Annotated in this window: 84 protein-coding genes and 1 pseudogene; 51 read left to right on the forward strand and 34 right to left on the reverse strand. The window is 74.3% G+C overall.

Features of this window, described 5'->3' with window-relative positions; genetic code table 11:
- Nucleotides 1-276, reverse strand: a pseudogene (locus tag ACI797_RS17670) (Rv3235 family protein); the annotation flags it as partial.
- A gap of 81 nt (nucleotides 277-357) precedes the next feature.
- A complete protein-coding gene (locus tag ACI797_RS17675; protein ID WP_456860056.1) occupies nucleotides 358-1,038 on the reverse strand; it encodes a hypothetical protein in 681 nt (226 codons plus the stop codon).
- A 99-nt stretch (nucleotides 1,039-1,137) separates the two neighbouring features.
- On the opposite strand from ACI797_RS17675, the gene ACI797_RS17680 reads away from it, so the two are divergent.
- Nucleotides 1,138-1,707 carry a hypothetical protein gene (locus tag ACI797_RS17680; protein ID WP_456860057.1) on the forward strand — a complete coding sequence of 190 codons (570 nt, stop codon included), beginning with the start codon at nucleotides 1,138-1,140 and terminating at the stop codon, nucleotides 1,705-1,707.
- Nucleotides 1,708-1,716: 9 nt separating this feature from the next.
- Here ACI797_RS17680 and ACI797_RS17685 read toward each other — a convergent pair whose 3' ends face one another.
- On the reverse strand, nucleotides 1,717-2,004 hold the full coding sequence (locus tag ACI797_RS17685) for a helix-turn-helix domain-containing protein (RefSeq protein ID WP_456860058.1): 288 nt from the start codon (nucleotides 2,002-2,004) through the stop codon (nucleotides 1,717-1,719).
- A 196-nt stretch (nucleotides 2,005-2,200) separates the two neighbouring features.
- Here ACI797_RS17685 and ACI797_RS17690 point away from each other — a divergent pair, with 196 nt between their 5' ends.
- The 4 genes from ACI797_RS17690 (at nucleotide 2,201) to ACI797_RS17705 (ending at nucleotide 6,284) form a co-directional block, all read left to right on the forward strand.
- On the forward strand, nucleotides 2,201-2,920 hold the full coding sequence (locus tag ACI797_RS17690) for an SAF domain-containing protein (RefSeq protein ID WP_456860059.1): 720 nt from the start codon (nucleotides 2,201-2,203) through the stop codon (nucleotides 2,918-2,920).
- Entirely contained in the window at nucleotides 2,920-4,215 is a 1,296-nt protein-coding gene (locus ACI797_RS17695; protein WP_456860060.1) for an AAA family ATPase, read from the forward strand. The genes ACI797_RS17690 and ACI797_RS17695 overlap by 1 nt, the downstream gene beginning before the upstream one ends.
- Before the next feature lie 92 nt (nucleotides 4,216-4,307).
- On the forward strand, nucleotides 4,308-5,687 hold the full coding sequence (locus ACI797_RS17700) for a WS/DGAT/MGAT family O-acyltransferase (RefSeq protein WP_456860061.1): 1,380 nt from the start codon (nucleotides 4,308-4,310) through the stop codon (nucleotides 5,685-5,687).
- A 72-nt stretch (nucleotides 5,688-5,759) separates the two neighbouring features.
- Nucleotides 5,760-6,284 (forward strand): DUF6912 family protein, encoded by a 525-nt coding sequence (locus tag ACI797_RS17705; protein WP_456860062.1) that lies wholly within the window; start codon nucleotides 5,760-5,762, stop codon nucleotides 6,282-6,284.
- A 12-nt stretch (nucleotides 6,285-6,296) separates the two neighbouring features.
- On the opposite strand, the gene ACI797_RS17710 is transcribed toward ACI797_RS17705, so the two are convergent.
- Nucleotides 6,297-10,409: an FtsK/SpoIIIE domain-containing protein gene (locus ACI797_RS17710; protein WP_456860063.1), complete on the reverse strand. Its 4,113-nt coding sequence runs from the start codon at nucleotides 10,407-10,409 to the stop codon at nucleotides 6,297-6,299.
- Between the two features lie 154 nt (nucleotides 10,410-10,563).
- Here ACI797_RS17710 and ACI797_RS17715 point away from each other — a divergent pair, with 154 nt between their 5' ends.
- From ACI797_RS17715 to ACI797_RS17740, 6 genes are all read left to right on the forward strand, one after another.
- A complete protein-coding gene (locus ACI797_RS17715; protein ID WP_456860064.1) occupies nucleotides 10,564-10,857 on the forward strand; it encodes a WXG100 family type VII secretion target in 294 nt (97 codons plus the stop codon).
- A gap of 512 nt (nucleotides 10,858-11,369) precedes the next feature.
- The gene (locus tag ACI797_RS17720; protein WP_456860065.1) at nucleotides 11,370-11,627 is read left to right on the forward strand and encodes a recombinase family protein; all 258 of its coding nucleotides are present in this window, start codon (nucleotides 11,370-11,372) and stop codon (nucleotides 11,625-11,627) included.
- Between the two features lie 220 nt (nucleotides 11,628-11,847).
- Nucleotides 11,848-12,819 carry a hypothetical protein gene (locus ACI797_RS17725; RefSeq protein WP_456860066.1) on the forward strand — a complete coding sequence of 324 codons (972 nt, stop codon included), beginning with the start codon at nucleotides 11,848-11,850 and terminating at the stop codon, nucleotides 12,817-12,819.
- Nucleotides 12,820-13,551: 732 nt separating this feature from the next.
- Complete coding sequence (locus ACI797_RS17730; RefSeq protein WP_456860067.1) at nucleotides 13,552-13,779, forward strand: helix-turn-helix domain-containing protein; 228 nt, start codon at nucleotides 13,552-13,554, stop codon at nucleotides 13,777-13,779.
- Nucleotides 13,780-13,839: 60 nt separating this feature from the next.
- Entirely contained in the window at nucleotides 13,840-14,376 is a 537-nt protein-coding gene (locus ACI797_RS17735) for a hypothetical protein (RefSeq protein WP_456860068.1), read from the forward strand.
- 612 nt (nucleotides 14,377-14,988) lie between these two features.
- A complete protein-coding gene (locus tag ACI797_RS17740) occupies nucleotides 14,989-15,231 on the forward strand; it encodes a hypothetical protein (RefSeq protein ID WP_456860069.1) in 243 nt (80 codons plus the stop codon).
- Nucleotides 15,232-15,468: 237 nt separating this feature from the next.
- Here the strand turns inward: ACI797_RS17740 and ACI797_RS17745 are convergent, their stop codons facing one another.
- A complete protein-coding gene (locus ACI797_RS17745) occupies nucleotides 15,469-16,770 on the reverse strand; it encodes a hypothetical protein (protein WP_456860070.1) in 1,302 nt (433 codons plus the stop codon).
- 62 nt (nucleotides 16,771-16,832) lie between these two features.
- Between ACI797_RS17745 and ACI797_RS17750 the strand changes: the two genes are divergently transcribed.
- Together ACI797_RS17750 and ACI797_RS17755 are read left to right on the forward strand one after the other, a co-directional pair.
- Complete coding sequence (locus ACI797_RS17750) at nucleotides 16,833-17,099, forward strand: hypothetical protein (protein ID WP_456860071.1); 267 nt, start codon at nucleotides 16,833-16,835, stop codon at nucleotides 17,097-17,099.
- 25 nt (nucleotides 17,100-17,124) lie between these two features.
- On the forward strand, nucleotides 17,125-17,406 hold the full coding sequence (locus tag ACI797_RS17755; RefSeq protein ID WP_456860072.1) for a hypothetical protein: 282 nt from the start codon (nucleotides 17,125-17,127) through the stop codon (nucleotides 17,404-17,406).
- Between the two features lie 61 nt (nucleotides 17,407-17,467).
- Here ACI797_RS17755 and ACI797_RS17760 read toward each other — a convergent pair whose 3' ends face one another.
- A complete protein-coding gene (locus tag ACI797_RS17760) occupies nucleotides 17,468-17,806 on the reverse strand; it encodes a hypothetical protein (protein WP_456860073.1) in 339 nt (112 codons plus the stop codon).
- A gap of 116 nt (nucleotides 17,807-17,922) precedes the next feature.
- Here ACI797_RS17760 and ACI797_RS17765 point away from each other — a divergent pair, with 116 nt between their 5' ends.
- Entirely contained in the window at nucleotides 17,923-18,501 is a 579-nt protein-coding gene (locus tag ACI797_RS17765) for a hypothetical protein (RefSeq protein WP_456860074.1), read from the forward strand.
- A gap of 63 nt (nucleotides 18,502-18,564) precedes the next feature.
- The gene (locus tag ACI797_RS17770; protein ID WP_456860075.1) at nucleotides 18,565-18,783 is read left to right on the forward strand and encodes a hypothetical protein; all 219 of its coding nucleotides are present in this window, start codon (nucleotides 18,565-18,567) and stop codon (nucleotides 18,781-18,783) included.
- A 2,665-nt stretch (nucleotides 18,784-21,448) separates the two neighbouring features.
- Here the strand turns inward: ACI797_RS17770 and cas7c are convergent.
- The 7 genes from cas7c to ACI797_RS17805 form a co-directional block, all read right to left on the reverse strand.
- Nucleotides 21,449-22,357, reverse strand: coding sequence for a type I-C CRISPR-associated protein Cas7/Csd2 (cas7c, locus tag ACI797_RS17775; RefSeq protein ID WP_456860076.1), 909 nt, complete (start codon nucleotides 22,355-22,357; stop codon nucleotides 21,449-21,451).
- Nucleotides 22,354-24,162: a type I-C CRISPR-associated protein Cas8c/Csd1 gene (cas8c, locus tag ACI797_RS17780; protein WP_456860077.1), complete on the reverse strand. Its 1,809-nt coding sequence runs from the start codon at nucleotides 24,160-24,162 to the stop codon at nucleotides 22,354-22,356. The genes cas7c and cas8c overlap by 4 nt, the downstream gene beginning before the upstream one ends.
- Nucleotides 24,162-24,824, reverse strand: coding sequence for a type I-C CRISPR-associated protein Cas5c (gene cas5c / locus ACI797_RS17785; RefSeq protein WP_456860078.1), 663 nt, complete (start codon nucleotides 24,822-24,824; stop codon nucleotides 24,162-24,164). The genes cas8c and cas5c overlap by 1 nt, the downstream gene beginning before the upstream one ends.
- Nucleotides 24,825-24,917: 93 nt before the next feature.
- Entirely contained in the window at nucleotides 24,918-27,131 is a 2,214-nt protein-coding gene (cas3, locus tag ACI797_RS17790; protein ID WP_456860079.1) for a CRISPR-associated helicase Cas3', read from the reverse strand.
- A 451-nt stretch (nucleotides 27,132-27,582) separates the two neighbouring features.
- Nucleotides 27,583-28,332: a hypothetical protein gene (locus tag ACI797_RS17795; RefSeq protein WP_456860080.1), complete on the reverse strand. Its 750-nt coding sequence runs from the start codon at nucleotides 28,330-28,332 to the stop codon at nucleotides 27,583-27,585.
- 422 nt (nucleotides 28,333-28,754) lie between these two features.
- Nucleotides 28,755-29,735, reverse strand: a complete 981-nt coding sequence (locus ACI797_RS17800; RefSeq protein ID WP_456860133.1) for an AAA family ATPase — start codon at nucleotides 29,733-29,735, stop codon at nucleotides 28,755-28,757.
- Between the two features lie 2 nt (nucleotides 29,736-29,737).
- Nucleotides 29,738-29,917: a helix-turn-helix transcriptional regulator gene (locus ACI797_RS17805; protein WP_456860081.1), complete on the reverse strand. Its 180-nt coding sequence runs from the start codon at nucleotides 29,915-29,917 to the stop codon at nucleotides 29,738-29,740.
- Between the two features lie 106 nt (nucleotides 29,918-30,023).
- Here ACI797_RS17805 and ACI797_RS17810 point away from each other — a divergent pair, with 106 nt between their 5' ends.
- The 3 genes from ACI797_RS17810 to ACI797_RS17820 are packed head-to-tail and all read left to right on the forward strand — an operon-like array spanning nucleotide 30,024 to nucleotide 32,286.
- Complete coding sequence (locus ACI797_RS17810; protein ID WP_456860134.1) at nucleotides 30,024-30,653, forward strand: helix-turn-helix domain-containing protein; 630 nt, start codon at nucleotides 30,024-30,026, stop codon at nucleotides 30,651-30,653.
- Complete coding sequence (locus ACI797_RS17815; protein ID WP_456860082.1) at nucleotides 30,646-31,758, forward strand: tyrosine-type recombinase/integrase; 1,113 nt, start codon at nucleotides 30,646-30,648, stop codon at nucleotides 31,756-31,758. The genes ACI797_RS17810 and ACI797_RS17815 overlap by 8 nt, the downstream gene beginning before the upstream one ends.
- A 21-nt stretch (nucleotides 31,759-31,779) precedes the next feature.
- Nucleotides 31,780-32,286, forward strand: coding sequence for a MaoC family dehydratase (locus ACI797_RS17820; RefSeq protein ID WP_456860083.1), 507 nt, complete (start codon nucleotides 31,780-31,782; stop codon nucleotides 32,284-32,286).
- Between the two features lies 1 nt (nucleotide 32,287).
- Here the strand turns inward: ACI797_RS17820 and ACI797_RS17825 are convergent, their stop codons facing one another.
- Nucleotides 32,288-32,701 (reverse strand): NUDIX hydrolase, encoded by a 414-nt coding sequence (locus ACI797_RS17825; RefSeq protein ID WP_456860084.1) that lies wholly within the window; start codon nucleotides 32,699-32,701, stop codon nucleotides 32,288-32,290.
- Nucleotides 32,702-32,780: 79 nt separating this feature from the next.
- Here ACI797_RS17825 and ACI797_RS17830 point away from each other — a divergent pair, with 79 nt between their 5' ends.
- The 5 genes from ACI797_RS17830 to ACI797_RS17850 all read left to right on the forward strand — a co-directional run bounded on the left by ACI797_RS17830 (nucleotide 32,781) and on the right by ACI797_RS17850 (nucleotide 36,138).
- The gene (locus ACI797_RS17830; RefSeq protein WP_456860085.1) at nucleotides 32,781-33,404 is read left to right on the forward strand and encodes a DUF6758 family protein; all 624 of its coding nucleotides are present in this window, start codon (nucleotides 32,781-32,783) and stop codon (nucleotides 33,402-33,404) included.
- Between the two features lie 100 nt (nucleotides 33,405-33,504).
- Nucleotides 33,505-33,663 carry a hypothetical protein gene (locus ACI797_RS17835; protein WP_456860086.1) on the forward strand — a complete coding sequence of 53 codons (159 nt, stop codon included), beginning with the start codon at nucleotides 33,505-33,507 and terminating at the stop codon, nucleotides 33,661-33,663.
- A gap of 1 nt (nucleotide 33,664) precedes the next feature.
- A complete protein-coding gene (locus tag ACI797_RS17840; RefSeq protein ID WP_456860087.1) occupies nucleotides 33,665-34,354 on the forward strand; it encodes a PH domain-containing protein in 690 nt (229 codons plus the stop codon).
- Nucleotides 34,355-34,392: 38 nt separating this feature from the next.
- Complete coding sequence (locus tag ACI797_RS17845; protein ID WP_456860088.1) at nucleotides 34,393-35,250, forward strand: PHP domain-containing protein; 858 nt, start codon at nucleotides 34,393-34,395, stop codon at nucleotides 35,248-35,250.
- 36 nt (nucleotides 35,251-35,286) lie between these two features.
- Nucleotides 35,287-36,138: a RecB family exonuclease gene (locus ACI797_RS17850; protein WP_456860089.1), complete on the forward strand. Its 852-nt coding sequence runs from the start codon at nucleotides 35,287-35,289 to the stop codon at nucleotides 36,136-36,138.
- Here ACI797_RS17850 and ACI797_RS17855 read toward each other — a convergent pair.
- Nucleotides 36,135-36,764 carry a LysE/ArgO family amino acid transporter gene (locus ACI797_RS17855; protein WP_456860090.1) on the reverse strand — a complete coding sequence of 210 codons (630 nt, stop codon included), beginning with the start codon at nucleotides 36,762-36,764 and terminating at the stop codon, nucleotides 36,135-36,137. The two genes, ACI797_RS17850 and ACI797_RS17855, sit on opposite strands and share 4 nt — an antisense overlap.
- Nucleotides 36,765-36,834: 70 nt before the next feature.
- Here ACI797_RS17855 and ACI797_RS17860 point away from each other — a divergent pair, with 70 nt between their 5' ends.
- Nucleotides 36,835-37,728 (forward strand): LysR family transcriptional regulator ArgP, encoded by an 894-nt coding sequence (locus ACI797_RS17860; protein WP_456860091.1) that lies wholly within the window; start codon nucleotides 36,835-36,837, stop codon nucleotides 37,726-37,728.
- Here the strand turns inward: ACI797_RS17860 and ACI797_RS17865 are convergent.
- From ACI797_RS17865 to ACI797_RS17880, 4 genes are all read right to left on the reverse strand, one after another.
- Nucleotides 37,701-38,537, reverse strand: a complete 837-nt coding sequence (locus tag ACI797_RS17865) for an oxygenase MpaB family protein (RefSeq protein ID WP_456860092.1) — start codon at nucleotides 38,535-38,537, stop codon at nucleotides 37,701-37,703. The genes ACI797_RS17860 and ACI797_RS17865 overlap by 28 nt on opposite strands.
- Entirely contained in the window at nucleotides 38,534-39,481 is a 948-nt protein-coding gene (locus ACI797_RS17870; protein ID WP_456860093.1) for an alpha/beta fold hydrolase, read from the reverse strand. The genes ACI797_RS17865 and ACI797_RS17870 overlap by 4 nt, the downstream gene beginning before the upstream one ends.
- Nucleotides 39,482-39,487: 6 nt before the next feature.
- On the reverse strand, nucleotides 39,488-40,612 hold the full coding sequence (locus tag ACI797_RS17875; protein ID WP_456860094.1) for an outer membrane protein assembly factor BamB family protein: 1,125 nt from the start codon (nucleotides 40,610-40,612) through the stop codon (nucleotides 39,488-39,490).
- Nucleotides 40,613-40,710: 98 nt separating this feature from the next.
- A complete protein-coding gene (locus ACI797_RS17880) occupies nucleotides 40,711-42,450 on the reverse strand; it encodes a DEAD/DEAH box helicase (RefSeq protein WP_456860095.1) in 1,740 nt (579 codons plus the stop codon).
- A 192-nt stretch (nucleotides 42,451-42,642) separates the two neighbouring features.
- Here ACI797_RS17880 and ACI797_RS17885 point away from each other — a divergent pair, with 192 nt between their 5' ends.
- Nucleotides 42,643-43,293, forward strand: coding sequence for a ferritin-like fold-containing protein (locus ACI797_RS17885; protein ID WP_456860096.1), 651 nt, complete (start codon nucleotides 42,643-42,645; stop codon nucleotides 43,291-43,293).
- Nucleotides 43,294-43,303: 10 nt separating this feature from the next.
- Nucleotides 43,304-43,966: an SDR family oxidoreductase gene (locus tag ACI797_RS17890; protein ID WP_456860097.1), complete on the forward strand. Its 663-nt coding sequence runs from the start codon at nucleotides 43,304-43,306 to the stop codon at nucleotides 43,964-43,966.
- Nucleotides 43,967-44,027: 61 nt separating this feature from the next.
- On the opposite strand, the gene ACI797_RS17895 is transcribed toward ACI797_RS17890, so the two are convergent.
- The 5 genes from ACI797_RS17895 to ACI797_RS17915 form a co-directional block, all read right to left on the reverse strand.
- A complete protein-coding gene (locus tag ACI797_RS17895; RefSeq protein ID WP_456539136.1) occupies nucleotides 44,028-44,264 on the reverse strand; it encodes a DUF3107 domain-containing protein in 237 nt (78 codons plus the stop codon).
- Nucleotides 44,265-44,418: 154 nt separating this feature from the next.
- On the reverse strand, nucleotides 44,419-45,054 hold the full coding sequence (locus tag ACI797_RS17900) for a TetR/AcrR family transcriptional regulator (RefSeq protein WP_456539135.1): 636 nt from the start codon (nucleotides 45,052-45,054) through the stop codon (nucleotides 44,419-44,421).
- 59 nt (nucleotides 45,055-45,113) lie between these two features.
- Nucleotides 45,114-46,787: a protein kinase domain-containing protein gene (locus ACI797_RS17905; protein WP_456860098.1), complete on the reverse strand. Its 1,674-nt coding sequence runs from the start codon at nucleotides 46,785-46,787 to the stop codon at nucleotides 45,114-45,116.
- 17 nt (nucleotides 46,788-46,804) lie between these two features.
- Nucleotides 46,805-48,481, reverse strand: a complete 1,677-nt coding sequence (locus ACI797_RS17910) for a serine/threonine-protein kinase (protein WP_456860099.1) — start codon at nucleotides 48,479-48,481, stop codon at nucleotides 46,805-46,807.
- On the reverse strand, nucleotides 48,474-49,964 hold the full coding sequence (locus ACI797_RS17915) for a protein kinase (protein ID WP_456860100.1): 1,491 nt from the start codon (nucleotides 49,962-49,964) through the stop codon (nucleotides 48,474-48,476). Before ACI797_RS17915 ends, ACI797_RS17910 begins: the two co-directional genes overlap by 8 nt.
- 87 nt (nucleotides 49,965-50,051) lie before the next feature.
- Between ACI797_RS17915 and ACI797_RS17920 the strand changes: the two genes are divergently transcribed.
- The 8 genes from ACI797_RS17920 to ACI797_RS17955 all read left to right on the forward strand — a co-directional run bounded on the left by ACI797_RS17920 (nucleotide 50,052) and on the right by ACI797_RS17955 (nucleotide 57,313).
- Nucleotides 50,052-51,035 carry an alpha/beta fold hydrolase gene (locus ACI797_RS17920; protein ID WP_456860101.1) on the forward strand — a complete coding sequence of 328 codons (984 nt, stop codon included), beginning with the start codon at nucleotides 50,052-50,054 and terminating at the stop codon, nucleotides 51,033-51,035.
- Nucleotides 51,036-51,335: 300 nt separating this feature from the next.
- A complete protein-coding gene (locus ACI797_RS17925) occupies nucleotides 51,336-52,157 on the forward strand; it encodes a DUF3152 domain-containing protein (RefSeq protein WP_456860102.1) in 822 nt (273 codons plus the stop codon).
- A gap of 100 nt (nucleotides 52,158-52,257) precedes the next feature.
- Nucleotides 52,258-53,172, forward strand: coding sequence for an ATP-binding cassette domain-containing protein (locus ACI797_RS17930; protein ID WP_456860103.1), 915 nt, complete (start codon nucleotides 52,258-52,260; stop codon nucleotides 53,170-53,172).
- A complete protein-coding gene (locus ACI797_RS17935; protein WP_456860104.1) occupies nucleotides 53,169-54,794 on the forward strand; it encodes a hypothetical protein in 1,626 nt (541 codons plus the stop codon). The genes ACI797_RS17930 and ACI797_RS17935 overlap by 4 nt, the downstream gene beginning before the upstream one ends.
- 103 nt (nucleotides 54,795-54,897) lie before the next feature.
- Nucleotides 54,898-56,058, forward strand: a complete 1,161-nt coding sequence (moeZ, locus tag ACI797_RS17940) for an adenylyltransferase/sulfurtransferase MoeZ (RefSeq protein WP_456860105.1) — start codon at nucleotides 54,898-54,900, stop codon at nucleotides 56,056-56,058.
- Between the two features lie 137 nt (nucleotides 56,059-56,195).
- Complete coding sequence (locus tag ACI797_RS17945; RefSeq protein WP_456860106.1) at nucleotides 56,196-56,777, forward strand: TIGR03086 family metal-binding protein; 582 nt, start codon at nucleotides 56,196-56,198, stop codon at nucleotides 56,775-56,777.
- A gap of 5 nt (nucleotides 56,778-56,782) precedes the next feature.
- On the forward strand, nucleotides 56,783-57,076 hold the full coding sequence (locus ACI797_RS17950) for an MGMT family protein (RefSeq protein ID WP_456860107.1): 294 nt from the start codon (nucleotides 56,783-56,785) through the stop codon (nucleotides 57,074-57,076).
- 72 nt (nucleotides 57,077-57,148) lie between these two features.
- Nucleotides 57,149-57,313: a hypothetical protein gene (locus ACI797_RS17955; RefSeq protein ID WP_456860108.1), complete on the forward strand. Its 165-nt coding sequence runs from the start codon at nucleotides 57,149-57,151 to the stop codon at nucleotides 57,311-57,313.
- Nucleotides 57,314-57,319: 6 nt separating this feature from the next.
- Here the strand turns inward: ACI797_RS17955 and ACI797_RS17960 are convergent, their stop codons facing one another.
- The gene (locus ACI797_RS17960) at nucleotides 57,320-58,138 is read right to left on the reverse strand and encodes a hypothetical protein (protein WP_456860109.1); all 819 of its coding nucleotides are present in this window, start codon (nucleotides 58,136-58,138) and stop codon (nucleotides 57,320-57,322) included.
- A 3-nt stretch (nucleotides 58,139-58,141) separates the two neighbouring features.
- Nucleotides 58,142-58,648 (reverse strand): SigE family RNA polymerase sigma factor, encoded by a 507-nt coding sequence (locus ACI797_RS17965; protein WP_456860110.1) that lies wholly within the window; start codon nucleotides 58,646-58,648, stop codon nucleotides 58,142-58,144.
- A gap of 161 nt (nucleotides 58,649-58,809) precedes the next feature.
- Between ACI797_RS17965 and ACI797_RS17970 the strand changes: the two genes are divergently transcribed.
- Together ACI797_RS17970 and ACI797_RS17975 are read left to right on the forward strand one after the other, a co-directional pair.
- Nucleotides 58,810-62,028, forward strand: coding sequence for an ATP-dependent helicase (locus ACI797_RS17970; protein WP_456860111.1), 3,219 nt, complete (start codon nucleotides 58,810-58,812; stop codon nucleotides 62,026-62,028).
- Nucleotides 62,025-65,318, forward strand: coding sequence for an ATP-dependent helicase (locus ACI797_RS17975; RefSeq protein ID WP_456860112.1), 3,294 nt, complete (start codon nucleotides 62,025-62,027; stop codon nucleotides 65,316-65,318). Before ACI797_RS17970 ends, ACI797_RS17975 begins: the two co-directional genes overlap by 4 nt.
- A 77-nt stretch (nucleotides 65,319-65,395) precedes the next feature.
- Here ACI797_RS17975 and ACI797_RS17980 read toward each other — a convergent pair whose 3' ends face one another.
- A complete protein-coding gene (locus ACI797_RS17980; RefSeq protein ID WP_456860113.1) occupies nucleotides 65,396-66,244 on the reverse strand; it encodes an alpha/beta fold hydrolase in 849 nt (282 codons plus the stop codon).
- A 43-nt stretch (nucleotides 66,245-66,287) separates the two neighbouring features.
- Here ACI797_RS17980 and ACI797_RS17985 point away from each other — a divergent pair, with 43 nt between their 5' ends.
- The 6 genes from ACI797_RS17985 (at nucleotide 66,288) to nudC (ending at nucleotide 72,658) form a co-directional block, all read left to right on the forward strand.
- Nucleotides 66,288-67,700 carry a M20/M25/M40 family metallo-hydrolase gene (locus tag ACI797_RS17985; protein WP_456860114.1) on the forward strand — a complete coding sequence of 471 codons (1,413 nt, stop codon included), beginning with the start codon at nucleotides 66,288-66,290 and terminating at the stop codon, nucleotides 67,698-67,700.
- Nucleotides 67,684-67,887 (forward strand): hypothetical protein, encoded by a 204-nt coding sequence (locus tag ACI797_RS17990; RefSeq protein WP_456860115.1) that lies wholly within the window; start codon nucleotides 67,684-67,686, stop codon nucleotides 67,885-67,887. Before ACI797_RS17985 ends, ACI797_RS17990 begins: the two co-directional genes overlap by 17 nt.
- Nucleotides 67,888-67,927: 40 nt before the next feature.
- Entirely contained in the window at nucleotides 67,928-68,818 is an 891-nt protein-coding gene (locus tag ACI797_RS17995; RefSeq protein ID WP_456860116.1) for a DUF2510 domain-containing protein, read from the forward strand.
- Between the two features lie 144 nt (nucleotides 68,819-68,962).
- Complete coding sequence (locus ACI797_RS18000) at nucleotides 68,963-70,273, forward strand: M16 family metallopeptidase (RefSeq protein WP_456860117.1); 1,311 nt, start codon at nucleotides 68,963-68,965, stop codon at nucleotides 70,271-70,273.
- A gap of 73 nt (nucleotides 70,274-70,346) precedes the next feature.
- The gene (locus tag ACI797_RS18005) at nucleotides 70,347-71,708 is read left to right on the forward strand and encodes a M16 family metallopeptidase (protein WP_456860118.1); all 1,362 of its coding nucleotides are present in this window, start codon (nucleotides 70,347-70,349) and stop codon (nucleotides 71,706-71,708) included.
- Nucleotides 71,705-72,658, forward strand: coding sequence for an NAD(+) diphosphatase (gene nudC, locus ACI797_RS18010; protein ID WP_456860119.1), 954 nt, complete (start codon nucleotides 71,705-71,707; stop codon nucleotides 72,656-72,658). Before ACI797_RS18005 ends, nudC begins: the two co-directional genes overlap by 4 nt.
- 154 nt (nucleotides 72,659-72,812) lie before the next feature.
- Here the strand turns inward: nudC and ACI797_RS18015 are convergent, their stop codons facing one another.
- From ACI797_RS18015 to ACI797_RS18025, 3 genes are all read right to left on the reverse strand, one after another.
- Nucleotides 72,813-73,163, reverse strand: coding sequence for a hypothetical protein (locus ACI797_RS18015; RefSeq protein ID WP_456860120.1), 351 nt, complete (start codon nucleotides 73,161-73,163; stop codon nucleotides 72,813-72,815).
- Between the two features lie 299 nt (nucleotides 73,164-73,462).
- Nucleotides 73,463-74,035, reverse strand: coding sequence for an ANTAR domain-containing protein (locus tag ACI797_RS18020; protein WP_456860121.1), 573 nt, complete (start codon nucleotides 74,033-74,035; stop codon nucleotides 73,463-73,465).
- Between the two features lie 200 nt (nucleotides 74,036-74,235).
- Nucleotides 74,236-74,508 carry a mycoredoxin gene (locus ACI797_RS18025; protein ID WP_456860122.1) on the reverse strand — a complete coding sequence of 91 codons (273 nt, stop codon included), beginning with the start codon at nucleotides 74,506-74,508 and terminating at the stop codon, nucleotides 74,236-74,238.
- A 157-nt stretch (nucleotides 74,509-74,665) separates the two neighbouring features.
- Here ACI797_RS18025 and ACI797_RS18030 point away from each other — a divergent pair, with 157 nt between their 5' ends.
- From ACI797_RS18030 to ACI797_RS18050, 5 genes are all read left to right on the forward strand, one after another.
- Nucleotides 74,666-76,684 carry an ATP-dependent helicase gene (locus ACI797_RS18030; RefSeq protein WP_456860123.1) on the forward strand — a complete coding sequence of 673 codons (2,019 nt, stop codon included), beginning with the start codon at nucleotides 74,666-74,668 and terminating at the stop codon, nucleotides 76,682-76,684.
- A gap of 190 nt (nucleotides 76,685-76,874) precedes the next feature.
- Nucleotides 76,875-77,153 carry a hypothetical protein gene (locus ACI797_RS18035; RefSeq protein ID WP_456860124.1) on the forward strand — a complete coding sequence of 93 codons (279 nt, stop codon included), beginning with the start codon at nucleotides 76,875-76,877 and terminating at the stop codon, nucleotides 77,151-77,153.
- Nucleotides 77,154-77,389: 236 nt separating this feature from the next.
- Complete coding sequence (locus ACI797_RS18040) at nucleotides 77,390-77,629, forward strand: WhiB family transcriptional regulator (protein WP_456860125.1); 240 nt, start codon at nucleotides 77,390-77,392, stop codon at nucleotides 77,627-77,629.
- 85 nt (nucleotides 77,630-77,714) lie between these two features.
- Nucleotides 77,715-77,879, forward strand: a complete 165-nt coding sequence (locus tag ACI797_RS18045; RefSeq protein WP_456860126.1) for a hypothetical protein — start codon at nucleotides 77,715-77,717, stop codon at nucleotides 77,877-77,879.
- Nucleotides 77,880-78,010: 131 nt separating this feature from the next.
- The gene (locus ACI797_RS18050) at nucleotides 78,011-78,214 is read left to right on the forward strand and encodes a hypothetical protein (RefSeq protein ID WP_456860127.1); all 204 of its coding nucleotides are present in this window, start codon (nucleotides 78,011-78,013) and stop codon (nucleotides 78,212-78,214) included.
- A 6-nt stretch (nucleotides 78,215-78,220) separates the two neighbouring features.
- On the opposite strand, the gene ACI797_RS18055 is transcribed toward ACI797_RS18050, so the two are convergent.
- From ACI797_RS18055 to ACI797_RS18065, 3 genes are all read right to left on the reverse strand, one after another.
- Nucleotides 78,221-79,549, reverse strand: coding sequence for an ABC1 kinase family protein (locus ACI797_RS18055; RefSeq protein ID WP_456539103.1), 1,329 nt, complete (start codon nucleotides 79,547-79,549; stop codon nucleotides 78,221-78,223).
- Between the two features lie 82 nt (nucleotides 79,550-79,631).
- Complete coding sequence (locus tag ACI797_RS18060) at nucleotides 79,632-80,735, reverse strand: ThiF family adenylyltransferase (protein ID WP_456860128.1); 1,104 nt, start codon at nucleotides 80,733-80,735, stop codon at nucleotides 79,632-79,634.
- 119 nt (nucleotides 80,736-80,854) lie between these two features.
- Entirely contained in the window at nucleotides 80,855-81,007 is a 153-nt protein-coding gene (locus tag ACI797_RS18065) for a DUF5679 domain-containing protein (RefSeq protein WP_012950213.1), read from the reverse strand.
- A 403-nt stretch (nucleotides 81,008-81,410) separates the two neighbouring features.
- Between ACI797_RS18065 and ACI797_RS18070 the strand changes: the two genes are divergently transcribed.
- Nucleotides 81,411-82,055 carry a M48 metallopeptidase family protein gene (locus ACI797_RS18070; RefSeq protein ID WP_456860129.1) on the forward strand — a complete coding sequence of 215 codons (645 nt, stop codon included), beginning with the start codon at nucleotides 81,411-81,413 and terminating at the stop codon, nucleotides 82,053-82,055.
- Nucleotides 82,056-82,171: 116 nt separating this feature from the next.
- On the forward strand, nucleotides 82,172-82,642 hold the full coding sequence (locus ACI797_RS18075) for a BLUF domain-containing protein (protein ID WP_456860130.1): 471 nt from the start codon (nucleotides 82,172-82,174) through the stop codon (nucleotides 82,640-82,642).
- Between the two features lie 28 nt (nucleotides 82,643-82,670).
- On the opposite strand, the gene ACI797_RS18080 is transcribed toward ACI797_RS18075, so the two are convergent.
- Nucleotides 82,671-84,077 carry a zinc-dependent metalloprotease gene (locus ACI797_RS18080; protein ID WP_456860131.1) on the reverse strand — a complete coding sequence of 469 codons (1,407 nt, stop codon included), beginning with the start codon at nucleotides 84,075-84,077 and terminating at the stop codon, nucleotides 82,671-82,673.
- A 115-nt stretch (nucleotides 84,078-84,192) separates the two neighbouring features.
- Here ACI797_RS18080 and ACI797_RS18085 point away from each other — a divergent pair, with 115 nt between their 5' ends.
- A complete protein-coding gene (locus tag ACI797_RS18085) occupies nucleotides 84,193-85,230 on the forward strand; it encodes a YlbL family protein (RefSeq protein WP_456860132.1) in 1,038 nt (345 codons plus the stop codon).
- Between the two features lie 178 nt (nucleotides 85,231-85,408).
- On the forward strand, nucleotides 85,409-88,369 hold the full coding sequence (locus tag ACI797_RS18090; protein WP_456860135.1) for a UPF0182 family membrane protein: 2,961 nt from the start codon (nucleotides 85,409-85,411) through the stop codon (nucleotides 88,367-88,369).
- Nucleotides 88,370-88,524: the final 155 nt, after the last annotated feature.

Below are 88,524 nucleotides of genomic sequence, written 5' to 3' on the forward strand. Positions count from 1 at the left end.
CCCCAGCTCGAGCGCCCTAACGCGCAGCCGCCCACCCGGCGGCCGCCCGGGGGGCCGGGCGCCGCCCCCCCACCACGTCGGGCCGAAGTCGGCATCCGGCCGCACCCCCACAGGCCGCGGGCGCGGGCCCGGCCGGTGCACCGGCCGGGGCGGCCGCACCCCCGGCACGACCAGGCGCAGCGGGCCCTGCTGGTCGACCAGCGGGGGCTGCGGTGTCGGCACGACGACCATCCGGAGCGACGGGGCGGTCGGCGGCGTGGTGGTGGGTGCGGTCATGGTGCTGCTCCCTCGTGAGGACGGTGCGGGTGACGGGGCGCCGGGGGAGCGGCGGGTTCGTACGGGCGGCGGCTGCGCTGGTCAGGTCGGGGTGGGCGGCGGCCGGAGCACCTGGCCGGGGAGGAGGAGGTCGGGGTCGGCGCCGATCACCGAGGCGTTGGCCGCCCACCACGCGCCGACGGCGTCGGCGACCTGGCGGTCGCCCGGCTCGCGACCCGTCGTCCGCCGGAGGTGCTCCTCGGCGATCTCCCAGAGGCAGTCGCCCCGGACGACGACGTGCCCGGCGGCGTCGGGGGCGGCGGTGGGCGTGGCCGGCTGCTGCGGCCAGTCGGGCGACGTGCCGTGGGTCGCGTGCGGCCAGTCGGGGGCGGCGGGGACGGCGCTCGGGGCGAGCGGTGCCGCGCCGGCGACCACGGGTGCGCCGAGGCCGGCGCCCAGACCGATGCCCAGGGCCACCGCCGCAGCGCGGCGGGCGCCGGCCGGGAGGACGACGCGCTGCAGGCCGCGCGCAGCGGACCCGGCGAGGCCGGGGAGCGCGCCGGCGGCCGTGAGCGCGAGGCCCGCGGCTCCCCACGCCCAGACGGCCCATGCCAGGAGCGCCGCCCAGGACAGCACGACCGCGTCCGGGCCGGCGGTGTCGGCGACCAGCTGGGGCTCCAGCACCGCGGGGTGGAGCGCGGCCGGAGCCGGTCCCAGGACGGCCAGTGCGAGGGCGGTGCCCGCCATCGCGAGCGCCGTCCCGACCAGTCGCCGTGCCGACATGTCGCCTCCTCCCGTGAGCCCGAGATGAGACTAGATCAAGCAAACGCAAGTAAAGGCAATCATCAACAAGGATCTACGCTGATCGCGAGGAGGTGCCGGATGCGCTGGCAGCAGCTCTTCGCCGATCTGCAGGCGCAGTTCGACGAGGCCGAGGCGGACGCCGAGCGGGCGGAGCACGCGTCGCGGACGCGCGCCGAGGTCGGTGCCGTCCGCCTGACCGACCGCCTCCGCGGCGCGCTGGGCGCCCGCGTGTCCCTGCGCTGCCGGGGCGCGGGTCAGGTCAGCGGCGAGCTGGCCGACGTGGGCGTCGACTGGGTGCTGGTGGAGGAGGGAGCCGGCCGGGAGGCGCTGGTGGCGAGCGCGGCCGTGGTGGCGGTGAGCGGGCTCGGCCGGCAGACGGCCGTGCCGGCGGAGGACGGCGTCGTGCGCGGGCGGCTGGACCTGCGGTGGGCGGTGCGGGCGCTGGCGCGCGACCGCAGGGCGGTCCAGCTGCTCCTCCACGACGGCGCGGTGCTCACCGGGACGGTGGACCGGGTCGGCGCCGACTTCGTGGAGCTCGCGGAGCACGACCTCGGCACGCAGCGGCGGCCCGGTGCGGTGCGCGGGGTGGTCGCCGTCGCGCTGGACGCGGTCGTGGTGGTCCGGACGGGGCCCGGCGGAGCGGGCTGACCGGGCGGCTCAGCGCCGGCGGCGTCCTCCGGTCGGGACCGAGGGCTCGTCGGTCTCGGACGGCGCCTCGCCAGGAGCTGGGGAGGGCGGCTCCTCGGGCACGGTCCCGGCCCTGGCCTCGGCGTACTTCTGCTCGATGAAGCGCTCGAGCTCGTCGACCTCCACCCGCCACTGACCACGGCCACCGATCTGGATGGCGATCAGCTCCTTGCGCCGGACGAGCGCATAGGCCTGCGACCACTTCACGTTGAGGATCTCCGCGACGTCGTCGAGGGTCAGGAAGCGAGGTGTGGGCATCGGTGCGTCTCCGTCCGTCCCGGCCAGTGTGTCAGCCGCACCGGTGGCCTGTGACCACCGTCCACACCCGAACGTGTGGACGGCGAATGCACGCACCCTCGTCCGTAGCGCATCATCTGCACCCGATCGACACCGACCGGCGGCGTCGGCGACCAACCGCGCTCCCGCACGACGGGAGGGACCGGAGGAACCGCGCGTGACCGCAGTCCGTCCCGCCCCCGCCAGCGCACCGGTGGACGGCACCCGGCAGGCGGGGCAGCTGCCCGGTGCGTCACCGCGACGGGTGCGCCCGCCGCGGTGGCTGGACCTCCGGCTGGTCCTGGGTCTGCTGCTGGTGCTCGGCTCGGTCCTGCTGGGCGCCCGCGTGGTGGCCGCCGCCGACGCCACGGTGCCGGTGTGGGCGGCGGCCGGCGACCTGGCGGCGGGCACGGTCCTCACCGCCGACGACCTCGTCGTCGTCGACGTCCGGCTCGACGACACCGGGCGGGCGTACCTGTCGACGACGACGCGCCCCGAGGGCCGCACCCTCGCCCGCACCGTCCGCTCCGGAGAGCTGCTGCCGCGCTCGGCCCTGGTGGCGCCCGAAGACCTCGTCCAGCTCGCGCTGCCCGTCCAGTCGGGCTTCGTGCCGCCGAGCCTGCAGCGCGGCCAGCTCGTCGACGTCTACGCGGTGGCCGACCCGGCCGCCGGGGCGACCGCCGTCGCCGACGGCTCGGTGACGGCGGTGGTCACCTCGGCGCCGGTGCAGGCCGTCTCCGGCCGGTCCGAGGGCGTGCTGTCCACGCCGACGACGACGGTGCAGGTGGTCGTCTCCGTCGACGCCGACGAGGCCCCGGAGGTGCTGGCGGCCATCGGCGGGCGGCCGCTGGTGGTGGTCGTGCACGACTCGGTCGACGCCGCGGACCCGGCCGACTGATGGCGCTGCAGGTCTTCACCGCCGTCACCGGCGCCGCCTGGGAGTCCGAGCTGGTCGGGGCCCTCGACCGGGCCGACCACGGCGTGGCCGTCGTCCGCCGCTGCGTGGACGTGTCCGAGCTCCTGGCGGCGGCCGCGACCGGCACCGGGCAGGCCGCACTGCTCTCGGCGGACCTGCGCCGGCTGGACGGCGACGCGGTGGCGCGGCTGGAGGCCGCGGGGGTCGCCGTGGTGGGCCTCGTCGAGCCGGGCGACGAGCGGGCGGCCGAGCGGCTCCGGCAGCTCGGCGTGCACCGGGTGCTGCCGGCCGACGCCGACCCCGAGGCCATCGCCCGTGCGCTGCGCGAGGCGGTGGACGGCGTCCCCGCCGGTGGGCGGGACATCGGGGACCCGCGGGCCGCGCTGCCCGTGCTCGGCGCACACCCGGCGCCGGAGGACCGCCCGGCCGGACGAGGGCGGGTCGTCGCCGTCTGGGGACCGCTCGGTGCACCCGGCCGGACCACCGTGGCGGTGGGCGTGGCCGACGAGGCGTCACGGCTGGGCGTGCCCTCCCTGCTGGTCGACGCGGACGTGTACGGCGGTGTGGTCGCCCAGGTCCTCGGCCTGCTCGACGAGTCGCCGGGGCTGGCCGGCGCGGCGCGGCAGGCGGCCCTCGGTTCGCTGGACACCACCGCGCTGGCGCGGCTGGCCTGGACCGTGCGGCCGCACCTGCGGGTCCTCACCGGCCTGGCGCGGGCCGACCGCTGGCCGGAGCTGCGCCCGCGGGCGGTGAGCGCGGTGCTGGACGAGGCGCGCCGACTGGCCGACCTGACCGTCGTCGACTGCTCGTTCTGCCTCGAGGAGGACGAGGAGCTGTCCTTCGACACGGCGGCGCCGCGGCGCAACGGCGCCACGCTGGCGGTCCTCGAGGCGGCGGACACCGTGCTGTGCGTGAGCGGGGCGGACCCGGTGGCGCTGCAGCGCACGGTGCGGGCGCTCGGCGAGCTGCGGGACGTGCTGCCGGACGTCGACCCCGTCGTGGTCGTGAACCAGGTCCGGCGTGGTCCGGTGCCCGGGAACGCCCGTGCGGAGATCGCCGAGGCGCTCGAGCGGTTCGCCGGGTGCCCGGTCGGCTTCTTCCTCCCCGCCGACCGGCGGGCGACCGACGGCGCGCTCGCCGCCGGCCGGACCCTGGCAGAGGCCGCCCCGGCGTCGCCGCTGCGCGGCGCGCTCCGGTCGCTGGCCGCGCAGGTGGCCGGCGTCCCCGAGCCCGCCGCGTCCGGCCGCCGGCTGACCGGCCGCCGGCGCGCCGGCTGAGCCCCAGCCGGGGGCGTGACGGTCGTCGCATCCTGCTGTGCGCGCGACCGGTGCCCCGTAGCGTGGGGCACCGGCCACCCACGAGGAGAGCGATGGTCGAGCGGCTGACCGCACTGGACGCCTCGTTCCTGTACCTGGAGGAACGGCTCAACCCGATGCACGTCGGCGGCGTGCTCGTGCTCGAGGCCCCGCCGGACGGGTTGGACTCCCTCGCCTCCCTGGTCGCCGCGCGGCTGCCGCTGGTGCCGCGGTACCGCCAGCGCGTGATCGAGGTACCCGGCAACCTGGCCACCCCGGTGTGGGCCGACGACCCCGACGTCGACTGCGCCTACCACGTCCGGCGCTCGGCGCTGCCCCGCCCGGGCACGCAGGCCCAGTTGCTGGAGCTGGTCTCCCGGCTGATGTCGCGGCCGCTGGACCGCAACCGGCCGCTGTGGGAGCTCTACCTCGTCGAGGGGCTGGAGGGCAACCGCGTCGCGGTCATCACCAAGACGCACCCCGCTCTGGTGGACGGGCTCAGCGCGATCGACATCGGCCAGGTGCTGCTCGACCCGGAGCCCGACGCTCCCGTGCCCGCGCCGGAGGAGTGGACGCCGGCCCGGCCGCCGGGAGCCGCGGCGCTGGTGCTGCAGGCCCTCGAGGAGTACGCGCACCGGCCCACAGCGGCGCTCGACGCCGCCCGGCACGCGGTCACCGACGTGCGCGCCGGCGCGGCGCGGGTGCTGGGGGTCGGCCGGGACCTGCTGCGCGCGACGCGCTCGGCGGTCTTCCCGGCGCCGCACACGCCGCTGAACACCACGACCGGCCGGCAGCGGCGGGTGGCCGTGGCCCGGGCCGACCTCGACGACGTCAAGAAGGTCCGCAGCCTGCACGGCGGGACGGTCAACGACGTCCTGCTGACCGTGGTGACCGGCGCGCTCCGCGAGTGGCTGCTCTCGCGCGGCGAGCCGGTGACCGGCTCGACGTCGGTGCGCGCGCTCGTGCCCGTGTCGCTCCAGGACGCCGACGCCTCGCCCGGCGGCCGGGTCGCCTCGTTCCTGGTCGACCTGCCGGTCGGGGAGCCCAACCCGGGCGTGCGCCTGGCCCGGCTCGGCTACGCCATGCGCGGGGTCGCCCTGCACGGCCAGTCCGTCGGCGCCGACCGGCTCATCGCCCTCACCGGGTTCGCGCCGCCGACGATGCACGCCCTCGGGGTGCGGGCCGCGCGGGGGTTGTCGCGGCGGCTGTTCAACCTGGTGGTCACCAACGTGCCGGGGCCCCAGGTGCCGCTCTACGCCGCGGGCAGCCGGGTGCTCGAGGTCTTCCCCGTCGTGCCGCTGGCCCGCGGGCAGGGGCTGTCCATCGGCATGACCAGCTACGACGGGCGCGTGTTCATCGGTCTCAACGCCGACCGGGACAGCGTCGGCGACGTCGACGTGCTCGCCGACCTGATCGAGCAGGAGGTCGCGGAGCTGGTGCGCGCCGCGGGGTGACCCCGGGCCGGGAAGGGCTGCCCGGCCCCGCCGCGCTACGGTCGCCGTCCACCGAGGAAGGGAGCGGACCGCGTGCGCGTGTACCTGCCGGCGACGACGACCGTGCTGCGGACGCTGGTCGACGAGGGGCGGCTGCCCGGCCCGCACACGGCGTTCGCGGTGACGCCGGCGCTGCGGGACTTCTACGCCGTCAGCGAGGCCGAGGCCGACACCGAGGAGCTGGAGTACGCGGCGCTGCTCACCGCGGCCCGCGCCAGCCTGCGGCTGCTGGACGTGGACCCGCTGGCCGCCCGCCGGCGGGTCGTGCTCGCCGCCGACGTCCCGGACGCCGCCGTCGAGCCGCGGGACGACCCCGCGGTCGACCCGGACGCCGAGCGCGGCACGGTGCGGGTGCCGGGCGACATCGCGCTCCGGGACGTCGCCAGCGCCCACATCGACGGCAGCGAGGCGGAGGACGACGTGCGGGCCGCGGTCGACGTGGTGCTCGAGGCCGACCTCGGCAGCGACGACGCCCAGTTCGTCGTCGACCAGGCGGAGGGGCACGAGCTGGCCTGGTACGCGACGCAGGAGATCGGTCCCGCGCTCGACCTGCTCTGAGCCTGCCACGGACTAGGCCGCGTCCCGGTGGCGCGCGACCTGCACGCGCTGCGGCGTCCCGGCCACGACCAGCCAGCCCGAGCCGGGGCGGACGGCCACCGGTGCGCGCGGCAGCCGGACGCCGAGCAGGTCGGCGTCTCCTGGACCGGGGGTAAGCAGCAGCCCGGTGCGGCCGCGCCGCAGGTCGGCCAGCGGCCCCTGGTAGAGGCGGGCGAGATCGGCCGCCTGGCCGGCGGCCAGGACGACCACCGGGAAGGCCGCGGCGGTCCGCGGCGGCAGGTGGAGCGCCGGTGCGTCGCCGAGCGCGGCCGCGTCGTCGACGACCACGACGCCCGGGCGGTCCGTCAGGGCCGCCGCCCACGCCGCGAGGTCGTCGACGGCGGCGGGGTCGGCGACCCGGACGGCCGCCCCGGCGTGCGCCAGGTGGGCGGCGAACGCCTCCAGGGTCGAGGAACGGCCGCTGCCCGCCGGTCCGACGACGAGCAGCCCACCGGACCGCCGGAGGTCCACCGACAGCACGCCGCCCTCGTCCCCGCCGGGCCCCACCGGCAGCGTCAACGCGGACTCGCTGTCGCCGGGAGGAGCGGGCAGGCGGAGCCGGGGGTCGGCGGGCAGCTCGGCGATCCGCAGCGCTGACCGGGCCGCCGCCGGCGCGGCTTGGGGGGCCGCGGGCCGGGGGAGCGCGATCTGGCACTCGACGGCGGCCTCCCCCAGCAGCGCTCGTCCGGGCGGCCGCGCCGTGGGGACCAGCCGGGCCGGGATGCCGGCCACCGCGTAGTCCGCCCGGTCGGGCAGCGGGAGGACGAGCCGCTGTCCGACGGCGGACGCCAGCCGGCCTCCCGGCACCGCGCGGTCAGCGGTGAGCAGGCAGGTGAGCCCGACCGCCGCGCCGTCGCGCACCAGCCGCAGCAGCGCCGCGGAGCCCTGGCCCGGGTCGGCCACGTCCAGCTGCCCGCCGACCGCGTCCAGCCCGTCCACGAGCAGCAGCAGGGCGGGGGACACACCGCCCCGGCGCCCCGCCCGCCGCTGCGCCACCTCCTCGGCCAACCGGGCCACCAGCCGGCTCGTGCGCAGCGGGTCGTCGGCGCCGACCGCCGTGCCGGTGTGCGGGAGCGCCGCTGCGGCGGCCGCCAGGGCACCGCCGCCGTGGTCGAGCACGTGGACGTGCACCTCGTCCGGCGCGAGCCGGTGGACCGCCTCCGCCAGCACGGTGCGCAGCAGCGTCGTCCGGCCGCTGCGGGGACCGCCCACCACCAGCCAGCCGCCACCATCGGCGAGGTCGACCTCGAGCGGTTCCCGGGCCTGGACGTGGGGGCGGTCGACGAGGCCGATCCGCAGGCGCGTGGCGCGCTCGGCCGGCTCGAGCGACCCGGCCGGCAGCAGGTCCGGGAGGGGCGGCTGCCACGGCCGGTGCGGCACCGGGACCCCGGTGGTGGTCGCGTGCCGGCGCAGGGCGGTGGACAGCCGGGTCAGGTCGCCGTCGCCGCCCGCCGGGGCCGTCGCAGCGGCCGGACCACCCGCCGACCAGTACCAGCGGCGGACCACGGGCGTGGCGTCGGCGGCCGGCACGGGCGTGGCGACCCGGGCTGCCTGGAACTCGACGGGGGGTGCGCTCCCGGCGCGCAGCAGCGCCCGCCCCGGCCGGTCGACCGGGAGGAACGCCGCCCGGCTGGTGCCGATCACGTCCCGCGAGTCGGCCTCGTCGGTGGTGCGCAGGCAGATCCGCAGACTGCAGTTGGCCCGGATCTCGGGGGAGACCAGCCCGCCCGGCCGCTGGGTGGCGAGCACGAGGTGCACTCCCAGCGACCGCCCGCGCTGCGCGATGCCGATCAGGCCGGGCACGAACGACGGGTGCTCCTCGGCCAGTGCCGCGAACTCGTCCACCACGATGACGAGGCGGGCCAGGTCGACACCTTCCGGGAGCGCGGCGAGGTCGGCGACCCCGTGCGCGGCGAGCACGTTCTCCCGCCGCGTGAGCTCCGCCCCGAGCGACCGCAGCGCCCGTTGGGTCGCCGGACCGTCGAGGTCGGTCACCAGGCCCACGGTGTGCGGGAGCGACACCGCGTCGGCGAACGCCGCACCGCCCTTGTAGTCGACCAGCAGGAAGGAGCACCGGTCGGGTGGGTGGTGCTGCGCCAGCCCGGCGACCAGGGTCTGGAGCAGTTCCGACTTCCCCGACCCGGTCGTGCCCGCGACCAGCGCATGGGGCCCCGTCCGGCAGAGGTCGACGACCAGCGGCCCCTCGGCCGTCCGGCCGAGGGGCACGGTGAGCGCGTCCCGCGCCCGGTTCCAGCGGCCGGTGGTGCGGTCGTCGTCGTCGAGGTGGAGACCGGGTGCCGGGAGGTCCAGCAGCCGCACCTCGCGCGGCAGGGCGGCCGTGGCCGCGGCGGGCTGCAGGGCGGCGAGGTCCCGGGCGAGGGACTCGGCGGTCGCCCGGGGCAGCCGGTCGACCACGACGTGCCGCGCGTCCGGCTGGTCCGCGCAGCGCAGGTCGCCGCGGGCGCCGGTCTCCCCGCCCAGGGTCAGCACCCCGGCCGCGGTACCGGGCAGCTCGTGCTCCGTGGCGGCGGCCGCGAGCACCACGACGCCCACGTCCCGGCCGGCCCGCAGCGCGGCCACCACGCCGGTACCGACCGGACGGGCCAGCACGACGAGCACCCACGGGAGGCGGGCCGCGTCGCCGGGCGCGTGCTCGGCCACCGCCGCGCGCCGGGCCGCCACCACCCGGCCCACCCACCGCAGCAGCTCCTCGTCGGCGGCCGCGCCCACGGGCGCCAGGTCCACGTGCTGCAGGTGCGGCAGCCACCGGACCCAGTCCCAGTCCGGGGCGCTCCCGGCGTCGGCGACCAGCACGAGCTGGACCTCGTCGGGACCGTGGAGGACCGCGGCCTGGGCGACGACCGCGGCGAGCACCCCGGTGGCCGGCGCACGCGGGCCCACCACGGACAGCCCTCCGCTCGCCCGGAGGTCGACCACGACCGGCAGGTCCTCGGCGGTCACCCGTTCGCGGTCGCCCTCCGGCGACACGCGGGTGACGGCGCAGGGCCGCTGCCCCGTGCCGAGGCGGACGTGGAGCGCGTCCGCGTCACCGCGGCGTCGTTCCCAGACCCGCCCGGACCGGCGCCGGGCGGCGGTCGTCAGCGCCGCCAGGTCCGGGTGCGCGGTCCCGGTCGCGCGCCGGTCGGCGTGGACCGCGTCGGTCAGCCGCTGCTGCGCGTCGGTGAGCGCGGCGGCGTGCTCGGCCGTCTGCCGGCGGCCGTCGCGCCGCCCGGACCAGCGCTCGGACCACCAGGTGCCCACCGCCATGACGGGGCTCAGCAGGGCGAAGAAGAGGAACTGCGGGGTGTGCAGCAGCCAGGCCATCGCGACGCCGGCGACCAGCGGCACCGCGACCGCGATCCAGGCGAGCCGGCGCCTCGGCGCGGGCGCCGGCGGCCGCGGGAACCGGACCTCCACCTCCGGGCGGGTGGCGGGCAACCGGGGGGCGGGGCGCAGCCGCAGCCGCCCGCCCGCACCCCGCTTCAGCGCGGCCGAGCCGCCCTCGGGACCGCGCACGGTCACGGCGCTGGCGCCGAGCCGCAGGACGGCACCGGTCGGCCAGGCGATCGGCGCCGTGGCGACCGCGGCGTCGTCCAGCCGGGTGCCGTTGGTCGAGCCGAGGTCGGCGACGGTGATCTCGCCGGCGGCCACGGTGACCTGCACGTGGCGCCGGGACACGTCGGGGTCGTCGAACCGGACGCCGGCCTCGGCGCCCCGGCCGAGCACGTGCCGGCCCTGCCCGAGCGGCTCGGTGCGACCCGCCTCGGGCCCGCCGACGACGTGCAGCTCGAGGGCGCTGGTCCGCCGCTCCGCGCGTGCGCGCGGACCGGGCCGGCCCCACCCGAGCACCGCGCCGTGCGCCAGCTCCGGGACGTCCAGGGCGAGGTCGTCGGGGAGCCGGGTGGAACCCGACCACAGGCCGTCGACGGCCGGGCCGAGCGCCCGCACGAGGACGGGGACGACCTCGCCGAGGGGCGCGTCGTCGGCGGCCGTCACCTGCACGTCGACGGCGCCGTCGGCGGCCCAGAGGGTCCAGCAGCGGGTGCCGCGGGGCGGCGCGGCTGCGGCCGCGGAGGACTCGATCACCCGCGGATGGTGTCCCGCCCAGGCGCGGGTGGTGGGCGTCGGACGGGCACCTGTGGACAACCGGCCTGGTTGTGGACGACCTCCGGGGATGCCGGGCCGGTCCCGCCTAGCGTCCCGCGTCGACCGGGAAGGGCCCGGACGCACAGGAGGAGCCGTGAAGGTCGACATCGCCACCCTGCAGCACATGGCCGGGCAGTGCCGGACGGAGGCGGCCGACGCCACGGGCCGCCAGGCCGCCCTCTCCGCCGGCATCAACACCTCGGTGCTGGACGGGTGGACCGACAGCCAGGCGGCGGCCCGCTTCACCGAGCTGTCCGAGCAGTGGCGGCTGTCCGCGCAGGGCGTGGCCGACGCGCTCAACGGCATGGGCGGGCTGCTCTCGAACGTGGCCTCGTCGTACCAGCAGCACGAGGCCGACATGGCCGCGCGCATCGGCGCGCTGCTGTGACCAGGTCCTCGTCCGGGGGACGCCGCCCCCGGACGCGGGGTGCCGGCCGGTGCGCACCGTAGGATCGGCGGCCGTCCAGACGGGTCACCGGTGCTTCGTGGTGGGCAGCCGGCCCGCCGTGCGCCGCGGGGTGGGCCCGCGCTCCGCGATCGCCGCGCGCCCGCACGCGTCGACATCGGGAGCGAGCAGATGCAGTTCGGTCGGAACTGCGTACCCGCTCTTGCTGGCCAGCGGCGATCCGGTCAGCAGTTCTCTGACCTGCAGAAATAGCGATCGTCAGTGATCGTTGCCGATAGTCGGTGAGCGTCGGCGTGTGCCATCAGTGTGCCATCATCACCAGCATGGCGGGTGTCGGCGCAGTCCACTGACCTCACCGCCCCACGCCGACCCGGGGTTGTTAACGCGCGGCCTGACGGTAGATGTACGTACCCCGGTTCGATTCTCCAAGGGAACGGGGGGAGCCGGGGCCGCGCTCGCGCTGTCGCCCCCTGAACTTCGGTCGAGGATGACCCATGGCACTCGACGCTTCCCCCGTCCAACCCCCTCCACTCAGTGCCGTCGCCTACATCTGGGTGAGCAGGGCCCACGACGGCACAATCAGACCTGATCTGCAGCTGCGGGCCATCGAGGATCACTGCCGACGACACGGCTACGTGATCATCGAAAAGCTGCAGGACCTCGACCTCAGCGGCCGTATCTGGCGACACCGCCAGACGGAGAAGGCCATCGGCATGATCGAGCACGACCAGGCCGACCTCATCGTCGTTTAGCGCTGGTCCCGGGTGTCACGGCCGTTCGCTTGACCGAGCCATCTGCCTGCCGCTGGGGCGCGGAGGATCCGCAGAGGCCCACGCGGCTGGTGATGCTGGGTGGGCTCTGTCGACCCGCCCCAACGACACTCGCTAGACCCGAATGCTCAGTAAGGTCGCGCGTGTGACTGGGGGGACCGCGCAGAGTGGGTCAGGTGGCTCCTCAGGCGGGAAGCACGCGATGGTCGCGGTCTTTTTCGGTGTGCTCTCAACGCTTGTGGCGTCGGCATCAGCCTTTGTCGGCATCTTCAAGGACCTCGGTCTAATCGCCGGTTTGGGTCTGGTCCTCGGCCTTGTCGCTCTTGCGGGCGCGGTGATCCTGTACCGACGGAGGCACCTTGGAGCGTCGCGGAGGGGTCTCACACTGGTTGGGACCGCCTTTGTCTTGGCGGCGACCCTCCTCGGCCTCAGCGTCGTGACACCCCGCGAGGGCGATTCGGGGACTGGTGGTGGAGGGACCTCGGCGACCGGGAGCAGTACATCCAGTAGCAGCTCCGGCACCTCTGCCAGCCCGACCGCCAGTCCGACTGCGTCGGCCATCAACTTGAGCCAGCCGTGTAACGCGCCCGATCCGACTGACCCCGTCCTGCCGGACGTAGAGATTTGCGTGGTCTATTGGTGCAAGAACCCGTTCCTCGGTGCCGATGGGCTTCCTGTTTCTGGCCAGAGTCAGGTCAAGATCCGTCCGAGAATCATCAACAACACGAGCGAGTCGATTGACATCTCTCTGCACGCGCCAACCACCCTTCGTCTCCTCGTACGCTCTCGCGCCATCGACCAGCGCTGGGCTCCTCCGCCCCTCACAGCGTCAGCGGGCGACGCCCCCTTCGTCGTTGAGTGGGAGGGACAGAACTACTGGGCCATACCGCCGAACGTCCCACGGGACGCAACACCGGTGGCGGGAGGCATGTGGAGCGGCTTTGCCACCATCTGGGACGGGCAGACCATCGAGCCTGGCAACTCGTACTACAAACCATTGCGCCAGAACGCAGACGGTTCTCCCGTGCAGGAAGGTGACCTCGTCTTCCAGGTGCCGACGGAGGCGGACGGCAGTATCGACGTCCTCGGCTTTGCTCTTGTGATTGACGGCGTCGTCCGAGGGGTGGCCAAGTCGTCCGACTGGCCTGAGCCGGTGCACGGGGCCACTTTCTAAGGCATCGAGCGGCCGGTACCGAATGCGCTGCCGGGCGGATGTGGCCTTGCCGACCGTCTAGTCGCGGGACTTAGTTGGATGCGCGTACCGGGTGGCTTCGCTGACGTGACGGTCGTGGTGCTCATGTCGGGGACGCCGAGATGAGCCCGGCGACCCTCGACGAAGGTGTGCCGAATCCTTGTGGGGAGCGCTGACTTGACCTCTGGCGAAGACCTCGTGAGCGGCTTGGTGCTCAGACGTCTTCCGGATGGCGGTGTCCGGCCGGGTGGCTGCCGTTGCGCGGATGGCTTCGAGGTCCTGCCGGGCCTCGGTGCAGTCGAACAGCGGACAAACGGTGAAGCCCCCGTACGAGCGAGCGATGCGTAGCCCGGCTTGGTGAAGACGGTGGTCCACCTCGTCGAGCGCTTGGCGTACGCGGTCGAGGGTCCGGCCGAGTGCTGCTGCGATGTGGGTGTTGAGCGTTGGCGCGCCTCGGTCGTAGAGCAGGCCGATGAGGCCGGGGCGTCGTCGTCCTCGACTCGGGCGGCCTCGACTTCGGATGACCTCGCGTCGAGGTCGTGACGCGGTGGAGGCGGAGGGATCAGCGAGCGCAGAAGAAGGCCCAGTTCGCCGGCCAGGCGCGCGAGGGTCTCTACCCTGACCACCTGGGGCGACTTCATGCCATAGAACGGTGTTCTGACTCGCGAGGTCGTCGAAGAGCCGCTGCAGCCACCCGACGTCGGATCCACAAGGGTGGAGCCGGCTGTCGACCCGCCTGTGGATCCGCTGCAACTGCTGACCCCGGCCGAGGCGGCGCGCATCACCGGCGTCAAGGTCCACACCGTGCGCAGTTGGGACGCTGCCGGGTATCTGCCCGACACGTACGTCGCCCCCGACGGAGGGGACCGGCGCTACGCCATTCAGGACCTGCGCCGCATGAAGGCCCGGTTCAAGAACAAGGGCGTGTGGGTCGCGCTCTGAGCAAGCCCTCCAGCAGGCCACGGCTGGTCACCGCCTGCCAGTGAGCGTGCGGATTCGGTGGTGCGCCTGACAGACGACCTCACACTTGTCGATCTCGGCGTCGATGGCGGCAAGGCTGTAGCCGCCGAGGGCAAGCCGGGATACGCTTGCCCGCTTGTCGCCACGGACGTGGTCAAATTCCAGCAGGCTGGGATTCATTGGCGGGCCGCAGTCATACCCGTGAAGGCCGCGGTCTGCGCAACCTCTTGCAAGCTTGATGGCATTTACGTGAGCCACATTCCGATCGACGATGGCTCGATCAAAGGCGCGCACTCGATCCCTATTAGCCTGCGCCCAGTCGCGCATCTTCCGGTTGTACCGGCCTCGGTCTCGCTCTCGATGGCGCCGGGCATACTCGGCCGTCTTACCTGGGTTCCTCGCGGCCCAGGCGGCGCGCACAAGGGCTGCGCATGGTCGGCAGTTGTAGTGAAGGCCATCCTTCGTGGCGTTGTTCACGCCGAATTCTTCACGCGGCTTTGCGCGCTTGCATCTGGCGCAAACCTTCGGGGTTTCGGAGTTCGACTTCATGAGCGGAGCGAAGCATTCAGAGCGACATGAGTCAAAGTTGCACCGTGGCAATGCGGCAGCTATTTATACGCATGGGGGTGAATGCGATTAAAGGGCTACGGCTGCGTCATCGTGAGGATCTCGGCCTCAGCGGCGGGATCTGGCGACAGCCCCAGATGGAGTCCATTGGCATGGTTGCGAACATTCGCCACACGACGTCCACCGGCCGGCTGGCCTGAGGCGTCCCGGCCGAGCTCGCGGCGTTCGTGTCCGACCGCATGCGCGCCTGTGGCGCTGGAATCGCTGCACGGCGCAGGGCTGGCCCGCCCAGGGGTACAAGGTGTTCGGCTACCGCATGCGTGCCGACGGCAGTAGGGGTTCGGGTCCGCGGCCACCCGTCGACGCGCGGCACCGCCTTGTGCTTTGTCGCTCTAGAGGCGGCCTATGGGACAGATGCTCGACCTCCTCCCGCCCGGCGCTGCCGACCTTTTCGCGACACGGCGCACGGCTACACCGGGCACGGCCTCCAGGTCGATATACCGTCGCCTCCCTTGGCACTGGAAACGGCAGCGACGAAGGTCGGAAAGCGCCGACGAGCGGCCGACCACACGCGCTGCCGGCGCGCTGCCTGACCGATCACCCACCCCCAGTGAGGTTCCGACCATGCCCGCTAGCAAGCCCCTCCCGCGCACCATCGCCGTCACGTTCACCGGCACGACGGAGCAGGCAAACCGGCTGATCGCCATCGTCAACGAAGCCGTGTGCCTCATCGACCCGTCCGCACAGATTGCCTGTGACGGGTTCTGGCCGCACGCCCTCGGCCCCGACGTGGTGGGCCTCGCCGCCAAGGACCGTCCGAGGCCGGTCAACCTGAGCGGCGGCAGTTACAACGCCACCGGGGCCTGACTGTCCTCAAGTGGGCAGCTACGGGACACGGAGCCGGCTTAAGTCCCTGGTGTCACGGTGTAGGTCCCGATAGGTGGGGCGCCCAGCAGGCCGGGGACTGGGATTACGTAGATGCGGCCGGTCGAGCCGCGTGGGGATTCTGGGATCGCCCACGTCTGCCCGGGACGGCTTTGCTGAGGCCGTCCTCGGCAAGGACGTGACGCGCTACTTCGCCGAGGGGGCGCAGAACTCCGGTCGCTACCTCAACTGCTGACGTCGTGCGGGCGATGATGTGTTTTCCATCCCCGTTGGCAGCGGCTCCGACAGGCGGCGGGCGGCCGCTACGAAGGCCGCACGCCGGTCGGGGTCGGTGACCAGTTCGAGGGGGATGCTCACCCGCTTGCGATAGGCAGCTCGGATGATGACGTCTCGCTTCAGGGGTGCGCCGGCGGCGATCAGGTCGTCGAGGTAGCGGCCGAGGGCCTCCTCACCGGCTCCTGTCGTCCATGCGAAGTTGCAGCCCAGCACCGCCGGTTCCCCGCAGTAGACGCTGAGGGGTGTGACGTCGGCGCCGGAGGAGGTGCCCGAGATCGAGTAGCTGGGGAACAGGCCGGAGCCCTTCTCCTGTACCCGGAAGCCGTGGGTGACGAGCTCGCTCGTCAGCGACGCCACCGAGTCGGCCAAGCCGGGGTCGCGTTCCCGCAGCCACGAGTCGACGTCAGCCTGGGTCCATGTGGTCGAGGCGCGCGGGGAGGCACTCGAGGCTGGTCGCGCATCTTTCTCGTCCGCGGACTCGGAGCCGTACACGGTGGGGATGAGGATCTCCGTCGACGCGTGGACTGCACGCCGCAGCTCGATGGCAAGCAGGCGCATGCCGGCCGTGGTGTGGGTGTTCAGGTATCGGACGATGCGCCGGAGGTCCTCGTTGATCGCGTCCACCGCGAGGACCAGCGTGAAGACGCCGGCGCGCAGGTTGGCGGCCAGGTTCTCGCGGCCCTCGGGGGAGCCCTCGAAGAGTTGGTCCAGCGAGGGGCCGTTCTGCGCGGACCACTGCCGCTGGAAGTCCTCCGGGGTCAGCTCCGCCAGGCGGGATGCATAGTCGAGGACCTGTCCCATGATCGTGCGCCGGATCTCCTGGTTCCGGGCGAGCTTGCACTCGACGACAGTGATGGTCCCGTCGGTGTCGACGACGACGAGGTCGGCCGGTCCCACGCCGGTGCTGAACTCCCGCACCGCGACGGCCTCCCGGCCGATCCCCTCGATGAGGCTCGGCTGCTCGCCCAGAAGTCGCTGCAGCTCGTACTCGTCGACGTAGCCCTCTGACGTCGGGCGCTGCCAGCTGCCGCCGTCGGTGCGGACGAGGACATCTGTCGTGGGGGTCATCGGAGGCACGAACAGACGGTCGCACGGCCGTCCGGGGCCCGGCCGCTGCCGCTCCGAAATCGGACGCCGAGGGCTGTGCCTATGGCGTCGTCGCGTCGGGATGCTGGCGTGGCGGCCCACGTCTTCGTCGTGTTGGGCACCCTCGATGTGTTGCACTGACGACGTCATCGTCTCCACGGAGGTGCGGGGCTCCTGCTGGGCCGGGCGCTCCCCCGGCAGCAGCCGGGCGGCGGATCACGGTGACGTTCGAGGCGGACGTCGATGACGTCGACGTGCAGACCGAGGTTCTTGGATTCATCGCTCGTGCACAGCTGCCCGACAACGTCGACGTCAGCCAGGTCGCGGTCGACCAAGTCGCGTCCCAGACGGCCTCCGACCTGACAGCCTCGGTGCAGCTGCAGACGTTCATGGCGGCACCGTGGCAGCGGGTCGAGGACCGGGTGCCATCGCTGACGGTCGAGCCGATGTGGGCCGCGGTCGCCGTCAGCCAGCCGCCATTAGGGTAACGGCATGGATCGGTATCGGGTCACGATGGAGTTCGACATCCTCATCAGCGACGACGAGGCGGGGCGGCAACTCGCCGAGAACACAATCAATGCTGTCCGGCGATTCCACGAGGGACTCGGGCACGTCACCTTCACCGGGTCGGGCGCGTCTCCTGAGGTGACGGCCCGCAGTCTGAGCGACAGCCCTCCCACGGTCGCGAGCGCGGTCGGTGTGCGTGCCCTGTTCATGGGGGCTCAGCAGCTGCCGTGGCTGACGGTCGAGAAGTTCAACGTGGAGAGCCGGCCGGCGGACCAGCCTGAGGGCTAGCTGGTGACGAAGTCCTCGACGAGAGCGTCGGCGACTGCAGCCTGCAGGTCGCGGAGCTTCTCTACGTCCTCGCGGTCGCGGGCCCAGGCGCCTGGGCGGCATCGACGCCTAGCTGCCGCCGGCGCTCCTTACTCGTGACCGCCGCGGCCGCCGCGGCATTGACGAGCTCAGCGTTGCGGCCGCCACCGGCTCGGATGCCGTCGCGACGGCCGAAATGGTGCACGTACGCGACGCCGCGGGGACTGCGGCAGCTGACGACGATGTGCGGACCCTCGAAGCGGACCACCGTGCCTGTCGCGCGGCGGGGCCGGCGGACGTCACCGGCCGTTTCGATGGTCACCTGGTCGCCGGGGGACAGTGCGGCGAGCTGGTCGACGGTGAGCCGATTCTCAGCGGACACGTTGCCTTCTCCCTCCGGCGCTGATGCCCGGGGGAAGCCGCGGCGAAGGCCACGGTACCCGTGCGGCACGACGAACTGGTCTGCCGAAGTCAGCCCCCGTCCGCAGGCGCTCGTCGGTGACAGGCAAGCTGGCAGACGTGTCAGCTGGAACCACCGCGATCGAGATCGTCAAGGTCACGGCCCCCGTCGTGGGCACTCTGGGCGGTGTGTGGCTCGGTTTCGTCATCGAGCGGTGGAAGCGCAGCGACGACCGGGGAGCCGCAGCCGAACAGCGGGAGCGAGAGCAGGCAGCAGCCCGGGAGGACGCGCAGCGGGCCGCGATTGCGAGGACGATGACGGCTGCAGTCGAGTGGCGTCGCGATATCTCGGTGGCTGCGTCGGCGTTCGTCAGCACTCAATCAGCCGTCGTTCTCTTGCCTCAACTGGAGAACTCCCATACGGCCTTCGGTGAGGCCCTGTTCTCGGCCAGCTCGTTGATCACGGATCGGGCCATCCTCGACGCCCTCGAGGAGATGCGGCAGTTGTACGAGGAAGGGTTCGGCGCGATGGCGGGTCTGATGGAAACGTCGACGCGCCCCGCCGATGCGACTGTGTTACAGGCGATCGCACGCGACGTAGGTGACCGCTTGTCGACACTGCAGCACGCGACTCGAGTCTTCGCACAGCCTGGCGCTGATGAGCCAGGCAGCCGCTAGCGGCCCTGTTGTGTCGCTCGACCGGGTGGGTGTCACTATCCCTGCCATCGTTAGGCTCGGGAAGTGGCTCTGACCGGCGCGATCATCGTCGCCATCGGGGCGGTGCTGGTCGTCGTAGACGCCGTGCACCGGTTGAGGACGACGACAGCGACCATCGATGGTGGAGACGCGAGCACGGATTTCGCCGCGGAAGAACACAAGGCCAAGCTGTTCGCACTGGCGGCGACGATCGGGGCGACCCTGGCCCTCGTGGGTGCCGTTCTGACAGTGCTGTCCCTCTAGGAGCCTGCTGCAGAACGGGCTGCGCCCATGAGTCGCGGCCCGGTGCGTCCGAGGCGTCTTTCAGACGAGGAGCGGACGAAATCTGCGGGGCGTTTCGGCGATGTAGTGGGATCCGATTTGCCCGGGAGGGGGGTTGTGGCAGATCCGCCGTCGTGACCTATCAGCGCCCATGCCGGTGTCCACCAGGTCGAGCATCGGTGCGCTTAGGAGGTCCGTGATGACGCGCACCTGATGAGTGGGGGACCAATTAGGGGATCGGTGGAGGATTGCAATAGACAGACCGAGACGCAGGCGATCGCAAGGCATGAAACTGTGGCCGCGGTGGATCAGCCAAATATTGGCGCGTTGCGGGAAGGCTACTCGCCACCGAATTCCAGCCGCCACGCTCCCCTCGGCCGAGGATCGAAATATGATGACGTTGAGGCGCGGAGGCGTCCAGCTGCCAGAAAGGGACCCCTTCGGGGGCGAGGATCGCAATGACCTAGAGGACTGGCTTGAGTACCCGCTACTCACCAGCGGCAGGTCCCGGTCCAGCCGAGCATGGCGACGCTGTGGGTGAAATTCCTGCAGCTACGATGCCACTACGCGCGCCACCTCCTGGGCGGCCGAGGATCGCAACGGCGATGATGGCTACAAGCAACTTTGCTATCTGCTTTGCGCCCACCTGAGCGTGGGCCCCAGGATCGCAACAACGGCCTCAAGAAGCGCCTGACCGGCTAACAGAACAGCGGTCGCCCTCCGGGCGGCCGAGGATCGCGACAACAACCTGGAGACCGGCGACGTCCTTGACGGAACCAGCGGCGGCGCGCCGTGCGGCCACCCTGCAGGGGGCGCAACGGCGCTCTCAAGGTGACTGAAGAACGCACTATCGCACTTCCGCCGCGGCTCCGCTGGCCACCTGAAGGGAGCGCGTGGGGTGGTTCGCGGGGCCTATGGCTCTCGCGTGCTAGTTAGGCATGTCCGAAAAAGCATCGTCCGCCTTCAATGGCGGGCGAGGATCGCAACGCCCCTAGATGGCTGCTCGCGCATGGCGAGGAACAGAAGCGGCCGCTCTTGAGAGCGGCCGAGGGTCGCAACGGGTCCGGTTTTACTCTGCGCATACGCGCTCGGCATACATCGAGCTCGCCTTTGGAGTCGTCAAGGGTTGCAACTGCTCTTCCTATCCCTTCACAGCCGTTGTGGAATCGGTGGATCAGGGACCCGCCGAGGTGGGACTCAAGGTGACGTGCTCACGAAGTGGCTGATTCACGCTTGTTGTGTTCCTGTGCTGTCGGCTAGGTGACCGAACGATCCGCGTCCTCCGCTGCGGTTCTGTCTTTCAGTTGCTCGCAATCCTCGGCCGCCGGCAAGTCGGCGCCGCTGCCGGGCTCATAGCATCCAAACTTCATGGCCCGGGAAGTTGCGGTCCTCGGTCGCCGAGGGCCGCGCTGTGTCTCGCTCAGCCAGTCGACATCGCGGTCAACCCGTTGCGATCCTCAGCCGCTACATGGCGGCCGCTGTTAGCGGTACTCGGTACCCCGAATCTCGCCTTCCGTATTGCGACGCTCGGCCGCTTCGGAAGGTGGTCGCTCGATCGCTACATATGCGGCTACCCCCCTGGAGTCGTCGCGATCCTCGGCCGCCTCGGAGCGAGACCGCTGCGACTCAACCTACGGCTTCGCCGCCGGCCTGAGCTCATCGCGATCCTCGGCCACACCGAGCGGCGGCCGCTACCAAACGTTGATGAGGTTGGACGCGCCGTTCGCGGTATTGCGATCCTCGACCCCCGAGGCCGGCGACAGCCGTCGCTGGCCGCGGGTGACCATTGGCATTCCGCGGTCCGATCCTCGGTCGTATTCGAGGGATACGGAATCGCGGGCCAGACTGGTCGGAGGAGCGTCGAGTTCAGACCCCAACTCCTCCACGAGGACAACTGCGGTGACCGTATCGGTGTCGCTCGAGTCGAGCTTGATGTCTTTGCGATCCTCGGCTCCCCTAAAGCGTGGTCGCTGCTTCTGGTGGCTTCTCAGAGCGCAACGTCGGCGTAGTTGCGATCCTTGGACGGCTTGGGGCGCCCGGCTGTGGACTGAAAGCGCATCGAGCTGGAGACGGACCTGTTGCGATCCTCGGTCGTACCCTAGAAGGCGACCGCTTCAGCCCATCAATCGAACTCTGAATACATGTTGACATGCGTTTTCAGGCTCCTCTGAGAGGCCATGCGAGCAAGTGATTGAAGAGCTGCTGATCCCATCGCTTGTTGCGATCCCCTGCGACTTCTGTGCAGCAGTAGCGGCCGGTCGCTAACGCTCAACGACTACGTGACTAGGAGGTTGCGATCCTCGGCCGACTCGAACAGTGACCGCTACGGACGTCCCTGACGGCGAAGCCCATCCGACCCTCGCTTCGACTTCTGCCGCTCCGTAGAGTGCCGTGCTTTTCGTGCCGTGCCAGCCGAACCCAAATAACGTGGTCATTGCGATCCTCGGGCCCCTGGCAGCAGGCGCCAACGCTGCTTTCAACCATCCCCGCCGTTGTGATCCTTGATCGCCTGGAGGGCGGCCGCTGAGGGACGAGCCTGCGAGCCACTGCAATTTCCAGCCGTCAGGGGACGGCCGCTGATAGGCCCTAAGCGCAGCCCACGCTCGTCGCCTCCCTGGACCATCGGCGGGACGGCTGCTACACGGCGTTAGGGGATCAATTCGGTCAGTTGCACGCCGGACGGAAGCTCGTCGTCATTGACCGATAGGGTGTACTCGGCGAAGCTTCTCGGCGCTGCGTCGGATGACGCGCCGACCCGGGCGACCTGCACCCGCTCGGTGAGCCGGTGCGCCGGTGCCGCGCCGAACGCATCGCCGTGGCTGAACACGTACAGGCCCCGGGGAGTCAGCCGTCCCCGCGTCGCAGTGCGGTCGTGATCAAACATCATCTCCAGGCTGCGGTACAGCATTTCCAGATCGCGTTCGTCGACTCCGGTCTGGCGGCCCCGTGAGGCCGAGTAGAAAATCTCGGCGCGGTAAAGGCCGTAGGGGACGGCCCATTTGCCGCCGATCTCGGTGGTTTCGCCCTTGTCGATGTCCTCCTGCCTGGTCTGGGTGACGCGAGTGATCGCATGATCCATTGGGAACACCGGATCCACGGAGCGTGCCATGGTCAGCTGCAACGGCCCGCGGACCTGTCCGAGTGCCCCCGTCTTGCCCACCGACAGAACCGCTCCGAAAAGACGGATGTCGACGTAGCGGTCGCAGAGCCAGGCCCGTGCCTGGGCTGCCTGCTCCGGCGTGATTTTGTCGCCTAGCTTGAGGCCCGTGGCCTCGTAGGACTCCTCCAGCCGCGGGTTAAGGGCGTATCCGGGTTCGACGAATAGGCCGTAGCGTGGATCTCCGTCGGCGGCGAGGGCCATGGTGTCGCGAATCTTGCGCTTCAGTGCGACGTCGGTCACCAGTCCGTGTCCTGATTCGTCGTCCATGCGGGGACGGTTGCCGGCATCCGGGTCGCCGTTCGGGTTGCCGTCGGTGACGTCGAACAGGAAGACCATGTCGTGGCGGACGGCCGGGTTGAGGTGCGCAGCGGTGCTCGTGTCTGGCGTGGTGGTCACGGGCGGGCTCCTTCGGGTTGGGGCTGATCGGTATCCGGGTTCTCCACACCGGGCGTCGTGTCGGTGCTCGTCCGCTTCGTAAAGAAGGCTGAGCGCTGGTGGTGGTAGCCCAGCAAGAACTGGGCCTGCCCGCGCAGAGTCGTACGGGCGGGGATGCCGTCGGTGGGCAGCCGGTCGAATACCTCAGACAGGAGTTTCTCGTGGTGGATCGCGGCACCGAGATTGGTGCGGCGCAGCCGCTTAAGCCAGGCGGTGGCATCGCGCCGTCCGGCGACCAGGGCCGCCCGCGGGTTGGTGACCGCCCCGGCGAAGTACCGGTCGCCGTACGTGGTGTTGAGGTTCTTGTTGAAGTCCTGCTGGATCTTCTCGATCACGGCGAAGGCGCGGCCGCAGACGTAGGCGGGGTCGGTGCTGGTTGGGTCGAGTCCCGGCATTGGCGGGGTTCCTCCCGGCAGGGTGCGGACGAGGGCAAGGCGGATCAGTCCAGTGCGGGCGTCGTCGAGCCGACCGTCGGTACACACTCGGTGCACGAGATGGACGAGCAGGGACGGCGGGAGCTTCGCCCCGTGGATCGCGGCACGGAGGAGGTCGCGGTGCACGTCCTGCGGGCGGTCGGCACCCTTCGCGCCGAACTCGGCGTAGCGGCCGGGATGACCGGACTGCCAGCGACCCATCGCGCGCATGAGCTGCGTCAGGGAGTGCCAATGCGGGTTCCCGGCCCAGAGCGGGTCGATCTCGGTGTCGGTGAACCAGGCGGCGATGTGTCGCCGCAGCTGCTCCAGCGGCATCTCCACCCAGTCGCGGACCATCACGCGCGAGACGTTGCCGCCCACCACCAAGGAACAGAACGTCTCCTGCTCGATCAGACGATCAGCGGCGGCCTCCGGGGTTCTTGAGTCGATCTCCCTCCCGCGCTGCACACCACGCAGCAGGTTCGTCACCCGTTCGGGATCGGGCGCGTCGAGGTCCGCGAGCGGGTCGCTCTCACTCCCGGGAACCCACCAGGCCAGCCGACTGTCCTGCCCGCCGAAGGAGGCTGTGCGGCCGGAAGAAAGGATCAGGCGAAGCCCTGCGGATGTGCCTTCCCCGCAGGTCACGCAGATCGGGACGGCAGCGAGCTGGGTGGAGAGCTGGTAGCCGAACACAGACCGGTTCACGCTGACCAGCGCCGCTTCCTGCGTCGCGCCGGGCACCAGATGGGCCGGCGTCTTCTTGGGAATCGTGTCCAACAGTGGCCGCTTCCGCCCGCACACCAGACAAAGCCCGGACCGACCGGCGCCCTTGCGTCGAGCAACCTCCGCGGCCCAAAAGGCGGCCGCGGACGGTGCCCGGTGGGCGAACGTGTCGCCGACCATCACGACGACGCCCTGCTTCGACGTCCACTCCGGTGGACGGACGACACGAGCCGGTCCGCCGCTAGCCAGAAAGGAGGCCAGCGCCTGCGGCACCGGGTCGTCCGCCGCCTCCGGGGACGCGGCCCATCGGCGCGTCAGGTCGACGAAGTCGGCGTGGCAGGCCGTCACGCGGATCGGCTTGCCTTTTGCGTCCGCCCACCCAAGCACGTACTGCACGTCGTCTGCCCCGAGGTTCGCCGAGACGCCCGACGTGCGCACGGCCGAGGGCACCAAGTGGGCCACTCCTCGCGGCCGGCCCTTGGCGTCCAGCACCTGGAGCGGCACGAGATGAGGAACCTCAAGGTGTCCGTCTTCCCGCAGCGTGAGCTGCCACTGGAAGGTTCGCTCCCCATGGAACGGGGCCAGCGCGTCGTGGCTCTCGGCGTACTGGACAAGGCGCTGGAGCAACATCAGGCCACGCCCGTCCCCGGAATGCCTCGTTCAGGGACGTGTAGAACCCCGTGGTCCAGTCGAGCAGTGAACCAGGTGAACGACGCCGGGGTGGTCGAGTGGTCGACGGAGTGCAGCATGATCCCGAGGTCCTCGGTGTGTCCGATCGGCGGTTTGTCGTCCGGTTCTCCGAAGTAGGCCGTGAACTCGCGGGTGCCGAGGTAGGGCTGGGTGAAGCAGGCACCACGGGCGACACGACGACGGAACTGATCCCGGTAGGCCGCCTCGGGCTTTGTCGCGTGCGGCCGCAACTGGACTTGGGCGTGGATCCGATACGCGACGTCACGCAGGCAGACGGCGTTGCGCTGCACACGGTGAGCCTGCGGATCGACCCGCCGGCGGCCGGTCGCCGCCTCGGACAGGGAGGGCAGATCGGTTGTCTCGTTCCTCCGCTGGGTGAACTGCCGGATCGGGTTGAGGACCTCGATGGTGACGATCTGCCAGGAGAACTCCGGCTTCCAGAAGATCGCCTCGCACACTCCCTGGGCCGCGGACGGCGTCATCACGGGGTAGGAGACCCGCTCGACCTTCAACTCCGGGCGGGTGAACAGGGCGCCGTCGCCCCACACCTGTACGACCACCGGCGGGCGCTCTCCGCCCGGCGGCGGCATGACTGACGTCATCGCAGCTCCCACGCTCCTCAAGATCAACGGGCAGGACTGTGGCAGGGGCCACCGACAGTTCCGGCCCGGGCGGTATCGAGCCGAAGAGAACCGTCAGGACACGGACGGATCGAGGACGGTCTCGTCGATTCCCACGACGGGGTCGTAGTGGCCTCGCCAGAGCCGCAGCCCGTCCAGCAGCTCCTCGCTGACCGCTCGAACCTCCGGCCTATCGGCTACTGGAATTGGCAAGCTCACGAGATAGGGCTGCAGAGCCCGGAGCATGTCTCGACGAGGAGCCGTCCCCGAGCGGACCTCTGCGACCAGGGCGTCTACGACACCGGTCGTGTCCCACCGGACGACGAGCTGCACCGTCTCGTCGGGCAGCATCCGGAAGGCCCGACTCAGATCGCGGCCTAGGTCCCCGCCGACGTCGCGCAGCGGTCCGTCGGCGACGGTCTGGAAGTTCAGCTGGGACCGATGCCGCTGGATGCTGCGGGCCGGCTCAGCCTCGTCGATGTTCAGGGTGTCGCACAGGCTTCGGTAGTACGCCGCGAGCGCCGTTCGGTTGTCAGGATCGGCCCGCCCGGGGCCGAAGAACTTCTTGGTTAGGGCCACCCGGGTTCGGTAGTCGGGCGGCTGGGAGCTGTCGACCGGGTCGACGATGATCACGCGTCCGTTCTCGGGACGGCGCCCTTCGCGGTTCGCTCGACCGGCGGCCTGCTGCAGAGAGTCTGCGGGCGCGAGCGCTCGCACGACGACCGGGAAGTCGACGTCGACACCCGCCTCGATCAGCTGGGTTGACACCAAGACGACGGGGCGGTCGGCCTGGAGCTCGGCGAGCACGCTCTCGAGCACTTCCCGCCGGTGGCTCCCGCACATGCGGGTCGAGAGGTGCCGGACATCGTCGCCTCGCCGCTCTCCGAGAAGGCGCTGCATTCGTCGCGCGTCCGCGGTCGTGTTCAGGACGATGAGCGCCTGGGGCATCTTGGCGATCTCGTCAGCGAGTTGCGCGAAGGTCGGTCGCGGATCCGTGCGCCATTCGTAGACCACCCGCCGCATCCGGGCATACATCGGTGCTGGGTCGGGCACGACCTCGCGGATCACGACCGAGTCCGGGGGAAAGGTCTGCAGGTGCTGGAACTCCGGTTGGGTCGCGGACGTGAGCAACACCGTCGTGCCGAAATGCTCGGACAGCACCCGCAGCCCGTCGAGGATCGGTGGAAGCAGCCGGTCCGGCAGGGCCTGTACCTCGTCGAGAACGAGCACCGCGTTCGCGAGCCGGTGCACCTTACGGCTACGTGCGGGCTTTCGCCCGAACAGGGAGTCGAACAGTTGCACCGTGGTGGTCACCACGAACGGCGCGTCCCAGTTCTCGGCGGCCAGCCCCTGCCAGCGACGGGCCGGCGAGCCGTCCTCCGGGTCGATACCGGAATGGTGCTCCAGGACGAGTTCGTCGCCCAGCAGCTGTCGATACACCTGCGCGTTCTGCTCGGTGATCGTCAGGTAGGGGACGGCGATGATCACCCGTTCCTTCGCCCACCGCGCGGCGTGGTGCAGGGCGAAGCCCGCTGAGGCCAGGGTCTTGCCCGCACCGGTCGGGGCCGGCAGCCGGTAGATGCCCGAGGGGCCCGCGGCGGCGGCTACCGCCGCCGCATACAGCTCCAACCGCACGTCGTCCACGGGTGACGGCCGTCGTCCTGCGAGGAGCTCCGCGCGACGCTTCTCGAACACCTCCACGAGATCGCCGAAGTCGGCCGGGGAAGACGTCCCCGGCGCTGCGGAGCCGGCGAAGTGTGCGGCGGTGTCGAGGTGATCGGCGTCGACGAGCGCGGAGAACACCATGCGCAGGCCCATCTCCAGCACCCGGTCGTTTCCGGCTGACGACCAGGCGCGCGGGATCAGGGCGGGGCCTTCGCCTCCACCTTCTACTTCCGGCAGCAGGTCGCGAAGGCGCTGCACCGTGGCGGCCGTTTGGCTCTCCCGAGCCCGTTCGAGACGAAGCTCCTCGGCCACGTCGCCTCGATCCAGCAGCCCGCCATGATGGGCCAGGATTGCGCCGGCGGCGTGCTTGGCCCGGGGATAGGCCAGCCAGGCACCGAGCTGCTTGTGGGGCAGTCCGGCCCGAGCCTCCGTCCCTTCCACTTCGAGCAGGCGAGCCTGCCACTCGCATGACGCCTTCCCGGCGTCGTGGAGCAGGCCGAGGACGTAGGCCAGCTCTCCGGCTCCGAACGGCTCGGCGAACCGGCGCGCGAACTCCGCCGTCCCGCGCAGGTGATCGGCCAGGGCATGCCGATGCCCGTCACGGTTCATCGAGTGCGCCCACACGGCTCTTCCTCCTCCTCTCGCTACCAGTTCTCGCACTCCTGCCGCCCTGAGCGGTCGGTGTCCGCCTGCCTTGTCGGACCGAACGGCGCAGAGGCGGATGCGGAGGACGGTAGGGAGCGGTGCCATTGCGCAGCAACCGGGGGAAGGGACTGGGGCGCTGTGACGCCGAGGACCTCCACGACGATCGGTGGAGCTCGGACTCGACGGGGTGTTCTCGGAGGGGCCGTTCCAGATGCGGGGCAATGCGCCCGCAGCGCGAACGGGTGACCTCGTGACCGGGGATACGCGGCTAGCTGCTCGGTCGCACTACGAGACGCCTCAGAGGATTGTTGCGGTGCGGTCACGATCTGGCGGAGTTGAACGACGGCGGCAGTGAGGCTGAAGGCCTTCGCCGTCGTCCCTCCGATGGACACGCGAGGTGGGCGGCGTGCCCACGAGGCTGGTGGCCGGGTTAGCCGTCCTGTGCAAAGCGCTCGTAGTAGTGGAAGTCGAGCAGGTCAGTCACCTCGGCCCTGGCCGACTCGCGCCACGCGATGGCCTCGTTGATGCCGTAGCCGGTGGAGTGGACGTAGGCGGTCTTGAAGCGCTGCAGGGTGGGCGGGAAGCCCGGCAGCCCAAGGAGGCTGCCGAGGTGGAACGTCGCGACGGGGTCTTCGAGGAAGTCAACGGTCGTGAAGACGTGAACTGACTCGGCGGCGTGGGTCAGCTGCCGGACGAACCCGTAGTTCTGCCCGCCGTGCCTGAGGCGTTCGGCCTGGTCCAGGAAGACGACCGGGCCGCCCGCCTTCCAGAACGACTGCCGCGCTTCCCGGAACATCCGGCAACTAATCACCCGGACGGCGGCCTCCTCGGCTACCGCGGCCCGGGACGCCTTCGATCTACCCGGACTGAGTCGGTCGTCGCCCGTCAGGTTGCGGATCGCCAGCTCCGGCAGGAACTCCCTCAGCCTCGCCGTAAGCCCGTCGGACTCCTCGAGAGCGGCGGTCAGGACCATCCCGGGCCGAGCTGCGCTCAGAGCGCCGCCCTCGGCGAGCCGCGCGATACGGCCGGCGATGACGACGGCGTTGTCGCTCCACGGCTCGTGCGTCGTCCACGTGCGGCTGAAGCACCGCATGTGGGCCAGCTCGCTGGTCTGCTCGGGCGAGAGCTGCCCGCCGGGCAGCTGGCCGAAGTCGAAGTAATTCAGGGTGTTCGTGTTCATACCGCTTTCCGTGTCGAAGCCCTGTTAGAGGGCAGGGCGCAGCCGCTGCCGCCCCAAGGGCGGCCTCGCTGTGGTTGAAGGCGGGGCCTCAGCCCCGACCGGGGTCCGTCGGCCGAAACGGGCCATGAGCCCGTCCGTGCTTCGCGTTTCGCCTTGACCGGATGGTCGATAACGAGCCGAGCGCCCTGCGTGGCGCTCGTTCGGCGCCTCGGCCCAGAAGCCGAGGCCCATCCCGAGCGGCTGCGCCTCAGCGCAGCGGTCGTGATCGGCGCTCTTGCTGATCCGGGCGCTGGCAGGCGCCCAGATCGGGGCGGGTGCCCGCCCTTCGAGGCGGGCTCCCGACGGGTAATTCATACGTGGGTCGAGGAGGGGGGTTGTAGGGGGGAACCAACCCACCCACCCAGGGGTCCTCGCCCAGCTCGTCACCCACCGGCCGAGGTCGAGGAAGCGTCGCGCGGGGGCACCCACAGACCCTTGGTGGCCATGGTCCGCACGAGGTTGCGACCCGAATCCTCGTTCTGGACGCTCCCCATTCGGTCCGCCAGGTACTGGCCAAGGGCGCGCTGGCTCAAGCCGGGCGGGGCCTTCTGCAGGTGCGTCAGGGCCTCCTGATAGCGGACCGCCGCCTTCCTGGTGCGGCCGTCGGTCTTGGCGGTCGGTGAGGTCGTATCCGCGACTGTGGCGGCGTCCGCGAGCCCGAGTGGGGACGCATGGACGATCCGGCCGCCGTCCCGCCTCAGTCGGTACTCAACATCAGCGGCGTCGTTCCCGTGGCTTCGCAGGGTGGTGCGGGTGACCTTCATGCTGTGGCGGAAGAACGCCGGGATGGAGTGGACGCCCGCCGGCTTCTTCCCACCACTGTTGGTGTGGTGAACCAGCACCACGGCGACCCCGGCGCGGGCGACGGCCCCGAGACAGGCGAGCGGACGGGCGACTTCGGCGTTGGAGTTCATGTCCACGGCGCCCGCCCAGGCGTACAGGTTGTCCACCAGCACGACACCGAAGCCCGCGGCCGCGGTGTTCTGGGCGAGGGTCTGCCAGCGATCGACGTCAACGGCGGGCGGGCGCGCGAGGAGCACGGTGTCCTCGAAGCCGTTGCCGAGCCGCTCGGCGTACTCCCACTCCCCGCCGGCGTCCGCTGCCAGAACGAGGCACCGGCGGGCTCCGCCGTGGACGGGCTGGCCGAGCCAGCAGGTGCCGGCGACGAGGGCCTTGATCATGTCCACCATGAGCCAGGTCTTCCCGGCCTCGCTGAGGCCGTAGACCAGCGTCGTGGTGGCGTGCAGCAAACCCTCGACGACGAAGCGCGCGCGGTCCTCGTTGTCCCAAAGCACCTCGTCGACCGTCCGGGCGGCCAGGAACTCACGCAGTCGTGCGGTCGAGGCGACGATCGGCATGGACATCGTCACGAGGGGGTGTATCCGTTCGGAGCCACTTGCTCGTCGACCCACGTGTCGACGTCCGTCTGCCGGTACCGGACGTACTTCCCGACGCGGTAGCGCTTGGGGCCAGTCCCGCGCGAGTTCCACGCGAAAACCGTGGCGACGGGGACGCCGAGGTAGGCGGCGACGTCCTGGACGGTCATGAGACCTTGCATCGAGATTTCCTCTTCTGGTGTAGGTTGTGACCAGGTTGGTGATGTCGACCAACGTAGCAGGGCCGTCGCCGAAAGAGGAAGGATCGTGACCAGGATGGGAACGGGCGAGGTCACACGAGGCCCAGTGGCCCCACGAGTAAGCGCCAACCTGCGCGAACTCCGGGAAAAGAGAGGCCTGTCACTCGCGGAGCTGTACGCCCGCCTGGATCGGCTGGGGCGGCCGATCGTGCCGACGGGCCTCCACAAGATCGAGAAGGGGACGCGGCGGGTCGACGTCGATGACCTCGTAGCTCTGGCCATGGCGCTCAACGTCACGCCGACACGTCTTCTGCTCCCTGGTGCTGCGCAGCCTGATGACGCTCCCGTGGAGTTGACCCCTGCGCGAGCGGTCCCGTGGGAGAGAGCGTGGGCCTGGGCGGTCGGCCGCGAGGCGCTGCCGGCGGCCGACCAGCCGACGGACGGAGAGGTCAGTGCGGAGCAGGACTACGAGTTCGCCGAGGTGAGCCGTCCCTACGACCCACCGCCGGAGCTGCTCATGTCGGAGATCGAGGCGATGGAGGCCGAGCTCGGTCCCCTCGTGCAGGAGTGGATCGCCGCGATCCGAAGCGGTCACAGCCCGGAGCGTCTGGTCCTCCTGCTCCGAGCCGAAAGCCTGCTGAACCGCCTTCCAACCGGAGGAGAGATCAGCATCACCCACGATTCGACTAGGAGCGCCCGTGGCTAGCGTCGAGATGCGTTCGACCCGTCGGAACGGGAAGCCGGCGAAGGTCTACGACGTCCGGTTCCGCGATCCGGACGGTCGGCAGCGCAAGAAGACGTTCGGCAAGAAGGCTGATGCCGATCGGTTCGCGGCGACCGTCGAGGCGGACAAACACCGCGGTCAGTATGTCGATCACGCCGACCGGACGACGGTGACCGAGTACGCCCGTGCCTGGGCGGCTGCCCGTCCGCATCGCGCGAGCACTGCGGCCCGGGTGGCGAGCCTCATCGACGTCCACCTCGCTGGCACGCGGCTCGGGCAGCGTCGTCTGGCTGACGTCCGCCCGTCCGAGGTGCAGGCATGGGCGACCGATCGGGCGCAGGTGCTCGCGCCGTCAACGCTCCGCGCCCTCGTCCGGCTGCTGCGTTCGGTCTACAGCAGCGCCGTGCTCGACCGGCTGGTCGCCTCGTCGCCGGCAGTCCGGGTGCAGCTGCCCCGAGACGACCGGGAGCGCGTCGTCCCGCTGACCGTAGCCCAGGTGAGCGCTCTTGCGGACGCAATGCGGTCCCGCAGCCGCGCCATGGTGCTCACCCAGGCCGGGCTGGGCCTGCGCCTGGGCGAGCTCTTGGCTCTGCGGGTGCAGGATGTCGACTTCCTGCGGCGCACGGTGCGGGTGGAATTTCAGATCGCCCCGCGCACCAAGGTGCGTACCGAGCCGAAGACGCCACGCTCCCGGCGGACCGTCCCACTGCCCCAGGTCGTCGCCGACGCCCTGGCCGCCCACATCAAGGAGTACCCGCCGGGCGCCGACGGGTCGCTGTTCGTCACCAACACCGGCGAGGTCTACGGGCGCGAGTACTACGGGGCCCTGTTCACGGCGGCGGCGAAGCGGGCCGGGTTGTCAGCGGGGACCACCAGCCACGACCTGCGGCACCACTATGCGAGTGTGCTGCTGGCGGCCGGCGAGTCGGTGGTGGCGGTCGCCGAACGCCTCGGCCATGAGAACGCCACGCTAGTCCTGAAGACCTACGGGCACCTCATGCCGGACTCGGAGGACCGCACGCGGCGGGCGGTGGACGAGGCGTGGTGTGCCATCACCGCGCCATCGGAGCAGTCAGTGGGCAGCTGACCTGCGGAAACAGGAGGAATCGTGCAGTTCGGTCGGTACTACGAGGAGTTCGAGGTCGGGGCCGTCTACAAGCACTGGCCCGGCAAGACCGTCACCGAGTACGACGACCACCTGTTCTGCCTGATCACGATGAACCACCACCCGCTGCACATGGACGCGCACTACGCGGCGGAGACCACCGACTTCGGCAAGAACGTCGTCGTCGGCAACTACGTCTACTCGCTGCTGCTCGGCATGAGCGTTCCCGACGTGTCGGGCAAGGCCATCGCCAACCTGGAGATCGAGTCGCTGCGGCACGTGGCGCCCACGTTCCACGGCGACACCATCTACGGCGAGACCACGGTGCTGGACAAGACCGAGTCGAAGTCCAAGGGCGACCGCGGGATCGTGCACGTCGAGACGATCGGCTACAAGCAGGACGGCACCGTCGTGTGCATCTTCCGGCGCAAGGTCATGGTGCCCAAGCGCTCGTACGGCGAGGCGCGCGGCGGCGAGCAGCCGGGCCGCCCGGAGCCGGTGCGGAAGTAGGTCAGCCGGGCAGCACGCCCCACTCGCGGAGGGTCTCCACGAGCCGGGGCGTGCAGCCCAGCCCTGCCAGGTCCGCGGGGGCGACGAAGCGCGCGTCGTCGGCGTCGTCCCCGGCCACCGGCACGGCCGTCGGGTCGAGCGGCGTGCAGGCGAGATCGACGACGTCGTAGTCGACCGCGCCGGCCGGGATGAGGATGCGGCCGACCACGGCGCCGGCGCGGACGTCCAGCCCGGTCTCCTCGCGCACCTCCCGGACGACCGCCTGCTCGGCGGTCTCCCCGGGTTCGACGCGGCCGCCGGGCAGCGACCACAGCCCCCGGCTCGGCTCCTGCCCGCGGCGGATCAGCAGCAGCCGCCCGGCGCCGTCGCGCACCACCGCGCCGACGCACGGGACGCGGGGGACAGGGGCGACCATGCGGCGAGGCTACGGAGGCCGCGCGCCGTGCGGGCGCTCGGCTTGACGAGAGCCCGCGCGGACAGGACGGTGTTCCGCGATGAGCGTCTCGGCGGTCTGCCCCCGGTGCGGTGAGCAACTGGTCGTGCGCCCGGGCCACGACGCCCAGGCCTGGTGCCACCTGCACGGGGCCGTGACCCCGCTGCACCACACGGTGCTCATCGCGCACGACGCCATCAGCGCGGTCACCGCCGACGCGCGCGTGCCCGCCTGGGTGCCCGACCCCATGCCGACCGGCTGGACGGTCACCGGGCTGGCCTGGGGCGGCGAGCCCGGCGCGCGGGCCATCGTCGTCGACACCGCCGGCCCCGCACCGCTGGGCGGCTCGGCCGAGCTGGTGCTGGTCGCCGAGGAGCCGGGCACCGGCGTCGGCTGCGGCTACGCCGGGCTGCCGGGTCTCGACCCCGGCGACGTCATCACCGGTCCCTCGTCGGTCGACGTCAAGGCGGCCGGCCAGCGGGCGCCGCTGTGGGCGGTGCCCACCTCCGACGACCGCGCGGCGTTCGTGGGCGAGGCCTACGGCGTCTGGCTGTGGCTGGTCATGTGGCCGATGAACGCCGCCTGGCTGCTCGCCGAGCAGCTGGAGCTGCTGGACCTGCGCGACCGGCTCTACCCCGACCTGCCGCTCGGCCCGCCGAGCGAGCACCTGCTCCCGGGGAAGTAGCCGACCGACCCGGCGCGTCGCCCGGGCAACCCGTGAGGCCTGTGTGAGCCTTGGGACGAAGCGGTCCGCCACCCCGGCGGGCCACCCGGCGGAGGTGACGGTGAGCTTGAAGAAGGTCGTCACCTGGCTGGTCATCGCCTTCGTGGTCTTCTACGTGATCAAGTTCCCGGAGAGCTCGGCCGAGTTCGTCCGCAGCGCCGGCAACGCCCTGGGCAACGCGGCGTCCTCCCTCGCGGACTTCGTCGGCTCCCTGGGCTGAGGTGACCCCGCCCGCGCCCCACGCGGAGGAGACCGGCCACCCCCGGACCATGTACGAGGGGCGGCGGGCCCGCAAGGACGTCGCCAAGTACCTCCTCCCCGGCGAGGAGGTCATCATCGCCACCCGCCGGCACTGGGCCTCGCTGTTCGAGCCGGCCGCGAAGTCGCTTCCCGCCGTCGCCCTCGGGTTCTGGCTGCTCACCCTCGACCCCGACAACCGGGTGAGCAGCTCGGCCGGGCTGCTGCTGCTCGTCGCCGGCCTCGGCTACCTCGGCCTGCACGTGGCCGAGTGGTACATGCGCCACTTCATCGTCAGCCCGCGGCGCATGCTGCTCACCTCCGGCGTCATCGTCCGTACCGTCACCCTGCTGCCGCGGCGGCGGATCACCGACCTCACCTGGCAGGAGACGCTGTTCGGCCAGGTCCTCGGCTACGGCACCTTCCGCATCGAGTCGGCCGGCCAGCACCAGGCGCTGTCCCGCGTCACCTTCCTGCCGCGCGCCGACGTGCTCTATCGCAAGATCAGCGAGCTGCTCTTCCCCGGCGACAACGGCGCCGGCGGCGTCGACAACGGCGACCTCGGCGACGAGGAGCCGCCACCCCCGCCGCCGCGCCGGCCACCCCCGCCACCGGCCGGACGGCAGGACACCGAGCCGATCCCGCGCCGTCCGCCCCCGGGCACGGGACCCTGAGCGCCGGGCGACAACCCGATCGGGCAGGGTGGACGGCGATGCGGATCGACCTGCACACCCACTCCACGGTGTCCGACGGCACCGAGACCCCGGCCGCGCTCATGGCCACCGCGCGCGCGGCCGGGCTCGACGTGATCGCGCTGACCGACCACGACACCACCGACGGCTGGGTCATGGCCGCCGCCGAGCGCCCGCCCGGCCTCACGGTGATCCCCGGCATGGAGCTGTCGTGCCGCTGGTTCCCGGACGACGACCGGCCGATCAGCGTGCACCTGCTGGCCTACCTCTTCGACCCCCAGCACCCGGCGCTGATGAGCGAGCGCACCCGGCTGCGCGAGGAGCGGCTCGGCCGCGGCGAGAAGATCGCCGCCGCGCTCGCCGCCGCCGGCTACCCGATCAGCTGGGAGCGGATCGTCGAGGCCAGCGAGGGCGGGGTGGTCGGGCGCCCGCACATCGCGCGCGCCCTCGTCGAGGCCGGCGTCGTCGACTCGGTCGACCACGCCTTCGCCACGCTGCTGCACCCGCGCAGCCCGCACTACGTCGCCAAGCGCGACACCGACGTGCGCGAGGGGATCGCGCTGGTCCGCGCCGCGGGCGGCGTCCCGGTGTTCGCGCACGGGCTGGCCACCAAGCGCGGCCGGGTCGTCGGCGACGACGCGATCCGCGCCATGGCCGAGGCCGGCCTGCTCGGCCTCGAGGTCGACCACCCCGACCACAGTCCTGAGGAGCGCGCGCACCTGCACGGCCTGGCCCGGGAGCTCGGCCTGCTCGCCACCGGGTCCAGCGACTACCACGGCACCAACAAGACGACCCCGATCGGCGCGTGCACCACCGACCCCGAGCAGCTGGAGGCGCTGATCGCCGCCGGCGCGGGCAGCGCGCCGTTTGGGGACTGACGCCTGATCGCGGCCGGACGCGGCTAGCGTGGAGGCGTGAGTTCCGGCGCCGCGCAGCTCGAGATGCCGGGCATGCCCAGGCGGCTCTTCCCGGCGACCCCGAGCAAGCTCGCCTGCTTCAGCGACTGCCCGCGCCGCTACCGCTACGCCTACGTCGACCGCCCCACCCCGGCCAAGGGCCCGGCCTGGGCGCACAACAGCGTCGGCGCCGCGGTGCACGCCGCGCTGCGGTCGTGGTTCGAGCTGCCGGTCGACAAGCGCACCACCGCCGCCGCCCGGCAGCTGCTCTACGGCGCGTGGTCACCGGCCGGCTTCCGCGACGCCGAGCAGTCCGAGCGCTGGCGCGCGCGGGCGGCCGGCTGGCTCACCGAGTACGTCGCCGGTCTCGACCCGGGCGACGAGCCGGTGGGCACCGAGCGCACCGTCGGCTGCACCACCACCGCGCTCGCCCTGTCCGGCCGGGTCGACCGCATCGACCGGCGCGGCGACGAGCTGGTGGTCGTCGACTACAAGACCGGCCGCAGCGTCAGCACCGACGACGACGCCCGCGGCTCACCCGCCCTCGCCGCGTACGTGCTCGGCGTCCGCCGCACCCTGCGCCGCCCCTGCTCCCGGGTCGAGCTGCACCACCTGCCCAGCGGCACCGTCGCCGCCTTCGAGCACACCGACCGCTCGCTGGCCAACCACGTGCGCCGGGCCGAGGACGTCGCCGCCGACATCGGCGCCGCCACCCGGGCGATGGAGGAGGGGCTGGACCCCGACCAGGCGTTTCCCCCTGCCCCGGGGCGGCAGTGCGCCTGGTGCAACTTCCGCCCGAGCTGCCCGACCGGGCAGGCGGCCACCCCGCCGCGGGAGACCTGGAGCTTCCTGGCCGACGACGACGCCTAGCCGCCGAACCCCCGCACGGCGAGGGACACCCCGAGCGCGGTCATGACGACGGCGATCGCGCCGTCGAGCACCCGCCACGCGACCGGCCGGGCGAACACCGGCCGCAGCAGCCGGGCGCCGTAGCCGAGGCCGGCGAACCAGGCCAGGCTCGCCACGCCGGCCCCGGCGGCGAACTCCCACCGGTGGTCGCCGTAGGTCGCCGACGTCGTGCCGAGCAGCACCACGGTGTCCAGGTAGACGTGCGGGTTCAGCCAGGTCAGCGCCAGGCAGGTGCCGACGGTGACCGCCAGCCCGGTGCGCGCGCCCGCGGCCGAGGGGAGCAGCGCCCCGGGCCGCAGGGCCCGCCGCAGCGCCAGGACGCCGTAGCCGATCAGGAACGCCGCGCCCGCGAAGCAGACCACCGGCACCAGCCACGGCACCCGGGTCAGCGCCGCCCCTGCGCCGAGCACCCCCGCCCCGATCAGCGCCAGGTCGGAGACCGCGCACACGGCCACCACGGCGGTCACGTGCTCGAGCCGCAGCCCCTGCTGGAGCACGAAGGCGTTCTGCGCGCCGATCGCCACGATCAGCCCCAGCCCCAGCGCGAGGCCGGAGAGGACGGCGACGAGGGCCTGGGCGTCGAGCACGCCTCCGACGCTAGGAAGCCCCACGCGGACAGTCCAGCTCAGAATTCTGCACCAACGTTAGCGTTGCTTCATGGACCTCGACCTGGCCCAGCTGCGCGCGCTCGACGCCACCGTCCGCGCGGGCACCCTCGAGGCGGCCGCCCGCGCGCTGCACGTCACGCCGTCGGCGGTCAGCCAGCGGCTGCGCGCGCTCGAGGTCGCCACCGGCCGGGTGCTGCTCGTGCGCACCAAGCCGGTTCAGGTCACCGAGTCCGGCCAGGCGGTGCTGCGCCTGGCCCGGCAGGTCGCGCTGCTCGCCGCCGACGCCGTGCGCGAGCTCGGCGGCGGCGAGCACGCCGACCGGCCGGCCACCCTGCCGATCGCGGTGAACGCCGACTCGATGGCCACCTGGGTCCTGCCCGCGCTCGCCCCGCTGGCCGGCGAGCACGTCTTCGACCTGCACCGCGAGGACCAGGAGCACACCAGCGCGCTGCTGCGCTCCGGGACCGTGATGGCCGCCGTCACCACCGACGCCGTCCCGGTGCCCGGCTGCGCCGTCACCCGCCTCGGCGGCATGCGGTACCGGCCGATGGCCGCACCGGGGTTCGCGCGGCGCTGGTTCCCCGACGGGCCGACGCCCGAGGCGCTGCGTGCCGCGCCCGTCGTCGTCTTCGACCGGCGCGACGACCTGCAGCACCGCTACCTGCGCGGCCGGGCGCCCGACGCCGACCCGCCGGCCCACTACGTGCCCGCGTCCGCCGACTACCTGGCGGCGGTGGTGCTGGGTCTCGGGTGGGGGATGCTCCCCGACCAGCAGGTGCGCGGCGCCGACCTCACCGTGCTCGACGAGGACGGCGCCGTCGACGTCGTCCTGCACTGGCAGCAGTGGAAGCTGCGCTCGGCGGGCCTGGACCGGGTGCGCGAGGCCGTGCTGGCCGCCGCCCGCGAGCAGCTGGATCAGGCCGCGCCGGCCACCCGCTCGTAGCCGGCCCACACGATCGGCGAGCGCCGCGCGTTCTGCGGCAGCGCCAGCGTCGCCTGCCGGAACGCCTTGAGCGCCGCGGTCGTCGCCGGCTCGGTGAGCGCCAGCCCCGGCATCGAGTAGGTCCGCCGCGCCCACCGGGGCAGCGACGCGAAGGCGAGCGAGGCCAGGGTGCCCCACGCCGGCCGGGCCGGGGTGAGGAAGCGCACCCACGCCGGCATCGGCGGCAGCAGCACCAGCCGGGCGGCGTCGCGCGCCGCCGGCGTCAGCGCCAGCGACGGCCGCATCACGTCGAAGTAGGCGGCGAGCGCCGCCACGGACCCGGGGACGTCGGCCTCCGCCGCGCCGACCAGCACCGCGGCGGTCACCTGCTCGGCGACGTAGCGGTCGGCGTCGTCGCCGGTGAGCGGGACGCCGCCGCGCCGGGCGACCGACAGCAGCGAGTCGACCTCGCAGCAGTGCACCCACAGCAGCAGGTCGGGGTCGTCGACGCGGTACTCCCGCCCGGTCGTCCCCTCCACGCCGCCGAGCCGCCGGTGGATCCCCCGCACCCGGCGCACCGCGCGCAGCGCCTCCCGGCGGGTGCCGAACGTCAGCGTGTCCACGTAGGCGGCGGTGCGCACCAGCCGCGGCCACGGGTCCTCGCGGGCCGCGGTGTTGCTCGCGACGCCGTCCATGGCGACCGGGTGCAGCGCCTGCAGCAGCAGGGCGCGCAGCCCGGCGACGGAGAAGGTCGGGTCGCTGTGCACCCGCCAGGTGACGCTCTGGGGACCGAAGAACCCGAGCAGGTCGTCGGCGTCGTCGTCGCTCACGAGGCCGCCTGTACCCCGGACGCGGTGACGCTGCCCCAGAAGTCGAGCAGGATCTCGAGCGTCCGCGCCGGGTTCTCGACGGCGGGGGAGTGGATCGACCCCGGGATGACCTCGTACCGCGCGGCCAGCCGCACCGCCATGTCGGCCTGCGCCTCCGGCGTCCAGGCGTCGTCGGCCACCCCGTGCGCCACGAGCACCGGCACGCCGGTCGCCGCCAGCTCCGCCACGCGGTCGGGCTCGCTGGTCATCGCGTCGGCCATGCCGCGCAGCCCGGCGGCGGAGTTGCGCAGGAACCGCTGGGACAGGAACGCCCGCGTCGGCGCCGGCACCGCCTGCGCCTTCGGGTCGGTCATGGCCAGCTGCTCCATCGCCTCGTGCACCGCGGGCACGCCGCCCTCGGACAGCAGCGGCCGCATGTGCTCGAGGACGACCGCCCGCGGGCCGACCAGCTTCGACGGGCCCGAGCCCAGCAGCGTCAGCGAGGTGAACAGCGCCGGCTCGGCGAGCACGGCGCCGCGGCAGACCAGCCCGCCGAAGCTGTGCCCGAGCAGGTGCAGCGGTGCGGGGTTCTCGGCGCGCAGCTCCCGGGCCACCCCGACCACGTCCTCGGCCAGCGCGGCGACGGTGTAGGCGTCGGGGTCGTCGGGGCCGGGCGACTCGTACTGCCCGCGCTGGTCGAGCGCGACCACCCGGTACCCGGCGCCGCACAGCGGCCGCAGCAGCGGGGCGAAGTCCTCCTTGGTGCCGGTGAAGCCGGCGACGAGCAGGACGGTGGCACCGTCGGCGGGACCGGTGTCGAGCGCGGCGAGCGGGCCGGCGCCCCCGGCGAAGGTGCGGTGCGCGGCGTCGTGCTCGGCGAGCTGGCGCAGGTCGGTGGGCGCGATCGCGAGCGGAACGGCGTCGGAGGAGCCACCGGGCAGGACCATGCCCTCAGTGAACCCCACGCCCCCTCAGCGGTAGGCGCGCACCTCGTCGGGCAGGCGGTACACCACCACGTCGCCGACCACGGTGCTCGTTCCGCCGACGGGCAGGTCGGCGACCGCCGAGCGGCCCAGCTCCGCGCCGGTGGTGGGCTCGCGCTCGACGAAGGCGCCGTCCTCCGGCACGAACAGGGAGGTGCGCGGCAGGCCGACCTTGAGCACCGGCTCGCTGGTGGGCAGGCCGAGGGCCGGCTGCTGCCAGGCGAGCCGGCCGGCGTCGGGCTCGAGGGCGACCAGCGTGCCGCGCGCCCAGACCAGGACGGTCGCGCCGACCTCCGTGGCCAGCGGCGCGGGCTCGTCGGCGCCCGCCGCGGGCAGCCCGACCGTCGTCACCGGGGTGCCGTCGGCGGCCGCCAGCAGCCGGAGCTCGTCCCCGACCACGACCGTCACGCCCCGGTCGGCGGCGGCGAGGACGGGGTCGGACCCGTCGCCGGCCGGCAGGTCCGCCGTCCACACGGCGGTGCCGTCGGCGCTGTCGATCAGCCGGACGCGCAGGCCGGCGACGCCCTCGCAGCGGAGCAGGACGGCGACGCCCGACGAGCCGGGCACCGCCCCGGCGACCAGGCAGTCGTCGGGGGTGTAGCGCCACCGGATGTTGTCGCCGATGGGGTCGATGACGACGACGCTGCCGCGGCCGGTCGCCAGCACCACCGCGGCGCGGCTGGACAGCGTGACGTCGGGGTCGAAGCCGACGTTGCGGGTCCAGGCGTAGACGCCGGTGTCGGCGCGCAGCGCCACCGCCTCGTCGCAGCGCTGCTCGGTGCGGAACACGGCGACCACGACGCCGTCGGTGGCCGTCGCGTCGCACAGCCGTGCGTTGCTGCGCGTGTAGTGCCAGGCGGTCTCCCCGGTGGCCGGGTCCAGCGCCCGCAGCCCGTGCGCGTCGCCGACGACCACCCGGGAGCTCTCGACCACCTGGTCGGGGGCCGTGCCCGCGGGCACCGACCAGGCCTCGGTCAGCTCAGCCGCCGGGGCCCCGCTGGGCAGGGCGGCCTTCGGTGCGGTCGAGCGGTCGGTCGCCGCGGCGTCCGAGCCCCGCCACAGCAGGGTGGCGACGACGACCAGCGCGAGGGTGGCCGCCGTCCAGACCCACACCCGCAACGGCGGGCGGCGCAGCCGTGACTGAATGGAACGGCCCTGCTGCAGTGGCCCACCGTGAGCGTGCGAGCGGTGGGGGGCAGCAGGGTCCTTCATCAGGCGGCGGACTCGGAGCCGCCGCCGCGGTTGGCACCGCCCCGGCGACGACGGCGCCGCGGCTTGGGCGTGGCGCCCTCCTCACCGGCGGCGGCGGAGGCGGCGACCGGCGCCGGCGCGGCCTCGTCGGCGCCGGCGGCCGCCGCGGCGGACCCACCGCCCCGCGTGCGCCGGCGGGGACGGCTCTTGCGCGGCCGCTCGGACTGCTCGCCGGCGTCCTCCCGGGCCGGGCCGCGATCGCCGCCGCGGTTCTTCCGGCCGGTCTCGCCGAGGTCCTCGAGCTCCTCGGCGTCCAGGCCCTCGCGGGTGCGCTGGGCGCGGGGGAGCCGGCCGGTGGCCGTCTCGGGGACGTCGAGGTCGGTGTAGACCCACGGGGAGGTCGAGTACGTCTCGGCCGGGTCGTCGAACGACAGGTCGAGAGCCTTGTTGATCAGCTGCCAGCGCGGGACGTCGTCCCAGTCGACGAGGGTGACCGCGACGCCGTCCGCCCCCGCCCGGCCGGTGCGGCCGATGCGGTGCACGTAGGTCTTCTCGTCCTCGGGGCACTGGTAGTTGACGACGTGGGTGACGCCGGTGACGTCGATGCCGCGGGCGGCGACGTCGGTGGCGACCAGGACGTCGACCTTGCCGCTGCGGAAGGCGCGCAGCGCCTGCTCGCGGGCGCCCTGGCCGAGGTCGCCGTGCACCGCCGCGGCGGCGAAGCCGCGCTCGACGAGCTCGTCGGCGACCTTCTGCGCCGTGCGCTTGGTGCGGCAGAAGATCATGGCCAGGCCGCGGCCGCGGGCCTGCAGCACGCGGGAGAGCAGTTCGGGCTTGTCGAGGTTGTGCGCCCGGTAGACGAACTGGGTCGTCTGGGGGACGGTCGAGCCCTCGTCGTTGCCGTGCGCCCGGATGTGGGTCGGCTGGGTCATGAACGACCGGGAGAGGGTGACGATCGGGCCCGGCATGGTGGCCGAGAACAGCATCGTCTGCCGCTGCGCCGGGACCATGCCGAGGATCCGCTCGATGTCGGGCAGGAAGCCCAGGTCGAGCATCTCGTCGGCCTCGTCGAGGACCAGGACGCGGACCTTGCCGAGGATCAGGTGGCCCTGCTGGACCAGGTCGAGCAGCCGGCCGGGGGTGCCGACGACGACCTCGACGCCGGCCTGCAGCGCCGAGACCTGCGGCTCGAACGCGCGCCCGCCGTAGATGGCCTGCACGCGGATGCCGCGCTTGCTGCCGGCGGTGGTCAGGTCGCGGGCGACCTGCACGCACAGCTCGCGGGTGGGGACGACGACCAGCGCCTGCGGCACGCCGTCGCCGCCCTCGGCCGGCGGGACGACCCGCTGCAGCAGCGGGACGCCGAAGCCGAGGGTCTTGCCGGTGCCGGTGCGCGCCTGGCCGATCAGGTCGTGCCCGCCCAGCGCCAGCGGGAGCGTGAGCTCCTGGATGGCGAAGGTGCGGGTGATCCCGGCCTCGGCCAGCGCGGCGACGACGTCGGGGTGGACGTCGAAGTCGCTGAACAGCGGCGCGGTCTCCTCGACCGGGGCGCCGCCGAGCTGCTCGACGGTCTGCTCGATGGCCTCGGGAGCGGGGGCGCCGGTCTCGGCGTGCTCGAGCTCGGGGGCCGTGGGGGTGTTGTCGGTGGAAGTCAGTGCTCTCGCCTCAGGTCTGCTGGGGGCAGGTGGTCCCGCGGCGGATTCCGCCGGACCGGTCCTGTCCCGGATTCGGTGTCGCGGGATCAGTTCCAGCGCCGACACCGCCAGCGGACCGGGCTCTCGGGAAGGCCCTGGTGGCTCGCCCGGGGTCGGGCGTCGCTCGGCTTCGTCAGCGCGCAGATACGTGCACAAGCGAACCGAGTGGCTCGCCGATTCCCATGCTAGCGGAGCGACCGGTTAGCCTCTGCGCGCTGCGAGGCAGATGTGGCTCGTGACACTCGAAAGGGAGAACCGGTGACCGAGGTCGACAACCGCGCCGTCGTCGACCTCCTCGGGGCGCTGGCGTACGCCGAGCTCATCGCCTTCGACCGGCTGGCCGAGGACGCCCGGCTGGCGCCCTCCCTCGACGGCCGGGCGGCGCTCGCGCGGATGGCGGCCGCCGAGATCGCGCACCACGGCCGGCTCACCGCGCGGCTCGAGGAGCTCGGTGCCGACCCCGCGCAGGCGATGGCGCCGTTCGTCGGGGCGCTGGACACCTTCCACGAGCGCACCCGCCCCAGCACCTGGCTGGAGGGGCTGGTCAAGGCCTACGTCGGCGACGGGCTGGCCTCGGACTTCTACCGCGAGATCGCCGCCCTGCTGCCCGACTCCGACCGCGAGCTCGTGCTCGAGGTGCTCGCCGACACCGGCCACGCCGACTTCGCCGTCCGCGAGGTGCGCGCCGCGATCAAGGCCGACCGGGCGGTCGCCGGCCGGCTGGCCCTGTGGGGACGGCGCCTGGTGGGGGAGGCGATGTCGCAGTCGCAGTCGGTCATCGCCGAGCGCGACCAGCTGGCCGAGCTGATCGTCCGCGGCACCGGTGACCTGGCCGGCGTCGGCCGGCTCATCGAGCGGATCACCGCGGCGCACACCGCGCGGATGAAGAACCTCGGTCTCAACCCCTGAGGAGGTCGGCATGCCGCACCTGGTCGTCGTCGGCGCGGGACCCGGGATCGGCGCCGCGACGGCCCGCCGGTTCGGGGCGGACGGCTACGACGTCGCGCTCGTCGCCCGCGACGGTCAGCGGCTGACCAGGCTGGGGGAGTCGCTGCAGGCCGAGGGGGTCACCGCCGGCTGGGCGCCCGCCGACGCCGGCGACCCGGCCGCGCTCACCGAGGCGATCGGCCGGTTCGTCCGGCACGCCGGGCCGGTGGACGTCCTGCTCTACAACGCCGTCGGGCGGCGCCGCGTCCGGGCGCCCGAGCTGGCGCCGGAGGACCTGGCCGCCGACCTCGCGATCGGCGTCGTCGGGCTGCAGACGGCGGTGCGCGCGGTGCTGCCCGGGATGCGCGAGCGGGGGACGGGCACGGTGCTCGTCACCGGTGGCGGCGCGGCCGACAGGCCGCACGCGGAGGCCGCGGGCCTCGGCGTGCAGAAGGCGGCGGTCCGGGCGCTCGCGCTGGTGCTGGCCGAGGCGCTGGCCCCGGAGGGGGTGCACGTCGCGACGGCGACGGTGCGGGGGTTCGTGGGGCCGGACCGCGACATCCCGGCGGAGCGGATCGCCGACCTCTACGCCGCGCTGGTCGCCGAGACCGCCGGTCCGCGCGAGCGGTGGCGCGCCGTCGTCGACGTCACGTGACGACCGTGCCCTCCGGCGGGAGGCCGGCGGCCTCCGCGCCGAAGGGCACGGGACGGGTCGTTCAGGCGCCGGCGATGAAGCCCACGCGCCGCTGGTCGGCCTGGGCGATCTCGACGTAGGCGATGCGGTCGACCGGGACGACGACGCGGCGCCCGCGCTCGTCGACCAGCGTCAGCAGGCCGTTCTTGGTCGAGCCGGACATGGCCGCCGACACCTCGGCCTCGATCTCGTCGGGGGTCTTCGGACTGTCGACGACCAGCTCCCGGGGGGAGTGCTGGACACCGATCTTGACTTCCACGGGGCGGATGCCTCCTCGAGTAGCGCGGCTGTCCTCACGCTAGCCCAGCCACGGCGGCGGGGACGTACCCCCGAGGTGCGCCGAGAGCGAACGAGGTCGGCCCTCCTGCAGGGTCCCGCCGCGAGCGTGCGAGCGGTGGGGGCAGGAGGACCCTTCACTGGCCGTCGACCCGCGGGAAGCCGGAGATGCCGCGCCACGCCAGCGCGGACATGAGAGCCACGGCCTCGTCGCGGGAGACGGTGCCCTTGCGGGGCAGCCACCAGCGGGCGCTGGTCTCGGCCAGGCCGGTGAGCCCCGAGGCCAGCAGCAGCGCGCGCTCGGGGTCGGACCCGGTGTCGCCGGCGATCACCTCGGCGATCGCCTCGACGCAGGCCCGGGTGCCGCGGTCGACCACCGCGCGGACGTCGTCGTCGTTGCGCAGGTCGGACTCGAAGACCAGGCGGAAGGCCTCGCCCTCGGCGTCGATGAAGTCGAAGTAGGCGCCGACGGCGCCGTCGACCCGGGCCCGGTTGTCCTCGGTGTCGGCCATGGCCTGGGCCACGCGTTCGGTCAGCTCGTCGACGTGCGTCTCCAGCAGCGCCAGGTACAGCTCCCGCTTGCCGGGGAAGTGCTGGTAGAGCACCGGCTTGCTGACGCCGGCCCGGTCGGCGATGTCGTCCATCGCCGCGGCGTGGAAGCCCTGCGCGACGAAGACGTCCTGCGCGGCCTGGAGCAGCTGCATCCGCCGCGCGCCGCGGGGGAGGCGGGACGTGCGGCGGGCGGGGGCGGGCGCCTGTCGGGGGTTCTGCATGGCGCGGCAGATGTTACCGGCGGGTCACCGGGACCGCGCGGTCCGGACCGAGGCCGGGTCTAGGCACGGCCCAGGGTGAAGGCCCAGGCCTGCGTGGTGGGCCCGCAGTCGAAGGACTGCCGGGTCAGCTCCGTGTACGTCCCCACGAGGGTCTCGCCCTGCCTCGTGAACGTCACCGTCCAGTCGGCGAACAGCGGCCGGCCGTCGCACGTCGGCGACAACCCGATCGGCACCGTGCCGCGGGACCGGTACCCCGCCGGGTCGCCCAGCAGCGCCGCCGGGTTGTAGCCGGCGACCGCGGCGAGGGTGCACTGCGTCGCCTGGCAGGTGATCGACATGTCCAGGGGCAGCGTCGGCGGGCAGGCGTTCGAGAAGCCGTCGCAGGCGGTCAGCGTGCCCGTGCCCGCCCACCGGCCCTGCAGCGCCGGGTCGGCGGGGAGCGGGGCGGCCGACGTCGAGGTCGACGTGCTCCTGGAGGTCGTGGCCCGCGGGGTCGTCGTCCGCTCGGTGGGAGTGGCGGCCGTGCTCGTGGCCGTGGTCGTGGCGGCCGCCGTCCCCGTGGCCGGCCCGTCGTCCTGGAGCGCGACGTAGGCGACCAGCGCGACCGCCAGGACGACGGCGAGCACCGCCGACGCCACGACGGCGACGACCCGGCCCGTGCGTCTCGGCGGGGCGGCCGGCACCGGGGGCATCGGGGGCACCGGCATCGGGAAGGACGGCGGAGCGGCGCCCCACGTCGGGCCCGTGGGCACCGGCGGTGGCACCGGCGGGGGCGCGGCGGGTGGCGCCGCCGCGGCTGCCGGGACGGGGGCGGACGCCGTCGTCGGCGGTGGCGGCAGCGCGGGCAGCCGCACCTCGCGGGTCGTGCCGGCCGGTGCCGCGGGCGGCGCGAGCAGCTGGCGCAGCAGCTGCTCGGCCCGTCCCGCGGTCGGCCGTGCCTCGGGCCGCTTGGCGGTGAGCTGCTCGACGGCCTCGGCGACCGGTCCGGGAACCCCCTCGCGCCGCAGGTCGGGTACCGGGTCGGCGAGCAGCCGCCGCATGGCGGCCGACATGCCGTCGCCGGCGGTGAAGGGGCCGCGGCCGGTGAGGGCGAGGAAGAGCGTGCTGCCGAGGGCGAAGACGTCGGCCGCGGTCGTCGGCCGGTCGTCGTAGAAGAGCTCGGGTGCCTGGTAGTCCAGCCGCTCGTCGAGCCGGGCACCGGCCTCGGGGGTGTCGGCCGTGGCCGGCAGGACGGCGAAGTCCTCCAGCCGCACCGCCGTCGGGCCCGCAGGACCGCCGTCGAGGCGGACGGCGTCGGGACCGACCGCGCCGTGCACCAGCCCGCGCGCGTGCGCCGCTCCCAGCGCTCCGGCGACCGCGACGGCCACCGTCACGGCGTCCCGCACGGGCAGCGGGCCCCGCTCCCGGATCCACTGCCGCAGGTCGACGCCCGTCGAGGCGGGCACCACGAGGTAGCCGTGCCGGTCGGGGGTCAGCCCGCCGGCGAGGAGGGGCGGCAGCGCGGGGTGCGGTCCGGCCACCCGCAGCAGGGCGACCGCGACGCCGAACGCGTCGGCGGTGCCTCCCGACAACGGCGCGTCGGAGACGGTCGCGTCGACCGGGCGCCCGTCGGCCGTGAGGGTGCCCCGGTGGACGACGCCCCAGCCGGTCCGCCGGAGGGGCACCGCCCCGGAGACACCGGGGACGGCCGGCGGGCCGCCGGAGATCGGGCCCGTGTGCCGCGGATCGTCCATGGGGAGCCTCGTTCCGGTCAGGAGGTGATGTCGAAGGCGTAGGCGGTGGTCAGCGGGAGGCAGGCGCCCTCCGGGGCCGTCTCCCGCCACGTCCCCACCACGTGCGTGGGCACGTGGTCGCGCGTGCCCGGGTCCCACTCGGCCTCGGTGACGCTGAAGGACAGCTGCCACGTCGTCGGCACCGGCTGGCCGTCGCAGAGGAAGGCGTACTGCGGCGGCGTCGTGCCGGAGGCGGTGAAGGTGGTCCCGTCCCCGCCGAGGGTGGCCACGCCGTAGCCGTTGCCGGGGAAGGGCTCGACCGAGCAGGCGCTCGCGCAGGTGACCTGGAACCAGACCGACGCCGTCTGCGACTGCGCGCAGTCGTCGGTGAAGTTCTCGCAGGCGGTGATCGGCGCCGCGTCCTGCGACCAGCTGCGGGACAGCACGACCGACCGGGCGAAGTCCGCGGGGAGCCCCTGCGCCAGGCCCGCCGCCGGGGTGATCGGCGCGACGCGGCCCGTCGGCGGCCCCGCGTCGGTGGTCCGCGTGGGCTCCGTGGCCTGCGTCGTCCCCGGGTCGTCGTCGCGGAGCACCAGGAAGCCGGCCAGCAGGGCGCCGAGGACGACCGCGGCGGCGAGGGAGAGCAGCACCGCCGTGCGGCGACGCCGTCCGCCCGTCCGCGGGGGCCGGGGCGGGGGAGGGACCGCCGGCCGGACCCGAGGGGGGATCTCCGGCGGCGGTCCGACGGGGGTCTCGTGCCTCGCGCCGCCTCCGGCCGGCCGGCGGACGACGGTCGTGCCGGCGCGCGGCCGATCCGCACCCCCGCCCGGATCGGTGGTGCGCACCCCCGGCCGCGGTTCCTCGAGCGTCGTGCGCGCCGCCGCGGCGAGCGCCCCGGCCGTGGGGTAGCGCTGTTCCCGGTCCTTGGCCAGGCCGCGGGCGACGACCTCGTCCATCGCTGGTGGCACGTCCGGGCGCTGCCGGCTCGGCGCCGGCGGCGGCAGGTGCAGGTGGGCGTACATGAGCGGCGCCAGCCCGTCGCCGCGGAACGGGCGCTGCCCGGTCAGGCACTCGAAGAGCACGCAGGCGAGCGCGTACACGTCCACCCGGCCGTCGGCCGGCTCCTCGCGGAAGCGCTCGGGGGCCATGTAGTCGAACGACCCCACGGCCGCGCCCACGGAGGTGAGCGCCGGACCCGTCTGGTCGGTGGTCGAGCGGGCGATGCCGAAGTCGACCAGGTAGGCGAACGGGATGCTGCCCGAGCCGGTCAGCAGGATGTTCGAGGGCTTGACGTCGCGGTGCACGAGGCCGGCGGCGTGGGCGGCGTCGAGCGCGCCGGCGACCTGCTCGACGACGGCGACGGCGCGTTCGGGTGGCAGGGCGCCGTCGCGGGCCAGGACCGCGCCGAGGTCGTCGCCCTCCACCAGGCGCATGTCCAGGTACAGCCGGCCCTCGAACTCGCCGAACCGGTGGATCGGCACGACGTGCGGCTCGGACAGCCGCGCGGCCATGTGCGCCTCGCGGCGGAACCGCTCCCGGTAGCCGTCGTCGCCGGCCAGCAGCGGCGAGAGCAGCTTGAGGGCGACGACCCGGTCGTGCTCGGTGTCGTAGGCGCGGTAGACCTCGCCCATGCCGCCCCGGCCGAGCAGCTGCTGGAGCCGGTAGGGACCGAACCGCTCGGCCCGGTGCGCCGGCCGCCCCGTCGCCTCAGCCACGGCTGGCCACCACCTCGTACTCGACGGAGACCCCGGCGCACGCCCCGGCGGGGCTCGTCTCGGAGTAGGAGCCCCGGAGCGAGGTGGCCACCCAGCCCTCGTCCTGCGGCTCGACGCCGACGACCGAGACCTCCACCTGCCAGGTGGTCGCGACCGGCGCTCCCGCGCAGGTGTGCGCCGACTGCGCCGGGACGGTGCCGGTCGCCGAGCTCCGGCGGCCCTCCCGGACGAGCGGGGCCGGGCTCCAGTCGGCGTCGGGGTAGACGGCCAGGTAGCAGTCGGCGTCGTCGCAGAGCACGCTGAACTCCAGGACGCGCTGCCCGGAGGAGGCGCAGCCGTCGGCCACGTTGCGGCAGCTGAGCAGCGGGGTGTCGGTGTCCTGCCACGTGCCCTGCAGGTCGGCCGCCGCGTAGTCGGCCGCCGAGGGGAGCGGCTCGCTGCTGGTCGAGGTGCTCGAACCGGTCGTCGCGTCGCTGCTCCCGCCGCCGGGGAGCAGGACCACCAGCGCCGCGGCGGCGAGGGCGACCACGACCGCGGCGACGGCGGCGAGCACCACCCGGCGCCGGCCGGTGCGGGGCCGGGCGGGCTGCGGTTCGTCGCCGCCGCCGGGTGGCCCGCCGGTGCCGAGGGGCGTGACCGGCACCCCCAGCCGGCGCTGCACCTCCTGCAGGCGGCGGGCGAGGTCGGCGGCGGTCGGCCGGTCACCCGGCGGCCGCGCCGTGGCGGCGCCGACCACGACCGCGATCTCGTCGGGGACCCCGGCCCGGCGCAGATCCGGGACGGGCTCGGTGAGCAGGCGGCGGACGAGCCCGCCGCGGCCGCCCGGCCCCTCGAACGGCGCCCGGCCGGTGAGCAGCAGGAACAGCGTCGAGCCGAGCGCCCAGACGTCGGCCGCCGGCGCGGGAGCGGCGCCGTCGAGGCGCTCCGGGGGCACGTGCGGCTCCTCCAGCGCCGTCGGGGCGGGTGCCGCGGTCCCGTCCGCCGCCCGCGGCAGCGCCACGCCGAACACGAGCGGCCGCTCCGCGGACGGCAGCTCGACGCAGTGCGGGCCGAACGCCCCGTGGACCAGGCCGGCGTCGTGCAGCGCGGCGAGCGCGTCCGCCAGGTGGACGCCCAGGACGAGCGCCTGGGCCCACGGGGCGGGGCCGGCCGCGGTCACCGTCTCCGCGACGGTGGCGCTCCCGGTGCTCGCCGCGACCAGGTAGGGACGGCGGTCCGCGGTCAGCCCCGAGCTCACCAGGCGGGCGAGGGCGGGGTGGCCGAGCTGCTCCAGGGTCCGCGCGTCGGACCGGAACCGCAGCACGGCGACGTCGTCGAGGCCGGCCGCACCGACCGTGACGCGCACCGGCCGCCCCTCCGCCGTGGTGGCGCGGAACACCGTCCCCGCCGTGGTGGCGCCGTCGGCGACCCCCGGGCCGAGCCCGGGGATCCCGAGGTCGGCCTCCGGACCGCCCCCGGCCCGCCCCCCGTGCTGGAACGCCATGCGCCCTGCCTCGCGTCGAAATTGCGCGAAGGCTAGGGGCCGGGCCGGACGGGCGGAAGGCAGTTCGGTCGCTCTACCGTCGATCGGGTGCCCCCGCCCCTGCCCGTGTCCCCCTCCAAGGTGCCGCTGCCGTCCATCGACGCCGTCCCGCCGCCGTGGCCGGGGGAGGAGATCGGTGGGCTGTTCGTCCGCCGCACCCCGTGGAGCGGGCCCGTCGAGGGGCCGGCCGAGGGGGCGCCGCGCGAGCGGGCGCTGTACGTGCACGGCCTCGGCGGCGCCTCGACCAACTGGACCGACCTGGCCGCGCTGCTGCGGGTCCGGTTCGACGGCTGGGCCCTCGACCTGCCGGGCTTCGGGCGCTCGCAGCCGCCGCGGCGGCACCGCTACACCGTGCGGGGCCACGTGCGCGCCGTCGTCGAGCTGCTCGAGCACATCGTCGCCCGGCCGGGGGAGGGGCAGGGGCGGCCGGTGCACCTGCTCGGCAACTCCCTGGGTGGGCTGGTGGCGCTGCTGGTCGCCGGCCGCCGTCCCGGCCTGGTCGCCTCGCTGACGCTGGTCTCCCCGGCCATGCCCGTGTACCGGGTCCCGCCGGCTTTCAGCAAGCAGCTGCTGCTCCTGCTGGTGCCCGGCGTCGCCGGGCTGGCCGAGAAGCGGATGTCCGGCATCGCGCCCGAGCAGCACGTGCGGGGGATGGTCGAGATGTGCTTCGGCGACCCGAAGCGGGTGCCGCGCGAGCGGATCGACGAGGCGGTCCAGGAGATGCGCGACCGCGCCGGCCAGCCGTGGGCCGACCGGGCGCTGGTGCGGAGCATGCGCGGGCTGATCACCTCGTACCTGCGCGTCAACGCCGCCTGGCGGATCGCCGCCCGGCTGAGCACGCCGACGCTGGTCGTGTGGGGCGACCGCGACCGGCTGGTCGACCCGCGGCTCGCGCCCCGGCTGGCGACGACGCTGCCCGACGCCCGGCTGCTGGTCCTCGAGGGCGTCGGCCACGTGGCGATGCTGGAGGCGCCGGAACCGACCGCGCGGGCCGTGCTGGGGCTGGTGGAGGAGATCGCCGATCGGGCGTGACCGGCGGCGTGCCGACGTGTCGACCTGTCGCACGAGCACCACGCTGCGTGACATTCTGGCCGGGTGACTCCGGCGGACGCCCCTCCGGGCCGTCCGTCGGCCCCCAGACGCCGACCCGGTCCGCCGCCGGTGCCGCGCGCCGCGCCCCGCGGTCGCCCACCGGTCCCGCCGTCGGCGGCCCGGCCGGCCGGCCCCACGACCAGCCCCGCCGTCCCCGCGGTCCGGCGGGAGCGTCCGGCCCCGCCGCCGCGGACCCGCCGTGGGCCGGCCCGCGAGCGGCCGGCGCCGCCGCCGGGGCGGGTGCGCCGCTTCGTCGCGCGCTGGGGCTGGCGCGCCTACGCGATCCCGCTGCTCACGATCGCGACCCTGGCCACCCTGGTCGACATCGTGCTGACCGGGACGTCGACGACCGCGTCGTCCGGCGCGGCGGTGACGTCCGCCTCGGGGTCCGCGTCGGGGTCCGCGTCGGGTTCCGCCGCGCCGTCCGCGACCGCGGAGCCGACGGCGCCGGTGGGGGAGACGCCGCCGGCCGCCGGTGACGCCGGTCCGACCGAGACCGTCCCGGCCCCGGCGGCGGCGCCGTACGTGGAGCAGGGCGCCGGCACCGTGACGGTCGTCGACGGGTCGTCGCAGGTCTACGGCACCGGCCCGGTGCAGCGCTTCGTCGTCGAGGTCGAGGACGGCATCGGCGTCGACGGCGTCCCGTTCGCCCAGGCGGTCGAGGCCACGCTCGGCGACCCCCGGTCGTGGGGCAGCGGCGGGCGGATGGCGTTCCAGCGGGTCGGCGCCGCCGACGCCGCGGCCGGCCAGTACGAGTTCAAGGTGACGCTCGTCAGCCCCGGCAACATGGAGCGCTACTGCCCGGGCGTCGGCACCGGCGGCTACACCTCCTGCCGCTACGGCGAGCGCGCCGTCATCAACCTGGCCCGCTGGGCCACCGCCGTCCCCCACTACGAGGGCGACATCGCGACCTACCGGCAGTACGTGGTCAACCACGAGGTCGGCCACGCCCTCGGCCACGGGCACGAGGAGTGCCCCGCCCCGGGCGCGGTCGCGCCGGTCATGCAGCAGCAGACGCTCGGCCTCGACGGCTGCGTCCGCAACGCCTGGCCGTACCCCTAAGCCTCTCCCGGGACGGGGCGTCGGGCGCTACGGTCTCCCCAGGTGCGCCGGGAAGCCTGGTCGGCAGTCGGAACCGGACTGCGATCGAAGGGCCCCCGCCATGGCCACCGTCCCGCCTGCCGTCCCCGCGCTGCGCGCCGAGGGGCTGACGAAGCACTTCGGCGCCACGGTGGCGCTGGAGGACCTGTCCCTGACCGTCCCGGCGGGTGAGGTGTTCGGCTTCCTCGGACCCAACGGGGCCGGGAAGTCGACGACGATCCGCCTGCTGCTCGGCCTGCTGCGGCCCACCCGCGGCACCGCCCGGATCTTCGACGTGCCGGGGGCCGACGTGGAGCGCGCGCACCGGCACCTCGCCTACGTGCCGGCGGACGTCGCGCTGTGGCCGGCGATGACCGGCCAGGAGTGCCTGGACCTGCTCGCCGGCGTCGGCCCGGGTACCGACCTGGCCCACCGGGACGAGCTGGTGCAGCGCTTCGACCTCGACCCGGGTCGCCGGGCCCGCACCTACTCCACCGGCAACCGGCAGAAGGTCGCGCTCGTCGCCGCCTTCGCCACCCGGGCCTCGCTGCTCGTCCTCGACGAGCCGACCAGCGGGCTCGACCCGCTGGTGGAGCGCGAGTTCCGGCGCTGCATCGCCGAGGCCGCCGAGCAGGGCCGGACGGTGTTCCTCAGCTCGCACCACCTGGCCGAGGTGGAGGCAGTCTGCACCCGCGTGGGGATCGTGCGCAGCGGCCGGCTCGCCGAGGTGGCCGGCCTGGAGGACCTGCGCCGGCTGCGCCGGTCGGAGGTGGTCGTCGACCTCGCCTCTCCGCTGGCGGAGCTCGCGCACCTGGCCGAGCTGCCCGGGGTCACCGACCTCCGCCGCCTCTCCGACCGCCGGCTGGCGCTGTCGCTGACCGGGCCGCCCGGTCCGGTGCTGCGCGCGCTGGGGGAGGCCGACGTGCAGCGCATCGACGTCCGCGAGCCCTCGCTCGAGGAGATCTTCCTCGACTACTACGGCGAGGTGCCGGCGTGACGGCGACGACCGTCCGCCCGGCGACCGGCCGGCCGCTGCGGCCGGCCGGCGGCCCGGTCTCCCGTGCGGTCGTCCGGCAGGTCCGCCGGGGGACGGCGGTCGTCGCCGTCCTCACAGGTGCCCTGCCCGCGATCGTGGTGGTGCAGTACCGCGGGGTCGCCGGCGCCCTGACCGGCGACTCGGTGGCCGCCCTCGCCGGGAACCCGGCGATCCGCACCCTGTTCGGGGCGCCCGTCGCGCTCGACGACCCCGGCGGGTTCACCGTCTGGCGCACCGGCACCGTGCTCTGCGTCCTCGTCGGGATCTGGGCCGCGCTCACCGCGACCCGGGTCACCCGCGGCGAGGAGGAGGCGGGACGGGCGGACCTGCTGCTCGCCGGCCGCCTCACGCTGCGCACGCTCGTGAGCCGTCAGCTCGCCGTCCTCGTCGTCGCCGCCGCGGTGCCGGGGGCCACCGCCGCCCTCGGGCTGCTGGTCACCGGTGCCGGCACCCTCGGCGCGGTGCTCTTCGGCGCCGTCGTCGCGGGCACCGGCGCGACGGGCGCCGCCCTCGGCGTCCTCGCCGCCCAGGTGTTCGCCGACCGCCGCTCGGCCTCCGGCCTGGCCGTGGCGGTCCTGCTCGGCGGCCTGCTCGCGCGGATGGTCGCCGACGGCGTCCCGGCGCTGCTGTGGCTGCGGTGGCTCACGCCCTTCGGGCTGCTGGAGGAGGTCGCCCCCTTCGCCGAGGACGACCCGCTGGGGCTCGCCGCGCTCGCGGTCCTGGTGGCGCTGTCCGTGCTGGCCGCCGGCGTGCTGGCCCACGGGCGCGACGTCGGCAGCGGCCGATCGCGCGGCCGGGACCGGCGGGTCGCGCCCAGCCGGCTGCTGCGCTCGCTGCCGGGCCTCGCCGTGCACCGCACCCGCCGGGCACTGCTGGGCTGGGGTGCGGGCGTCGGGGCCTACTTCGTGCTCATCGGCGTCCTGACGACGGCGATGGTCGACTTCCTGCGGGACAACCCGGTGTTCGCCCGGCTCGCCGCGCAGGCCGGGTTCCCCCAGCTCGGTTCGGTGGAGGGCTACGTCTCGGCGCTGTTCACCCTGCTCGCCGTGCCGGTGGGCGCCTTCGCCGCGGCCCGGGTGGCGGCGACCGCCCACGACGAGACCGCGGGGCGGTTCGCGCTGCTGTTCGGCCGGCCCGTCCCGCGCACGCGGTGGGCGGTCACCGAGGCGGTGGCGGTCGCGGTGGGCGTCGTCCTGCTCGCCTCGGTCGCCGGCCTGGCCGCCTTCCTCGGCGCGACGGCGGTCGGCGCCGGGCTGGGGCCGGGCAGCGCGCTGGCCGGCGCCCTCAACATCGTCCCGATCGCCCTGCTCTGCCTGGGCGCCGCGCTGACCGCGCTCGGCTGGGCGCCGGCGGCGGTGCTGCCGCTCGGCACGCTGCCCGCCGCCGGCGGCTACCTGCTGCTGGTCCTGGCCGACACCTTCGACTGGCCGGACGCCGTGCGCTGGTGGTCGCCCTTCGCCCACGTGGCCCCGGTCCCGGCGGTCCCGGCGGACCTCGCCGGCGCCGTCGGCACGTGCGCCGTCGCGGTGCTGCTCGCCGCCGCCGGCCTGGCCGGGTACGCCCGCCGGGACCTGCGCGGCTGAGAGCTCCACCACGTCCGTGCGGGGGGAACAGGCGCGCCTGCCACGCTGTTATGCGCACGAACACGCGGCCGCGAGCCGCTGTCCGCGAACCCGAGGAGCGATCGTGTCCCTGCCACCCCTGGTGGAACCCGCCGCCGATCTGTCGATCGACGAGGTCCGCCGGTACAGCCGCCACCTGATCATCCCGGACGTCGGGATGGACGGGCAGAAGCGCCTGAAGAACGCCAAGGTGCTGGCCGTCGGTGCGGGCGGGCTGGGTTCCCCGGTGCTCATGTACCTGGCCGCCGCGGGCGTGGGCACGCTCGGCATCGTCGAGTTCGACGTCGTCGACGAGTCGAACCTGCAGCGCCAGATCATCCACGGCCAGTCCGACGTCGGCCGGTCCAAGGCGGAGAGCGCGCGGGACTCCATCAAGGAGATCAACCCGCTCGTCGACGTCCGGCTGCACGAGACGCGGCTGGACAGCGACAACGTGCTGGAGATCTTCAGCCAGTACGACCTCATCGTCGACGGCACCGACAACTTCGCCACGCGCTACCTGGTCAACGACGCCTGCGTGCTGCTCGGCAAGCCCTACGTCTGGGGCTCGATCTACCGCTTCGACGGTCAGGTCTCGGTCTTCTGGAACGACCACGGGCCGAACTACCGCGACCTCTACCCGGTGCCCCCGCCGCCCGGGATGGTCCCCAGCTGCGCCGAGGGCGGCGTGCTCGGCGTGCTCTGCGCGACGATCGGCGCGATCCAGGCCACCGAGGCGGTCAAGCTCATCACCGGCATCGGCGAGACCCTGCTCGGCCGGCTCATGGTCTACGACGCCCTGGAGATGACCTTCCGCACGATCAAGTTGCGCAAGGACCCCGAGGCGGAGCCGATCACCGGCCTCATCGACTACGAGGCGTTCTGCGGCGTCGTGTCGGTGGAGGCCCAGGAGGCGGCCGCCGGCTCGACGATCACCGTCGACGAGCTCAAGGACATGATGGACGCCGGCAAGGACTTCGAGCTGATCGACGTCCGCGAGAAGAACGAGTACGAGATCGTGTCCATCCCGGGCGCGACGCTCATCCCCAAGGACGAGATCCTCTCCGGCCGGGCGCTCGCGCAGCTGCCGAACGACAAGCCGATCGTGCTGCACTGCAAGACCGGTGTCCGCTCCGCCGAGGTGCTCGCCGCGGTGAAGAACGCCGGCTTCAAGGACGCCGTGCACGTGCAGGGCGGCGTGACCGCCTGGGCGACGCGCATCGACAAGACCCTTCCTACGTACTGAAAGGACCTCGTCCCTCCCCCCGACACGCTTCGCGCGCCGCGGGGCCCGGGGACGAGGCCGTTCCAGCACGTCGCCGGGCCCGGCCCGCCTCCCCCCAGCGGAGGCGGGCCGGGCCCTCGCGTTGTGTACTGGCGCCCATGGCCGAGATCGCACCCACCGAGCTGCTCGAACTCTTCCAGCGCGCCCAGGCGTCCTTCACCGACCGGGTGGACGCCGTCGATCCCGACCAGTGGGAGGACGAGGCGCTGCCCGAGTGGACCGTCGCCGACCTCGTGGCGCATCTGGTCACCGAGATGCTCTGGGTGCCGCCCCTGGTGGCCGGCGAGCCGTACGCCGAGGGCCGTTTCCCCGACGCGACCAGCGACCTGCTCGGCGCCGACCCGATGACCGGCTGGGAGTCGGCGGCCGACAACGCCCTGTCGGCGTTCGCCGAGGACGACGCCCTCGTGCGCACCGTCCACCTCGAGCGCGGCCCCACGCCGGCCACGCAGTACATCCTCGAGCTGATCGCCGACCTCACCGTGCACGCCTGGGACCTGGCGCGGGCGACCGACGGCGACACCGACCTCGACGGCCAGCTGGTCACCGCGGCGCTGCTGATCGGGGAGGCCATCCCCGAGGACGGCGTCCCCGGCCTGTTCGACCCGCCGCTGGACGTCTCCGCCACGGCGTCGCCGCAGCAGCGCCTGCTCGCCCGGTTCGGCCGCCGGCCGCTGTAGCGGCGGTGGACGCGGCCGGGCTGGACGTCGACGAGGCGGTGTTCGACGTCGTCGAGCGGATCCCGCCCGGCCGGGTGAGCACCTACGGGGCGGTCGGCCGGCTGGTCGGCGTCGGTCCGCGCCGGGTGGCGCGGGCTCTGTCGGCCGGCGGCGGGGCGGTGCCGTGGTGGCGGGTGCTGCGCGCCGACGGCACCGCCGCCGAGCCGGTGCGCGCCCGCCAGCTGGAGCTGCTGGCCGCCGAGGGCGTGCCCGCTCTCGACGGGCGCGTGGACCTGCGCGCGGTGGGCTGGCCCGACTGAGCCGTGTTACCACTGCGGAAACCTTCGTCCCAAGTCCTTCAGATCGGCGGCCGGGCTACCGACGCTGGGGACATGAACACCATGGCGTGCAGGGCGGTGGCCCAGGCGGGGCTGTCCGCCGGGACGGCGTCCCTGGACGTGGAGGCGGCCTTCCCGCTGCTCCTCGTCGCCGGCTGGCTCACCACGGCCGCCGACCTGATGCGGGAGGCGGCGCTGCAGGAGTCCCTCCCCGTCTGAGGCCACTCAGTCGCCGTCGAGGTCCTGCTCCTCGAGCGTCGAGGAGTCGAACTCGTCCACCGGGACCGTGTGGGCGAGCGCGCCGTCGCGGTGCACCTCCAGGCGCAGCAGGCCGTCGCCGCCCTGGCGGTCGATCCGGGCCATGCCGACGCCGTCCTCGGTCGGCAGCTCCCAGGACGTGACCGGCTCGTCGTCCGGCGTCCCGGGCGGGACGACGCCGACCCGCAGCTCGTCGCCGTCCCGGGCGATGGCCACCAGCGGTCCGGCGTTCCCGGCGCGGTCCAGCAGGGCCACCGCGGTGTCGGGCCGCAGCACGTCCGGGCCGTCCAGCAGCGAGAACTCCAGGCCGTCCGAGGGCTCCGGGTCGCCGAACCAGGCCACGTACGGGCGATCCCGGAACGTCCCCTGCACGAGCGCCCACACCTGCCCGTCCGGCACCTCACCGGCGAACAGCACCCGTCGCGAGGGCAGCGGCGGGTCGACCGGCGCGCCAGGGTCGGACGGCATCCCCGTGTCCCAGCTCAGCCGGCGGATCTCGTCGAGCAGGGCCAGGTCGCCGGCCAGCGACCCGCGCGTCGCGCCCGGGGAGCCGGCGGCCGTCGGCGCGGCGGCCTCCGGGGTCACCGTCCCCTCCGACGGGTGCCGCAGCAGGGGCACCGACACCGCCACGACGACGGCGACGGCGAGCGCAGCGCCCCCGGCCACCACCCGGCGGTGCCGGCGGCGCGCGCCGGCGACGACGGTCGCGTGCAGGTCGGGCGGGGGTCCGTCGACGCGGCCGGCGCGGTCGGCGAAGTTGCTGCGCAGCAGCTGCTCGACGTCCATGCCTCAGCGGCCTCCGTTCGCGTACGTCGGGTCCCCGAGCAGCGCCCGCAGCCGGGCCAGGCCGCGCGCCGTCTGGGTCTTCACCGTGTTCACCGAGCAGCCGAGGGCGGCCGCGGTGCCGGCCTCGGACAGGTCCTCCCAGAAGCGCAGCACCAGCACCGCCCGCATCCGCGGCGGCAGCGTCGCCAGCGCCCGGGTCAGCTCGTCGCGGTCGGCCAGGTCGGACGACGGCCGGTCGTCGGCCCGGTCCCCGGGCGGCAGGTCGACGATCTCCTGGACGACGCGGCGCCGCCGCCAACCGGCGGCCGTGGTGACCAGCACCCGCCGGACGTAGGCGTAGGGGTCGCCGCGCTCGCTCACCCGCCGCCAGTGCCGGTAGGTCTTGACCAGCGCCGCCTGCAGCAGGTCCTCGGCGTGCCCGCGGTCGTGGGTGAGCAGGACCGCGGTGCGCAACAGCGCCGGCGAGCGCTCGGCGACGAACGCCTCGAAGGTCGCGTCGTCGTCCCGCACGCCGCCCCCTCCCGTCGGTGCCGACACTGGCGAACACGCCCGCCGCGGGGTCCGACGGGTGACACCGAGACCGAAACGTGACCTTCGCCGGGCCCGCCTCGTGCGCCACACCGGTCACAGGCTGCGCGGTCGTGTCGGGGCGCCGTGCTTCCATCGCAGGCGTGGCAGTGCGCGGACACCTCCTGGACCCCGCGCCGCACGGGGGTGCCGCACCGGTCTACCGGCTGGTGACGGGGGAGCCGGTCCGCGCGGGCGCGCCGGTGCTCGACCCCACCCAGCGGGCCGTGGTCGACCACCCGGGCGGCCCGCTGCTGGTGCTCGCCGGCCCGGGCACGGGCAAGACGACGACGATCGTCGAGGCGGTCGCCACCCGCATCGAGGACGGCGTCGACCCCGAGCAGATCCTCGTCCTGACGTTCAGCCGCAAGGCCGCCGCCGAGCTGCGCACGCGGGTGACCGCCCGGGTGGCGCGGACGATCCGCGAGCCGCTGGCCCGCACCTTCCACTCCTACGCCTACGGGGTGCTCCGCCGCGCCGCCGTGCTGCGCGGCGAGCCGGCACCGCGGCTGCTCACCGCCGCCGAGCAGGACGCCGTCGTCGCCGAGCTGCTGCGCGGCGACGTCGAGGAGGAGGGCGCCGTCCGCTGGCCCGCCGAGCTGGCGCCGGCGCTGGCCACCAACGGGTTCCGCAGCGAGCTGCGGGAGTTCCTCCTCCGGGCCACCGAGCGCGGGGTCGACGCCGCGCAGCTGGTCGCGTGGGGGCGGGAGCTCGGTCACGAGCACTGGGCGCACGCCGCGGCGTTCCAGCAGCAGTACGAGCAGGTCACCTCCTTCGCCACCGTCGCCCGCGGTGACGCCTCGGGCTACGACCAGGCGGAGCTGGTGCGGGCGGCCATCGACGAGCTGGCCGGCGACCCCGAGCTGCTCCGGCAGGAGCGCGAGCGCGCCCGGTGGCTGTTCGTCGACGAGTACCAGGACACCGACCCCGCGCAGGTCGAGCTGCTCGAGCTGCTGGCCGGGGGTGGCGGCAACCTCGTCGCCGTCGGCGACCCGGACCAGGCGATCTACGCCTTCCGCGGCGCCGAGCCGCGCGGCATCGTCGAGTTCCCGGAGCGCTTCCGCCACCTCGACGGCCGCCCCGCCGAACGGCACTCCCTCGGCGTCTGCCGCCGCTCGGGCGAGGAGCTGCTGCGGATCAGCCGCCGGGTCGCCGAGGGCCTGCCCGGCCCGTGGGAGCACCGGCGGCTGGCGCCCGGGGAGGGCACGCCGCCGGGGTCGGCCGAGGTGCACGTGTTCGGCTCGGCCGCGGTCGAGGCCGCCTACCTGGCCGACCGGCTGCGCCGGGCGCACCTGCTCGAGGGCGTGCCGTGGTCGGAGATGGCGGTCGTGGTGCGCAGCGCCGTCGCGTTCGGGCCGCTGCGCCGGGCGCTGGCGCAGGCGGGCGTGCCGGTGGCGGTGTCCTCCGACGACCTGCCGCTGGCCGCGCAGCCGGCCGTGGCGCCCTTCCTCTCCGCGGTGTCGGCGCTGCTGCCGGCCACCCCCCGCGGCACCGAGCCGGTCGGCCTCGACGAGACGGCCGCGGAGGCGCTGCTCACCTCGCCGCTGGGCGCGGCCACCGTGCTCGACCTGCGCCGGCTGCGGCGCGCCGTCCGGATCGTGCTGAACACGCGCGGGGTCGACCCGGCCGAGCGGGGCGCCCCGCTGGCCACCGCGCTGGCCGACGACACGCTGCTCGACGAGCTGCCCGAGCACGTCGCCCGGCCGGCGCTGCGCGTCTCCGCCGTCCTCACCGCCGGGCGCATCGCCCTGGCCGGCGGCGGCACCGTCGAGGACGTGCTGTGGGCGATGTGGCAGCGCAGCGGGCTGGCCGGCCGGTGGGCGCGGCTGTCGGCCGCCGGCGGCACCTCGGGCGCGGTGGCCGACCGCGATCTCGACGCCGTCGTTGCGCTGTTCGACGCCGCCGCCGGGTTCGTCGACCGGCTGCCCTCGGCCGACCCCCGCGCCTTCCTCGACCACCTCTCCGCCCAGGAGCTGCCCGGCGACACCGGGGCGACCCGGGCGGTCCAGACCGAGACGGTCCGGCTGCTCACCGCGCACGCCTCCAAGGGCCTGGAGTGGGACCTCGTGTGCGTCGCCGGCGTGCAGGAGGGCGTCTGGCCCGACCTGCGCGACCGGACGACGCTGCTGGCCGCCGAGGACCTCGTCGAGCGCGCGTCCGGCGTCGACGGCGCCCGGGTCGACCGGCGCACGCTCGCCCTCGCCGAGGAGCGGCGGCTGTTCTACGTCGCCTGCACCCGCGCCCGCCGGCGGCTGGTGGTCAGCGCGGTGCAGGGCGCCGTCGACGGCCCCGACGCCGGCGCCGCCCCCTCGCGGTTCCTCGACCTGGTCGAACCGCCGCCGGAGGAGGGCCGCACGCCCACCGAGCTGCCGCGCTCACTGACCCTGCCCGCGCTGGTCGCGACCCTGCGCCGCGCGCTCGCCGACCCGCAGACGCCGGTCGCCCGCCGGTCGACCGCGGCCTCGGTGCTGCGCCGGCTGGCCGACGAGGGCGTGCCGGGCGCCGACCCGTCGACGTGGTGGGGCCTGGCCGCGCTGTCCGACGACGCACCGCTCGTCGACCCCGACCAGCCGGTGCGGGTGCGCCCGTCGGCGATCGAGGGGTTCCGCAAGTGCCCGCTGCGCTGGGTGCTCGGCGCGGTCGGGGCCGAGCCCGCGCCCGACACCACCCGCACCGTCGGCACGGCGGTGCACGAGGTGGCCCAGCGCGTCGCCGAGGGCCTGCCGGCCGAGGATGCCGGCGCCGCCCTCGACGCCGAGCTCGACGAGCTCGACCTGGGCCCCGGGTGGGCCGACCAGCGGCAGCGGGCCTCCGCGCACGACATGCTCGACCGGTTCGTCGCCTGGCACGGCCGCAACTCCCGCGAGCTGGTGGCCGCCGAGGCCGACTTCTCCGTGCAGGTCGGCCGGGCGCGGATCAGCGGTCAGGTCGACCGGCTCGAGCGCGACGCCGAGGGGCGGCTGTTCGTCGTCGACCTCAAGACCGGCAAGTCGACGCCGTCGGCCGACGAGCTGGCCGAGCACGGGCAGCTGGCCGCCTACCAGGCGGCGATCGCCTCCGGCGCGTTCGTCGAGCACGGCACCGAGGCCGGCGGCGCGGCGCTGCTGCAGATCGGCTCGGGCCGGGCCGCCAAGGAGCAGGCGCAGGACCCGCTGCCGGCCGACGTCCCGGTGCTCGAGACGTGGGCCGGCGAGCTGCTGGCCACCGTCGGCGAGGGCATGGGGGCCGGCACCTTCGAGGTGCGCACCGGCAGCGGCTGCGACCGCTGCCCGTCGCGGCGCAGCTGCCCGCTGCACGAGCGCGGCGGCCAGGTGACCAGGTGAGCCTCGATCAGCTGTCGTTCGACGACCTCTTCGCCGAGGAGCCGCCGGAGCCCGAGCGTCGGGTGCTCACCCCGGCCGAGGTGGCCGCCCGGTGCGGGCTGTCCTACGCGCCGTCCGACGAGCAGGCCCGCGTGGTCGCCGCGCCGGCCGACCGGCCGCTGGTCGTGGTCGCCGGCGCCGGGTCCGGCAAGACCGAGACGATGGCCGCGCGGGTCGCGTGGCTGGTGGCCAACCGGGTGGTGGAGCCCGAGGCGATCCTCGGCCTCACGTTCACCCGCAAGGCGGCCAGCGAGCTCAACGAGCGCGTGCGGCTGCGGCTGGGCGCGCTGGCCCGGCACCCCGACACCGAGCCCGACCTGCGCGAGCGGCTGGCGCTGGCCCTGCCGACGGTGTCCACCTACCACGGCTACGCCGCCTCGCTGGTCGCCGAGCACGGCCTGCGCATCGGCATCGAGCCCGGCGCCGGCGTGCTCGGCCCGGCCATGTGCTGGGGGCAGGCCGCGGCGGTCGCCGGCGCCTACACCGGCGACATGTCCGACGTCCCGCTCAGCCTGCTCACCACCGTCGAGGACGTGCTGGCGCTGGCCGCCGAGCTCGGCGAGCACGACGTCTCCCCGGCCCAGCTGCGGGCGTGGACCGAGCACTTCGAGCGGCGGGTGCGCGGGTACGCCGACGCCCCGCGCAAGCGCGGCGTCTACGCCGACGTGCAGAAGGTGATCGAGCGGCAGCGGGCACGCGCCGCGCTGCTGCCGCTGGTCGAGGGCTTCCAGGCGCGCAAGCGGGCCGCCGGCGCCATCGACTACGCCGACCAGGTCGCGTACGCGGCCCGGATCGCCGTCGCCGCGCCCGAGGTCGGCCGCCGCGAGCGGGCCCGCTGGCAGGTGGTCCTGCTCGACGAGTACCAGGACACCAGCGTCGGGCAGCTGCGCATGCTCGAGGCGCTGTTCGGCGGCGCGACCGGCCACCCGGTGCTCGCCGTCGGCGACCCGCGGCAGTCGATCTACGGCTGGCGCGGCGCCTCGGCCGGCACCATCGAGCGGTTCCCCCGCACCTTCCCCGGCCGGGACGGCGCCCGGGCCGAGCGGCTCACGCTGGCCACCAGCTGGCGCAACGACCGGGCGGTGCTGGCGGTGGCCAACGCCGTCGCCGGGATGCTGCCCGAGCCGGCCGAGCCGCTGCCCGACCTCACCGCCGCACCCACCGCGGGCGCCGGCACGGTCGAGGTCGGCCTCTACGACACCGTGGCCGAGGAGACGCAGGCGCTGGCCGACCGGCTGGCCGGGTGCTGGCACACCGACGTCGCGAAGCGGCCGACGATCGCGGTGCTGGCCCGGGCGCGCAAGCAGTTCCACGGCATCGCCACCGCGCTGCGCGAGCGGGGCGTGCCGGTCGAGGTCGTCGGCCTGGGCGGGCTGCTCGCCGTCCCGGAGGTGTCCGACGTCATCGCGACGCTGACCGTGCTGGTCGACCCGACCGCCGGCGACGCGCTCGGCCGGCTGCTCACCGGCGCGCGCTGGCGGATCGGTCCGCGCGACCTGGCCGCGCTGAACGACCGGGCGCGGGCCCTGGTGCGCCAGCGCCACGCGGCGGCCGACGACGACGGCCCGCGGGAGCGCGGCAGCATCGTCGAGGCGCTCGACGACCTCGGTCCGGCCGACGCGTACTCGATGCCGGGGTACCGGCGGATGCGCCGGCTGGCCGGCGAGCTGGCCCACCTGCGCGGCCGGATCGGGGAGTCGCTGCCCGACCTGGTCGACGAGGTGGCCCGCACCCTCGGCCTGGAGACCGAGCTGGCCAGCGCGCCCGACGTCAGCCCGGCCGGCGCCCGCACCCACCTCGACGCCCTGCACACCGTCGCCGCCGAGTTCGTCGAACTGGCCGAGCTGCCGTCGCTGCCGGCCTTCCTCGGCTACCTGCGCGACGCCGAGGAGCGCGAGCGCGGCCTGGAGCCGGGCGAGGTCGCGGTCAACCCCGAGGCCGTGCAGCTGCTCACCGGGCACTCCGCGAAGGGCCTGGAGTGGGACGTCGTCGCCGTCCCCGGCCTGACCGTCGACCAGTTCCCGGCGAAGACCGACACGAGCGACTCGTGGATCAAGGACCCGGGCGCGCTGCCGGCCGACCTGCGGCTGACCGACCGCGCGGAGCTCCCCGCGCTCGTGCTCCCGCCGCCCGGCTCGGGCGACCAGGCCGACGTGAAGACCGCGGTCGAGGACTACGTGCAGGCGTGGAAGGACTTCGGCACCCAGGAGGAGGTCCGGCTCGGGTACGTCGCGGTCACCCGCGCGCGGGAGCTGCTGATCTGCTCGGGCAGCTGGTGGCGCGACGGCAAGAACGTGTGCGGGCCGTCGTCCCTGCTGCTCACCGTGAAGGACACCTGCGAGGCCGGGGCCGGCGCGGTCGCGCACTGGGCGCCGCCGCCGTCCGACGACGCCACCAACCCGGCGCTGGAGGAGTGGCCGGTCGGCATCTGGCCGGCCGACCCGCTCTCGGCCGGTCGCCGGCGGGCGCTGACGGCGGCGGCGGAGCTGGTCCGGGCGGCGGTGCCGCACCCGCTCGACGTCGACCGCCTCGGAGAGCCGGACGACGAGGTGGAGCAGTGGGTGCGCGACGCCGACCTGCTGCTGCGCGAGCGGGCCCGGCACGCCAGCCCGACCGTCGACGTCCCGCTGCCGGCGCACCTGTCGGTGTCGGCGCTGGTGACCCTGCGCCGCGACCCGGCCGAGCTGGCCCGGCGGCTGCGTCGGCCCATGCCGGCCGCGCCCGCGCCGCAGGCCCGCCGCGGCACCGCGTTCCACGCCTGGCTGGAGGAGCGGTTCGGCTCGGCCCGGCTGCTCGACCTCGATGAGCTGCCCGGCTCCGGCGACGAGCTGGCCGCGCCCGACGGTGCGCTGGCCGAGCTGCAGGAGGCGTTCCTCGCCAGCGTCTGGGCCGACCGGCAGCCGATCGAGGTGGAGGTGCCGTTCGAGACGCCGCTGGGGCCGCTGACCCTCCGCGGCCGCATCGACGCGGTGTTCACCACCCCCGACGGCGGCTACGAGGTGATCGACTGGAAGACCGGCCCGCCGCCGTCGGGCGCCGAGCTGGCCGCCGTCGGCGTCCAGCTGGCCGCCTACCGGCTGGGCTGGTCGCGGCTGACCGGCGTGCCGGTGGAGCGGGTCAGCGCCGGCTTCCACCACGTCGCGGCGAACCGGACCCTGCGCCCGGTCGACCTCCTCGACGAGGCCGGTCTGCTCGCGCTCGTCTCCGGCACCGCCCACGGGGAGGAGTACGAGCCGGAGCCCGAGGCGTGAGAAAGGACCCCGTCCTCCTCACCCCTCGCACGCTCGGGGCGAGCCTCTGGACGGGGCCTTGCGGCGCGGGTGACGCCTCAGACGGAGGCGATGCGGTCGAGGACCGCGGTGGCCAGCTCCCGCGGCGCCTGCTCGGGGATCCAGTGCGTCACCCCGGGCAGCTCGACGAAGCGGTAGTCGCCGGTGACGTGCTTCGCGCAGCCCTCGGCGGCGGTCCGGCCGATCGCGGCGTCGCCGTCGCTCCACACGTAGGTGGTGGGCACCACGACGTCGTCCACCGGCGTGGCCGAGCTCATCGCCCGGTACCAGTTCAGCGCGGCGGTCAGCGCCCCCGGCGCCGACAGGACGGCGACGTACTCCTCGACCGCCTCCGCCGGGATGCCGGTCTCCGCCTCGGTGCCGAGCATCCGACGCAGCCGCCGCATGTCGTCCTCGAGCAGCACCTCCTCGGCCTTGCCCGCCTGCCAGAACAGCCGGATGTAGCCCGAGCGCTCCTTCTGCTCCGGGTCGCCGCGGTAGGCGGCGGTGTACGCGGCGGGGTGCGGCACCGAGACGGCGGTCAGCGAGCGCACCCGGTCGGGGTGCCAGGCCGCCAGCGCCCAGGCCACGTTGGCGCCCCAGTCGTGCCCGACGACGTCGGCGACCGGGATCTCCAGCGCGGTCATCAGGTCGGCGGTGACCTGCGCCAGGTTGGTCGTCGCGTAGGCGTCCACCTCGGCCGGGCGGGCGCCGGGGGAGTAGCCCAGCTGGTCGGGCGCGTAGGTGCGCAGCCCGGCCTCGGTGAGCAGCGGCGTCACCCGCGCCCAGCACGCGGACGTCTCGGGGAAGCCGTGCAGGAGCAGCACCGGCCGTCCGTCGTCGGGACCGTCGACCCGGACGTCGAACGTGAGGTCACCGACGTCGGCCTTGATCAGCTCACCGGGCATGCCCGGACGGTAGCCGCTGGCCCCACGGCTACCGTCGGTGGCCGTGACCAGCCCCGAGCGCGAGTTCGTGACCGCCCACCTCGACGACCTGCACGCCGACCTCGACGCCTGGCTGCGCATCCCGTCGATCTCGGCCGACCCCGCGCACGCGCCCGAGGTGGCCCGCAGTGCCGCCTGGCTGGCCGAGGCGCTGCGCCGCACGGGCTTCCCGGTCGTCGAGGTCTGGCCGACCCCCGGCGCCCCGGCGGTCTTCGCGGAGTGGCCGTCGGCCGACCCCGGCGCCCCGGTCGCGCTGGTCTACGGGCATCACGACGTCCAGCCGGTCGACCCGCTGGAGCTGTGGGTGCACCCGCCGTTCGAGCCCACCCGCGTGGAGGGGCCCGACGGGCCCGAGCTGCACGGCCGCGGCGCCATCGACGACAAGGGCAACGTCGCCTTCCACCTGCTCGGCATGCGCGCCCACCTGGCCGCCACCGGCCGCGACACCCCCGCCGTGACGGTCAAGCTGCTGATCGAGGGCGAGGAGGAGTCCGGCTCGCCGCACTTCGCCGACCTGCTGCGCGAGCGGCGCGACCGGCTCGACTGCGACGTCGTCGTGGTCAGCGACACCGGCATGGCCGCACCGCACCTGCCCAGCGCGGTGACGTCGATGCGCGGGCTGGCCGACGCCGAGATCACGCTCCGCGGCCCGGCCGTCGACCTGCACTCCGGCTCGTTCGGCGGCGGCGTCCCCAACCCGCTGCACGCGCTGGCGACGCTGGTCAGCCGGCTGCACGACGACCGGGGCCGGGTCACCCTGCCGGGGTTCTACGACAAGGTGCGGCCGCTGACCGACCGCGAGCGCGAGCTCATGGGCCGGGTGCCCTTCGACGAGGCGGAGTGGCTGGCCGGGCCGGCCGCCTCGCGGGTGGCCACCGGGGAGGCGGGGTTCACCACGCAGGAGCGGATCGGCGCCCGGCCGACCGCGGAGGTGAACGGCATGTGGGGCGGCTACACCGGCCCCGGGCACAAGACGATCATCCCGGCCGAGGCGCACGCCAAGATCACCTTCCGGCTGGTCGCCGACCAGCGCCCCGTGGACGTCGGGGCGATGGTGCGGGCCTGGGTCGAGGCCAACCTGCCGGAGGGCATCGAGGCCGAGGTGCACACCCCGCCGGGGGGCGTCGCCCCGTGCGCGAGCGACCTCGACTCCCCGTGGATGGACGCCCTGCTGCGCGCGATCGCCCAGGCCTGGGACAGCGAGCCCGACCAGGTGCTGTTCATGAAGGAGGGCGGCAGCGGCCCGGAGGCCGACCTGGTCGAGCAGCTCGGCGCGCCGCTGGTCTTCCTCGGCGCGGGCCTGCCCACCGACCGCATCCACTCGCCGAACGAGCGGGTGCTGCTGCCGATGCTGCACCGCGGGGCCGAGGCGGCGGCCCACCTGTGGCGCGAGCTGGCCGGTGTCCGGCGCGGGTGAGCCACCCGCCGCGACGGGGCCGCTGGCGGCGGGCGGGCCGTACCGCCTGCTGAGCCTCCTCGGCCAGGGCGGCATGGGGCAGGTGTGGCACGCCCACGACGACGAGCACGACCGCGCGGTCGCGCTCGAGGTGCTGGCCGACCAGCTCGCCTCGTGGTGGGACTCGCCCGCCGACCTCGACGGTTGACCTCTCCTGCTCGCGCGGGTCCACGACCTACAGTGCACCCGTGACCGGACCTGGGGACCCCGCGCCGGCTCCGGGCTGGTACCCGGACCCGGACGGCACGCCGGGCTACGTGCGCTGGTGGAACGGCATCGGCTGGTCGGACGTCACGACGCCGGCCGGCCCGGGCGTGGCGGTGCAGCGCTCGCCGGTGCTGGCCCCGCCGGCACCCGAGCGGCCGAGCACGCCCTCGCCGGTGCCGCCGCCGTCGTCGCCGCGCCCGTTCCCGACCGGCTGGGTGGTGGGGCTGTCGGTGCTCGCGCTGGTCGCCGTCCTGGTGATCGGGGTGCTGGTCGGCACCTCCGGCGGTGACGGCCCGACCGTGGCCGACCCCCCGCCGCCGGCGACGACGGCGCCGTCGGGGACCCCGTTCCCGCCGGGCACCGTGCGGATCATCGACGAGGCCTCGAGGCTGTCCTACCCCTGGCTGGGCGAGAACTGGGTCGAGTGGGACCTCGGCAACCAGTTCGAGACGACGGCCATCGCCGGGCAGTACTTCACCACCCAGGAGGAGGTCCCCGACGGCGGGATCTTCATCGCGCAGTGCACGTCGGGTCCGCTCTCGGAGGGCTACGGGTGGGCCGGGCCGTCGACGCTGCAGAGCACGGTGGTGCAGCTGGCCGACAGCGTGCGGGGCAACTACTACCCCGGCCCGAACGAGCGGACCGTGCTGCGCGACGAGGCGCGCACGGTCGACGGGCACGGGGCGCACCTGTACGAGTTCCAGCTGTCCTGGGACGTCTCCGGCTACGACTCCACGGGGGAGCGGGCCGCGCTGCTGCTGGTGGACGTCGGCCGGGCCGTGCCGGCGCTGCTCTACATCTCCATCCCCAACACCCACGCCGAGCTCTACGGCGTCATCGACCAGGTGCTCGACGACGTCCAGGTCCTGTGAGGCCGGGATCAGCTGACCTGATCCCCGTAGCTCCTCCCTCACGTTGCACCGTGGGGGAGGACCGCTTTTGATCAGGTGGGCTGATCGTGGCCGTAGCGGCGACCGGACGGCGGAGGTCCTGAACCCCCGATTACTGTCGTCCGCGTGACAGCAGCTGGGGCCGAACTGACCTTGCGGCACCCGGTGGAGCGCTTCTCGCTCGAGAACGGGCTGCGCGTCGTCCTCGCCCCCGACCGCAGCGTGCCGGTCGTGGCGGTGAGCGTGTTCTACGACGTCGGCATGCGCAACGAGCCCGAGGGCCGCACCGGTTTCGCCCACCTCTTCGAGCACCTGATGTTCCAGGGCTCGGCGCACGTGCCCAAGATGGAGCACGCGCGCCTGGTCCAGGCCGCGGGCGGGACGTTCAACGGCTCGACGCACCAGGACTACACGAACTACTTCGAGGCGCTGCCGGCCGAGGCGCTCGAGCGCGCGCTGTTCCTCGAGGCCGACCGCATGGCGGCCCCGGCCATCACCGAGGAGAACCTCCGCAACCAGATCGACGTGGTCAAGGAGGAGATCCGGGTCAACGTGCTCAACCGGCCCTACGGCGCCTTTCCCTGGCTGCAGCTGCCGCAGATCGCCTTCGAGAGCTTCGCCAACACCCACGACGGCTACGGCTCGTTCGTCGACCTCGAGTCCTCGACCGTGGACGACGCGGCGGACTTCTTCGACAAGTACTACGCGCCCGGCAACGCCGTCCTGTGCATCGGCGGGGACCTCGACGTCACCGAGACCGAGAAGCTGGTGCGCCGCTGGTTCGGCCCCGTGCCGGGCCGTGAGGTGCCCCCGCGGGTGGCGACCGGCGAGCCGTCGCCCACGGCGCCGCGGCGCGGCACCGTCGAGGACGCGCTCGCCCCGGCGCCGGCGGTGGCGGTCGGCTGGCGCGTCCCCGACCCGGTCGGCGACCTCGACACCTACCTGGGCACGGTGCTGCTCGCCGAGCTGCTCAGCGAGGGCGACGCCTCCAGGCTGGAGCGCCGGCTGATCCACGACGACCGGATCGCCATCGCGCAGAGCAGCTACGTGGGCCTGTTCGGCGACCCCTTCGACGTCCGCGACGCCACGCTGCTCACCACCCAGGTGCACCACCCGGCCGCGGTCGACGTCGAGCAGGTGCTCGGCGCCATCCACGAGGAGGTCGCGCGGGTGGCCGAGGACGGCGTCGCCACCGAGGAGCTCGCCCGCGTGCAGGCCCGCACCGAGGCGCAGCTGCTCCGGCAGGCCGACTCGGTCCTGGGCCGCACGCTCGCCTTCGCCGCGTCCGAGCTCGTGCACGGCCGCGCCGAGCTGGCCGGCGAGCTCGCCGCCCGGCTGGCCGCCGTGACGCCGGAGCAGGTGCAGGTCGCCGCCCGCGGCGTCGACCCGGGCACCGCCGCGGTCCTGGAGCTGCGCGCGACGGGAGGCGCCAAGTGAGCGAGCTCGCGAGCTCACCGATGTACGCAGCAGCGCCGCGAACGCGGCCGACGAGCGCCGGCGAGGAGGCCTCGTGAGCGCCCCCACGCTGGACCTGTCGCTGATCCCGCCGCTGGGCGAGCCGCGCCCGCAGCCGGCGCCGCCGGTCACCGAGACCGTGCTGCCCACCGGCCTGCGCGTGGTCGTCGTCCCGCGGCCGGGCGTCCCGCTGGTGGAGCTGCGGCTGCGGGTGCCGTTCGCTGCCTCCAGCGCGCGCAGCGCCGCCACGCACACCGCCCGCGCCGCCGTCCTGTCCGGCGCCGTCCTCCAGGGGACGACGCAGCACGACCAGACCGAGATCGCCCAGCTGCTGCAGGGCCACGGCGCCGAGCTGTCGGTGAGCGCCGATCCCGACCGGCTGCTGTTCTCCACCACGCTGCTGCCGGAGGGGCTGCCCGCCGTCCTCGGCGTGCTGGCCGAGCTGCTGACGGCGGCGACCTACCCGAACGACCGGGTGGAGGGCGAGCGCGCCCGCGTCGCCGAGCGGATCGGCATCGCCCGGTCGCAGCCCGGGGTCATCGCCCGCACCGCGCTGGCGGCCCGCCGCTACGGCAACCACCCGTACGCACTGCAGCTGCCGACGCCCGAGCTGGTCTCGGCGGTCCGCAGCACCGCGCTGCGCACGCTGCACCGCGACCGCGTCGTCCCCGCCGGCAGCACGCTGGTGCTGGTCGGCGACCTCGACCCGCGGGCGGCCGCCGACGCGGCCGGCACCGCGCTGGCCGACTGGTCGAGGGACGGCGAGGCGATCAGCGCGCCGCCCGCGCCGGTCGTCGACCCCGGGGTGCTGGAGATCGTCGACCGGCCCGGTGCCGTGCAGTCCAACCTGCGGCTCGGCGGGCCCGCCCCCGGTCGCACCGACCCCGACCTGGCCGCCGTCCGGCTGGCCAACATGGTCTTCGGCGGCTACTTCTCCTCGCGGCTGGTCGAGAACATCCGCGAGCGGCGCGGCTACACCTACAGCCCGCGCAGCTCGGTCGACCACCTCGCGGCCGCGTCGTCCTTCCTCGTCGAGGCCGACGTCGCCACCGAGGTGACCGCGCCGGCGCTGCTGGAGACCTGGTACGAGCTCGGCAGGATGGCGCTCACGCCGGTGACCGAGGCCGAGCTCGACGGCGCCCGCCGCTACGTGCTGGGCAGCATGGCGCTGGCGACGGCGACCCACGCCGGGCTGGCGAGCACCCTGTCGGCGCTGGTCGGCGCCGGGCTGTCGGCCGACTGGCTGGCCGAGCACCAGCGGGCGCTGGCCGCGGTCACCGTCGCCGAGGTGCAGGAGGCGGCCCGCCGTTACCTGGCGCCGTCCGCGCTGACGGCCGTGGTGGTCGGCGACGCCGCGGTGGTGGCCGAGCCGCTGCGCGCCCTGGGCGCGGTGCAGGTGGCGGCGGCCGAGGCATGACCGCCCCCGGGAGCACCCCCGCCGACAACCCGCCGGTCGACCGGGGGGCCTGGCCGGTCGGCACGCGCGGCACCACGGGCACCATCCCGGTGCTCGCGCGCTCCGCGCACGACCGCGGGCACCGGCAGCGGGACCTCGACGACCCGACCGGCGGCCGGCCGGTGCGGGTGCTCACCGTCGACCAGCGGCGCAGCGTCCCCGTGCACGAGGGCCCGGGCGGACCGGAGCTGATCTGGGACGAGCAGCCCGAGCTGCCGGTGGGCGCGGTCTACCTGGGCGAGGCCGACGGCGTGCCGTTCGCGGCGATCCGCGGCGAGCGTGCGCTGACCGTCAACGGCCGCCCGGTCGACGCCTGGACCGGGTTGCGCGAGATCGGCGCCGATCTCGGTGACCTCGACGCCGGTCTGCTCGCCGAGGCCATCGGCATCCTCGAGTGGCACGAGCGCAACCGGTTCAGCCCGCTGTCGGGCGCGGCCACCACCATCGAGCGGGCCGGCTGGGTGCAGCGCGACCCCGAGACCGGCGCCGAGCTGTTCCCCCGCACCGACCCCGCGGTGATCATGCTCGTGCACGACGGCGGGGACCGGTGCCTGCTCGGCCGGCAGGCGGTCTGGCCGCCGGGGCGCTTCTCGATCCTGGCCGGCTTCGTGGAGCCGGGGGAGTCGGCAGAGGGCGCGGTCGCCCGGGAGGTCGCCGAGGAGGTCGGCCTGCAGGTCACCGACATCCGCTACGTGAGCAGCCAGCCGTGGCCGTTCCCGCAGTCGCTCATGCTCGGGTTCACCGCCCGGGTGGACGGCGACGACACGATCCGCCTCGACGAGGACGAGATCGAGGAGGCCCGCTGGTTCACCCGGGACGAGCTGCGCTCCGGCGGCGGCCCGCGGGCGCTGCCCCCGCCGGTGTCGATCGCGCGGCACATCATCGACCGCTGGGTCGAGGGGCGGGTCTGAGCAGCGCGCCACGACGTTCCCGCGGGAATTCACGAGGCCACGCTCTTCTGCGCCCGGATCTGTTCCGGTATAGAAGGACCTGCATCCGCCCGGTGTCGGCAGAGAGCGTCTGCGGACGGTCGTGGTACGTCACCGGGCGGATGCCTGCACCGTGTCAGCCGAGCAGCCGGCCCGCCAGCACGAGGGCGGGCTTCTCCGGGTGGTCGGCCAGCACGACGGCGTCGGCGAGCGCCTCGGGGTCGACCTCGGCGTCGTACCGGTCGAACGCCGGCAGCTCCCACGCCTGGTCGTCCGGGGTGCGCCGGCGCCGCGCGGCCGGGCTCATCCGCAGGTGGACGACGACGTCGAGGGCCAGGCCGAGACCCTGCAGCAGCGCGCCCGGCACGAGCACGACCCCGCCGGGCGGCATCGGCTCCCGCGCCGCCCGCGCCGCGCGGTCGCGCGCGAGGTCCCACAGCACCGGCAGGTACTCGCCGCTGCCCCCGGGGCCGAGGGGGTCGAGCACCTCCCGGGCCAGCGCCCCGGCGTCGAGCCAGTCGGTGTAGCGGGCGTCGGGATCGGTGCGGCCGTGCTCGAAGCGCAGGGACGCCGGGCGGTAGAACCCGTCGGCCGGAATGACGACGGCCGCCCGGCCCAGTGCCGGCAGCCGGTCGGCGACGGCCCGCGCGAGGTCGGTGGGGCCGGCGGCCGGAGGGCCGTCGACGGCGACCCGCAGCGCGGTCGCCCCGGGCTCGGGCGGGAGCCCGGCGAGGGCGGAGGCGAGGCGGTCGGCCAGCGCGGCCGGGGTGAGCGGGTGCGGCCGGGTCAGGACCGGCCGTCCCCGGTGGCGCCGGGAGCGGCACCGGACCGGGTGCGCGCGGGCTCCGCGCGGCGGCCGAACGGCGGCCGCGGCCGCGGGGGAGCGGAGGGGGCACCGGTCCGCACCACGGCGGCCGGCTGCGCGTCGGGACGGCGGTCGGCCGGCTCGGCGGCGAGGCCCTCCAGGCTGTCGAGGACCTCGCGGGCGAGCTCGTGCACGGGCCGGCCGGAGGAGCGGGCCGCGCGGCGCATGTCCTCGAACGCCGTCCGCGGATCGATCCCCTGGCGCTCGGCCAGCACGCCGATCGCGCGCTCGGTGGAGACCCGGGCCGCGAGGGCGTGCTCCAGCTGCGCGACCGTGCGCTCCAGGGCGGCGATGCGGGCGTCGCGCGGGTCCTCGGCCTCGCCGTCGGCGGCGCCGCGGGCGGACCGACGGGTGGTGCGGTCGGGCTCGCAGGGCACGCCGAACTCCTCGCCGAGCAGGTCGGCGAGGGAGAGGCCCTCCACGAGCGAGGTCACCGGGGCCGCGCCGCCGGGGCAGATCACCGACCAGCCGCGCGGGGTGCGCACGACCGCCACGACCGCCTCGCCGTCGCCCGCGAGCTCGGGGAGGTGGACCGTTTCAGGGCGTGGCGCAAGGGGGCCCGTGCGTTCGCTGCGCACTCCCACTCCGGGAACCTCCGCGGGAGAACCCGGCCGCGGCGGCCGGACCGGGGCGCGGCCGCGGTCACGGCCCGCCACGGGGCGATCATGCCCCCTGGGGGGCCGTGGTCCAGGGATCACGCGCCGTTCAACCTCGATGACTGTGCGAGAGCGTTCTTGACCTGGTCGATGCTCGGGTTGGTGAGCGCGGTGCCGTCGGGGAAGACGAGCGTGGGCACGGTGCGGTTGCCGCCGTTCGCGGCCATCACCACGTCCGCCGCCTGCTCGTCGCGCTCGATGTCGACCTCCGCGTACTCGATGCCCTCGCGCTGCATCAGCCTCTTGAGCCGGACGCAGTAGCCGCACCACGTGGTGGTGTACATGGTCACGGCAGCGGCAGCGGCAGTCATCGGTCGGGATCCTCCTCGATGCGTCGGCGCAGGTCCACCCCGGGGGTGTCCCTGTGTGTCCGCGAGGGGAACGCGGGGCTCCTGGGGATGCTTCCCGGAGAACGTCCCCGGCGGCTGGGAGGATCGGTCCGGCGGGTGCGAGCAGAAGGGAGCCGGGATGCCGGGGATCGGCGGGGCGACGGGGACGGTCTCCGGCGCGGAGGCGGTGCTGGCCGGTCTGGACGACGAGCAGCGCACCGCGGCTCAGGCGGTCACCGGGCCGGTCTGCATCCTGGCCGGTGCGGGCACCGGCAAGACCCGCACCATCACCCACCGCATCGCCTACGGCGTGCACACCGGCGCCTTCGTGCCCGAGCAGGTGCTCGCCGTGACCTTCACCGCACGGGCCGCGGGGGAGCTGCGCGGCCGGCTCGCCGGCCTGGGTGTGGGCGGGGTCCAGGCGCGCACCTTCCACGCGGCGGCCATGCGCCAGCTGCGGTACTTCGCGCCGCGCGTGCTGGGCGGCCCGATGCCCTCCCTCGTCGAGAACAAGCTGCGGCTGGTCGCCTCGGCCGCGTCGCGGGCGCGGCTGTCGACCGACCGCACCAGCCTGCGGGACCTGGCCAGCGAGATCGAGTGGGCCAAGACGACGCTCGCCACCGCCGAGGACTACCCGGCCCGCGCCCAGGCCGCCGGCCGGGAGCCGCCGTTCGAGGCCGCCGCCGTCGCCCGGGTGTACGAGAGCTACGAGTCGGCCAAGCAGCGCGAGGGCGTGCTCGACTTCGAGGACCTGCTGCTGGTCACCGCCTACGCGCTGGAGGAGCACGACGACGTCGCCCGCCAGGTGCGCGGGCAGTACCGGCACTTCGTCGTCGACGAGTACCAGGACGTCAACCCGCTGCAGCAGCGGCTGCTCGACGCCTGGCTGGGCGGGCGGGCCGAGGTCTGCGTCGTCGGCGACCCCAACCAGACCATCTACTCCTTCACCGGCGCCGACCCCGACTACCTGCTCGGCTTCGCCGACCGCTATCCCGACGCCGAGGTGGTCAAGCTCGAGCGCGACTACCGCTCCACCCCCCAGGTGGTCGGGCTGGCCAACAAGCTGATCGGCCAGGCACCGCGGCGCCGCGGCCTGCCCGGCCTGCGGCTGCTCGGTCAGCGCGCCGAGGGCCCCGAGCCGGTGTTCCGCGAGCACCCCGACGAGCCGGCCGAAGCCGCGGCCGTGGCCGCCCGCTGCCGGGCGCTCATCGACGCGGGCACCCCGGCGTCGGAGATCGCCGTGCTGTTCCGGATCAACGCGCAGTCGGAGGTCTACGAGAACGCGCTCACCGACGCCGGCGTCCCGTACGTGCTCAAGGGCGGCGAGCGCTTCTTCGAGCGGCCGGAGGTCCGCGAGGCGATCGTGCTGCTCCGCGGGGCCGCCGCGGGGGGCAACGAGCCGGGCATGCTCGTGCCCGCGGTGCGCGACGTGCTGGCCTCCATGGGCTGGGCCGAGCACCGGCCGCCGCCCGGCGGGGCCGCCCGCGACCGCTGGCAGTCGCTGGCCGCGCTGGTCGACCTCGCCGTCGACCTGGTCGCCGAGAACCGCTCGCTCGACCTCGCCGGCTTCGTCGCGCACCTGGCGGAGCGGGCCGATGCCCAGCACGCGCCGACCGTGCAGGGGGTCACGCTCGCCTCGATGCACGCCGCGAAGGGCCTGGAGTGGGACGTCGTCTTCGTCGTCGGGCTGGTCGACGGCGTCCTCCCGATCGCCCAGTCCCTGTCCCGCCCGGACGCGGTCGAGGAGGAGCGACGGCTGCTCTACGTCGCGGTCACCCGGGCGCGGGAGCAGCTGACGCTGTCGTGGTCGCTGTCGCGCAACCCGGGGGGACGGCGGTCCCGGCCGCGCAGCCGCTTCCTCACCGGGCTGGCGCCGGAGTCCGCGCCGACCGCACCCCCGGCCCGGCGCACCGCGAAGAAGCCGAAGGTCGTGCTCGAGGGCGAGGCGGGGGAGCTGTTCGAGAAGCTGCGCGCCTGGCGCAGCCAGGCCGCGCAGTCGGCCTCGGTCCCCGCCTACGTGGTGTTCAGCGACGCCACGCTGCAGGCGATCGCCGAGAGCCGGCCGGCCAGCATGCGCGAGCTCTCGGACCTGCCCGGCATCGGCGCGAAGAAGCTGGAGCTCTACGGCGAGGACGTGCTCGCCACGGTGAGCGGCTGACCTCGCAGAGCGACGGCGAGACGGGCCGGAGCCGGTTGCCCGCCCCCATCGGGGAACTCTTCGTTAATTGCGTTGACCGTCACAACGGCACCCCCCTACTGTCCTGTCTGCGCTCGAGGGAACCCCTGGGGCGTCCAGACCTGAGACGGCCGGCGGGCCGCGCTCCGACCCCGGGAAGGAGGGGGCACTGATGATCAGCACCACCATCTCGTTCGCCCCCGCCTGGGTTCCCGGCACGGGGAGCGTTGTCGCGCGTCCGTACGCCTGCGCCGCCGTCCGCCCGTCCCTGCTCGGCGCCCTCGCCGCTGCGCAGGGGACCGGTGTGCCCTCCGTCGCCCCGACGCGGCGCCGCGGCCTGGTCATGGGCTTCGAGCAGGCCCTGCTGCCCATCCAGAAGCACGACGGCACCACCCAGAACGACGGCACCACCCCCCTCGGGATCCACTCCCCGGGGAGACCGAAGAGCTAGCCGCTCGCCGGTCCTCCTCCGAGGCCGCGGAACCCGAGACCCGGGATCCGCGGCCTTTTCGATGTCCGCGGTTCCCGGCCCCGACCACCGGTCGGCGGGCCCCCGCCGGCCGGCGCACATCGAGCACGAGGAGGAGAGCGGCAGTGATGCAGACGATCGCCCACCGCCGTACCGGGCTCCCCCGGTCAGGTGGCCCCACCCCGAGACGACCGCGGACGCCGCTGTCCCCGGCACCGGTGCGGCGCCCCCTGCCGTGCCGGGTCGAGGACCCGGAGCTGTGGTTCGCCGAGAGCCCGGCCCAGCTGGAGCAGGCCAAGGTCTTCTGCGCCGACTGCCCCGTGCGCGCGGCCTGCCTGGCCGGTGCCCTGGACCGCGGCGAGCCCTGGGGCGTCTGGGGCGGCGAGATCTTCGAGCGCGGCGTCGTCATCGCGCGCAAGCGTCCGCGGGGTCGTCCCCGCAAGGAGGTGGCCGCGTGAGGCGACAGCGACCCACCGAACCGATCCGCAGGACATTCCCCGCCCGGCGGGCGGGGGCCGGAGTTTCGAGACCGAAGGAACGATCATGAGCTTCCTCGAGCAGGACCTGGTCCGCAGCCACATCCGTGACCTGCAGGCCTCCGCCGACGCCGCGGCCCGCGTGCGCCGGCTGCGTGCCGCCCGTCGGTGGGCCCGCCGCGCGGAGTCCGCGTCGCGGCGCGCCGCCCGGGCCAGCGCCGCCGTCCGCTGACGGCGACCACCCCGCGGGGGACGACGAGTTCCTCCGCACCCCGCCGGGCCGGGTCCGGACGCTCCCGGTGCGTCCGGACCCGGCCCCTCCTCGTCCTTCCCACCGGCCCCGGGGCGGGGCAGAGTGGGGCCGTGGTCCCCGACGAGCTGACCTGCACCGGTTGCGGCCACACCGCCGGCGCCGCCGCCCTCGCGGCCGGCTGGTCGCTGAGCCGCCCACCCCGCGCCACCGGACGCACCGGTCCGCGCACGGACGCGGAGTCGCGGACGACGGCGCTGTGCCCCGACTGCGCCCGCCACCACGTGCGCGCCCTGGAGGCCCGCCTCGACCCGTGACGGTCGCTAGTTCCCGTCGACGAAGCCGGGCAGCCAGTCCTCGAGGACGCCGCGGAAGTCGCCGGCCGCGTCGAGCTGGCACAGCACCCCGATCGACCCCATCGTCACGCGGTGGATGAGCAGGTAGGCCGGCGGCAGGTTCAACTGGCGGCCCAGCCGGCTGGCCTCGTTGCGCGGGTCGGCGATCCGTGCCGCCTGCTCCTGCATCCAGGCGCGGGTGAAGTGGAAGTGGTTGCCCTCGATGGGCGCCAGCAGCGGCCGCAGGTAGTCCAGCACCGCGTGGGCGTCGACCTCCACGTTCGGCCGGACGAACCCCTCGACCCGCAGGTCGGAGAGCACCTCCTCGGCCCGGTCCTCCAGCGCCCAGCGCAGCATCCGGCCGATCGGCTCGGGGTGGCCGTCGGGCAGCCGGGCGGTGGCGCCGAAGTCGATGACGCCCATGCGGCCGTCGGCGAGCAGCCGGAAGTTGCCGGGGTGCGGGTCGGCGTGCAGCAGGCCGGCCCGCTCGGGTCCGGAGAAGTGCAGCACGGCCAGCAGGTGGCCGGCGTGGTCGCGCTCCTCCCTGGTGCCGCCGCTGATGATCCGCGACAGCGGGGTGCCCTCCAGCCACTCGGACACGATCACCTTGGGCGCGCTGGCCACCACCCGGGGGACGGCGATCTGCGGGTCGCCCGCGTAGGCGGCGGCGAACGCGCGCTGCGCGTCGGCCTCCAGGCCGTAGTCGAGCTCCTCGACCGCCCGCGCCTTGAGCTCGGCGATCAGCGGCTTGACGTCCATGCCGGGGAACAGGGCGGCGAACAGCCGGCCGAAGCGGGCGAGCTGGTTGAGGTCGGCGATCAGCGCCGTGGCCGCGCCCGGGTACTGGATCTTCACGGCGACGTCGCGGCCGTCGCGCCAGGTGGCCCGGTGGACCTGGCCGATGCTGGCCGCCGCGGCGGGGGCGTCGTCGAAGTCCTTGAAGCGCTCGCGCCAGCGCCCGCCCAGCTGCTGGGCCAGCACGGCGTGCACCGTGCGGGCCGGCATCGGCGGCGCCTCCGCCTGCAGCTTGACCAGCGCCTCGCGGTAGGGGGCGGCGATCTCCTCGGGCACCGCGGCCTCGAACACCGACAGCGTCTGGCCGAGCTTCATCGCCCCGCCCTTGAGCTGTCCCAGGACGGCGAAGAGCTGCTCGGCCGTGCGCTGCTGCAGCTCGGCCTGCACCGCCTCGGCCGGGCGACCCGAGAGCCGCTTGCCGATCCCGAGAGTCGCCCGCCCCGCCGCGCCCAGCGGGAGCGAGGCCAGCCGGGCGGTCCGCGAGATCGAACCTCCCGGGATCCCCCGTGCGTCTTCGCTCACTTGGCGCTCCTCGCTGGCGCTCGTCGGCCGCGTTCGCGGCGCTGCTGTGCCCTCGCGTGAGCTCGCAAGCTCGCTCACCGTCCTATTGTCCCTGCCGTCCCGCGCGAGCGCCGACGGGCGCCCCGAGAGGCTCATCCGAAAGGGGCCGGGCCGCCTCCGACGGCACCGCGCGGCAGCCGCACGCCGGGTGGGCCGGCCACCGCCGCACGCGGGGGAGCAGGTCGGGCGGGGTGAGCTCCACCGTCGCCTCCAGCACCGCCGGGGCCGCGGCGCCGTCGAGGAAGGCGAGCACCTGCACCGCCGCCACCACGGCGGTCAGCAGGCAGGTGACCGTGGCGCCGGCGGCCGGGGCCTCGCCGGCGGTCAGCTGCGCGGCGAGCCCGGGCCAGCGCGGGTCGGCGTCGCGGCGGTGCAGGTCGGCGCAGCGCAGGCAGCTCGTCACGCCGGGGACCACGAAGGGGCCGACGACGCCGGTCTGCCCGCGGACGGTGGCCACCAGGTGCGGGACGCCGGCCCGGTGCACGCCCGCGGCCAGCGGGTCGGAGGCGGCCCAGGGGCGGGCCAGGACGACGACGTCGGCGGCGCCGCCCGCGATCGGCCGCAGGTCGGTCAGGGGGCTGGCGCGGCGCACCGCGTCGGCGGCGGCCAGGGAGCGCGGCCGCCCCTCGTCGGCGGCGGTGAGCCCGCCGACCACGGCGTCGGCCGCCGTGGTGGGGGCGTCGTCGCGGACGCACACCCGGCCGACCCCGCTGGCCGCGAGCACGGCGGCGAGCGGCACGCCCACCCGCGTGGCGCCGTCGACCACCACCGCCGCCGCCCGGCGCGAGCGCCAGCCCAGCGGCCCGCCGGCCAGCGCGGCCGGCAGCTCCGTGGCGGTGCGCGCCTCGGCGGCCGGACCGGCGTCGGCGGCGAGCAGGTCGGCCGGGTCGAGGTCGACCAGCAGGCCGGCCGAGCGCAGCCCGCCGAGCAGTTCGCCGACCGCGACCGGGTCGAGCCCGTCGCGAGCGGCGTCGGCCAGCACCGCCAGCTGGCCCCGCCGCCCGTCCAGCGAGCGCAGCAGCTCGCGCACCCAGCCGCCGCCGGCCGCCACCAGCAGCCCGTCGGCGGAGTCCACGCCACCGACCCGCACCGCATCGGGCCCGTCGCGGAGCACGGGGACGGCGGAGGGGAGCAGCGGGTGCGTCACGCGGTCGAGCGTCGCAGCGGGCGGGCGCCGGTGCTGCCGCCGTCCACAGGCCCCGCAGACGCCGACGGCGGCGTCCCGCTGGTGCGGGACGCCGCCGTCGGGGGCAGAGGGGTCCTGTCTCAGGCCTTGCCGAGGATCCGGTTCATCTTGGTGCCGCAGACGGGGCAGGTGCCCTGGGCCATCCGGCGACCGGACTCGCTGACCTTGACCTCGCCGTCGAAGTCCCGCTTCTCCTTGCACTTCACGCAGTAGCCGTTGTAGCTCTCCGCCACGGTCTCTCCTCGGTGTCGAAGGCGTCCCACTGGCCGGTCGGGGCGCCGCTGCGGGGGACGGTACTCGGAGCGGGCCCGACGTTCTCGCTGGTGGGGTGGGCGGCTGCGGCCGCCGGACGGCCGACGCCGTCCTCACCCTGTGGACAACGATGTGGACGGGGTGTTGACGCACCGGCGTGTCCCTGTGCGGAACCTGCGCACGACGCGCCGGCGGCGACCCCGGTCGACCGCCCCGAACAGGGGCCTCACCAGCGGGGACGAGGCCTCGGGGGTTGTGGAACGACATCGGTGCCAGCCCATCGGGGGAGTGCCACCGCGGCCCGTGTCCACCGGTCGGACGAACCGTCCCCGACCGGTGGACGCCGTGCGCGCGGAACGGGTCGCCACTGGATACGGTGCAGCCGTGCCCGGCTCGATCCCCGACGCTCCCGACAGCTCTCGTCCCTCGGCCGCCCGCTCGGGCGGCCGATCGCTGGCTGCTGCCCGGAGCAGCCGGGGCGCGACCGACGAGCTGCCGGCCGACGTCGAGGTCCGGCGCAGCGCCCGCCGTCGGCGGACCGTCACCGCCTACCGGGAGCTGGGCCGCACCGTCGTGCTCATCCCGGCGGCCTTCAGCCCGGCGGAGGAGCGGCGCTGGGTGGCCCAGATGGTCGCCAAGCTGCAGACGCGGGAGGAACGGCGGCGCCGGTCCCTGGGCGGCGACACGGAGCTGATGGCCCGGGCACGGGCGCTCTCGGCCGCCCACCTCGACGGCATCCCGCAGCCGGCCAGCGTCCGGTGGGTGGACAACCAGCACCGCCGGTGGGGGTCGTGCACCCCTGCCGACGGCAGCATCCGGCTGTCGACGCGGCTGCGCACGATGCCCGAGTACGTCGTCGACTACGTGCTGGTGCACGAGCTCGTGCACCTGCTCGAGCCCGGTCACGACGAGCGCTTCTGGGCCCTGGTCGCCCGCTACCCCAAGGCCGAGCGGGCGCGCGGCTTCCTCGAGGGCGTGGAGCTGGCCAACGCCGCGGGCCACATGGCCGACGGCGAGCTCGTCGACTGAGGTCCGCGCCGTCGCAAAGTGAGACAGCACGACCGGCGAACCCGTGGGCAGGCTTCGCTGCGGCGCGGCCGCACCACGGTCCTCGTGTCCTCGGCCGACGCCCGAGGGAGACGGTCATGCCAGACATCGCTCAGGGGCAGGGTGCCGGACCGGTGTTCCGGCTGATGTACCGCAGCCGCAACCGCATCCCCGCGCCGGTGCGCAAGCAGGAGCTGGGCGGCCTGTTCACCCAGGCGCGCCGGAACAACAAGGAGCGGCAGGTCACCGGCGCCCTGCTCGTGCACGGCGACTGGTTCGTGCAGGTCCTCGAAGGGGACGAGGCCGCGGTGCGGGCCCTCTACGCCCGGATCGAGCGCGACGTCCGGCACGAGCGGGTCAGCCTCCTGCAGACCGAGCCGGTCGAGCGGCGGGTCTTCGGCCGCTGGGCCATGGCGCGCGTCTCGGACGAGGCCGACGAACCCGACATCCCGCTCATCGCGCACACCGACGGCATCTCCCGGGCCGCCGGCCGGCCGACCACGGCCGAGCAGGACCAGGTCCTCGACGTGATGCGCGACGCCGTGCGATCGGCCGCCCAGACGGTGTGACCCGTCCCGCCGGTCGGGAGCCCGGGGCTCAGCCGGTCGCCGGGCCGTCCTCGTCGTCGTCCCGCTCGGCCGGCCCGCCGTCGGGCTCCTCGCCGGCCGGCTCCTGCGCGTCGTCGGCGGTCAGCGCGGCGAGCTCGTCGTCCAGCCCCTGACGGGCGACGAAGTCCAGCGGCTCGTCCAGGTCGTCCGACGTCGGCAGCAGGTCGGGGTGCGACCACAGCCGGTCGCGCGCGTCGGTGCCGTGCTGCGCGCCCATCGCCGCCCAGACGGTGGCGGCGTCGCGGAGCCGGCGCGGGCGCAGCTGCAGCCCCACGAGGGTGGCGAAGGTCTGCTCGGCCGGACCGCCGGAGGCCCGCCGCCGGCGCATCGTCTCGGCGAGCGCCTGGTGGCCGGGCAGCCGGTCGCCCGCGGCGGCGGCGACCACGGTGTCGACCCACCCCTCGACCAGGGCGAGCAGGGTCTCCAGCCGGCGCAGGGCCATCTGCTGCTCGGGGGTCTCCTCGGGCTCGAGGACGCCGCTGCCCAGCAGCCGCTGGATCGCCTCGGGGTCGCTGGGGTCCAGGCCGCCCTCCATGCCGCCCATCGCCTCGGCGATGCCCCGCTCGATCGCCTCGCGGTCGACCTTGATGCCGCGCGCGTAGGCGTGGACGGCGTCGGTGAGCTGCTGGCGCAGCCACGGCACGTGGGCGAACAGCCGCTGCGACGCGGCCTCGCGCAGCGCGAGGAACAGCCGCACCTCGTCGGCCGGCCGGTCGAGGCCGGCGGCGAACTCGGCGACGTTCTGCGGCACGAGCACCCCGGCGCCGGCCGGGGCCAGCGGCAGCCCGACGTCGGTGCTGGTGACGACCTCGTCGGCGAGCCGGCCGAGGGCCTGGCCGACCTGGGCGCCGAACATCATGCCGCCCATCCGGCCCATGATCCCGGCGATCGGGCCGAGCATGCTCGCCGCCTCCTGGGGCAGCGCGCTGGTCATCGCGGCCACCACGCGCTCGGCCAGCGGGTCGATGAGCGCGCTCCACGCCGGCAGCGTCTGCTCCACCCACTCGACCCGCGACCAGGCCAGCGCCCGGTCGACGCCCGAGGGCAGGTCGGTCACCTGGTCCAGCCAGAGGTCGGCCAGCCGCAGGGACTCGGCCACCGCCGCCCGTTCCGCCTCCGACGTCGGCTGGTGCCCGGCGGCGAGCTGGCTGATCGCACCCTGCCGGGCGAGGTCCCAGTTGACCGGGCCGCCGGACCAGTTCATCAGCTTCTGCAGCTCGGCGAACAGCGGCATCTTGCCGAGCAGGTCCTCGGGCGAGCCGGCGCCACCGGCACCGCCGAAGAGCGCGGCGAAGCCGAAGGGGTCCGCCCCGGACGGCGGCTGGTTGCGCTTCGCCGGGTCGTTGCCCTCGGGGTCGCGGTCGGGGAGCCCGAAGCCGAACGGCAGGTCGCTCATGCCCCCACGGTAGACGCGTGATCTTCCGCCGGCGGCGGTCCGTGTCCGCCCTGAGCGGACAGCGGCACGGTGCCGCGCCAGCGTTCCCCAGGTGCGCCACCTATCCTCGCGCGACGTGACTCGTCGGAGCGCCGTCGTCCTGGTCGGTGCCGTCCTCCTGGTGGTCTTCGGGCTGCTGGGGGCTGCGGTGCCGGTGCCGTACGTGGCGGAGGTGCCCGGGCCGACCTACAACACCATCGGCGACATCGACGGCACGCCGATCATCACGGTCGAGGGCCGCGAGGCCAACGACGTCGACGGCAACCTCAACCTGACGACGGTGGGGGTCAGCGGCGCGGGCCTGAGCCTGGTCGAGGCGGTCCGCGGCTGGTTCGACGACGAGGTCACCGTCGTCCCGGAGGAGTCGGTGTACCCGCCGGACCAGTCCCCGGAGGAGACCCGGCAGCAGAACCGCGAGGCGTTCCTGACCTCCGAGGAGACCGCCGAGACCGTCGCCCTGGACCGCCTGGGGTACCCGGACAAGGTCGTCGTCCAGGGGCTGTCGGACGACTCGCCGTCCGACGGCCGGCTGGAGGAGGGCGACGCCATCGAGTCGGTCGACGGCCGCCCGGTCCCCGACACCGACGCCCTGGACGAGGTCCTCACCTCGATCCCCGGTGGGACGGCGGTCGAGGTCGCCTACACGCGGCTGGGCGAGGCCGGGACGACGACGGTCACGACACGGGCGGCCGAGGACCGGGAGGGCTCGCTGCTGGGCGTGCTCGTCCGCGAGCAGCCGGCGGCCCCGTTCGACGTCGACATCTCGGTCAAGGACGCGCGGGGCCGCGAGGTCGGCGGCCCCTCGGCCGGCCTGATGCTGACCCTGGGCATCCTGGCGCTGGTCGGCGAGGACGACCTCACCGGCGGTGACGTGATCGCCGGGACGGGCACGATCAACCTCGACGGCACCGTCGGGCCCATCGGCGGCGTGCAGCTGAAGATGGTGTCCGCGCGCGAGATCGGCGCCACCCTCTTCCTCGTCCCCGAGGGCAACTGCGACGAGGCGCTGCAGGCCCCTCAACCGGGGCTGGTGCTGGCCGAGGTGGCGACCCTCGACGACGCCCTCGACGCGCTCGCCGACCACCGTGCGGGCCGCACCCCGCCGACGTGCTGAGCCCCGTGCGACCCGTCCCGGCCCGCGTGGAGGAAGCTGTCGGCCAACCCCGGCGGGCGCGGGAACCCGGGACCGCCCGGTGCGTTGTCCTGAGATGACTCTGACCTGAACCACAGGGGCTGCCCGGCCCCACCCGTGGCCCCGGCCACCCTGCAACTGAAGGAGACCGCTCGTGGCCATGCGGCCCCCCGTGTCGGTGCCCACGCTCTCGCGGCGCGCGAAGCTGGTCATCGGGGCCATCGCCGTGCTGCTGGTGCTGTTCACGGCCATCGGGACGTTGACCAACGTCTACGTCGACTACCTGTGGTTCGACGAGACCGGCTACACCGAGGTCTTCTGGACCGAGCTGCAGACCCGCGCGCTGCTGTTCGCGGTCGCGGGCGTGGCCACCGGTGGCCTCGTCGCGCTCGCCGTCTACCTCGCATACCGGTTCCGGCCCACGTTCCGGCCGATGTCGCTCGAGCAGCAGAACCTCGAGCGCTACCGGCAGTCGCTGGAGCCCCGCCGCACCCTGGTGCTGTCGGTGATCGCGGTGGTCCTCGGCCTGTTCGCCGGCTTCACCGCGCAGGGCAGCTGGGAGACCTGGCTGACCTTCCGCAACTCCACCGACTTCGGGCAGGTCGACCCCGAGTTCGGCATCGACCTGTCCTTCTTCGTCTTCGACTACCCGTTCTGGCGGCTGGTCCTGGGCTTCGGCTTCGCGATCGTGCTGCTGGCGCTGATCGGCTCGCTGCTCACCCACTACGTCTTCGGCGGGCTGCGGCTGCAGACCCCGGGGCAGAAGCTCACCGCCGCCGCGCGGGTGCAGATCTCGGTGCTGCTGGGCCTGTTCGTCGCGCTCAAGGCGGTGGCGTACTGGCTCGACCGCTACGGCCTGGTCTACTCCGACCGCGGCGAGGTCTTCACCGGCGCCAGCTACACCGACGTCAACGCGCTGCTGGTGCCCAAGACGATCCTGGTGTTCGTCGCGGTCGTCTGCGCGCTCGCGTTCTTCGCCAACATCGTCGTCCGCAACTTCCTGCTGCCGGCGGCGGCGCTGGTCCTGCTGCTGATCTCCAGCCTGGTGATCGGTGTGGCGTACCCGGCGATCGTGCAGCAGTTCGTGGTCAAGCCGAGCGCCGACCAGCGCGAGGCGCCCTACATCGAACGGGCGATCGCGTCGACCCTGGAGGCCTACGGCCTGTCCGACGTCGACTACGTGGACTACGCCACCGACACCACCGGCGACTCGGTCGACACCGAGGCCGCCCTGGCCGAGCTGCGCAACGACACCGAGACGATCCCGAACGCGCGGCTGCTGGACCCCAACGTCCTGTCCGACACGTTCACCGCGCGCCAGCAGATCCGCAACGTCTACGGCTTCCCGGAGAAGCTGGACATCGACCGGTACACGATCGACGGCGAGACGCGCGACTACGTGGTCGCCGTCCGCGAGCTGGACAGCGCGAGCCTGTCGGAGAACCAGGACAGCTGGATCAACCGGCACACCGTCTACACCCACGGCAACGGGTTCGTGGCCGCGCCGGCGAACGAGGTGGTCACCGGCGCCGAGGGCGGCGAGCCGAACTTCACCACCCGCGACCTGCCGACCACCGGCAACATCGAGGTCGACCAGAGCCGGATCTACTACGGCGAGCTGATCAACGACTACTCGGTCGTGGGCGCACCCGAGGGCACCGACCCGCGGGAGTTCGACCGGCCCCAGGAGGGCACGGACGAGGGGCAGATCAACAACACCTACGACGGCGAGGGCGGGGTCGCGATCGGCAGCTTCTTCCGCCAGCTGACCTTCGCGATCTACTACCGCGAGCGGAACTTCCTGCTCTCCGACGCGGTCAACGACGAGTCGCGGGTGCTCTACGTCCGCGACCCGCGGCAGCGGGTCGAGAAGGTGGCGCCCTACCTCGAGGTGGACGGCGACCCCTACCCGGCGGTCATCGACGGTCGCATCGTGTGGATCCTCGACGGCTACACGACGTCGGACTCCTACCCGTACGCCGAGCTGATGGAGCTGGGCCAGGCCGCCCAGGACTCCCTGACCGGCGCCGGCACCACGGCGCTGCCGGACGAGCAGTTCAACTACATCCGCAACTCGGTCAAGGCGACCGTCGACGCCTACGACGGCAGCGTGACCCTCTACGCCTGGGACGAGGACGACCCGGTCCTGGAGACCTACCGGAAGTCCTTCCCGGACACCATCCGGTCGCAGGACGAGATGAGCGACGAGCTGCGCAGCCACGTCCGGTACCCCGAGGACCTGTTCAAGCTGCAGCGGGACATCCTGACGCGGTACCACGTGACCGACCCGCAGGACTTCTACAACCAGAACGACCGCTGGCAGGTGCCCGACGACCCGACCCAGGACACCCAGGACGCGCAGCCGCCGTACTACATCCTGGCCCAGCGGCCCGGTGACCGGCAGGCGAGCTTCCAGCTCACCAGCGCGCTGAACGCCTTCCGGCGGGACAACCTGTCGGCGTTCATCTCGGCGTCCAGCGATCCCGACAGCTACGGCGAGATCCAGGTGCTGCGGCTGCCGGGCACCACGCCGTTCCGAGGTCCCCGGCAGGTGCAGCAGTCGTTCATCACGAACAACCAGGTCAGACCCGACCTGACGCTGTTCAACAGCCAGGAGTCCCGGGCCGTGTTCGGCAACCTGCTGACCCTGCCGATCGGCGAGAACGGCCTGCTCTACGTCGAACCCCTGTACGTGCAGGGCCGCGGCGAGAACACCTTCCCGACGCTGCAGAAGGTGCTCGTCAACTACGGCGGCGAGGTGGGCTACGCCAACACCCTGGCCGAGGCGCTGGACCAGGTGTTCGGCGAGGGGGCCGGCGAGTCCGCGGTGGACGGCGAGGAGACCCCGCCGGCCGACGAGGGGACGTCGACCCCGACGTCGCCGTCCTCACCGACGACGACGTCGCCTGCGCCGACCAACCCGCCGGACGACGGCGGCGGCGGAACCGGCAGCAACCCGGACCTCGACGCAGCGGTCCAGGAGATGAACGAGGCGCTGGAGGCCTACCAGCAGGCCCTGCAGAGCGGCGACTTCGCCGCCACCGGGCAGGCGCTCGAGCAGCTGGAGGCCGCCGTCGAGGCCTACCAGGCGGCGCAGGCCGCGGCCTCGCCGACCGGCTGATCCGCGGGGGGGGGGGGGGGGGGGGGGGCCCGCCCCCCCCCCCCCCCCCCCCCCCCCCGCCCCCGCCCCCCCCCCCCCCCCCCCCCCCCCCCCCCCCCCCCCCCCCCCCCCCCCCCCCCCCCCCCCCCCCCCCCCCCCCCCCCCCCCCCCCCCCC

It is taken from the genome of Geodermatophilus sp. SYSU D00691 (assembly GCF_054050275.1).

Bases quoted from the DNA above. Each gene is read 5' to 3' on its own strand.
- ACI797_RS17680 (WP_456860057.1), top strand. From the start codon at position 1,138: ATGCGCTGGCAGCAGCTCTTCGCCGATCTGCAGGCGCAGTTCGACGAG.
- cas5c (WP_456860078.1), bottom strand. From the start codon at position 24,824: ATGACGTCAGTCATGCCGCCGCCGGGCGGAGAGCGCCCGCCGGTGGTC.
- ACI797_RS17805 (WP_456860081.1), bottom strand. From the start codon at position 29,917: ATGACCGTCCAGGACGTCGCCGCCTACCTCGGCGTCCCCGTCGCCACG.
- ACI797_RS18045 (WP_456860126.1), top strand. From the start codon at position 77,715: ATGAGCTTCCTCGAGCAGGACCTGGTCCGCAGCCACATCCGTGACCTG.
- ACI797_RS18080 (WP_456860131.1), bottom strand. From the start codon at position 84,077: ATGAGCGACCTGCCGTTCGGCTTCGGGCTCCCCGACCGCGACCCCGAG.
- ACI797_RS17720 (WP_456860065.1), top strand. From the start codon at position 11,370: ATGGCACTCGACGCTTCCCCCGTCCAACCCCCTCCACTCAGTGCCGTC.
- nudC (WP_456860119.1), top strand. From the start codon at position 71,705: ATGACCGCCCCCGGGAGCACCCCCGCCGACAACCCGCCGGTCGACCGG.
- ACI797_RS17755 (WP_456860072.1), top strand. From the start codon at position 17,125: ATGGAGTTCGACATCCTCATCAGCGACGACGAGGCGGGGCGGCAACTC.
- ACI797_RS17960 (WP_456860109.1), bottom strand. From the start codon at position 58,138: ATGGACGTCGAGCAGCTGCTGCGCAGCAACTTCGCCGACCGCGCCGGC.
- ACI797_RS18025 (WP_456860122.1), bottom strand. From the start codon at position 74,508: ATGACTGCCGCTGCCGCTGCCGTGACCATGTACACCACCACGTGGTGC.
- ACI797_RS17830 (WP_456860085.1), top strand. From the start codon at position 32,781: ATGAGCGTCTCGGCGGTCTGCCCCCGGTGCGGTGAGCAACTGGTCGTG.
- ACI797_RS17955 (WP_456860108.1), top strand. From the start codon at position 57,149: ATGAACACCATGGCGTGCAGGGCGGTGGCCCAGGCGGGGCTGTCCGCC.
- ACI797_RS17740 (WP_456860069.1), top strand. From the start codon at position 14,989: ATGCCCGCTAGCAAGCCCCTCCCGCGCACCATCGCCGTCACGTTCACC.
- ACI797_RS17825 (WP_456860084.1), bottom strand. From the start codon at position 32,701: ATGGTCGCCCCTGTCCCCCGCGTCCCGTGCGTCGGCGCGGTGGTGCGC.
- ACI797_RS17675 (WP_456860056.1), bottom strand. From the start codon at position 1,038: ATGTCGGCACGGCGACTGGTCGGGACGGCGCTCGCGATGGCGGGCACC.
- ACI797_RS17795 (WP_456860080.1), bottom strand. From the start codon at position 28,332: ATGAACACGAACACCCTGAATTACTTCGACTTCGGCCAGCTGCCCGGC.
- ACI797_RS17725 (WP_456860066.1), top strand. From the start codon at position 11,848: ATGGTCGCGGTCTTTTTCGGTGTGCTCTCAACGCTTGTGGCGTCGGCA.
- ACI797_RS17810 (WP_456860134.1), top strand. From the start codon at position 30,024: ATGGGAACGGGCGAGGTCACACGAGGCCCAGTGGCCCCACGAGTAAGC.
- ACI797_RS17860 (WP_456860091.1), top strand. From the start codon at position 36,835: ATGGACCTCGACCTGGCCCAGCTGCGCGCGCTCGACGCCACCGTCCGC.
- ACI797_RS18090 (WP_456860135.1), top strand. From the start codon at position 85,409: ATGCGGCCCCCCGTGTCGGTGCCCACGCTCTCGCGGCGCGCGAAGCTG.
- ACI797_RS17800 (WP_456860133.1), bottom strand. From the start codon at position 29,735: ATGTCCATGCCGATCGTCGCCTCGACCGCACGACTGCGTGAGTTCCTG.
- ACI797_RS17845 (WP_456860088.1), top strand. From the start codon at position 34,393: ATGCGGATCGACCTGCACACCCACTCCACGGTGTCCGACGGCACCGAG.
- ACI797_RS17695 (WP_456860060.1), top strand. From the start codon at position 2,920: ATGGCGCTGCAGGTCTTCACCGCCGTCACCGGCGCCGCCTGGGAGTCC.
- ACI797_RS17685 (WP_456860058.1), bottom strand. From the start codon at position 2,004: ATGCCCACACCTCGCTTCCTGACCCTCGACGACGTCGCGGAGATCCTC.
- ACI797_RS18035 (WP_456860124.1), top strand. From the start codon at position 76,875: ATGATCAGCACCACCATCTCGTTCGCCCCCGCCTGGGTTCCCGGCACG.
- ACI797_RS17915 (WP_456860100.1), bottom strand. From the start codon at position 49,964: ATGGCGTTCCAGCACGGGGGGCGGGCCGGGGGCGGTCCGGAGGCCGAC.
- ACI797_RS17945 (WP_456860106.1), top strand. From the start codon at position 56,196: ATGGCCGAGATCGCACCCACCGAGCTGCTCGAACTCTTCCAGCGCGCC.
- ACI797_RS17930 (WP_456860103.1), top strand. From the start codon at position 52,258: ATGGCCACCGTCCCGCCTGCCGTCCCCGCGCTGCGCGCCGAGGGGCTG.
- ACI797_RS17890 (WP_456860097.1), top strand. From the start codon at position 43,304: ATGCCGCACCTGGTCGTCGTCGGCGCGGGACCCGGGATCGGCGCCGCG.
- cas8c (WP_456860077.1), bottom strand. From the start codon at position 24,162: ATGTTGCTCCAGCGCCTTGTCCAGTACGCCGAGAGCCACGACGCGCTG.
- ACI797_RS17980 (WP_456860113.1), bottom strand. From the start codon at position 66,244: ATGCCCGGTGAGCTGATCAAGGCCGACGTCGGTGACCTCACGTTCGAC.
- ACI797_RS17900 (WP_456539135.1), bottom strand. From the start codon at position 45,054: ATGCAGAACCCCCGACAGGCGCCCGCCCCCGCCCGCCGCACGTCCCGC.
- ACI797_RS18075 (WP_456860130.1), top strand. From the start codon at position 82,172: ATGCCAGACATCGCTCAGGGGCAGGGTGCCGGACCGGTGTTCCGGCTG.
- ACI797_RS17905 (WP_456860098.1), bottom strand. From the start codon at position 46,787: ATGGACGATCCGCGGCACACGGGCCCGATCTCCGGCGGCCCGCCGGCC.
- ACI797_RS18030 (WP_456860123.1), top strand. From the start codon at position 74,666: ATGCCGGGGATCGGCGGGGCGACGGGGACGGTCTCCGGCGCGGAGGCG.
- ACI797_RS17700 (WP_456860061.1), top strand. From the start codon at position 4,308: ATGGTCGAGCGGCTGACCGCACTGGACGCCTCGTTCCTGTACCTGGAG.